The organism is Candidatus Bathyarchaeota archaeon, from assembly GCA_026014465.1.
Classification (GTDB): domain Archaea; phylum Thermoproteota; class Bathyarchaeia; order Bathyarchaeales; family Bathycorpusculaceae; genus JADGNF01.
In genome coordinates this window covers 1-115,343 of sequence record JAOZID010000004.1, presented here as the reverse complement: position 1 = coordinate 115,343, position 115,343 = coordinate 1, and the positions used below count along the sequence as shown (strand labels likewise).

Here is a 115,343-nt window from a genome sequence, read left to right as displayed (position 1 = left end):
AGTTTATGGTGGTCATGGCGCAGGCTAAGCCGTTGAGGATTTTGCCTTTGGAGAGTTTTTCAATGGCTGCTACGGCTTTTTTGTAGGAACCTTCGCCGCGCAGTTGATCGTTGATTTCTTCAGGACCATCAATGCTTACGCTTGTCCAGACCTGATTCTTAACCAGATTATCATAAATCGAGCCGTCAACAAACACGCCATTGGTTAACAAGCAAACGTTTAAGCCCTTGCTTTTGGCGTAGTTGACTATTTCGAAAATGTCGGGTCGGGTGAGGGGTTCGCCGCCTTTAATGCCAAACCATCTAACGCCGAACTTGTGCACTTCATCAACAAGGTGAAATGCCTCTTGGGTGGTTAATTCGTTGGGAGCCTTCGCGCCAGTAGCATCAACGTTACAGTATTTGCAGCGGGCATTACAGGCACCAGTAGCTCTCCAAGAAGTCATAAGTAAAGGTCCTTTACCTGCCAAACTAGAATTCCCCATGTAATTTCTACCTTAGAAGAGCCAGCCTAAAAAAGATTATGCGCAAAACAAGGGATAACAAAAACTGCTGGAAAAGGCGGGTTTTGGGGTTTTAGGAAAAGGTTTATAGTGAAACCCTTGTTTACTCAACATGTAGTGAGGGACTGGGCAGACGGTTTATCTGCTTAAGGGGTTCTTCGAGGCGAAGAAATGAAAACTGCAAAGGCACTACGGGCAGCAGCCATATTGGCTCTTTTAGTGATTATCTCAGATGTAGCCTTGTTTTCAAATGTAGCGCAAGGCGCAAATTATGCATCAACAAACGCTGATGAGGGCTATGGCAACTTGCTGCAGTATGAGTGGCCCCAAATGGCAGGGGACTCAGCGTTTAGCCGTTACTCAACTGGACCCGCACCCGAAGCCCCCGACATCCTGTGGAAAACTAACATAACGGGCATCCAAAGCTACATCAGCGCGTTTAACGGCAAAATCTTTGTGTGCAGCCACACCACCGTCTACGCTCTGGACGGAGAAAAAGGCGACTTGGTTTGGAGTACTGATGTTCCTGCGCCTGGTCCGTGGCCTGCAGTTTACAAGATAGATGAGACGTACATGGTGGTTGGAAGCAGCTGCCTTGAAACTGAAACTGGCAATATTGTGTGGACAAGCAGTGATTTCTCGGCGACTTCTGCGCCCCTGTTCACCTCTAACGTGTACAGTCCCGAAGAGCAAATGTTCTACATCAAGGTTGACTCGTATATTCAAGGCTGGAACTTCTCTAACCCCACAAAGCCTCCGACTATGGAGTGGGCAACATATGTTTCGGGCAGCGGCAAAGACGGCTCAGGCATCCAGTACGGCGACGGAAAAGTCTTCCCAGGCTCCTTTGAAGCCCACCAAGTCGCATTAGACGCCAAAACAGGCGATGTCCTCTGGGACACTAACACCAAAGCCGCCATGCTCTTCTCAGGAGCCTACTACGAAGGCAAATTCTACCGCGGCGGCGCCCACGACAACAGCTTCTACGCTTTCAACGCAGAAAACGGCGACATAGAATGGACCTACAACCCAGAAACCGAAGAAGGCTACTTCTGCACAGGTGTAGCCGCAGCCTACGACATGGTCTACAGCCTAAACATGGACGGCAACCTATACGCACTCAACGCCGAAACAGGCGATTTAATCTGGAAATACACAGGACCAGGAGCCAACACGTTCCCAGGAAAACCCACCATAGCCGACGGCAAAGTCTACGCCACCACCAGCCAATCCATGACATATGGAGACAAAGTCGGCGCCTCAGAATTCGCGTGCTTAGACGCATACACAGGAGCAGTAATCTGGAAACTGCAAATCGAATCGTTTGCGCCCCGTGAATCCGTCGCCATCGCCTACGGCAACCTATACATCATCCCAAGCAACGTAACCACCGCTGTAGACACCATATCAGGGGCAGAGTATGACACAGTTGGTCAGGTTTGGGCTATGGGAACAAGGGATTGGAGTATGTGGCGTCATGATGCGGCTCACACGGGCGTTGGGCAGGCTGGTCCGACGGATTTGAATCTGCGGTGGAAGTACACCACGGAAGGCGCGGTTGTTTCGTCTCCGACTATTTCTGAGGAACGTGCCTATTTTGGTTCTCAAGACAAGAACATTTACTGTGTAGATGCGCGTACGGGGGTTTTGGTTTGGAAGTTTGCTACTCAAGAACGCGTTGCTTCAACGGTTGCTGTTGTCAACGGCAGGGTCTACACTGGCACGGATGACGGCTGGGTGTACTGCTTAAACGCAGATGATGGCGAGAAAATCTGGGAAACCTACGCGGGGGGAAATCAGCCAGCGAATTTTAATGCCGCAGTGATTTTGCGGTCTTCACCTGCTGTTGTCAACGGCAGGGTTTACGTGGGCGCTTTGGATAACAAGACTTACTGTTTGAACTCGTATAACGGCTCGGTAATTTGGACGTACCAAACCTTAGGGCACATAACGTCGTCGCCTGCAGTTTACGACGGCGCAGTCTACGTCATAGCACAAGAACCCTTCGCGGGCGCCCTCTACAAGCTAAACGCGCAAGACGGCGAAGTAATCTGGAAAAAATACATCCCCTATCAGCCCACGTTAGGAGGCGGCACGGACATGCATGCTTCGCCCACAGTTGCAGACGGCATAGTTTTTGCAGCATCCAACACCATGGAGTACTACGCAATAAACGCAACCACAGCAGAAACCATATGGACATTCCGCGACGAACAGGCAGGAGAATTCATAGTCTGCACCCCCATCTACGAGGACGGCAACGTGTACTTGGTGGACAAGTTCTCAATTGTCTGCGCCAACGCGACCTCAGGAGATATTATATGGAGCAAGTTTACAGGTGATGAATTGTATGTTTCGCCTTCGTTTGCGGACAACAAAATCTACGTTGTTACTGACCAGCGTTCTGTTTGGGTTCTTAACGCTACTGACGGCGAGAAAATGGGTTTCTTTGCCCCCGCATCGAATAGTTGGTCGGCTCCAAGCATCTACGAGGGCAGATTGTACGTGGGAAGTAACGACTGGAACGTTTACTGTCTTGCGGATTACCCCGCACTCAACAGCAGCATCACCCTAAACATGCATCAAGCCGAAGTAATAGTCAACCAAGAAATTACAGGTCAAGGACAACTTAGCCCAAACATAGTCAACGCGTCAATCACCGTGACGGCAGTTAAACCCGACGGTTCCCTGCAAACAGTGCAAGTGAAAACCTCAGCAGAAGGCATGTTCAACTTCACTCTTAGACCATCAATTACAGGCAACTGGATACTAGCCGCAGAATGGCCCACAGAAAACAGTTACTACGCATCCGCCGTAAGCCAAATGGTAAACATACAGGTAAACCCCGCCACAACCCCAGACACCACCCAAGAACCCCCACCCCAGACATCACCAACCCCCTCAGGCGCCACACCCATACCATTTGACAAGCTTACCTTCGCAGGGGTACCACTAATCTACATCTACCTCGCCGTCATTGTTCTGTTGGTTGCAGTAATTTTAATAGCAGGCTACATCTACGTGAAAAGCGGAAAAGAATAAAATTTTCAGAGTCCAAGGGCGTTGTGGGGTTCTAAGAAGAGTTTTATACAACCTGCAAAGACAAGTCCTTAGGAAAAGTGGAAGCCGATTTCTCCATGACAAAACTAAGCCTCGCCGTGTTTAATACTCAACCGCCTCATCTCTACCTTGGAGGAGTCGAACGCCGCATACTCGAAACCGCCAAACACCTCGCAGCATCAGAAGTAGACGTAAAAGTTTACAGCGCAACCAAAGCAGGCTTCCACCAAACCACAACTGTCGAAGGTGCAACCATCATCCCCTGCAACAGCACCGACAAAAACTTTCCCTTAGACAACTACACCTTTAACCGCACCCTTGCTAAGATGGCAAAGAGCATAGACGCGGATGTTTACGAAGTTCACGCAGTCAGCGGATACGGCTTCCAACGTGCCCTCAACAAGCGCGGTTTGCGCAAGGCGGTTGTGCATACGGTTCACGGGGTTTTGGCAGACGAGTACATCCAAGCTAAACGCAGAGGCAACATGTCTGCTCGGGGAAACGTCGCGAATTTTTTCATGCACCGTTTAGGACAAAACGAAAAAGAATCCGCCCAAAACGCCACCCTAATTGTCACCATAAGCAACTACTCCAAACAAAAAATCGTAGAACACTACGGCGTAAACCCAGAAAAGATTCGGCTTGTCCCCAACGGCGTAGACCCCAAACGATTCAACCCCAACGGCGCACTGTCTAAAACGCTGTGTAGCTACAAAACCAACAAAGGCAGACCCACCGTTTTGTTTGTTGGCAGGCTCATACCCCGCAAAGGCTTAACCTACCTAATTCAAGCCGCCCAGCAAATCGTCAAAGAACACAAAACGGTACTGTTCGCAATAGCAGGCGACGGACCACTCAAAAGCAGCCTAAACATGCAGGTACAAAAGCTTGGGTTAGAGGAAAACTTTGCTTTCTTGGGCGATGTTAGCGAGGAGGAGTTGGCGGGGGTTTATCGGGGGGCGGACGTGTTTGTTTTGCCTTCGATTCAGGAGGGGCAAGGTATTGCGTTGCTGGAGGCGCAAGCGTCGGGCAAGCCTGTGGTGGCGTTTAACGTGAGTGGCATAGCGGAGGCAGTACGCAATAACGAGACGGGACTGTTAGTTGAGGCGGCGGACAGCGAGGCATTGGCAGAGGCGGTTTCAAAGCTGCTTTCAGACACGGCGCTACGAGAAAAGATGGGGGCTATGGGGCGGCGGTTTGTAGAAAAAGAGTTGACATGGACTGTTTGCGCGCAAAAGATGCTACAGGTTTACCGTGAAGCTCAGGGCATGGTTTAGGTTTTTTCTGCTTCTGTTGGGGGGGTTTCTTGTTTGCGGATTTTTCTGCCTGCTCCTAGGAGCTTTGGGATTTTCATGCGCCATAGCAGGTGGTTAAACGCGGTTCTTGCCATGATTTTGCTGTAGAAGTCGCGTTTGGTTGCTTTGCTAAGGAAGTACGCTGGGGAGAGGAATCTGTCGTAGAAGGCGCCGCGCATTTCATCGATTTTTTCGGGGGTGATTAGTGGATTGTTGAAGACGGGGGATTGTTCGTCGAACTGGTTCCAGTCTGTGGAGACTTCCCAGCCCAAGTCATGGAGTATATCAAGCAGTTCCGTTCCAGGATAGGGTATGGCTTGGCAAACGTACACGAAGTCGGGTTTGGTTGCGTAGATGAAATCAAAGGTTTTCTGGAGCAACTCGGGAGTTTCGCCGGGGTACCCAACAACGACGCTAACAGCAACAGATATGCCCACGTCCTTGGTTAGTTTGATTGCCCACGCGTTCTTCTCAACGGTGGTGCCTTTTTTCATGGCGCTAAGCATTTTTTGGCTACCCGATTCTATGCCAAAATGGATGAGCTTGCAGTTGGCGTCACGCAGTTTAACGAGAATATCGCGGTTGATTTGGTCTACGCGGGTTCGGCAGTCCCAAGGCAAATCAAATCCGCGGGTTTTCATTTCGTCGCATATAGCGGTGGCGCGTTTTTTGTCTATGGTGAAGGTGTCGTCGTAGAAGGCGAAGACGTCGGCGTGGTGGGTGTCTCGGAGCCATTCGAGTTCGTCGACGACTTTTTGGGGGCTGCGGGTTCTAAAGGCGGTTCCGCACATTTTACTGGCTAGGCAAAACGTGCATTGGAAGGGGCATCCGCGGCTGGTTATAATCGGGAGGTAGTTGGTTCCTGCAATGCTGTAGCGCTCCAGCGGGAAGAACTTGTAGGCGGGATGCGGCAACTCATCGAGGTCTTGGATGAACGCGCGGTCACGGGTATGCTGGATTTGCCCGTTGCCTCTAAACGTTATCCCGTCAATCGCTGCCAAGCCACTTGCACCACCGTTGGATGCGAAAGCTGCTAAGTCCAGCATTGTTTTTTCGCCTTCCCCGCGGACAATGACATCAACGTCGGGGGCTTCGTTTAGGGTTTGCTCGGGCAGAGCAGTAACGTGAGGTCCACCCAGAACGGTTAAGGCGTTGGGCAGAACTTTCTTGGCAGTTTGTGCAACATGTACGGCGGGCCAGTAGGTAAGGGTGGAGGTGGTTACGCCTACGATGTCGGCGTTGCTTTGTGCAAGCTGGGTTTCAAGCTGCTGCTGCGAAGGCGGGTTAACTTGGCAATCCAAAACCGTAACGTCATAACGGCTCTCTTCTAACACCGCAACCAAATAACCCAAACCCAACGGAAGAAAAAGCGACTGCGGCGCCCCACTCGGGTAAGGAGGATTAACAAGGGTTACACGAGCTTTCACAACTGTTCCCCAACAAAGCTTAATTAGACGTTTTTGATGTTTGACCGCGCTATTATGTGTTGTGCAAATCAACCAGCAACAAAAACCAGCCAGAAAAACCGCAACGGCACTGTTTTTGGGCTTGGGGGCGGGCATGTTACAGGGGGTTGAGCAGAATCTTTTTTAGAGAAGCCTTAGTAGCCCTTTTTATCAAACTCTGAATGTACACACAGAAGATGAGGGTGTTCTTGAACGTCGGCTGATTTGGCTCTTTTAGACGGGAAAATCTTGACTATGAGCAAAGGTAAGCCTTGCGTGGAGGCGGTTGCAGTCAAAGGCGGCAGAGTAATCAAGGTTGGCAGCACCGACGAAATCAGCTTGCTTATCGGCAAGGACACCGAAATTCTCTATTTAGATTGGCGCACCGTCATGCCCGGCTTCATCGATACACATATTCATTTGGCGGATTTTGGCAGGTTCCTGATGTGGATAGACCTAGCCGCGGTTGGGTCAATTAGTCGTATGCAGGTGCTTTTGAGCCAAAGAGTAGAGAAGACTTCGGCGGATAAGTGGATAGTTGGCAGAGGCTGGAGTGAGAACCGTTTCATCGAAAAACGCCTACCCACACGCTCTGACCTAGACAAAGTCGCCCCCGACCACCCCGTACTGTTCTATCACCAAGCAGGACCCGTCGCGCTGGTAAACAGCAAAGCCCTACAACTTGCAGGCATAACCAAGGATACCGAAGCCCCCTTGGGAGGCGTCATAGACAAAGACGAGGCAGGCGAACCCACAGGGGTCATACGGGGAAGCGCGATGGACATTGTTTGGAAGCTTGTTCCCGAAACAGGCATCGACGAGCTTGTGGATTCTGCTGCGATGGCTTGTGAGAAAATCATGCAGTCAGGCATAACCAGCATTCACTGGCTTGCTGAATCCTCCGCGGACGTAGCAATCTTCAAAAAACTCGTGGAAACAGGCAAGCTGCCGCTACGGGTTTACATGGTAATTCCCGCGAGCCTGCTGGGGGATGCCGCTTTGATAGAGGGGCTGCAAAAAGGGGAATCGCGAATCGGCGCAGTCGAAGTAGCAGCTGATGGGTATTTGGCGTCTAAGACGGCAGCGTTGGTTAAGCCGTACTGTGGAGACGATAACAACAAGGGCAAGATGCTGCTTAGGCAAAATGAGTTAAACACGGCTTCAGAGAACATAGTGAAGCGGGGTTTTCAGTTGGTTTTGCATGCGATGGGCGACAAAGCCGTGGGTAAAGCGTTGACTGCTATTGAAACCGTAGCATCTGTGGAGAAGAGTCGAAGCCGTATAGACCCCGCCGCGCTTCTTAACAAGGCTTTGATTGAGCGCCTCAAAAAACAGCGGGTGGTTGTTTCGGTTCAGCCGTTGGTGGCGGCTTCAGAATTCTCGGTGTATGATGCGTTGGAGCATCTGGGCGAGGATAGGGCGCGTTGGTTGTACCCGCTTAAGACCTTGTTTAACGAGGGCATACGGGTATGCGGCGGCAGCGACTGCCCCATGGAGCCCCTAAACCCTCTGCTCAGCATCCAATCCGCAGCCACACGACGCTTCTTCCCAGAAGAACAGCTAACAGTGCATGAAGCGCTGTGCATGTACACCGTAAACGCAGCCTACGCCTCCGCAGAAGAAAAAGACAAAGGCTCCATAGAAGAAGGCAAATACGCCGACTTCACCGTTCTCTCCAAAAACCCAGAAGAAACCCCCATTAGCAAACTCCACGAAATCACCGTAGAAATGACCATCATAGGCGGAAAAATCACGTACACCAGCTAACCCCCACAATATAGGCAAATTATTTTTGTTTGATGCCCCAAGTAATAGTTGTGGTTTCAAGTTTAGAGGCGGTTATTGTGGAGTTTGCACGACCTGTTGTGGTGGTTAGTAAGTGTATAGAATTTGAGCGGGTGCGCTGGAACTCAGAGATGATAGCAAGCGACCTCGTCAAAAAACTCAAAGACTACGTCGAGTTTATTCCTGTCTGCCCCGAAGTAGGAATCGGCTTAAGCGTGCCGCGAGAGCCCCTGCGCATAGTCAAGAAAGATTCAGAGCCGCGTTTGCTACAGCCCGCAACGGGACGAGATTTCACAGGGGCGATAAAACAGTTTTCTGCAGAGTTTTTGGATTCGTTGCCTGAAGTGGACGGTTTCATTTTGAAGAGCCGTTCGCCAAGCAGCGCCATGAAAGACGCCAAAATCTACCCCAGCACCGAAAAAACCGCTGCCATCGGAAGAGGACCAGGCTTTTTTGGGGGCGCCGTGTTGGAGCGGTTTGGGCATTTGGCGGTGGAGGATGAGAGCCGCTTGCTGAACGAGCGTATTAAATGGCATTTTTTGACTAAGTTGTATACGTTGGCGGATTTTAGGGCAGTTAAGGCGTCGGGTTTGGTGAAGAACTTGGTGGATTTTCAAGCAAAAAACAAGCTGCTGTTTACGGCGTACAGCCAAAAAGAACTCCACGAAATGGGCAGAATCGTGGCAAACCAGAAAGGCAAAAGCTTCCAAGAAACCACAGCGCAGTACCAACAGCACCTGTATCGAGCCCTGCAAAAACCGCCCCAAAGAGGAGCCAACGAAAACGTCCTAACAAAAGCCGCAGGATACTTTACCAGCAAACTGGGTAAAGAAGAAAAAGCGTTCTTTTTGGATTTGACCCACAAGTACAAAGAGGGCAAGCTTGAGTTAAGCACGCCCCTGCAGGTGCTGCGTTCGTGGATAATCAGATTCAAAGAAGACTACTTGATGGCACAGACGTTTTTTGAACCCTACCCCCAACAACTAACCGAACCCCAAACAACCCAGCAAGACATAGAAAAAGACTACTGGAAATAGCGGGTGGTTAGACGGCCACGGGGGAACGGTTGAGGTTTTGGATGGTTTGGGCGTATTTGTCGGCGTCGAATTTTCGGCGTAGGCCGTTGGCGTTCATGTAGCGGACTTTGCCAAATATTGCTCGTTCGCGCCAGGGGCGGTCGTGTTTGCCAAAGCACCATGCGACACCCGTGTAGCCGTTTGGGTCTCTGCCGTCTAGTTCGTACTTGTTGTTTAGGTACAACGCCGCTTTGAAGGCTTCTTGAGGGGTTTGTGTCCACTCCAAAATTTTTTTGCCCCAGTACATGCGCATGTACCCGTGCATTTTTCCTGTTATGCGCATTTGGTTCTGGGCGGCGTTCCAGTAGGGGTCGTGGGTTTTGGCGTTTTCAAGTTCTTCAAGGCTGTAGATGTACTCGCGTGGGTCATCTTTGTGGGCGTCCAGGGTGCTTTTAGCCCAGTTAGGCAGTCCCTCGAGCGAGTCATAGTTGGGGTTGTAGTGGATGTAGTTGATTGCTAATTCGCGGCGAACAATCAACTCTTCAAGATACGCGGATTTGGAGCCTTCAGGCGCATCAGACTCCAGAACCCTCACTGCGACGTGCAAAGGAGAAACCTGACCAAAATGCAGGTAAGGACTCAAATTGGAAACACCATCGATAGTGGGGTTGTTTCGTGCTTCAGGGTAACTGGGCAGTTTGTAGTTAACGAAAAATTCTAAATGTTTGAGCGCCTCGCTTGTGCCGCCTGAAAAGTATGCGGTTTTGCCCACGGATGCATCTACGTTCAAATCAGCCAAGACGCCGCTGGCATCACTTAGGTCCAAAGAAGAAAAATACAGTCTCAAAGAGCTAAGCTGGGGTTTCACCGTGGGGGTTATGTTTAGGAAGCTTTCTTGTTTTGCTTCGTTTTTGGGTCTAAGGGTTGCGGCGGCGTATTCTTCTTTTGGTGAGGCTTCTTCTACGGGGACGACGATGTTGTCTTCGATTTGAATTAAAGGGCAGTTTAGGTGTTGTGCGGCGTGGCTGTACCAGTGTTTGAGCAGTTTAAGGTAGCCTTTGTCTACTACGACCATACAGGCATCCGTTGCAAGCTCAACCACACCCAGTTCAGGAGAGGAATCTTTGACGACGAGGCGGATTTGCATTTGGTTTAAGCGGGATTGCACTTCGTACAGCCCTTCGAACATGAAACTGTAATGCCGCAAATTAGCGTCAGGAAAATCTGGTTTTACCCCAAAAAATACGACGAGAGGTTTGTTTAGGTGATTTGCCTGTTCTATGGCGTAGTTTAGGGCCATGTTGTATTCAGTTCGCTGTGAAGACTGCATCCAATACAGAACATACTTGCGGTTTTTTACGTCAAAGTCGTTTAACCGTTTCACCCGCTCGGGAGCTACCTTCAAACTCATTTTTAGACACCTCAACTTAAGACGACTTAAGTCCTCTTACTCCATACAAGTTCACCAATTTAACGATGACCAAGGATTCCACGGTTTTTAGGGTAGACCATCCAGTTTGGGGCGCAAAACCATGCGCTAAAAGAAAATTCTGCGAGATGTTGCGGTTTTGGGCGGTTTCCACCATTTTAGAGGCGGCTTTGGCTTTTTCGTCTGGGTCAGTGACTATTTGCAGGTTGCCGGTTAAAGCCACAAAACCGTACGTGCTCAGGTCAGGGGCATATTTTTCAACTTCTACGCATACTGGAACATCTAAGTCCAGCAGCTGCCGTTTTTTCCCGTAATCAGTAAAATGAAAATACAACGTCCCATCAACCACAGCGTACTGGAAAGGCGCAACATGAGGAGCCTGACGGGTAGAAAAAGCAATACGACCCAAAAACTGCTCAGCCAACAACTGGTCAATCTCGGATTTGGACATCTTCGGTAACTTTGCAGATACCAAACAGCCACACCCAAAACAAGTATCATATAAGAAGTATATGTAATTAACGAATATACCAGAAGCTGACATCGGCACGTTTGAACCTGCAGGTTCTATACCCCGCCCCTTTCTGCATAGAATCACTATTTGGATCCAAATAGGCGGCTAATAGGTTGGTTTCACGCTGATTGAAAGGCAATACCAGAAAAGGAAAGGTGGACGGCGGGGGTTATTTGAGTATCATGTTGACGAATTTTTCGGGGTTGAAGAGTTCGAGGTCTTTGTATTCTTGGCCTACGCCGATGAATAGTATGGGTTTTTGGGTGATGTAGGTTACGCTTAGCGCTGCGCCGCCTTTGACGTCTGCGTCGACTTTGGTTAGGACGGTGGCGTCTATGCCTACGTGGCTGTTGAATTCTTCGGCTTGCTGTACTGCATCGTTGCCCGCGAGCGAATCCACCGTTAATATGGTTAGGTGGGGGGTTACGACGCGTTTGACTTTGGCGAGTTCGTTCATGAGGTTCTGGTTGGTTTGCATGCGCCCGGCGGTGTCGATGAGAACTACGTTTATGCCGTGGGCTTTGGCGTGGCTTATTGCGTCAAAGGCTACTGCAGCAGGGTCTGCGCCGTACTGGTGTTTGATTACCCTTAGGTTCAAGCGCCGTGCGTGTTCTTCAAGCTGCTCAATTGAGCCCGCGCGGTAAGTGTCACTGCCCGACAAAACCACGGAGTACTTGTGGTTCTTGAAGAAATTAGCGACTTTGGCAATGCTTGTGGTTTTTCCTGTGCCGTTAATGCCTACGAAAAGCAGCACCAGAGGCTCTTTTTCTTTACGTTTCTCTTCTGCCAACGCAAGCAAATCGATGCTTTTGTCGGTTAACATAACATCCAAAAGGGATTGGCGCAGGTTGTCTTGCACGAGTTTTTTGCGGTCATCTAAACGTTTGACCTGCACGCCCGTGAGGCGTTTCTCAAGGTCTAGGCAGACTTTGTCGGCTACGGGAAAAGCAACGTCGTTTTCGGCAAGCGACATGGTAAAATCTGAGAGAATTGGGGTGAGGTTTTCAGGTTTAAGCTCGCTGGTTGTGACTTTGGTTACTAAGCCTTTGAACCCAGACTTGAGCTTATCAAACATAGCGTTACTGCTTCCCTGCGCGTAAGTCGGCAAGGAGGCTTTCCATTTTCGTCCTGCCTTGGTTAATGCGTTCAACCATCTGTGTTAGCTGCTGCTGCATCTGGTTCTGGGCGTTTTCCAGTTCGGTTAGGCGGTCTTTAACTATGGTTTTTGCTTCAGGCAAGGTTTTTTCCACACTTACGCCAGAGCCCATGCCTACGATGACTTTGTCGGCGTTGGCTAGTTTGACGTTGATGTAGCTGCTACCGCCAATGGGAACAAGCAGTTCCGCGTTTTCTTTTTCTTTCTCTATGCTCTCCAACGTTGTGTTGGCGTAGGATAAGTCGGTTAATGCGGCATTCATCATGGTGAGTCGTTGCTGCATGGCTTGTGCAGTCTGCTCGTAATACTGCATTTCCGCGTTTAATCGGCGAAGTTCCTGTTCAGTGTTGTTGACTGCAGTCGCCAATTCTTAAGCCTCAGCAACTATTTTTTGTAGAATTGGGTTTTCGATTTCGTCGACGGAGATTTCTTTAACTTCGGTTATGGACATGTGATAGCGTTTTACGCGGTGTTTGCTGCCGATTTCAGTGTACACTTTCTCTACGGCTTGCTCTTTCTTGTCCGCTATCACTTCTTTCCTAAAGTCAGTATTCAAGTTCGGCTTGAATATCTCGCCTGTTACTCTGAAGACCTTCATTATCTATTCATCTTCCTGCACAACATCCAGTGCATTCCCAATTATAAACATCTCGGGTCCAGTTGTCAAAGAACCAGCAACAGCCCCATGAGAATTCGCAATCAACCCCGTTCCCACGTAAGGAATACCGCAGTTAATTGTGCCCACATCCACGGGCACCTTGAAAACGGATTCAAGCACTTTGCGCTCTTCGTCTTTGAGCAAAGGATGCGCAAGCACGCCCTTGTTGGTTGCAACCGCCAAAGAACCCACATAAGGCAAACCCGCAATCTCGCCCGTAACAACCTCCACGCCCAGCGTGTCAGCGATGGCTTTGATTTGGGGGTCTTTTAACCGTGGGTCAACTAAGGCGCCTTTGTCGTTGGCTAAAACAAGGTTACCGTAAGCGGTTTTTTTGGTTTCCATAATTGTTATGGTGCCTTCAAAAGCGGTTTTTATGGCGTCTAGTTCTTCTTGTCTGACAAAGGGGGAAAGAAGGAGTCCATTTGAGTTTGCGCAGGCTAAAGTTCCAGCGAGCAACGAGCCGCCAATGGAGGTGTGAACAAGCTGTGCGTTGAGCCATTGGGCGGTTTTTTCGGCTTTGTCTATCGGCACCATTTTGGGTATGAAGACAACGGTTTCTGTTGCCAACGAGTAGACGCCAATGCTAGTGCTGCCGGCAACGCTGGTTAAATAAACAGCCAAGGAGTTTAGTCGCCTTCAGCCAAGTGTACTGTAACGTTACCCTCGCTGTCTTTTGTAGCACGCACACGGATTTTACGGGGAGGCTTCTCTATTCCTCTGCCCCAGATGCATTCGTTGACTTCGTTGGTGACGACAAGTTTGGGGACTTCGTCGCCTTCTTCTTCAGGGCGGGTTTGCATCTTCATGTGTTTTACTACAAAAGCTTTGAGAATACGCATAGCTCTAGGAGAACGTTTACGCGGAGGCATAAGCAGGGCTTTGCTTAGGGGGATAGTGTAGGTTTTTTCTTCAACGATGTCTTCGTCTTCGCCTTTTTTCTTTTTGGGTTTGGCTGCTGCAGGTTCGGGTTTAACGGGAGTTCCAGGTTTGGTTTCTTCTTCAGCGTCGATTTCTTGCTCGAGGGTGTCCATCAGGTTTTCTTCAGGTCCAGATTCCTCTGGGGCTTGCGCTGTTTCTTCTTCTTTAGGAGGCAGTTGCTCTTGTTCTTGAATTTGGTTTTTCATGCCATTGTTCTCCTATGCCTTAATTGTGCTTGTACGCCAGTTTCTGCGGCGTTTAGGGTTAGTTCTAACTCTGCCGTCTGTCCGCGCAATTACCCATGTGGGAACGGATTCAGTCTGCTTGTTAGCCTTTGCTAACCTTCGTTTCTTGGCTGCTGGTTTAATTCGCGCCATATACTTCAAATCCTTGTTATTCTTGTTTCCCGCTTCCGAGATTGAAGCTGGATTAATATCTGTTTCAGCTGAGCATCAGACATCGGAACAGGAACTTTGCCCATCTGAGCCAACTGTATCAGCTGTAACTCTAAATTGTCTGTGAATTCAGGCTTAACCATCTTTAGGTTAGTTAAACGTTGCCTAGCCTCTGGGGATAGGATCTGTTTTAGTAGAGCTTGCTTTTGTGCTTCGATTTGCTGTTCAGCTTGCATTTGCTGTTTTTGCTCGTCAGAAGCCGCCCGTTGCTGCATAGCCGAGAGCTTTCTCCGACGGATGGCATCAAGCTCTTCATCAGACATTCTTATTCCCCTTGATACTTCTTAAGTTCAGGAATAGTCTTGACTAATTCTCTGTGCAAATCAGAGCTTACTTCTTGGAGGAGTTTCCTGCCCTTAGGAGACATAACTCTACCTTTAGCGCGGACAGTCTGGATAAGACCTGCAGTTTCTAGTTGCTGAAGGATTTTACGCAGGTTACTTCCGCCCGCTTTAGATGCATGATTCAAAGCTACTGAGAAACCTTTTCGTCCGCCATAGTCAGAACGCAGTTTCTCTATGCCGACGGGTCCGTGAACATAGACTTTACGTAGCAAAGACGCACTGCGGGTGTACCACCAGTCAGGGTCTTGGGGCTGTTTTTCTACATGGGAACCTGTTTTGGCGACTGCAGCCCATGCGGGAGGCTGAACTTCCTCTACATTCTCGCGTATATATTTCGCCAGTTTCTCGATGAACATTGATGAGGGTATATCGTAAGGAGTTGTCAAAGATTTCCCGATTCCTTTTCGACTTTCCTTGCAGTAAAACCATGACGCCTAATATAAATATTCTCTGTAGACAAAAATTTTCCTTTTACCCAAACCGCCCCTTTGCAAACTGCTCAAACCAGTTTGAGAGGAGTTTTGGTTTTCGTGGCGGCGGCGCAACAAAGGGGATGAAGGGTTAGGGTTTTGGGGTGTCTTGTTCGGGTTCGGGTTTTCGGCGTTTCCTAAACAGTATGAAGACGTGTCCGCGGACTTCAACTAATGCGGAGTCGGTTTGCGTTGCGGCTTGTTCGGCTATGGCTTTGGCAGTGGTGTCTTCCAAGGCGGTTTTTAGAATTCGAGCTTTGACCATCTTGTTTTTCTGCAGCTGCTTTTCTAGTTGAACCATAACTGCAGAAGTTAAGCCTTCCTTACCAACCCAAATGGTAGGTCCTTCCTCTTTGAGTTCATGCCTAACATGACGCTTCATCTTTGTAGTTATCTTACTCATCTTTGTTCTCACTTCTTTTTGGTTTCAGGGGAAACCGTTTCAAGCCGCCACACCCCAAACAGGTAACAACGACGTGGGGTTCCCTTCGCGGTTTTATTCGCACACGGCAACTATAGCCCGGAACCAGCAGCAGGTTGCATTTCTTGCAGATCATACGCTTATAGTCGGGGGGTAAACGAAGCCGCGCAGCCATGGCAACTTTGCGGGCACCAGAGACATAACGGCGGGCAAGTTCAGGATTCTCCTTATGAACAGTCACTGCCTGCTCAAGCAACACCTGCACTCGGCGCCTAGCTATATACTTTGTATTAGGACCCATGGATATTTCTCTTTTGTGAGCCTTTACCGCGAAGTAAATAATACGTCAAAGATCAAGTTATAATGTTTGCGCCTCAAAAAAGGCGTTCAAAAGAAAACATCAGGTTCAGCAAGCAAACAAAAACAAAGCAAGCAAGAAAGGTTTCTGACAAAAGAAAAGAAGAAAGAAAAAAGGGTTATTGTTGGGTTTTTTGCAGTCGGGGTTTTTTGTAGAGAGCAAAAGCTGCGAAGCACGCTATCAACGCAAGCAAGCCACCCAAGAAGTATTCAGGAACAACCAGCAACCCCGTTGGAGCGGTAATTGCCTCGCTTGCTAGATACCAGCTCATTTCGTCACCAAGGAATACTGCTTTTAATGCATAATAGCCGTGGGGCATTGCAGGGTCAGGTGTCCAAGTGTAGAAGTAGTTGCCGTTGTTGTCGGTTGCGGCGTTGCCTATGTAGTTCCAGTTGTCGTAACTGTCTTGCCAGTAAAGCAGGATTACTTGGTCTTCAATGGGTGTGCCTTCACTTGTCAAAGTGCCGCTTATATCCGTGGAGTCATACAGTGCAGGGTCTACTTCGCTAGGTACAAAGTTTATGCTTAACTCAGTAGAGTCAGCAGGATAGAGTCCGACGTGCAAGTCAGTTACTGGCGGGGGCACAGTTACGGAGTAGCTGGTTTCAGGGAAGTAATCTGGGGCTTCAACGTGCACGCGGTAAGTGCCTGGGAAAGTGTCCCATTGGTATTGTCCGTCGGGGCCAGTTATTTGGGGGTTCACGTCAGGAATCATGATGGCTGCGCCTGTTGGGACGTTTTCCCAGCCGCCCAAGCCGTCGGGTCGTTGTAGCCAAACAGTTGCGCCTTCGATGCGTTCGAGGGTGTCGTAGTCGTAGATGTATCCTGCGGGGTCAACGTACAAGCCAAAGCTTTCGGCGAGTGTCACATCTGAGTACGCGATGAAGGTTACGTTTGCATGTCCGTAGCGTGGAGCCAAAGTTGTCGTGTGAGTCCAGTATGGACCACCAGTCATGTTAGCGACGATATCAGGTCCGCCATCGTTTAACTGTATTAGGATTTCAACGTACGAAGCACCAAAGTGCTCGTACTCGAAAGTTACTTCGTCGCTACAGTAAACTGCAGGGTCACCGCTGGAAACACCAGACATGGGATAAACGTTAGCGCCTATGGGCAAAGTTGAATCTACAATTTGGGTGTCTACATAGTATTCGTTGTCGTTGTAGCGTATCTCTCCTGTAGAGCCTTCTATCCATGAAGCAGTCCAAATCCATTCGCCTGCAGCCATTGTATCTGGCACCTCCACTGTGAAAGTGTACATGCCGCTATCGGACACTCCTAAAGTTCCTAGGTCCCATAAGAGTACGCCCCAGTCAGATTCATAGGCGTAGTCGCCTGAGGCTGAAACGAGGTTAGCTCCATCTGGGAGGCTTGCCATTAACTCTACGCCGTGGACTGGTTTAGTTCCGGTGTTACTGTAGTATATAGTGTAGGTGACGTTGGTGCCTGCAAAAGCTGCTGAAGGCCCGCTCATGGCAGATTCCAAGTTGGATCCTGTGGTGGGGAACTTGAAGAGCACTGCTAAGCCGTCTTCGAGTATGTCTTCCTCAAAAGAGTACTGCAAACCTTCGTTTCCGTAAAAGCCTTCAATGCCAACTGTTGCAGAGGCGCCATTGTTCAATTCTGGAACGCCAAAGTCAATGTCTTTGTACTGGAACAGAATATCGTTTGTGCCCTCGTATAGTATAGCTTCAAAAGTTACACCTGAACCATCACTGTCATAGTGGGGTACGTCGCACCATTCTACCACAAACATCCTGTTTGGGTACAGTCCTAGAGTCTGGTAGTAGACTGCGCCAGATGAAGCTGAAGGGTTAAGGTCATCCCAGTAAGGAGCAATGAACCCGTCTATGTCGGGTGTTTGAGTTATCGGCATGTTAGTGCATTCGTCAGTTTCACAACCAAAGGACAGCATACCATTTGAGGTAATTTCAACGCTCCAAACGTAGCCCTCGTCAAAGAAGCTAAAGTCAAAATCAAAGCTGACGTGCTCGTGGGCATCATCTGCATTCGCCAAGATTTCTGTGCCGCTTTGTGAAATTTCAATCCATTGGTACACCGGACCGTCGGGGGATTTACTGTCAACCATGGTGTAGCCAAAGTTGGAGACATGCTTTCCAAGAGCATATTTTAGGTTGCCGTTTTCTGCGTCATAGTAGCTTATGTGGGAACTGCCTTCGAAGGACACAGCTATAGATGAGAAGTAACCTACGTCATCTTCAGAGTCAGCCACTTCAATAATCCAGTCAAAACCATCATAAGCGGCGTATTTGAGGTCACCACTGGTTTGGTCACAGTAGCTTATACGTGGAAAACCGTTTAGGTCTAATTCTATGGAGTTAAAGGTGTCAAAGTCGCCAAAGTCCACGATTTCGTTGAACCAGTCTAAACCTTCGGCGTAGGCACAGTTTAGAGTGTTACTGGTTTGGTCGTAGTAGCTGATGTAGGGGCAGCCAGAATCATCTACAATTATGGATGACCAGTGACCGATGCTGTTGGCGGTAGATAAACAATCATAGTTCCAGCTTGAGCCGTCCGATGCAGCGTAACAGACTTCGCCAACGCCACTGTTGAGGTGCAGGAAGCTTATGTAGGGGTTGCCGTCTGGGTCTAAAGCTATAGAAGTGCATGGTTCTACTCCGTCAACTACTTCTTCAACAGCCCAAGAGGAGCCATTCCATAAAGCATATTTTACGGCAGAGTTTGTTTGGTCGTAGTAGCTGATGTGTATGTCATCAGTATCAGGGTCAATGACAATTGAAGTGTACAAACCAACGTCACCAGGGGAGTCTACAGTTTCGGCGAACCATTCGTAGTAGTCGTAATCAAACCAAGCATGCTTTAGGTCACCGCCTGTTTCGTTATAGTAGGCTATGTGTGGGCAATCGGAGGAGTCGATGGCTATAGAGGAGTACATACCTACGCCGTCAGAGTCTACAGTTTCGTATTCCCATCTAGGAGCCGCCATAAGAGGAGTGGCAGATGTTTCCATAGGAAGAGGAGAAAAGTAGTCCGTCCAGCCTAAGGCGTATTGGAGGGAACGACTTGAGTTGTCGTAATAGCTTATGTGTGGGAAACCGTAAGAGTCAACGGCTATTGAAGTGTACAAGCCAGTGTATGCGCTGTCAACTGTTGTATACGTCCAGGTGCCACTGTTTAAAGAGGCAACAACCAACTCGTGCTTATCTGCCGAGCCGTAACTGATTACGGGGGGTCCGTCGGAAGCAAGGTCTATGGAGGTGAATCCGTAAATGCCAGTAGCAAGCAACGTCTCTATAGTCCAGCCGACACCAGGGGAGAAAAAGGCGTACTTTAGCAGGTTATCCCAAGTATCGAAGTATAATATATGAATTGTACCGTCAGCGTCAACAGCCATGCAGGAAAACTGACCTGCATGGTCTGAGTCAACTGTGACAGAGTCCCAGCCTTCACCGTCAAAATAAGCGTACTTTAAATAACCATTGGTTTCGTCGTAGTAGCTTATTTGAGGATAATAGTACTCTCCGCCAAAAGCAAGAGAGGTATGGGTACCAACGTTTCCTTCATCGTCAATTATGCGGTTATGCCATAGTCCGTCGCTTTCTTTCCAGGCATATTTCAAATTGTCGCCAGACTGGCTGTAGTAGCTTATGCAGGGATACCCCTCAAAATTTAAAGCTATGGAACAATAAGCGCCCACTGCGTGACCAGAGCCATCATCTACGACAGTATCAGTCCAGTTGGAACCATCGTAGAACGCGTACTTTAAATCACCATTATGATAGTCATAATAGCTTACGTGTAGGGTATCATTGGAGTCTATAGCGATGGAAGGGTACCAGCCGACACCACCTGAATCTATATGCTCAATAAACCAAGTCGAACCATTGAGCCACGCGTGCCGCAGACCAAAACCTACGCCGTAATAGACTATGTGGGGAACATCATTGCTGTCTATGGCAATAGCGTTGTATTGGCCAGAACCATAAACGTCATCTACGACGTCAACGTTCCAGACAGAACCGTTCCAGTATGCGTATTTTAGAATGCCGTTGCTGGCGTCATTGTAAGCTATGTGTATGTTATCGTTGGAGTCCAAGGCAATGCTTGTGTCCTCAATGTATAACGCGCCGACATCAACAGTTTCAGTGCTCCAGACAACCGTATCTGGCGTAGGGGCAGCCATTGCATTAACGCTTAGGGGAACAGCTAAAACCGAAGCAACAAGTAATAAAGATAACAAGGTTACAAAACTACGAGTAAATAAGTTCTTGCGAAACTTCAACCTACACTTCTCCTTTCCTAAACCAAGAGAGACCAACAGAAAATTTAAATCTTGTCTAATATGCACAAAAACGAAATCAGAATAGAAACTCAAACATTAAAACCCGAACATTAACAAAAAATAGTCACAACATGGGCAATTAACACTTGTTGTAGTCAGCCGCGTTTGTGTTTTACCGTTTTAGGTATTTGGTGTAGTCGCAGACAGCGTCTGGGGGAATCTGGCTAAACCAGCCGTAGTCCAAGTTCTCTGAGTTAAGCTTGATTTCACCTCGGGCGGAAGTTACTTCCATGATAGCAATTATTTTTGTGCGGTCATGCGTGTTTTCTATTCTCCCGCCAATTATGTCGCCTACCTGCACGTCCAAGTTGGTTTCCTCCTTGAATTCACGTTTTAGGGCTTCCTTTAGGGTTTCATCTTCTTCAACGTGTCCGCCAATTGTGTGCCAGTAACCCTTGAAAGGCTCCACATTACGTTTAAAAAGCAAAATCTTACTGTCCTTCACATAAACGCCATCCACGCAAACACAAAACTGCCTTTCCACCACACAAACACCCTTAACCAAACTCAAAACCACACCAAAATTAAAATCCTACGCTAAACCGCCCCAAACCACATAAAACCAGAGCAGAAACAGCGGATGAAACGGCTGTCAGTTGGGGGTTAATTGTGTTTTGAGCAGTTCTATGGCGGAGGAAATTTCAAGGGGCTTGTTTTTGAGTGTTTGCTGCGCTTTTGTAGTGTTAAGAGAGGAATCTCGGGGGCGTTTGGCAGGTTGAGAAAACTTTGCAGAAACAGTGGGCGTAATCAAGTTTTCGTCTAAACCAAAAACCTGCGCAAGGAGCTTGGCGTAGTCGTATCGGCTTATTCGCGTGGCTCCTGAGAGATGGTAAACTCCGTTTAGGCGTTTTTCTGCGGCTTCAAGGGTCATCTGGGCAAGGCTGCTGTTAAGCGTAGGGGAGTTCCATTGGTCGGTTACGATTTTAACTTGTTCACCGTGTTTGAGCTTGTCGATTAGCCATAGGGCAAAATTTACTTTGCCAGAAGCAGGTGTGGCTCCGAAGATAACGCTTGGGCGAGCAATGCAGCAGTCTTCAACAAGGCGCTTCACGTGTTCTTCGGCTTTTAGTTTAGTGTAGCCGTAATAGCTAAGGGGCGAGGGCAAATCCTCTTCAACGTAGCAGCCTTTTTCGCCGTCAAAAACGTAATCCGTAGAAACATACAACAGAAAAGCGCCTGCGTCTTGTGCAGCTTTTGCTATATTAAGGGTGCCTTCGACGTTGATTTTCCACGCGAGCTCGCGGTTTAACTCGCACGTGTCCACGTTGGTTAGGGTTGCGGCGTGAACAACAACTTGGGGTTCAGCGGTTTTTAATGCTGCGTCAACGGATTCTTTGTCGGTGACATCCAAAGTAAGTGGTGTCCCCTCAGAAACTGGGTGCTCTTTGTAGCCTGCAAAAACTGTGTGGTTGTGTTCAACGGCAACTTGGACAAGCTTAGAGCCATACAAGCCGCTGGCGCCAGTAACCAAAAGCCTCATCGGGTGCCACCCATCTTCCAAGGAGTGGCGTTTAAAACAGCGTCGGTAGCAAAAGGCATCCACCAACGCTCATTTTCCAAGTACCAGTTCACCGTAGCTTTTAGGGCTTCATCAAAAGAAGACCTTGGCGTCCAACCCAGCTCAGCCTGAATCTTGGAGGAATCCAAACTATAACGAGCATCATGACCCGGACGGTCTTCAACAAAAGTTATCAAACTCTCAGGTTTGTTGAGCAACTCAAGAATCTTTTTAACTATCTCGATGTTTGGAACTTCGTTGCCAGCAGAAACATTGTACACTTCACCAGCCACACCTTTCTCCAAAACCATCTCCACAGCAGCACAGTGGTCTAAAACGTAAATCCAGTCCCGAACATTGGTACCTTGCCCGTAAACTGGAATCGGCAAATCTTTTATGGCACGGATTATGGTTTTGGGAATTAGTTTTTCAGGCAGCTGATAGGAGCCAAAGTTGTTGGTGCACCGCGTTATTGAAACGTTTACTCCAAAAGTGCGGTGGTAGGAAAGTGCGAACATGTCGGCGGAGGCTTTGGAGGCGGAGTAGGGGTTGCCGGGTTTGGGGGAGTCTTTTTCGGTGAAGGAGCCTGTGAGGGCTTCTCCGTAGACTTCGTCGGTGGAGACTTGAACTAGGCGGGCTTTGGGGTTGTGCTTGCGTATGCCTTCTAGTACGGTGTAGGTTCCGATGGTGTTGTTTTGCAAAAACGTGTAGGGGTCGGCTATGCTGCGGTCAACGTGGGTTTCGGCGGCTATGTTTACGACGGCGTCGACGTGTGAGAGGGCTTTGTGGATTAGCTGTGGATTGCAGATGTCGCCGCGTATGAAACGGTAATTTGGTTTGTTTTCTATGTCGCGCAGGCTGGAGGGGTTAGCGCCTATGCCCATTTTGTCAACGTTTATCAGTTCCCAGTCAGGGTGTTTTTCGTTTAGGTAGCGGCAAAAGTTGCTTCCGATGAAGCCTAATCCGCCAGTTATAAGGACTCTCATGGTTGCATCACTTGTGTGGGGGACAGTTCCAGTCCCAAGGTTTGCCTACGCGGGCATCGCCAGTCTTGCCGTTAACAGAACGCGGAATCAAAGTTGAATCACTCCAAGAACGCCGTTCCTCATCAGGGTCTGCAACGTCATACAAGTTAGTTGTGAAATACAAAAGCATCGCAGGCGCATCACCTACAGCTTTAAAGCCATGCCAGTAATGCCCAGGCATACGAACCACCTGCAAATTTGCGCCCGTCGAAACTATCTCGTCAAGCTCTCCTGTTTCTTCGTCGTAGCCGCATATTTTTATGGCGCCTTTTACGGCAACAAAGTAATCGGTTTGTCCACGCAGGTGCCGATGCCAAGCGCGTATTATTCCAGGATAAGTAATTGATAGGTTAGCTTGTGCAGCTACGTCGCTTCCAAAAAGTTCAGACCAGTCTTTGCGGAAGACTTCGGTGAAGAAACCTCTTTCATCTGCAAAGCGTCTCAGGGGCTTAACAACTATGCCAGGCAACATCTCGTTTTACCACTACTCCCACGATGATACTACTGCGCAAGATTATTTAACGATTATCTGCCTTGGCGCTTCAGGGCTAAAATTTGGGTTAGACTTCAACTTCTGAGAAGTCGCCCACATGAAGCTTGATGGTGCTGCATTTTTTGCTTTTTGTTACTTTGGCTGCTCTTCCAACGAGGCTTTCCTCTAAGCGTTCAACGTTGGTGATTGTTACGTTCTCCAAAATCACGCAGTACTCCAAATGAGAATTGCAGATTTGAGAGTTCTCGCCAACGCTTGTGTAAGGACCAATAAAAGAATCCGTTATCCGCACGTTCTTGCCTACAACACAAGGTCCCCTAATAGTGCTGTTGACAACTTTGGCGGTTGAATCAAGCCTGACACGCCCTTCGATAGTGCTGTTTTCAACGGCGCCTTTAACATCCAACTGCACGTAAGCATCCAAAATCTTGGCGTTCGCAGAAAGAATATCATCCTTCTTACCCGTATCCAGCCACCACGAATCCAAAATCTCCGCCTTAACCCTAAAACCCAAATCCACCATCTTTTGGATGGCATCAGTTATTTCAAGCTCGCCACGCCACGAAGGCTTAATCTGCGCGATAGCCTGATGCACTTTGTTAGAAAACAGGTAAGTCCCAATTATGGCAAGGTTGCCCATGGGTGTTTTGGGTTTTTCCACAAGCTTGACGACGTTGCCTTGATTGTCTAGCTGGGCAATACCAAAGCGTGAGGGGTCATCAACGGTTTTGAGGATGATTAAGGCGTCAAGGTTTTCGTCTTCAAATTTGCGGACAAAATCTTTAATGCCCTGTCCAGTGACGTTGTCGCCTAGGCACATAACAAATGGGTCGCTGCCCAGAAAAGGTTGAGCTGTTTTTACTGCATGCGCCAAACCTAGCGGTTCCTGGGGAATATACGCAATATTAAAACCCCACTCGGACCCCTCCTCAACATAAGCCTGCACATAACAACCCGTTTCAGGCGCAGTTACAATACCCACGTCAGTTATCGGGGTTTCTTTTACTTGGTCAAGTACATAACCTAAAATCGGTTTGTTAGCTACGGGTATAAGCTGTTTGGCACAGGTGAAAGTTAAAGGACGAAGTCGGGTACCTTTTCCACCGCTAAGCACAAGCGCTTTCATACAGACACCACACGCACTCAAAGTAAGCGACGTTAACTTTAAAAGCTAACGCCTAACACGGCAAAACAAACAAAACAAACAAGAGTCAACGCCGACGTTTTTCCAGTATAAAAAACCGAATGTAAGGCTTCTCAAACACCCGATAAGTCTTTTTTATCACAAACCCGCATTCAAGCAAGGCACGGTTTATTTGTTTTAGGATAGCCTTTTTTGCCGATTTCCCAGAAATGGTATCCATCAAAAACGTGTTCTGGCGTAAACAGTGTTGGCAATGAGACAAGAACGGGAGGCAGGGAAACGGGTGAGGTTAATGCTACTCCGAAGTATCTGGAGGCGTCGGGCAAGCTTAGAATCAGTTTTGAGCGGCACACGCGATGTAACTGGGCAAGGGCGGTTTTGAAGCAGTCAAAAGGCAGATGCTCCAAGACTTGACAGCAAATACCCACATCAAAAGAATCCTCAGCAAAAGGCAAAGTAAGAACCGACCCCGCAACGCCTGGACGCAAATCACGCAGCAAATCAAGAGTAGTAACAGCATACCCTAACCGTTTCATGTAGGAGCAAACAAAACGGGTGCCAACCCCAACCTCCAAAATTGAAGAAGGGTCAAGCTGTATAGCCTCGTTTACCTGATGCCAATAAGTGACAAATCTTTGCTTTGAATCATAACCCTTCAAACGGGGCGCGTACACATCAGAACCAGTTTTTACCTGCATTTTCAAACCTTCACAAAGAATTAGGAGCCAAAGAAGATGCAATAGTTTCCTCGTTTGCTTGGAATGAAAGAGGTAGGCACTTTCTTTTTGTAGTGCAACTGGTTTTCGTCGCCGTTGATGTACACTATTTCCTGCGCTCGCGCACGTATGAAATCCCAAGTTTCTTGCCTGTCTGATTCTGAGAGCAAATGCCCATGGAACTCCAAAAGACACCATGGAGAATACTTGTCAATGGTCTTGGCAGCGCCTTCGAAAACGCGGTTTTCTGCACCTTCAACATCAATTTTAAGTCCATCTAGCACGATTTGGCGTTTCTCGCAGAACTCGTCTAACGTGGTGCATTTGCAGGGAACTTCAAGGCAGTAATCAGCTTGTTTGGCTTTAGGATCCACAAGTGTGTCAGGCTGCAACGTTGTAGCTAGGTCGCTGTTGGAAGAGGGCGCATACAGGGTCAAATCCCCCGTGAAGTTTGAAACTGCCATGTTCTGGAGGCAAACGTTGCTGATTTTGTTTGTGATTAACCCGGATTGAAGCATAGAGAAAGAGTGGGGCATGGGTTCGAAAGAGTAGACTGCGCCGCGTTTGCCAGTGAGGTGCGAGAAAAGGAAGGTGAGCGGTCCCATCCATGCTCCGACTTCCATGATTGTTTGCTGCGGCGTTACTAGTTCGTTGATGAAACGCATCAGGTTCAGTTCCCATTTGCTTTGCTCCAAGTTTTTCCAGAAACTAACAGGCACATCCTCAAGCCTTATTTCCAGAGAATTCAAAGGGTACTTAACGCGCACATGTGTAGGCAAACCCACATAGCGCAACACTTCATGGGTAGCAACGCTAAACCCAAAATTTTTTCTAAGCTCATTTAACGTTTGAAGCTTTGTAGCCATTTCATTTTTCTCCTATTTCAAAATGTTTTCTGGCAAACCCGCCAAACAAGATGTTGAAAACCACAAGTTTAACACACAACCAGATTACCCGCGTTGAGGGCACCGTTTTAGCAGCAAAACTGCAAAGATAGCGTACAGCATGATAGCAAGCATCACTGAAAGGTTTGACAGGTTCAACAGTTCAGGGGGCAACTCGATTTCTAATAGCGATGGGTAATCGTACTTGTAAGACCCATTTAGCACAAAAGAGATCCCAAAGGTTCGCGAGCTATACTGGTCAGAAGCTAACAGGTCATAAGCCATTTCTCCAGTCAAGGTAACTTCGCCAGTGCCTGTGCCAACTACAGAATCATAGGGGATATCGAAGAAGGCTCCTGCAAAAGTTGCAGACCCCATGGCGGTGAGGTCTAATGTGCGGGCAGTTATGGTGATGGGGGAGTTGGAGTGAATGGTTGCTTTTGAGATTTCACGCCAGCTTGTGGGGTCTGTGGTGTAGGCGCGAGTTGAGATTTCTGATTGGGGGTTTTTGGGGGTTAGGGTGAGGGCGGTTTGGTTGGGGATTAGGATTTGTATGTACTGGTCGTGTAGGGGCTGTATTGTGCAAGACCCGTTTAGGGATAGCGTGAAGGCTTCGGCGGCGCTGAAAAGCAGTTTGTTACCTGTTACCGCGGATGTTGTTTCGCCGTTGGTTTCTGCAAAAGAGTATGTTATGTTAGAGCCGCTAAAGGTCATGACTTTTGAAGTTAAGTCAACAGCGCCGCTTAGGATTTGGTCGCCGTAGATTTCTATATGCAAAAACATGTCAGTAGAGTGTTGTGTGTAACTGGTCAAACCCAAGTTTGCAAGCAAAGCATCTGAAAAACATTCCAAACAAGGGACAAGTGAAAGGGGAAAAGTAAAATCAAGATACGTAAACGCCCCAGCATCAACGGCTTTGGTAAAGATTAGGGGCGCGACTTTTTCGTCTCCTGACGTGTACCAGCACAGGGAGCAAACGTCTGATTCGGCGCAGCTTTTAGGAGAACTCACGTTAAAGCAAAAACCAGCAGAAACAAACCCCTCAGGCAGCAACAAGCCATCAGCAGACACCACATGAGGCTCCATGTAATACAAATCAGCCCAAACCGCCTGATAACAACCCACAAACCAGTTCGCAATAAGAGACTCCACCGTGTTTCCATACATTACCAAAGGAGAATCATACTTTGTAGGCCTAGGCCCCGTGAAAACCAACGTGTCGTTAAGGTACACGTAGCAGGTTTGGGCGTCGGGGAAGTATAATTCAATTTTTTGGCAGCTGTTTGGCGAAATCTCGGCGATGTCGTAAATGATTTGTCCACAATCGTAGTAGTAGTCAAGGCTGTAGTCGGCGTCCCAGAACCCAACTCCAGAAGCTTGCCCGTTCATCAGAATCAAAGAGTTCGTTATGGACGAACGGTTTTCAACAAGATTAAACCAGGTACCTATCGCAAAAGGGAAGGTTAGGGAGTGGTTGCTGTGGTAATGGAATCCGAATATGCCTCCTGTGGAGGCGTTAACGAGAAGACCGCGTTTGTCTTGTTGTTCGTCAAAGGTGGTTATGGAAAGGTTTCCTGTGGACAGGCCTCTTAAGTCGAAAGCCCAGTCTTGGAAGCAGTTATCTGAGCACCAGTTTTCTTCAAAAACAAGGTTAGTCTTTGAGCGAAGACCCATCAACTCTGAAAAGTGACCTTCACCGCCCAGAACAATCAAGTTACCACCGTTTCTTGCCCAGTCCTCAAACTTTTTGGCTAAAGCCGCGTTTTTTATGTCGCTTGTGAGGATGATGGTGTCGGTGTTTTCGAAAACTTCAGGTTCCCAGTCGTAATGTAAGCTGTAGGAGACACCTAAGGAGTCAAGCAGCGCTAATTGCGGCGAAGCAGCAGACAAACTGCCGCTGAGCACCACAGGAACACGATTGCTGCCTGAAAAGGTCTTGACGTACAAGGGAACATGAAATATCGTTACGTTATCGTTACTAAAAACCACAGGCAATGCATCTAGCAGGGATTCAACGTAGGAATCAGAGGATTTTATCGTGGCTATTTCTTGGCTTGTGAGGTAAATGTAGTCTATTGTTTGAAGGAAGTATCGGGGAATGCTTGAGGAGGAGGACCTGAATACGTCGGAGTATCGGGTGATTGTGGTTGCGCCTGCTATGCCTGCTTTGAAGTTTGATTCTTGGCTGTAGGTTAAAACTACGTCGGAAGCGTTTAGTTTGCCTTTTAGGAAGTCTAAGGCTTCGACTTCGTTGGAGTTTAGAGAGTAAGAGAGAAGCCCAGTGTTTGACCAAAACACCGTTGAAAGCAAAGTGGAGCCTGAACCGAAAAGAACCAGAAAGCCCAGACCCACCGACAAAAGGCGCTTCTGCTTAACCCCGCTGCGCCTAAAATGCTTAAAAACTGCATACAACGCAAAACCAGAAACCACAGAAAAAAAGAGCCCGCCAAAAAGCTGAATTATCCGCAGTTCACGGTAGATCATGGTGCCTGAAAGGTTGACATATGTTATAGCCTTGCCCAGCACAAGCGCCAAAACAAACGCGATGCCCAAAAACAAGATTGCATGAAGCTCTGTTGAGTCAAGAGAGGTTTTTGCAAAGAGGCAATAGCAAAAGTAAATCACGCTTATGGTTACGGGGACTCCTATGGCGATGGGTAGGAAATATGATGGGGCTACGCCAAGGTAATACAGTGAACTGGAGATGTAGCTGTCGTTTTGCATGTACAGTACGTCCCAGCTGTACAGGAAAATGCCATACAATGACAGCGCAAGGAAAACCAGTATTGCAACGAAGTATTTGGTTGCAAAGAAACGGTATGTTTTTCCAAGGTACAGGCGAATTTTCGGAGTCAAGTTAAACCGTTTAAGCATCAGGGCAAAAAGGAAAATGGCGGCGTACAGAAGCGCTAAGTAAACAGATAGAGTTGACCTTGTGAAGGGCAACGTTAGGAAGGTTATGAATCCCAGCCAGACACCCACGGTTAAGGAGAAGAGGTCTTTTATGCTTGTGAAATTCAAGAGCAAAGCAACTATCAAGAAAATGAAAATGTAGGTTACTTCTGCAACGTGCATCGCAAACAGGTTTGCTATCAAAAGAGCTTCAACACCGTACAAAACGGCGTTTTTGTCTTTTTTTATGAAAAGCAGGGTTAGAATCATAACGGAGATAAGGTCCAGTGTGATGGGGGCGTACGCGTAAATGTTTGACAGCGGATATAGGGAGTTGATTTGCATGGTTTTTCTAGAAACGGTCTGGAAAGAGTTTGAGAGTTGTTGGGGGTTAGTTGCCATTTCGCCAAGCAGGGTTTGAACTAAAAAGGTAAAGCTGCCAAACAAGGTGAAAACAAGTGTTGATAGGAACGCAACGGCTTTTCTTTTCGTAAGCCCAAGCGTTAGAGCATAAAACGCCAAAACAGTCACCACATTTAGCAAACCCAGCAAGTTAGAAACGTTCATAGCAGGAATGGCAGCAAGCTGGCTAAACGAGAAAAGATGCACTGCAAAAAACGGTGGATACGTCAAATACCCAAACCTTAGCAGGTCATTGTTTTCTAGCCTGACCGCGTATGCTGTGTGGTCCCACATGTCGCCGTTGGGGAAGGGCAAGCCGCTTAGGAGAAACACGGAAACCAAGACGGATATGTGAAACAGGCACAAAAGAATCAGCAGGAAGTGTTCGCTGTGCAGATTCAGGGTTACGTTTTGCAGGCGCTTTAGGGGGAAAACGGTTTTTCGTTGCTGCAAGGTTCGGGCTAAGCTAAAACCAAGAATCACAACGTTGCTAAGCAGCATCCACGTAAGAGCGGATTGTGCAGACAGTATGGCGATGAAGGATATGATGGAGTTTATGAAAACAGTTAGCAGCAAAGAGGAGATTATTAGGGGGATGCTGGAGAGTTTGTGGGAAAACAGGGTGATTAAGGCGTATCCAGGCAGGAAGAGTCCAAGGAGGGTGCCCGCGGTTAGTCTAAGCCAGTTAAGCAAAGGCAAAGAACCCAAATCAACGATGACTTGGCTGCTTAAAGAAGGCGTAAAGGCAACAACGAGCAAGCAGGCAGCATAGACACATACCAGCACCAATTCCGGGGAGGCTACTTTGAAGTTTAAGCTCAACTGGAAAGATTTGTTAAAAACATAAATCAAGATTACCGCGTCAAACAGCACCAAAAACAGGGCAATCGTAACGAGTCTTGTAGGTATGTTAAGGTACAGGTACATGAACCCCAAAACGGGGAGGTCAGCCAAGAAAAGCGTGAGAACCTGCACAAGAAAGCTGCTGAATTTTAAGCGGGAACTAAACAATCATGTTTCACGTGTGAACCAGTTTACGTTTGAGCTAAGGATTTACTCTGCAAGTAAACCCCTGCAACGTTGTTGTAGATTTTTTGCCCAAACAGGGAAAAGAACGTTGAGAAAAGCAGTTTAGAATCAAACGGGTATGCTTTTACAGCTTTGAAGAAATAATTTTTGCCTTCGTTTATTTCACCGTTAAGACACAGGTAGGTGCCTATTTCAAAGAAGTGTCGGCTTAGCAGTTTTGGCGTTTTCGAGATTTCGTCATAGTATTTGTTTAGGAGGTATTTGCGGGCGGTTATGAGGGAGGCTGTTTTGCGTGAGATGCTGTCGGGTTGGGCATAAGCGTTCACCAAGGGTTCTTTGACGTACTTGAAGTGGTAACGCTGAGAAAGCTTGAGCCACAAAGCCCACTCCTGCAAACAAGGCAAATCCTCAAACAACCCAACCACATCAAAACATTCCTTGCGAACCAAAGCAGTAGGTGTCCCAACAAAATTTTTCCGCAACATAGAACAATGAACATCCCCCTCAGTCTGCTTCACTTCATCTAAACAAGGATAACAAACCATCTGGTCACCACCACATATACTCCAAAAACTAGTGTAAACAACCCCAACCTCCAAAGAAACACAAGCAAAAGCAGAAACCTGCACCCGCAGTTTTTCAGGCAACCATTCATCATCACTATCCTGAAAAGCTATGTACTCCCCCTTAGCCGCCTTTATCCCAGTGTTACGCGCACAAACAGCACCCTGATTCTTTTCATGCCGAATATACCGTAACCGTTCATCATCAAAGCTGTCTATGACGGCTTTTGTGGAGTCAGTTGAGCAGTCGTCTACAACGATTAATTCAAAGTTCGGGTAACTCTGGCTTAAGACACTGTTTATCGCGCGAGGCAACACGTGAGCTCGGTTATACGTTGGTATGACAACGCTAATCAAAGGCTCAAAAGGCGCCGCGGCAGATTTTTTGTTAACCAAACTAGGCACCCAGTTTTCCAAATTTTGATTTAGTGAAATCAAAGAACCCCCGCATCATGTACGCTGCAGGTTGTGGTTTTCCTGTGGTAAGCAAACAGCGAAGAACTCTGTAGGTGAATCTTGGAACCCAGAGGGGCCAGAAAAGCAGGGGGTTGAGGTGTTTTTTGGCAAACAGCAACTCGTTTCTTGTTGAGTAGTACATGACCAGAGGGTTGGGTTTTCCGCTAAAGGATTTGGAGACTTTGTGGTAGATTGTTGCGGAGGGCACGTAAACTAGTTTGTAGCCTGCTTTTGTGGCGCGGTAACACCAGTCGAAGTCTTCGAAATAAAGGAAGAACTGCGAATCCAGCAAGCCTACTTCGTCGACAACAGCACGTTTCACAAGTATGGCTGTTCCAAACACGCGGTCTACTTCCACGGGCTCATCAACCGTGTCGAGGCGTCCATGAACCATATACAGGTAGTAGTTGAAGCTGCCGTGAGCTTGGTAGAGCTTGTCAGGTTCTTCAAAACAAAGAACCTTGGGAATCAACATTCCAGCGTGGGGGTTGCTTTCAGCTACGTTAACCAATTCAGTCAGGAAGTTTGGGCGGACTGCGGTGTCGTCGTTGAGGATCAAGATGTATTTAGCGCCGTTGAGAAGGGCGTGGTTTATACCGATGTTGTTGCCTTGGGCGTACCCAAAGTTTTCAGGGTTTACAATGAAGCGCACAGAAGGGAATTTGTGTTGTAGTTCGTTGGTTTTGCGGTCTGTCGAAGCGTTATCTACCACTACTACGTCATAGTTGGGGTACTCAACTTTTAGCAGGAAATCTAGGCAGTCGCTAAGAACTGCTTTGCGGTTATAGTTTAAAATGACTATAGTTACGTGTGGAGGCATAAAGTTTGGGCAAACCAGCAATTACAGAAAAAGTTAGGCTGCACAGAAAAATTGTTAACGTAAAATCTCGCCACATCATACAAAAATCGTCTTAGAGTTAACGGTTAGTTACAGCTAGGTAAGAGGTTAAGGTTATTTTTGCTGATAGCGTCCAAGCATCAACAAACGACTGGGCATCGTTTGAGCGCACAGCTTTTTTGGTCAAATCCGAAGAATTAGCACACGCAAAACTAATAGCCTGCGTAAGCGAAGCCACATCGCCCCGTTTAGCAACAACTGCAGGATACGTTTTTAGCACGTCCAAAACGTTGGGGTCATCGGTTGTAACTATGGGCAAATGGTAAATCAAAAAATCCATAAGGGTAGCGGGGGTGGTCGCGTTTGTGTAGGGGCAGATGCCAAAGTCAGCCACGCTAAGAACGGTGTCTAACTCGGTTTCTGATAAACGCTTGTTTAAAAAAATGACGTGTTTGTCGCCAAGGATTTTTGAGTAGTTTTTTTGCAGGTAACGAAGATATGTTTTGTCAGATTCACCAGCAAGTATCACGCGAATCCGCGATTTACCCTGCTTTTGTTGCATGGCATCTAAAAGGACACCAACGCCTTTGTACTCGGAGATTGCGCCTATAAAAGAGAAGACAACCTCGTTTGGCGAAATCCCCAAAGCCTTGCGTGCACGCAGTTTCTTAGCGGGGTCAGGCTGCAGGGGATACTTGAAAAGACCATGCTTTAGAACATGCACTTTTTCTGGGGTGAGTCCATAGAATTCTTCAAGTATGCTTTTTTGGAAGGAACTGTGCACAAACACGGCGTCTGAAAGATTGGTTAAAACAGATTTGAAAAAGCGGTATTCAGTGCGAGCCCAGTAAACGTTATGCGGGAGCACGTTGTGCATGGTGACGACTAGTTTGGTTTTTGAAAAACGCGTATACACCGTTAGGAAAGCGAGCATGAAAGGAGCCAGAAACGGCACGGCATATTTGGTGTTACCCCATCGGTACAGGAACTCTAGCCAGTGAACATGCAAGATTACGTCGTTGTTTTCGCAGGGCTTTTTAGCAAACAAAAGGCGAAGAATCTCGACGGGATAAAGCAGCTGATTTCTTAGTGAAGACGCTTGTGCGTGTGGGGAATAGATGTGCACTGAGGTTTTGTATGCTGCAGATAAGTTTAGCAGTTCTTTGTAGAGGCAAGTTAGGTACATGTAGTCAGCAACACGCGGAATAACAATTACACAAAGCTTCTTGCTGCGGGGACTAACTAAACAGGACAGCAGCCAACACCAAAATACGTGAAACCGTTTTCTTTTGCAGTTTGAGACGCAACGAGCCGTTTGCCGTCTATGATTACAGGGTTTGGGTTCATGAGGGATTTTATTTTGGCGCAGTCAAGTTTCTTGAAGTCGGCGTGGTCAACTAGCAGTACAAGGCAGTCAGCGTCTTGAACAGCTTCAGTAAGGCAAGAGGCTTTTTTGGCGCCAAACGTAGCGGGGCAGTAAGGGTCATAAACAACGGTGGCGGCGACGTGGCGGGTAAGCTCGGTGATTACTTGCTGGGAGGGGCTATATCGGGCGTCGTCAACATTAGCTTTGTAGGCGGTGCCCAAGAAGGCTATACGCGATTTTTCAGGCTGCTTGCCAGCAACGCTCAACCCTTTCAAGGTTAACTCGACGACGTGTTTGGGCATTGAATCATTAACAGCTCGGGCAGCGGTGATAACATCGTTTTCAAAGTTGATGCCGTGTATAAGCAGGTAAGGGTCTTTAACCAAGCAAGGTCCACCAACTCCTGGTCCAGGCAGGTGGATGTTTACTCGTGGATGCGTATTTGCTAACTCTATGGCGTTCATTACGTCGGTGCCGTGTTTTTCGCAGATAAGGGCAAGCTGGTTGGCAAAGGCGATGTTTACGTCTCGGAAGGTGTTCTCGGCGGTTTTCACGATTTCGGCAGTGGCAGAGTCGGTTCGTATCATCTTGGAGCAAACCGCGCTAAACAAGTCTCCGATTACTGCGGTGCTGTTGGGTCCTATTCCGCCGACGATTCGGGGGCTTTCGACGAATTCTTTTAAGGATTTGCCAGGCGCGATTCGTTCAGGCACGTATGCTAAGAAGAAGTCTTTGTCTGCAGTTAAGTCACTTTTGAACTCTAATAGGGGCTTGACTTTTGTTGACAGCGTTCCCGGGGGCACGGTGCTGCAGATAGCCACAAGGCTGTTTTCCCTTAGGGCATTACCGACGAAGTCTAGGGCGTTCATTAAAAAGTTGATGTCAGGGGTGTTGTTTTCGTCTACGGGGGTTTGGACGGTGACGATTATGGCGTCTTCGCGGGTAAGTTCGGCGTCGCAGGTAAGCACTGCTCTTAGCCTACCTGATAAGACGTTGCGGCAAATTAGCTCTTTTAGTCCTGGTTCGTCAATGGGGCTGTCGCATCGGTTGACGCTTTCAACAATGGAAGGCTGCAAATCAATAGCGGTCACGTTAAACCCAGCATCAGCAAACAACGCTGCAGTAGGCAAACCAACATAACCCGCACCCACCACCGTCAAACGCCTAACCCTTTCCTTGGCGCGTTCAACATACTCTTAAGAAACAAATTGACTCATTTTGTTCAACTCACAAACCGTGAAAGGTTAAAAGCCCAGTTACGCCGCAGATGGCGCCGCTGTAGCGTCGGGGGACATTTTCTGCAGCAGAGCTTCGATTTTTTTTGCCATAAGGCGTCGGTTATAGTATTTCTCGCAGTATTCCCTGCCGTTTCTGCCCATTTCCTCAATAACCTGCGAGTTCTCCGCCAAATACAGCAAAGTCTTAGCCAAAACATCGGGGTCAGCATCAATTAGAAAACCCGCACCGCTACGGTCAACAATACGTTTCAAATCCAAGCCGCCAAACGCAACAAACGGAATAGCACAAGCCATGTAATCAAAAATTTTTGCGGGAATCGAACCGTTAATAATGGCAACAGGTTTTAGGGGCGCCAGACCAGCCATCGACTCCGACAGCAAAGGTGCCAGCTTGCTTCGTTCAACCCCACCCAAAAACGTAACCACCCCACCAAGATTACTTTTTGTAACTACGTTTTGAAGATGCTCTTTGACTTCGCCTTCGCCCACAATCACCAAGCCCAAACCGTGACTTGCAACCTGCTCCATAGCCGACAACACACAATCAAAGTCCTGAGCGTACTCAATGTTTCCCGCATAGATGACTTGGCGTTTCTTAGGTACAGTCAAGGGGTAGAAAACGTCGGTGTCGGCGGCGTTTGGTATGAATAGGACTTTGGGTTTTGGGGCTCCGTTTGCTATGACGCCGGCTTTTGCGCTTTGGGTGGTGACGGTTACGAAGTCGCAGGTTCTCAGGCAATAAGAGTCGAGGGTTTGGAGCAGGGAGGTTGCTATGCGGTCTTTTTTTAGGAACCCCAGGCTGACTGCGCCTTCTAAGAGCAGGTCGCGTTCATCAAGCAGCCAAGGTTTGCGCCGCAGCTTCTTTGCCACCAAACCAGGCAGCCACAGAAACGGCGTCGTACCCGAAGAAGTAATCACCACGTCAAAATCACCGTCCAAGGCAATCATTACCGTGGCGAAAAGGGGCATCATCAAGTAATAGAAAATTCGTGACAACGTGGAAAGAGAAGCTGATTGAGGCTGCCAAGTCCACAAATTCACAACCGTTATGCCCTGCGGGGTAGTGGTTGCGCTTGCAGGTTTCCAAGTCCGCTTAAAACTGCCAAAAGGAAACGTGGGCGGAGGACAAAAAACCTTAACGCCAAACCCGTCTCTGCGCAGGTTCAGGGCTAAATCGTGCATGCGGTAAGACCCGACTTTTTCTGGGGGGAAAGTGTCAGTGACTATGATAACGTTCATTTGCTGCACAAAATGGGGTTATGTTTTGGCGCATTCGAGCAGGACTTCGGAGTAGTTGAAGAAGCTGCCTACGACGCCTGGAATTTTTCGCAGACGTAAAGAGGAGAAGCAGCGGTCAATTGTCGTGTCAGAGAAGAGGCGGATTTGGGATAGTACTGGGAATTTTCGGGTGACTTTGAGGAGTTGGAACTGCTTGACTAAGTTGGTTAGGTCGGGTAGGGTGAATTGGGTTGTGTGGGTTTCGTCGTAAAAGTTGGATTGCTTGGATATGAGTGCGGTTTCAAGAAGCATTAAGTGTCCACTGCGGGTTAAGACGCGATGGAATTCGTCAGCTGCTTGTTGAGGGTCGTTGACGTGGTCTAGGCTACCGGTCATTATGCACAGGTTTACGGCTTCCTCTTTGAGGGGCAGGTACTCTGCAACTCCAAGGATCAAAGAGACTCTGTCGTAGGTGCCTTGGGCGTTGCAGTTGTGTTTGGAAGCTTCAACAGAAGAGCGTAGCGGGTCGATGCCTATGCCTTCGGAGCAGTGGTTTTTGACCAAGTGGGAGAGGTAGTTGCCGCGTCCGCAGCCCACGTCTAAGCAGACTTTGTGAGAAGAAGGCAAAGCAGAGACTTCGTTGAAGAAATAAGAGAAAAGATACGTCCACCAACTTAGAACCAGTGAAGAATGTTTTGAGTTGCGCCACTGCTGAAAATCATCGAGCTTGTTCTCCCAATCACGCCAAGACTCATCCTCAGAAGGCACAGAAACAACAGGTTGGGTCACTTCGTTTTCAGGCTCCAAGAACGTTTTAAAGAATTCAACAGGGGATACATCGGGGCGGCGCTTGCAGGGGTTCTTTGCGCAGAAAACTCTCGGCGGGTTCTGGCACGTAAGTTGCTGCTGTTGGTTGGGGTGGTTGGTAGAGTTTTTTGGCGTTGTTGATTGCTTTTATGGCTTTGTTGATGTCGAAGTCTATGGTTTGTCCGTACCATTCTATGGATTTGAATCGGGGACGGTTTTCTTCTTTTACGATTTCGTAGGCTTGCTTTCGGGTTAGTTTGCCTTCACGGATTTGGTGGCTTCGGAAGATGTCAAATTCGGTGAAGCCTGCCATGGTCATGTAGATGTAGTTGTAGAATGCGGCGGTGCCGTCGTCGGTTCGCCAGGTTGCGATGGTGTCGGTTTCGCGTTCCCAGTTGAATTTTTCGGTTATGGTTTTTATGATGGTGTCTTCGTCCCAGTCGATGTAGTGGAACAAGTACACGTAGTCGTCAGGCAGCACGTAAGAGGAGTAATAAGCAAATAAGGTGTCGAACATGGATTTGTTGATGTAGGCGGGGTTTTTGATGAACTGCTTGAAGTAGTAGTACATCATCTTGAGCTTGTTGACCTTGGATATGCCCGTCATGCGTCGAAGAGCGTTTTTGCTACCCTGCGTCGCAACATTGCAAAAGCCGTACTTAAACAAGCCAGTGCCTTCTTCGCCTTCGTAGCCGCCACAGAAAATGAACAGCTTAATGCCTGTCTGCTTTCGGACTTTGTGGAAGTAGTAGTAAAACTGTTTATCACCCGCCATCAAAATGGGAACCATGCCAAGGTCTGGTTTTTTGAGCCAGGCTTTGAGGTTTTTGCGTATGTACCCACGTTTTTTGCGTATGTCCGCAGAGATGACGATGTGCTCAACGCCGAGTTTGCCGACTACGCGGGCTTGGTTTCTTCGGGCGAGGTCATTGACCATTCCCCAGTCATACGTAAAGGTTACGGGATGCAAGCCTAGAGTGTTTTTGATGTAGTCAAGTCCAAAGGCGCTGTCTCTTCCGCCGCTAAAGCCTATGACGACGTCGGGTTCGTCTGAGGAACTACGGTATTTGTAGATGAACTCTTCTAGGGCTTCTTCGCCTTTGAGGTAGTTGCCGCGGGTCTCGTAGTCACGGCAGAAACTGCATACGCCTTCTTCGTCAAAGCTGATAAAAGGCATGGTTTCAGGCAAAAGGCAGCGGCTACACCGTTTCAAAACGTCCTTGCTAGAATATAGTGCCTCCCAAGTTTGCATCATAGACTGCCGCATCTCGTTGGTTAAGCGGTTCCTGTTAAGCTCTGGGGGTGGGGGAACGTCAGAGTCGTAGAGCTCAAAAACCTTAAGCGGCGAAATCAAGGGGATAACGTCTGCGGCTTCAGGGTCTGGGGTTTGCAGGGAGAAGAACTGCTTGCGGCAGGACCCCAAATGGATGAGGCAGCCTTGACCTGCGGGGATTTGTTTTACGGCGTCTTTGTCAAATAAGCCTTTGAGGCTCGCAGATTCGGTTATCTGTTGCAGGATGTATTGTTCAGAGGCGAAAACTAGGGTTTTCCCCGTTTTGCTACAGCCCAGATACAGAGAACCCGTGTTTGTTGCCAAAACAACCGTGTTTGCATCCTCAAACTGCAACGCCACAGAAGCAGAACCTTCAATTTTCTCAAAGACCCAGCTAACAGCGTGCGCCATCGGCTGACCCCCCTCTCTAAACAGTTGCAGCAAGCTAAGGAAAATTTCCGTGTCCACATCGTAGCGTTTCTTTATGGCAGGAAAAGCAGCCCAAAGCTTTTGGTCGTTGACTATGATGCCGTTGTGGATACCTACGGCACCGTCTTTTACTACGGGTTGGTTGTTTGTGTTTATTTCGCTGGGTCCGTTGGTTTGCAGGCGCGAGTGTCCCAAGACTACGATGGGAGGTTGTAGGCAACCGTTTTTGCAGCCGTCGGTTTTGAGGGTTTGCGTGAAGAGGTTTTGGTACTTCTTGGATTTAATTAGTTCAGAGGCGCTTACTGGCTCTTTTAGGACATAAACAGAGTCGTTGAACCGCACAGCCAAACCTGAAGCTTCTTTACCGCGAGATTCAGATAGCTTAAACATGTAATTGACTAACTGCATCAAATCGTTCGACGAAAAACCCAAGTCCTCAGCAATTATTGCTCCAAATATGCCACACAAATTATTTCCTTCCGTTAATTTTTGAAGAAACCCTAGCGATGGCGTACAGTGTTATGCCAGTTGAAAGCATGAAAAACCCAAGCAGCAAAAAGGCAGTGGAAGCCAACGCGACGTTTGTCATTATGACGTTTAGCGAGGCGTACAGGTCCAGCAACCAAACTCCGAATAATGCGCCGATTGTCAGCAGCACGATGCCAGGTAAGCCAAGGTAGAAGAGGGGTTTGTCTTCAACGACGAGTTTGACTATGGACATTACTAGTCCTACGCCGTGGGAGATGGGGTTTTGGGTTGAGGTTTCAACGCCTACGCTGTCAGCGTATTTGCAGGATATGGGAACTTCGCAGACGGTTAGGTCGTTTTTGTTGATTTCCCTAAGTAATTCGACGCTTGCGCTCATGCCTGTTTCGAACATTAACAGGTGGTCTAAGGCGTCTTTGCTGTAGGCTCTAAACCCGCTTTGAGCGTCACTAACGCTGGTTTTACCTGACCCCGAAGCCAACTTGGTAATTAGCTTCACGCCGAGCTTTCGGTAAAAGGGCATATCCGCCGTGCCAGAAGTATCCTTAAAGCGGCTGCCTAAAACCACTTGGGCGTAGCCTGATTTAATTGGTTCAATCAAACGGGGAATCTCTTCAGGGTTATGCTGTCCATCACCATCCAAGGTAACTAAAATGTCTACGTCCAACTCTTGAGCACGCCTAAACAGACTCTGCAAAGCCGCCCCGTACCCAGAATTACGTTCATGACGAACAACCACAGCCCCAAGACGCTCCGCAATCTCAGCAGTCAAATCCACAGAACCATCATCACAAACAACCACAATAGCGAACTTTTGAGCCTGCAAAACCACGTTAGCTATTGTTTTTTCTTCGTTAAACGCGGGTATACCCACGACAACAAGCGGCTTGGTTTTGGCGTTAAGATGCATCTGGGGAACAAAACTACTTCTTTCAAGCTGCTGCATTAATCAAAACCTCACTTTCACAAGTGTAGATTGATATTCGGTCAAAATCTTGCATTTCAACAAAGCCTTCTGGAACAGAAACGTTATACCAGTCCGTTGGGGTGTTCCACCAGACAAAGTAAACAGGGCTAAAGCCGTGCAGGGAAGCGGTTTCTATGGCTGCTTGGACGTTGTTTTGGAAGGTTACGATGGTGCGGTTCTCGGACAGGTGCAGTGTGCCCCATTCGTGGTATGCATGGTGCAAGAGAACGCAGGAGTTGGGGGGCATTGTGTTGTTTAGCCACGCCATGACTTGGGTGACGCTGTCTACATCTTGATATGGAACAGCGGGGCTGTCTGAAAAGTACAGGTACGTACCAGAAACCGAAGGAACACTCGCGTTGGCGTAGAGCATCGAAATAGGAGAAGCCAAGTAAGCAAACGCCAAAGAAAAGGTCAAGGTCATCAAAATTGTAGAGGCTTTTGTGGCGTGGAACCGTGGAAAACGATTTGTTGCTGAGGCGCGGTTTTGGAGTTTGGAGAGCCCATAGATGGCGTAAAACGTGAAAGGGTAGACCAACAGGAACATCCAGCGGTGCCAGTAAGTTAAGGCACAAAACGGGAAAATTAGGCAACCAAATGCGCCAAATGCAGCTAAGATAGCCCAAGCGGTTAATATGCCGTTTTTGAAAAGACCTTTGACGACAAAGAGCAGATAGGGCAAGAACAGTAATGCGAAAAGAGCGCCAACGCTTAGAACCAGGTTGGTGTAGCTTAGGTAGCAGTCAACAGAGGATTGGACGTTTAGGTAGTTTACCAGAAAAGGCAATCCGCCAACAGCCGCAACCACAGAATCACCCGCTGCAATTACGCTGGCTTGGGCGCTTTGGGGAACAGGGAAAAACCGCAGGTACAATCCCAAGCAAAAGACTCCAAGGGCGGGAAGAACCCCAAGCAGAAGCCGTTTAGTCGATGTGTCGAACCTGTTTTTGAGCAGTTTCCAAAAGAGTAAACCAAAAACGCAAACAAGCAAAAACACCGCTGAAAACTCATGCGCAAAAACGCTCAGCAAAGAAAAAGCCGAAAAAGCAGCCAAACTCCAAAACGACTTCACAGCCTTAACGTAAGAAAACGCAAACAACAAAACCGCAAGCCCCAACGTGTTACGCAGCAAATCCCAGCTGATACGCAAAGAAGCCAGTTGCAAAGCGAAAAAGACGCCTGCAATCAAGCTCAGGTTTGTGCTCCAGCCTAAACCTTTTCGGGCAAACCAGTAAACGCCAGCTACGTTCAAACCGTAGAGCATGGGCGCAACAAATTTGAGCAGTACAAACGGGTCAACGTTGAATACGCTGTAGAGGGGCACGATGAAAGCATCCAACAACCAGGTGTTGACAAAAAATGAACTCCAGTTAGAAAAAACCACCCCGCTTTTCATCAACGAAGCATAATGAATAGTGTCAAAACCTATTGGAGTGGAAAACGCCAAAACTTCAGGCACTAAGCGGACGATGAATCCTATGGATAGGCAGGTGAGTAAGAGTTTGAAGTCGGCGGATTTGAACCAGCCAAAAACAGCGGCATTAGGGAAGGTTTGCATTAGGTTCGCTGCTCCAAACTTAGAGGGCGTTGAAACTGGCAAACGCTGCCAAGATGGGGTTACCCAAACGACCACGGCGGTTGTGTGGGAATAGCGAATTGGCAAAGAACACAGTTAAGCATCAATCAACAGTTTTTAGGTGCAAACAGTAAAGCAAGATCTGTTTGTGAAGCGGGTGAAGCATCATCTTGGGGGGTGTCCGTTGAGTTTCATTATGGTCCAGTATGTGGCGTATCCTGTGTCGTCTGCCCATACTGCGGCTTTTTTGTGTCCCCACTGTACTGCAAGACTGCTGAGTTTTTGTGCAATAGGGAATCCGAAATCTCTCACGGCACTTATGAACTTGTTTTCAAGAAACGTTTCTAGCTTGTGTGCTATGGACAAAATGCTTTTGGTTAAGAAGGGACTGCGAACGCTTTCGGTCACTCGTATCGTTAAGTCAATGAGTGCCCTGTCAAGTCGGGGCAAGACCCTAAACCAAGCGCCTGCACGCATAGCTTGTTTCTTAAATTTCAGCAATTGGGCTTTACCTAAAAATTTAGAAGCGCAATTCTGAGAATCCGAGGACATTACGTACGTTTACTCCTGAACTGTTCTGACCAGTAGGCAATCATGCGTTATCAGACAGTAATAAATACTTTACACTACATTCTGATTCAGAACAAAAATGAATCATTGATTCGATTCAGAAACAGAATAAACTAAAAACATAAAAAAACAGCCACACAAACAACCCAGCAGGTTGCCAACATAAAAAATGTTCGGAAGCGGCGCTTAGCACAGGTTTGATAGCAGAATCTGCAAGATTTTTGAGGCAGAAGTGCCATCGCCAAAGGGGTTTTTCCAGCGTGGGGGTTTGGCGGTGATTGTTTGGGCGGCTTTGAGGATTTTGTTTGGGTCTGTGCCTGCGAGTATGTTTGAGCCTGCGGTTAGGGTTTCGGGTCTTTCGGTGTTGTCTCTGAGTGTGACGCAGGGAACGTTTAGGATGCAGGTTTCTTCTTGTACACCGCCAGAGTCGGTCAAGACCAGTTTTGCTTTGCTTTCAAGCTGCAAAAAAGACAGGTAATCCAACGGCTCAACCAACGTTAACCCATCGGTACTCAAACCAAAGAGTTCAAGCTGCTTTTTTGCCCTAGGATGAATCGGATAAACCAAAGGCACCCCACATTCCCGCTGAACCATCTTAAGACCCCTGATGAGCCCCACAAAACGGTCTTTGCAGTCAACGTTTTCTTGCCTATGAGAAGTCGCCAAAACATACTCTTTGGGAGCAAGGTGGAGTTCATCAAGAACCATAGATTTTGATTGCGCCAACTCTAGGTTCTGGTAAACTGCATCCACCACGGTGTTGCCAACCATGAAAACCTGTTCTGCGGCGATGCCTTCACCAAGCAAGATGTGTTGTGATTCTTTCGTGGGGGCAAACAGGTAATCGGAGCAGTGGTCGGCTAGGACTCGGTTGGTTTCCTCGGGCATTGTTTTGTCGTAACTGCGTAGTCCAGCTTCAACGTGTCCAACCTTGATGCCAAGTTTTGACGCGGCTAAAGCTCCCGCAAGCACCGTGTTAGTATCACCCTGCACCAAAACCACCTCAGGAGCTTCCCGCCCCAGAATCTTTTCGATGCCAGCAAGCATCCTGCCAGTCTGTTCCCCATGCAACCCCGAACCCACATCAAGATTATACTGTGCCTCAGGCAACCCCAACTGCTCAAAAAACACGCGATCCATATTATACGAGTAATGCTGCCCCGTATGCAAAACAAAAAAATCCAAACCCAAAAGTTCACACTCGCGAATCACAGGGGACATCTTTACGATTTCAGGACGCGTTCCCAAGATTAACGCAAACTTCAACAAATCAACCCGCAAACTATAGCAACCACAATTACGGCGCTTTTCACTAATATTTCTTATTAAACAAAAAACATGACTTAACCTTCAATAACTGTACAGAAAACGGTTTTGCAACGCCAAAAAACGCTGCTTTTTTCGGTTACAGTTTGATTTTTGCCATTAGTTTTTCAAGAAGAGTTAGTATGCGATCTAGAGGTACGCTAAGGGGTCCAAGTCCGCTGGTCATGACGCGCAGATTGCTTATGTCGGATTCGTTTATGGCGCGTGTTAAAAGCACTGCCAAGACAAAGACCACTACGAAAACGATTACGCCCAAAAAGAGCTCGATAAGGCTGCTTAGGGCGAGCTGGGTGACAAGCAGATACGTTAGGGAAGCGGCTGTGAAGGAGGACAAGACGATTTTTGCAGATGCGTTCCAGTCGGTGCTTACGCCGTAGCGTTTTTTTATGAAACGCAAACCAAAAATCATGTTGGGTATGGCTGAAATCAAAGTGGAGATGACTAAGCCTATGACGCCTAGTTGCGAGATAAGCACAAAGCCCAAGGGGAAACCTACGGCGGCAGTCATCAAAGACAGCTTTAAGGTGTAAGTGGTTTGGCCTTGACCGTTGATAAGGTTGACTATGCTCAGGTGCCCAAAGGCGGAGTACACGTAGGCTATGGCAAGCAAAGCCAAAAACAAGGGTGCCTCAGCGTACTGGTTGGGGAAAACAGTTGAAATCGCGGGTTGTGCAAGAGCCATCACCATGGTTGCAACTGGAACAACTAGAAGCGCCGAGTATTTTACGGAGAACTGGTAAACGCTTTGGAGCGCCTGCGGGTCCTTTTCCCCGTCAATCTTTGAAAAAGCAGGAAACAGCATAGTAGTCACGGGCAAAGCAAAGAAAGTTATCAAAACAACAAAGTTTTGAGCAACAGAATAGTTACCAAGCAAAGCGTCATTTGAAACATAGATTACCAAGAGGAAATTGTAGAACTGAAGCAAAATCCCCGAAAAAATAACTCCGAAAGACAAGGGAAAGCCGTAACGGAACATTGCTTTCATGGTTGTTTTCAATTCAGATATGGACAAAGGAGAGGGGGGCAGTTTTCTGTATACGCCAAACATTAGCATAACACCGATTAAGCCAGCTATCAGGAAGGCAACAGTAAAGCCCATGATTGCGCCTAAGGGACCAAGACCTAAAACGACAAGGACAACGATGAGAATCGTCTTGATAAGGGCTTGACTCACTGTCATGATGCTGCATAAATGCATTTTTTCAGTACCTGTAAAAGCCGCTGTTGCAGTGTTAACAAAAGCGCCCGCCAAAACGCTAAAGGAAGCTACCTGAATCAAAGGGGCAACATCAGGCCTGTTAAACAGGTTTGCTAAAACCCCAGATAAGCTAAACCCAATTACGGAAAGAAGCAAACCAAATACAATTTCGAAAACCAAACCCGACACGAAGACGCTTCTAATCTTTTCAGCCTTGTTTTCAACGTTAAACTGGGCAGTGTAACGCACTATAGCAGAGTTAACACCCCAATCACGAAACAAAAGCAAAAGGTTAGGAGCAGACAAAGCAACAAAATACGCTCCATAGTTATTCTCACCCAGCAAAGAAGCAATAATTATAGTACCTATAGCAGAGATAACCGTAGAAACCGCTAGACCCCACATATAATGAAAGCCGCCTCTAGCCGAAATCTTCGCCATATCCGAAACTTTGGTCATCTAACGGTTCCCAGCGTACAATTAAACTGAAATTAAAAAACAAGTGGACAATAGAAGCGTTTATGAGTTGTGGTTATGACAAACAACGCTACGGCATTGGCACATCGACCTGAACGAGTTTACTGGAACTGTTTTAAAAGCCACTTATAATTTATGAGATAAAAAGAAGCAACTGCGCAACACCAGCCACAACACGAACCTATTAGCAGCCTATTTGGATCCAAATTTTAATTCTATGCAGAAAGGGGGGAGGGGTAGGTAAAAAAAAGTTGGGTACTGTGTGGGGCTAGGCTTTTTTTCGCAAATATTTCGTGTAGTCATGGGTTGAGTTTATTGGTGCGTGGCTAAACCAGTTGTACTCTGAATATTTGGTGCCTAGTTTGATTTCTCCGTGCACTGAAGTTACCTCAAAGGTCACTACAATTACGGTTTTGCCGTCGGATTCCACGATTCTGCCCCCAACGATTTTGTCTACCGTCACAGTAAGGTTTAGCGCATCCTTGAATTGCTGTTGCAGCACGTCTTTTAGCGACTCATTTTCCGCGACTAATCCTCCTACAACGTCCCAGTAACCTTGGAACGGCACAACATTTCGCTTCAAAAGCAAAATCTTACCCTCCTTGACATAAACGCCTTCAACGTAAACAGAAAACTGGTTACCCAAAGCGCCTTCCGCCACGCCCCCAACCGCTAACGGCAGAGCAGATAGGTTCGTGATTTGGCGGCGGTCAAAGGCATCGCTATCAACGGAGCCAAGCGTGGAGAAGCCATCTGCATCGGGGTTCTCGTCAGCAACTTCGAGGGTTATGTAGCCTTTCTTGAGAGCCAACCCAAACAAGGCAAACCCAGCGGCTATCACGCCAATCACAAGTACAATCAGTTCGTCAGAGGAGAGGGAATCTGAGGGGGGCTGCGTGGGAGGCTCAGAAGGTGAAGCTGAAGGTGTAGGTGTTTTGTTATCGTCAGGAGGCACTACAACAGGAGAGGCGGCGGGTTCTGAAACAACAACGATAGTGTGAGTTTCAGTGACATCAGCGAAAGCGTAGGAGGTCAGGTTGCCGCAGTCTTCACCATCCACATAAACATGGCTAACGTAACCGTTGTCGGCGGTTATATTGAACTGCTGGTTGCCGCCGTGAACCACAGACAAATTACTAGGAGAGATAATGGAGTGCTCATCTACTATAGCGGTTATGTTGTAGGTGTTTAGGGCGAAGGAAACAGACAGGTTATGGTTTGCGGTAACGTTTTGGAAAACATAAAATTCATCAAGGCTCTGCGTAGCATTATCCACAAGAACTTTACTAACATGATACCCCATATCTGCCACGAAATCAAACCGTTGATCTCGACCATAATCCACAATGACAGATCCAGAAGGCGTCACGGAGCCATTTGCCACAGCCGAAGAATTAATCGTGAACACCTGAGTGGAAGTCACGTTTACAACATGCGGCGCAGTTACATTGCTAAAGGTATAGTTGCTAATTCGCCCTTGCGAAATCCCATCAATAATAACATCTAAATGATACTCCTGTGGAGCTGTGAAGTTGAAAAATTTGCTTTCACCGTAACTGACAGTTGTATTTGAAGGGAAAACAGTTGAATTCTGGTCAGTGTACACTACAATATCGTATTTATTCCAGTTTAACTCTGCCGTAAATGAAGCATCAAGAAGGAGAGTTGTGGTATAGTTTTGCTGATTCCAAATACCTGTAGTGAATGCAGGTCGACCAAGGTTAGTCCATATATTGGCAATTACGCTTTGGTTGGTTTGAAAAGCTAATTGCCCGTTTTCGAAAAAGTTCGTGCAAGTTACAAGGGCAACATTGTTACTATTTGACTTAGAACCGTCAATATGAAGAAGCATAGTGCTATTCGTGACCGAGTCTGTAAAATTGTAGTACGCACCATAGGATACAGGATCAGGTTGTGCATATGGCCCCATACAATATAACGCAGCAACTTCCGCAGAGCTTATAGCACGGTTGTAAATCCGCAGATCATCAATCAGTCCATTAAAATAGGAAGAAAAAGCTGAACATGCACCAATTTGTAGTTCATTGGAGGTGACTGGCAAAGCATCATTTACAAGAGAAGCAACCCCAGCCGCAACATCGTTCTTGAAATATCTCAACATTGACCCATCAAAGGTAAAGGTCCATAGTTGCCAATAATTTAGATCAATAGGCAAGCGTGAAGAGGATGATTCCCATTCAGGCGTATAAACGTGGAATTCACCAGTAACATCTGTTCCAAACACCCAACCAGTTTCAGAATCACACTTAGATAGCAACGTTTGCATAGTGCCGTTTTTAGTTGGATACATCCAAGCGCTAACACTCCACGTTGGAGAAAGGGCAAACTCATTTGAATCATCTACTTGAACATAATCGTTTGCAAAGTTCACTGCTGTTCCATATTTGCCGTCTACCCACATATGCGTGTCATAGATTATATCCCCAGATTCATCAAATAACCATTCATTAATAAGTCCCCCTCCGACGCGGACGCCATCACTAAGAAGAACAATTTCAGACTGCGAAAGCGCACAATTATAGACACAAACAGTATCGATTATGCCGTTAAAATAATTCTCGGAATCATCTACACCTATGTAATCCATATAGAAAGGGTCAGGTTGGGCTACGCCACCAAATAATGGATACTTAGCGCCATCAACATAGGCATAAATGGTGTCATTTGAGCTACGCGTCACGATAATGTTAACCCATTTTCCGGTGGGAACAGGCACAGTATAATCCGTGTCGCCACCAAGCTGAGCACGAACAAGAAGATATCCACTCGCAGTCAACCCAATTTTTGTATCATACTCGCTTGAACCAAATATAAAATCGTAATCTAAAGCCGAAAAGCGATTTACCCAAACACTGAGGGTATACTCACCTGTCAAAGATATCGCAGATGAAAGGGAAACAAAATCTCCACTGTTATTAAAAGACAAGGCGTTTTCAAATTGCCCAGCCACATGCACCGCACCAGAAATCAAACCATTGTTATAGCCATAAAATGTTCCATTATTGTTGTTACCGCTTACATCACGAACTACAATACCAGATCCATCATTCATGTCCCAGTATCCAATCAGGCGATCATCAAAGGGAACGCCCATACTCACACCATCAGCAAAATTAATCTCCTGATTAAACGTTACATAAGCATCATTCTGGAAACTCCAAAGATTAAATAGTTGACCACATCCAAACTGGACGCCCACTATACCTACCACTAATAAGACACCCAACAAACAAGAGAAGAACCTCAACATACGAAAAGACAGCCTATAAACACCTCCCAAACACAGATGGAAAGATAACAACACTATTTTCAGATTGAAACTCATATTCAAAGCAAGCACATTTTTGATATTTCGACATTTATAAAACACCTAAATAGTAAAGGGACAAACTTTGTTCAGCGCTGTTTTGAGGATAATAAATTGTTAAAACTGCGCCATCTTTCAACAGTTCGGATTGAACATCAAAAATCATGACACCATCGCTGATCGTTTGCTCTAATTGGCCGTAAGGTGAAGTCAGAAAGATTTGGGCAGAGGTCAATAAATCATCAAACCGGGTAGAAAGTGCAATTTGTAGTGTAGAAAAATCAGAAGATACCGAGGGCAATTCATAGCTAATGCCAGCAGTACAGCCTTCCAGTCTGAGGTAACCCAAGTAATATGTTGCAACCCGCTCACCCATCAGCACTTCACCATACACAATTTTACTCCAGGAGGGGTTTCCGTAGGCTTTGAACTCGCATAATGGAACTGAAACAGTTTTCCAACCAACAAAATCATCTAGTATAGTTACAGAATAGTAGTCTTGCCAACTTGAAGTATGGAAAGTAAAGGTTACTGGTTGGGCAGTGTTATTGCCATAGAAGGATATGTTGAGATTATTCCAAGTTTCCCAATTTTGGGCGACCTCATAGCGGTGATATATAACCATATTTCCCGTACCGTTCACATTAATTCTAAGAGAGGCGTGTTCAGCCATTTCATTTACAGGACTATTTGACAATGTGATTACATCCGCAGAATCAGATTTTGCTGTTGTCCAAAAAGTAGCAGGATAATCGGCAGGGGTAATGAATGAATCACTTTCAGTTCCGCGAATTAAAAGCCCTTGCGAAGTAGATACAGCCACCGTAAAATCATTTATTGGCGTCCAATTAGCGTCAAATGTAGTCAAATATCTATAATTCAGGTTTTGCGTATCCGAGGAAATAACTTTGTATAATTCAAATTTTGAAAATTCCTGCAAAAATTTTATAGCAGGAGTACGACCAAAGAACGCTTTGTTCACTAGATTTAAGTTATTACTTATAACAGTAAAAGATTCATAATAGCTATTATTTGGTTTAGGAAAAAGAAAATAGCCCACATTATGATCCAAAAGGTAATCCGCCAAAGCAGCAGAATTATTTATAGAAAGATCATGTAAAGTTACTAAACCATAAAGACTAGTCATATCAATTACTGGATGTGACGTAAAATATGAAACAGGCAAGGCATAACAAGTAACTATTGATAGATTATCATGCGTCAGATTTTGATTTACATAGGATATAACTTCAGGCAGATTATTTTCCCAAGAACTTGAAACAGAACATAAACTATTTTGAACATCAGTAAGTCCAGCAAAAGAAACAGTTACAAAGGGATATAACAAGATAATCACCAACATAAAAGGAAGACATACACGAACACCACGCATGATTTTAGGAGACAAACGTTTTAGAACAAGTTTTCTAGGAAATGGATAAAAGAATATTGCAAAAAAGAAGGCAAATATAAGCAACATCTCAACACTAGCAGCACCTATCGAAAGAGATTTTGATCGAATCTGATTAATTGTTAAAGAAGCTAAATCAAACTTGAAAATCCACAGGTATAAAAGGGAAAAACAAACAAAGGCAATAAACCGGTATGACATCGAGTTATAGGTTCTAGACAGATTTGAAAATGCTTTTACTCCGACAGCCGAAAAAACAGCCAAAAAGGGAGCAAAATATAAGAGCCTACGCACCTCAGGTCCAGCATTGTTACAATTAAAAGCCCAAGACCATAAACAAAACATCATCATAAAAAGAGACAGGAGCATAAAAGAATTTGAGTTATTTTTGAGAATGCAATACAAAACTACCCCAAAACCAACCACACATGGAACCAGCAAAAAAGCACCCAGATTAAGGCTACCAAATAAAACGTCGAGCCTAAACAGTCCAAAGATGCTAGAGGGCAGAGAACTCAGTCCACCAGGTAAAGAATCACCAATTATTGGCGCCACTTTGAGGCTTTCAGCAGCAGCAAACGTCGGGTTGAAGTAAATTAATAATTTAGAAGGCACACCAAAGAGGGCCGTATTTCTCAACCAATAACAAACAACAGGCACAAAGGGCAAAAATAAGAAGACAACATTTCGCATTTTCACAGGATGTACAACAGGAAGCATTCTATAAACTAAAACACCAAAAATTAGTCCCGTGAAAAACACTGGTGCTTGTTTGGCAAGGTAACCAGACAACAAATGAAGAGGATAATGAAAAATATCCCATAATGGAAAGAAATTATATATCACTACAAAAAGTACGGACAGCATAACTGTAAAAAGAATTCGAGATTTCTTGTTAACAATAGGGAGAAAAGGTATAACACTAAGAGTCAGCAATGGCAAAGCGAGTAATTCTCCAACGTCCTTTTGAAGCAGCAAAATTGCGAAAGCCGCACCCAACATAAGCCACCAAAATCTAGAATTTGTGCTAGTTTTGTGTATTTTAAGAATGATATAAGACAATAAAGAAATAAAGAAAACAAAAGGTATGTCTAGATATAAACTATAGTTGGTAGCGACTACGAGCACAATTGGCATGGACACAAAAGATATAGCACCAACAAATGCAGCCTTATAGTCGTTAGTGACAGTTTTGGATAACAAATAAACCGTTACACTGGTTAAACTTATGTAAAAAATCGGGAATACCCTAACACTCATATCAAAGCTCAGCGTTGTCAACCCAAAAGACCCCAACCAAGCATACAACAAAGGCATAGCTGGATGAGATATTGTCACTAAAGTACTTTGCAAGAAGTAGTCGTATTGTAACCCACCTGTCAAAAGAATAGACTTTGCCCTAGGCAGATATAGGAAAAGAGCATCATATTCTGCGAACAGCGAATGGGAAAGCACCAAAGAGGATATGAAGAACAGCATGACTACAAGCAAAATAAACAGCGCAATTTTATCGATTTCAAGTTTAATATGGAAACTGTTCCCAGAATGCATCATAGATTTGACTATTGAAATAAAAGCAAGTACCGAAAGCAGAAGACTAACTATGGTAAAAAAGACGAAGAAATGGGGTGTTAAGTCAGAGAAGATGCCAACCAGATAACCACAACTTACCAGCAAATAATTCCAAATAAGGCTACCTAAAACGATAAGTTCAGGCAGAGATAACTTGATGCGATATCGCATGGAGAGGAAATATAATACCAAAATTCCAGGGAGAAAACACAAGAAAGGCAACAAATAGAAACCAATCATTTAGGAACTACTCGGAATTTAGTAAAGAACGGTAGAGTTTTAGATGCTCAAGCGATATGTTTTCCCAAGAAAAAGAAGCGGCATAATCAGACGCATTAGTTGCAATATGCTCATGATCTAACTTGTTTGAGGAGATGCTCACAAGGGCGTCTAACAGACTTTCAGGGTGTTTAATGTCGAAGGGCAAGAAATGTCGCTGAGGAATTATGTACGGCAAGTCTTTTACAGCATCTTCTGTAGCAACAACAGGTTTACCACTAAGAAAAGCATATATTGTCTTGACATGAGGACCGCTATGTGAAGGAAGATGGGGAAACACGATTACATCAGGTAAAGATAATAACTCCTCTAACTCGGTGACGAACCCAAGTGGAATGAAACGATCAGTTTTACGGAATTTTTCTGAGCCGACACCAGCCAAAATGAAAAGCAACTTTCGACCAGTAATTTTTTCAAAACTTGTAGAAATAGAGTTGGATATAGAGTATAGATGTGCCGCCGCGTCATAATTTGGCTTGAAGGTCATAGAACCAAAGAATAAAGCTACAAAACTGTTCGAGCCAATACTGTGTTTTTTCCGGATGCCAAGAGAGTCAGGATTTATTGTGACACAATTTGGCACTCCATTTGGCATCACCACCATTTTTCTAACAGCAATTTCACCGTGAAGCTCTTTGAACCACTTCTTCACACTTAATCCAGGAGTTATTGAAGCATCAAAAAGAGTTAACAAAACCCGTTGAATAGCTAAATTGAACTTCCCCGTAAAGCTTTTACGAGGGTCGTCTTTAAACCATTTATCGTGGTAAACAATTATAGTTTTTCTACTGAAGAAACGCATAAACAGAAGTAAAAAGAAACTTCTAGTTAGAGAGAAGGATTCCACTTGAACTATGTCGTACTTACAGGTTAAACCCACTGCAACTTGTTGTACAAACCATCTCAAAAGCCCGCCAAGTTTTAATATTCTATTGGGCATAACAAATACTTGTAAACGTCTAGAGTTAAAATTTTGAGTGCTATCTGCGGCAACTCCAGAAAGAGTCACGTAAACGTTGTTATCACTTAGACATTTTGCAATTTGAAGGACTCTCTCAGAAGTGCCACTATCCCGCGAAATATAACTTGCATATATTATTGCTACACGCAAAGGTAAAACAACCTCTTAAGCAGTATAGACAAAAGAACATATGCTAAAATACCACCTACACTAGATAAAACTATAGTAAACACATCAAGCAGTTTTGTAACCAAAGCATAACAACTATCTATTGTTTAAATGACGCCCATACATTGCGAGTACTTTGCCATAAATCGGCTCAACGTCATAGTTTTGAGCTTTTGTTCTAGCAGCATAACCCAGTTGCACCCTCAGAGAGGCATCATTGTGGAGTAATAAAATAGAGTGCCTTAATTCTTCAACATTATATGGATCTATTAGGATAGCTTCTTTCCCAGAGCTAACAATATCATTTATTCCAGGTATGTTACTAGCAATTATTGCTTTGCCAGCAACCATGGCTTCTATTAAGCTTACGGGACTACCTTCGCTCAAAGAAGGGAGAACAAAAATATCTATCGCATTAAGGAAACGGTAAGCAGCAGGAAGTAAACCTGCAAAGCAGGTGCGGTCATCAATTTCGTAGTCAACAGCCATTTTTTTAAGAATCGGCTTCAGGTATCCATCGCCTATGATCAATAGTTTACAGTTGATTTTTGGATATTCTTTGGCAATGCCTGCAAACGCTTTTAAAAGCAGCCCCACGTTTTTTTCTGGACCTAACCGACCGATGAAGCCGATCACCACATCGTCTTTCGAAGGTTTCAGGCCCAAACTTGCTAATGCATCTTTTGAAGGTAACAAAGTTTTTTTGTGGTTCTCTACGTCGATAGCAGAGGGGACCACGCGCAGATTATTTCGGTTTACACCCAGCGACTGATAAAAGGACAAGACTTCAAGGTTGTTTACTAAAACTAATTTGGAACTTAGGCTAATGGCATTAACAACCGAGGTATGCCAAATTTTTGTCAACAACCGTATCAGAGAAGATGCCTTAGACTGAGATTGCCTCAATTTGATACAAGGTTCCCTTAAGGGCAAACCGTGAATCTGTATCAACAAAGGCGACCTAAAAATTCCTGCAACAATGAAACCAATCAGAACCGAAGACGAAATGTCGTGAACATGTATCACTTTTTTACAATTTGCCTTGTTTTTGAACTCTTTTACGAGCTTCTTTACACCAAGAACAACAGTCAAGGGATTGGGCAGATGCTGAGTCATGACAAACAGGTTTGAAGTAAATTTAGTTTCTGTCTCGCACTTTGAATTGACCATAGCATCTTGGGCAGTGTAGATGTGTCCCATTCTACAGAGAATTTTAACAGCATAGTCATGATTTTCCAAGAAATCAGTTAATTCCAGCACGTACTTCTCACGACCGCCAGATTTGCAGATCTCGCTACCCATAATCTGGTATATGCGCATTTTAGGTTCCAACGAGTTCATGGTAAACCGCGTTTATGTTTTCTAATATGTTGTTCCAGTCGTAGCAGTAAAGCTGTTTTGTTTCGTTTTCACTAAATCTTTGCCTAAGTGCAGAATTTTTGAGGATAGCTGTAATTGCTTGTGATAGGTCAGAGGAGTTGTATTTGGTGACATAACCAAAATTGTCGTGGAGTTCATCTATGACGTCGCCTGCGTTGGTGGTTACTATTGGAACGCCGCAAGCCATTGCCTCTAAGAAGGCTATTGGAAACCCGTAGAAACGTGGCGTAACAAACACGTCGGCGTCAACTAAGGCACATTTCTTGTCGAACTCTGAAAGAGTCCCAGCAAAAATCATTTTGTCAGCAATACCCAATTGCCGAGATAATTTTTTGAGGTAAGGCTCATGTCCACCATCTGGACCTACCATAACAAGTTTAGCGTCACACACATTAGCTGCAACTTGGGCAAAGGCTTCAAGCAACAAACCCAAACCCTTGCTTTTATGAAGACGCCCCAAATACAAAACTATCTTATCCGAAGCTTTGAGGCAAAAGCGCTTTCGGAACAACCCAGCTTCAGGAAGGCGTTTAAACATATCTGAATCAATACCGTTTGAAACAAGGCTTATGCGGGGTTCTTCAACACCCATAGAAACGCATGCATCTGCTTCAGTTTTATTCAAGGCAAGTAGTCTGGACGCGTTTTTATACAACGCATAACCCCAGATTGCATCATACACTTTCTTGAACGTCTGAAACTCAACAATCCGCAGTATCGAACCGTGAGGCTGAAGCACATAAGGCACAGAATACTCACGCGCAAACTTTAAAACAACATTGTTTTGGTAACTCCGCGCCCCGTTCAAATGAATCACATCAAAAGACCGCACATTTTCACTTAGCCATTTCTTGATACGGGGAGAATAAATGAAAAGATGAAAATCAAATACGTAATCAAAGGGAATAACCTCAATACCCAATTCAGCCATTTCACGCAGGGTATCTTCATTTAATCCACATTTTGTTGTTAAAACCGTAACGTCATGACCCATTTCTGCGAGCCCTTTTGAAACATTATATACAACGTTTACTCCTCCACCAAGGATTGGGTTAAATCTGGGTATGACTTGAAGGATTTTCATGAAATCACTTTAATAACTCAGAAACTAATCTACCGTTTGTTAACGCTTTGCTTCGAAGTTTTGCAGTTACGTCACTAAGAATTTCAGAATAATAGGTCTTGTTTTTCCAAACTTCAGAAATGTTTGAGAAAAATCTTTCTTTGAAATCGGCTTGTTCGATTTCTTCGATGTCAATGTAGAATTTGTTTAGACCAAACAAATCCAAAAAACTCTGGACTTTAGAGCTGTAGGAAAGAGGAACAAAGGGAACCCCCATGATAGATGAAATTATCAGAGAATGTAGACGCATACCGATGAGCATATCCAACGAGGAAGTGAAAGCTAACACCCGTTTGAAATTACTGTCAGGCGACATAACAGTTACGCGGTCAATGCGCTTCATTAGATTGCGTATTTGAAGGCACCTAGTATAATCTGCGTGAACAGTGGGGTAATACAGTAAGTCTTGTGGGTAAACACGTGCCAGTTCATCAAAGACAGAAGCCAAAAGTGCTTGACGGCGAGTCCAATCAAAAGTTGGTCCATTTGTTTTCCGATAAGCATCATCATTGTATAGTAGGTTGCAGAAAGTAGCACCGATGAACCGGTCCTCTGGGTTGATGCCAGACTGATTCAGTAATTCAGATAACTCTTGTTTACTGGGTTTTTCAACGGCAAAGGCAGGGTCTGCAGTCTGGGTAACATTACGTAAACCACAATTCTCTAAAGCAACCCGAGATTTATCATCACGAACAGTGACAAGGTCAACTTTGTTAAGAACCTCACGACAAAGATATTTACCAAGTTTTGTATCTATAGGACCCGCCCCTATGCCGTAAATAACTGTCGTTTTGCCTTTGATTTGAGCGGCTTTAACTAAAGAGAGCAGAATGGGCAGATAATGTATTTTCAAGTCCTGCAGTAACTCCCCGCCGCCCAAAACGAAAACGTCACAAGAATCAATAGCAGTTGCAACATTGAAGAATTCTTGCTCAACAAACTGGTTTTTTATGAATGAAACCATACCCCGGTTAAAAGATTGGGAAACTGGATTGACGGCGTGCAGCTTGAGCGTACCTGTGGGGTCATTTGTTATCACCGAAAAACAGGGATTTTCAATGTGTTTCTTAATAGAAGATATAATTCCAGATAGAATTAGCTCGTCACCGATGTTTCCCAGACCATAATAACCAGCGATAAGAATCCGCGTCATGTTACATCATTTAAAAATTTTAACATAAGACAAGAAGGTTCTTGCTGAGCGAAGCATTACTTTCATCTCATCTACAAAAGTTGCACGTGCAACATTTTTAACCGCAACAGGCAGATACGACGGTGACAAGTAATAACCTTTCAAAATATGATTAGCCCAGTACTCTATTTCGTCATTGGTTAGTTCAGGATAATTTATAACGCATTTTTGGTAGCCATTAGAGTCAATGCTTTTCTCTAGGGTATCAACCATTAGGTAGCCATTGTTTTTTGCGTATTCGTAGAAAGCGGTTCCAGGTATTGGGGTTGCAATTGCTACTTGTAAAACATTTGGTTTGATTTCATGTATGAACCGTTCAGTTTCTTTTATGGTTGATACTGTTTCGTTAGGCAACCCAACTATGAAATCGCCGTGGATTAGCAAACCAGCTCGTTTAGCATCTGCCGTGAACTTTTTCATCATACCTATGTTGTTGCCTTTTTTGATTTTCTTTAGAATGTGGTCGCTGCCCGATTCATAGCCCACAATTATAAGTCTACAACCAGCTTTCTTCATCTGACGCATAACACTATAGTTTAACGTAGCGCGGGCATTACAAGACCAAACAACGTTTAGTTTTCGGTCCATCAATTCGTTACAGAATTGCTCAATCTTATCGGTTCTAACCGTAAAAGTGTCATCTTCAATGAAAACCTCCTTCACGAAAGGCAACTCTTTTTTGATATACTCAAACTCGTCCACAAGATTTTCGGGGTCTCTCATTCTATACACGCGGCCGGTCATATTTTCAGGCCAAGAACAGAAAGTGCAGTACGAAGGACACCCGCGACCCGCAAAAATTTGAACCTCAGGATACAACGATTGACTCAAAAAATACCGTTCTATTGGAAGATATTTCTTGTAGACTTTAGAAACAAACGGTAACTCATTTAAGTCCGTGGAAGAAGAGAAAGGTTTAGACTTCGTTTTTATTAGTTCACCGCGTTTCTTGAAAACAATCCCGTTTACATTGTCAAAGGACCCTTTACGTTCAAGAGTTCCCACAAGGTCCGCTACGACCCATTCAAACTCGAAAGGAACCGCAACGCGAATTCCCGAATTCAGGATTTTTTCATAAAAAAGATGCACAGGGGGACCAACCATTACAGTTACCGCGGAAGAGGGTAGGTTTTTTAGAACCTTGATATCGTTGCTTAAGCTTGAAAAATTGGTTTCTGCAATTATGACGTCAGGAGAAAACGCTTTCACATCTTGATTAACCATATCAAAAGTCCAACCCTGTGCAACCGCGTCAACAAGTTTCACATTATGGTCTTTTTCTAGCATACCCGCGGTGTAGGCTAACCATTTAGGGTAATCAAGACCGCCACTTCTTGCAGAGGCACCCTGCCACCTGCCGCATCTTACAAAATTTGGCTTAAACGGGGGGTTCAGAAGATAAACTTTCATCTTAGCATTCTACCAGTAGTTTTTCAAATCTTAGTATGATATTTGACCAAGAGTAATCATGCAGGGTTACCAATCTGCCGTTTTTTCCCGCATTTTTAGTCAGTTGCCGATTGAAGTACAGACGCTTCAAAAGCCGTTTGTAATCCGCAGTTGAGGAGGCATAAAAAACGTTTTGCCCAAATAGAGCAGTTACGCTTCTTAGCGGGGTTGATATAACTGGCACTTCACACGCCATATATTCGAAGAGTTTGAGAGGTAAAGAGTTCTGAGAGACGGCATCAAACCTGAAGGGAATTATACCAACATCAAAGCTGTTTATTATATCTGGAATATCATCATAGTTTATTGTACCCGTAAATTGGACATATGAATCCAACGATTTTGAGGATACGCTTTGTTTTAGTTCTGCGGCACATGGTCCATCTCCGACAATTACCGCTTTCATATTGCATTCAGGAACTAATTCAGCCAAAGCATTCAAAAATGGTTCGAAATTTAACCATTCACGCAAAACACCAACAAACCCCACGATAAAAGAATCACCTAAATCATTTTTTTCTCTAAAAAAGCTTTTTGCCTTAGTAAAAAGATCATAATCTACGCCATTGGGGATAACGCTAATTTTGTTGTTTGGTACACCATACATTTCTGAAATCTGTTTTGTGGTTAGTGTAATTTTAGAGGCGTTTTTCATGTTTCTCTTGAATATGTGTTTTGAAATAATATAGGATAATCCTCTAAGTATCTGTGGGATTTGTTTAGAAGTATAGCTCATGTTAGGCAGGTCGTCTGCTACGTCATAGACAGTGGGGACTCGCAAGAGGCTGGTAATTAGGGAAGAGGTAAAGAGTCCGTTATAGTTCAAGTGTAAATCAAATTGTTTTAGATTGAGTTTGTGTTTTGTCAATTTAAGAAGGAAAAACAAGGACGATACATCTTGAAGATATGGGGGTATGTTTAGGTCGGTGATATATACAACTTTGATTCTGTTGAATAGGTCTTTGTAGCTTTTTTGGAATTCAGCATAGTTTGTATCATATTTTAGTTTCCAGTTATCATTCACGCATAACACGGTTACGTTGTGGTTTTTTGACAGGTAAAGTAGGAATTGATGAAGTCTGCTGTTATGAGCTGACTTTTCAACATCTAAAATGGAAGTGACTAAGATGTTCAGCTACATTCACTCGTTTTTGATCTGATGCAAAAGGGCTTGTTGCTTGAATAACAACCAAACCCAGACAGTTCTTTCGTATGCAGCAACATTCCGTTAATTCTTCCCAGCGACTTCAAAGCACTTTCAGAAGTAATTGCTCAAGCACCAGACCTTTTTTCAGATAGCCGTGTTATCGCATAAAGAGTAATTGCCGTAGATAACAGGAAAAAACCAATTAAAATGAAAGCAATTGATGCTAAAGCAACGTTTGTGACAATTTGGTGGGTTGCTGCATAGAGATTCATCAACCAAACACCAAATAGGGCACCTAACATTAAGGACACTATCCCAGGTATTCCCAGAAGAGGTAAGGGTTTATCCTCAACTACCAGTTTGACTATGGACATAATAAGACTAAGGCCATGTGTAATAGGGTTTTCAGTTGAAGTTTTCACTCCGACTGTTTCAGAATATTTACAGGTAATTGGAACTTCACAAACTTTGAAGCCGCTTCTGTCGACATTGCGTAACAACTGTATGCTAGCGCTCATGCCAGATTCAGATACGGGTAAAAAGTTTAATGCTTGTTTACCGTATGCTCTGAACCCGCTTTGGGCATCACTTATACTGTTTTTGCCAGTTTTAGTTAGTTTTGTTATAAGTTTTACGCCAAGTTGCCGGTAAAGAGGCATATCAGCAGTACCAGCTTCATCTAAGAATCGGCTACCCAGAACAACATCTGCAACGCCATTTTCAATAGGCTTTACCAGCTTTGGAATCTGTCTTGCGTCGTGTTGACCATCAGAATCCAAGGTAACAAGCACATCGGCGTTTAGTTCCCGCGCACGTTTAAACAAGCTTTTAAGCGCAGCGCCATAACCAGAATTTTGTTTGTGACGTACTACATCTGCACCTAAGCGTTCGGCGATTTCGGCAGTTAAATCTGTTGAACCATCATCACAGACAACAACAGCGTCGACATATTTTTGGGCATCCATGACAACACGTGCAATCGTCTTTTCTTCATTGAAAGCGGGAATTCCAGCAACTACCAGCGACTGAGAAGAAATAGCAGCAACATTTAAGGTCTGATTAATTTCTTTAATCAATAGTTTTTCCTCCATAAGTATAAACGGAAATACGTCCAAAATCCTGCAATGTAACAAAACTGCTTGGAACAGAAACCCCATACCAACCAATAGGCGCATTCCACCAGACGAAGAAAATTTGACTATAGTTGTAGTCTATAGCTTTGTTAACTGCTTGGTCGACATTATTTTGGAAGACGATAATGGGGGGGCAGTTATCCAGATACAGTTTTCCCCATTCCAAATAGGCACGCTGCAAAAGCACACATGAATTTTCATCCATGTTATCGTTGAGCCAGTTCATAGCCTGAACAACGCTATCTACATCTTGGTAGGGAACTGTGGGGTTGGTTGAGAAGTATAGGTAAGTGCCAGAAGCCGAAGGCACGCTTGTATTTGCATAAACCATCGAGATGGGTGTAACTAAATAGGCGCTGCCTAACACAAAAGTCAAAATGACCGCAGAGGCGGCTTTTCTGTTAGAATCCCAAGAGAAACGGGGTTTTCTGCGTTCTAGATGTGTTACAGATAGGAGCTTGCTTAATCCGTAAACGGCGTAGAAAGTTAATGGGTATACAAGCATAAACATCCACCGGTGCCAGTACTGCAGAGCACTAAAAGGAATAACCAAACAACTAAATGACCCAACACATAAGAGGACGAACCACAGAGTTAGGAAGTAATTTTTGAAGAGCCCTTTCATAGCTAAATAAAGATAAGGCAAATACAGGAGAGTAAAAAGGAGTACAACGTTTAGAGCTAAAGCAGAATAGCTTCCATAGAAATCCACGGAGGTCTTAACATTTAGGTAGTTAACAAGGAAGAACAGGTTGCTAGGGTGAGCACCTACAGAGTCACCTGCTCCGATTATATTTGATACGGAGTTAGAAAACAAGGGAAACATTCTCAGGTAGATGCCGATTGAAAAAATTATCATAGCTGGAGAAATTGCTAAGATTAAACGTTTTGACAAGTCAGTACGGCCTTTTATAAACTGCCAGATTGCAAGACTTGACACCACAAAAAGCAGAGTCACTGCAGAGTACTCATGTGCAAATACACTAAGTAAAGAAAGGGCAGCAAACAAGGCAACCCCCCTAGTAGATTTAACATCATTTGCATAGGAGAAAGCAAACAGCAAAACTCCCAGACCCAAAGTGTTACGTAGTAAGTCCCAGCTAATGCGCAATGAAGCTAACTGAAGAGCAAAGAAGACTCCTGTGAATATGCCAAGGTATATGCTCCAGTTTAGGTTTTTTCGTGCGAACCAGTAGATTCCAGCGACGTTTAGACCGTAGAGCAGGGGGGCTACGATTTTTAGTATAAGGAAGGGGTCTGTGTGTGAGAGGCTATTTAGGGGTACGATGAAGGCGTTTAGTAGCCAAGTGCTTGTAAAGAAGCCAGTCCAATTTGAAATAATCAAACTGTTTTTCATTATGTTAGCGTAGTAAATGGTGTCAAAGCCTATGGGGTGTGGGAACGCCAAGAGTTCAGGAACCAGACGGATAAAAAAGCCCATTGACAGGCAGGCAAGTAGGGCTTGTGAATCCGTAAGTGTAGGTACATGTAAAAAGCGCATGAAACAACGGTACCTATCGAAGAGTGCAGGTTTTAGGCATATAGTTGTGGTTCCTGCTCTATGGAAAGAGAGAAAGCTAAGTCATCAACTGTACCGCTTTTTTCGGTCTTTACCCATTTATTGGGGCGACGTAGCAGCATCAGCAATCCAGCGTACAAAGCTATGAACCCTTGTAAACACCAGTAAGCAAAAATGAAAGGGAGCCAAAGCAGATTCTTTATGCCCTTGGGCCGTGAAACGTAAATCATTGCAGCGCCCGCAAGAAGCATTGTGAAGGTTGTAGCTGCTAAGGAGAAGTACATGAAACTTTGCCAGATTACATTGAAGGGGAAGGTTGCGAAGAAAAAGCCTGACCCGCCAAGATAAGAGAACAAAGAAGCAATCAGGATGAAAGGTCCAAATAAGGTTACTTCAGCATCTAGCCTTTTCAGGTTTGGCGCTTTCATGAGGCGACCGTATTTGAAAGCAACTTCCATTGTGCCTCTAAACCAGCGTGTACGCTGCTTAAAGAGCGTCTTTAGACCTGAAGGGCTTTCTTGCCAAGAACACACATCGCCGCCGTATCGGATGCTGTAGCCGTTTTCTGTAAGACGCGCACTGATTTCCATGTCTTCGGATAATATGTTTTCGTCAAATCCAGAAAGATTGTTTAAGGTTTCGCGTCGCAGGAACTGGCAGCTACCTTTTAGGTGAACAAACAGGCCTAATGCGTCTTTTCCGCGCAGGTAAGCTTCGCACCAGATTGCTTCTTCGTAGGATATGAATTGGGTTAGCATGTTTTCTTGGGAGTTAATTGATAGGGTTCTACCTTGGACTGCTGCCACGTTTGGGTCCTTGAAGTAATGTGCAGCATTAAGTAAAGCGTCTGTTGCGGGGACGTTGTCTGCGTCAAAGACGGCAACTATGTCGCCTTTGGCATGTTTTAGACCATGATTCAAAGCAGAAGGCTTGCCGCTGGAAACCAAACGCTGCAAAACAGTAACGTTGCCGTAGCTACGTGCAAACTCGTTACAAACATCCAAGGTAGAGTCCGTTGAACCGTCCTCAGCAAGCAACACTTCTATCTTATCTTTTGGGTAATCCAGTTTTTTAATGGCGTCAAAGAGCCGACCCACCAGTTTGGCTTCGTTTTTAACAGGAACAACAATAGAGAAAGAAGGAAAAGATGAAGAATCCAAAACTGCCTGCTTTTGATTTTTTCGGCATTTCCAAGTGTTTCTTACACCCGTTGCAAGAATGGGCAAATTATAGAATATCCACAAGTAGACAACTGCAAAGACGCATATTAAAACTAGATCTACAAACCCAATCATTTGTGAAGTTACGTCCTATTTTGCAGTCTCAGACGACGCATGGGTGCCCGTTGAGCTTCATTATAGCCCAATACCGAGCGTAGCTTTTATCGTTTGCCCAAGCAGCAGCTGTAACGTAGCCCCAACAGATAGCCACCTGACTGAGTTTTTGGGATAGGGGAAGACCAACTTCACGTATGGCGCGGGCGAACTTGCTTTCAAGAACGCCTTCCAGCTTTTCTGTGATGGAAAGTATGCTTTTAGCTAAAGAAGCGCTGCGGATGTTTTCTGCTACTCTTATCGTTAAATCAACAAGCACTCGGTCTATTCTTGGCAAAACCTTGAACCATGCACCTGCACGCATGGCTTTCGCTTTGAACTTCACCAGTTGAGCTCTACACAGAAAGCTGCAAACACTGCCATCTTTATTGGTCCTATACATCATTAATTTCTCTCTCAAGCCTTCATTCAGATTTCGAATCTGTCTCCGAACAGTTTAGTTCATATTAAAGTCAGGATATAAAAGACTTACGAATGCAGAAACCATATTTGGATGGAAAGGGACCATTAAGGTTTAATCATAAGGGCTGGGCGTTATAGATAAAAATCAGATGAATGCAGGCAAAATGTGTAGGTTATGGAACGTTTTTCTTTTGGAGGGGAGGTTTTGTTGCTTTTTTGCTGCTGTCGGTTAGGTGTTTGTTGGAGGGTGCTGTTTTGTTTTAGGGTTGTTTCATGAATTTTATGAATTGTTGGAGGGTGCGGGGTTTTAGGATGTAGTTGGTTTGGCGTTGTTCTGCTATGGTGGAGTGGGGTGTGGCGCCGTAGTCGTGTCCGGGGTAGATTTGGATGTTGTCGTTTAGTTTGAGTAGTTTGTTGAAGAGGCTGTTGTAGAGGTCTTTGCTGTTTCCGCCGGGTAGGTCGGTTCTGCCGCATTCCCCCACAAACAAGGTGTCGCCTGTGAGTAGTTTTTTGCCGTTTATGAGTAGGCATATGCCGTCGGGGGTGTGTCCGGGGGTGTGGATGATTTGGATTTTTGTTTTGCCCACGTGTAAGGTGTCGTTGTCTTTGACGGATAGGTCGGTTGGGGTTTTTGAGAGCGTGTGGGCTACGGTTTGTCCGCCCAGAGCTGACTGTAGTTCGGGGTTGCCTGCAGTGTGGTCGGAGTGGTCGTGAGTGCTGATGATATACTTGAGCGCAAAGCCTTCTTCTTTTAGAACCCGCAAAATCTTGCCCGCGTTAAAACTTGAATCTACAACAGCGGCTTCTTGCGTGTTAGAATCTGCAATTATGTAAGAGAAATTATCACCATGCTGCTGAAGCTGCTTAAAGAACATAGTCAACCAACAAAACTAGGCTTTAAAGACTAAAAAGCATAACGCAGCCAAGCGCAGTGTTGCGGTTTTTACATTATTGCGGGTTGCGAAATCAGGGATATATGCAGTTTAAGGGGCAGGGTTTGTGGAGAAAAGTGAAGTGGAAACTGGGAAAACTCAGAAGGCGCTCATTCGTTTAAAACAAGAAGTAAAAGGATATTATGACTCGTTCTTTTCCCGCAAATCTGCAGCGCCCATAAGCATTTTGCTGTGCATCACAATGATAGCAGTTCAAGTTTGGGAGCACTGGAAAAACTTTGTATAGCCACCTGCTGCTGTCTATAAAGAAGAAGGCTCTTTGGCAGGTTCAGAGCCAAAAATTTTCAACTTGAGTTTTTTAGGCAGATACACTGCCGCGAAGACCACGCCCACTGCTATCAAAACCAAACGGGCAGCCAAACCAATCTCATTTGTAGTGGCTACTCCAAGAAAGCCCGCAGCGTCGTACAAACCGTGCAGGAGTGCAGGGATGAGTATGTTTCCTTTTGACCAGTAGTAGGTTATGGCCATGGCGATGCCAAAGCAGATGAGGGTTACGAACTGGATGATGCTGGCGGCTCCGTAGGTGACAGCGTAGTAGGCGTGCACGACAGCAAAGAGGAAGCTGGAGAGCAAGGCTAAGGGGAACCAGTAGCGACCTTTGGATATGCTTAGCAAGCCGCCGTACATGAAACCGCGGAAAAGGTATTCTTCGGCAGGACCAATAACGAGCAGGGAAACCGCTATGAGCACCCAAGCCGCCGTTGGGGAAACGTCAAGAACGGGGTTAGGCTGCTGCAAAACGTTGATTACCTCAGGGTCAAAAATCAGCATGACCGCCAAGATTAAAACAGAAAAAAACAAGCCAACCACGGTTAAGGCTCCAAATAAGCCCAAGCCAAGTTTAGCGGCGGTTTTATTGTTTTTAGCGGCACGTTCCAAAAGAGGCTTGCCAAACAAGAGGGTAACAACCGCTATGGGTACGCCATACACTACAAGATAACCCAGTACAGCACCCAACGGTAAAAAATACTGCGAATACACAGCCGCGAATATGGCAATGACTCCAGCTATGTACCGTTTTTTGGGTAAGGGTTTGATGTCTGAAAACATGTGCAGGTCGCTCTTGATAGGTTTCACTTCGTGCCTAAAGAGCTTAGCCCACATTAAAGCTTGAGTTAATCTTTTAAGCTATAGCACCAGAAAGGATACAACACGTTTTGGTTGCGATAAAATGACGGCAACAGGCTATGGCAAAACAGCACGTTTGGCGGCTCAAGCTTCAGGGCGCAGGTTAGTTAAGAAGCCGTGTGTGGGCGCATTTTTGGCGTTTTTGTTGTTGATTTTACTATTTGTTGCCATCTTAGACGCTAGAACACCGCTAAAAGAAGAGGCTATGCCAGAGGTTTTTGTGGGCGTAGACATAGGGTTTGGCGATGAAGACTTAATCTACAACGTTACCGACGCAGTTTCGGGTTACGCTAACTTGATTATCGTAGGCTCACTAGATGTTACTAGGGACACTGCCAAGCTGACCAGAGTTTGCAATCACCTCTACGAGGAGGGCTTTTACTTTATCGTGTACGTGGGCTTCTCGGAAAGCGGGTTGTTGCCGCCGCGGGGTCCTGACCAAGAATTCTTCCAGATGGCAATTGACTGCTGGGGCGACAAATTCTTGGGGGCATACATGTTTGACGAGATAGGTGGAAAACAAATTGACGTAGCGACGGAAAGGCCTGTGCCAGCTGCAGATAGCTATGGGGACGCAGCAGACCATTTCCTGTTGGGGGTTGTGCCGTATTTGTCGGTTTACCAAGGAGCCGTCTACTACGATGTTGACCTAAAACTGTACACATCCGATTACGCCTTGTACTGGTATGATTACCTGTGCGGATACGACACAGTTTTCACCGAATTCGTGGGCAACCAAAGCCGCGAAATAGCCGTTTCCCTCGGCAGAGGCGCAGCCAAATCCCTCAATAAAGACTGGGGCGTAATCATTACCTTCTCAGAATGCAACCACCCCGAACCCTGCCTAGGAACCCCCACAGAACTCTACAATGACATGACCCTAGCGTGGCAGTCAGGCGCAAAATACATCGTGGTCTTTGATTCGCCAGGTCCAAACGGAACAGCAACAACTCCGTATGGCATACTAACCCAAGACTACCTAAACGTCATGGAAAGGTTCTGGGAATACATCCAAGATGCGGACATGCAAATAGAAAAATTCCCTGCAGATGCCGCTTATGTGTTGCCTAGGGATTATGGGTATGGTTTTCGTGGTCCTGAGGATAAGATTTGGGGGTTATGGGAGGCAGATGAGCTTTCGCAGGTTGTGTGGGATGATACAAACAGGCTGCTTAGGCAGTACGGGTGCAATTTGGATATTGTTTACGAAACCAAGATTGATGATATACAGGTGGATTTGCCGTATGAGACGTTGATATTTTGGAATGGAACTATTGTTGAGGGGCATGAGTGGGGCGAGTTAGATTTTGTTTATGGCGTGGGCTAATAGTTGCAGGCTCTCTGTGCAGGGGAGGTCGCCAAAAAACAGCATAAAATGCGTAACACCCAAATCCAAGTAACTCTGAAGGGGCTCAAGGCAACGCTCAGGCGTACCCAAAAAACTATAGCCTTCAAAATCTTTTTGGCTAACGCCCTGTGGACGGTATTGTTTGGCTTTCTTGTCGACACCTTTTTGGTTTTCGGCTAAAAGAAACTGCCCAGCAGGCCAACAAGACTTCTCAATATCCGCGTAGCTTCTGCCCACATCATTGCAGTGGCTTTTTAGAACCTCAAGTTTATGCAGGTACAACTCCATGGTCGGAACGTAACCAAAATCAAACCTGTCCGCATGCTGCGCCGTAACTTTTAGGGTCTGCTTCTCGCCTGCGCCGCCTATGATTATTGGGGGGTGGGGCTTTTGCAAGGGTTTAGGTTGGCAGACAGCACCTGTTATTTGGTAGTGGTCGCCGTGGTAACTTGTTTTGTTTGTGCTCCAAAGTGCTTTGAGGATTTCCACGGATTCTTTTAGTCGGCTGACGCGGATGCTGGGTTTGGGAAACGAGAAACCGTAGGCTTCATGCTCTTCTTGCTGTACTCCCGCCCCTAAACCTACTTCCAAGCGCCCGTTTGATATGACATCAAGAGTTGCAGCCATTTTCGCTAAAACGGCGGGGTTTCTAAACGCGGCGGACATGACCATGGTTCCAAGCCGTATGCGTTTGGTTCGGCAGGCAAGCGCCGACAGGGCAGTCCAGCACTCCAGCAAAGGCATCTGCCCATACATCAAATGGTCATCAAGCCAAATCGAATCATATCCTAACCGTTCACACTCCAACACAACAGAGCAAACACGGTCAAAAAGCGACTCTGACTTGTCCTTGCCGTTTTGCAGTGCATAAAAAGGAAGAAACACGCCAAACTTTGCCTTGCCCAACACATCACAGCCTAAACAGAACATACAACAGGCGCAGACACAAAAAAACATTCACATAAAACAGTAAAACAAAAAGAAAAGAAGAGAACAATTGGGGTTAGCCAAGCGGGTTGGCTTAGCTTGGGGGTTATGCTGGGGGTTTTGCTTTTTCGACGGCGCTGTTGAGGCTTTGCATTTCTGAGTTTGCCTTGCGGATAAGGTCGCCTATGGTTTCTTTGGTTGGGATTGCGGCTCCTACGGAGAGGGACATGGCTTTTTGGTGTGCGATTTGCAGCAGTGGGGTTATGGTTTCGGCTGTGGGGTAGGATATGCCCAGAGCTAGTGCGAATGCGTCGCTTTGGCTTAGTTGTAGGCTTTGTTTGATTGCGTCAACGTCAATGCTTAGTTGGTCTTCTAGAACCATGAGACCTTCGTCGTATACGGCGCGCATTGCAAGGCCGGCTTCGACGGATTTTATGCCCAGTTTGGAAAGGACACTTGCGAGGCGTTCGTTAACTACGTCGCCTTTGTGCAGGACTAGGGTGTCTTTGCTTACCCAGACGCTGCCGGATTCAATGCGGGTAGGTAGGCCTGCGCCGTTTAGTTGGCTGATGATGGGGCCTGGGGGTTGTCCAGTGTTTCCAGCGGGGACGACTACGTCGAAAGCTGCTATGTCGCCTGATTTCGCGATGGTTTTGACTTTGCCTTTTTCAAGCAGTAGTGCTAGTTTGAAGGGGTTTAGGTTGGTGAAAAGCAGTACGTTAGAGCCTGTTAGGTAGGGCTCGATTTTCTTTAGTTCTTCGTTTTCTACGTCGCTAAGAGCACGGCGCATCAACGTGTTCTTCATGACACGCATGTACACTTGGCCAGATAGGGATTTTTTGAATTCTTGAAGTTGCGTAGCGCGAACTTTCTTTAGACTCACAATCCCGATGGATTTGTAACCTTGAAACAGCTCCTTAATGGCTTGTACTTCGCTGTTTTTTTGTTCCAACAATAGTTGAGATGGCATCTAACATTTCACTCTCGAGTTACGGTTTAATTTTAACAGGTGTGCCCATGCTGGTTTTTAGGAATACAAGTTCAACGTTTTTAAGTCCACGTTTAAGCTTGCCATCCAAGAAACGCATGACAGCCAGCGCGTTTTCGGCTACATCATCGTCGGATTGGTCTGCAGTACCAACGGCGCATTGGATAACGGGTTGGTTACGCATACGAACCATGACGGTTTTGCGGTTCTTTTCGATAACGGGTACGATGTCAGCGCTTGGCGGTATGGGGATGGGCATTTTACCTCTTGGACCCAAAACTGGACCCAAAAGTTTACCGACCAGCGGCATCAACGGCGCTTCTGATATGAAGACATCGTAAGAGTTGCCGATTTTGCGCAGTTCCTTCTTTTTGCCAGATAATGCTTCTAGGTCGGCGCGTTCGATAACTTTGTCAGCGTTTGCTCGCCTAGCGTTTAATGCTAATTCCCCTGATGCTACGATGCAGATTTTGTTGGGTTTGGATGTGGCGTGGGGAAGCTCGACCATGGCTTGGATTTTGCCTTCGGGAGATTTCATGTCGATTTCTTTGATGTTTAGAACCAGGTCTATGGTTTGGCTGAATTTCCTCTCGCCAGAGTTAGCCTTTGCTTCTTTCACTGCATCTAACAGGGTCTTCTTGTCTAAGGGCATTTTAAAGCCTCGTGTCAATTTGGATGGGTGTGCGATTATAAAAATATTCGCTTATCATTCACTCTTTAATAAGGCGTCATGTTTGCCTTCGTCGACTTCTTTTTGGACTTCGCGGGGGTCTTTGCCTTCAACGGTAACGCCCATGCTTACGCAGGTTCCCATGATTTCTTTGGCTGCGCTTGTAAGGGTGCTTGCCAGCATTTGGGGCTGTTTGATCTTGGCGATTTTAACTATCTGCTCAACAGATATATCACCAGCTTTCTCAGAGTGAGGCGTGCCAGAGCCTTTCTCAATGCCCAGTTCACTAACAAGCAAAGCAGAAGCCGTGGGGGTTCCAACGGTAACCTCGAAGGATTTGTCTTCGGGGTTGACAGATATTTTTACGGGAACCTTCATTCCAGCGTAGTCTTTGGTAAGTTCGTTGATCTTGTTTACAACAGCCATGATGTTAATGCCTAAAGGTCCAAGTGCGGGACCTAATGGGGGGCCAGCATTGGCTTGTCCGCCGCCTACAATGGCTTCTACGATTTTCTTTTCAACCATTATTAGTCACTTTTTGCTTTTTCTACTAGTTTCACGTAATCGGAGTGAACTGTGATGGGCAAAGTAAATGTTGCCTCGAGGAGTTCGAGGGTTACTTCGCCTTTGGATTTGTCTATGCGGGTGATTTTGGCGCGCATGCCCTTGAATGGACCGCCGGTGATGTCGACGACGTCGTCTTCTCCGAGGTCTTCGATGATGGGTTTGCGGATGATGTAGCGTTCAATTTCGTTGAAGCTCACCAACCCGGGGATTCGGGAGCGTACGTGGCGCACGCCTGCGATGGCTTCTTCGATGAGGTGTGGACCGTCGGCTTCCATGAAGACGTATCCTTTTAGGGCTTCGGGAACCAGTATAGATTTTATGGGGATTTTTTCCATCTCTATCTTGGATGAGAGTAATCTGGCTACGTTTTTTTCTTGACCTGTGGTTGTTTTAATGGCGAAAATTTTAGTTTGGAATTGTTCTTCTTTTTTCTCCATTTACAGGTAACCTTCAATTTTATTGTATGACGAAAGCTATGAGCTTGATGACAAAGCCGATTAAGCCTATCGCACCAATGCCTAGGAAGCTAATTTTAACAGACAGCCATAGCTCTTCCTTGTCTGGCTTAGAGGACAACTTTAAAGTCCTTGAAGCCTGAGTTAACCAAGATTTAATTCCCATATTAACCGCACAACAAGATTTCAATCAGGCATAATAAAGTTTACTGTAACGTCCAAGCCTTACACAGTATGCTTTTGAAACACTCCAAAGCCCCACATGCAAAAACAGCAAACCTAAATCTTCTCAGTTGGCAACCCAACTTCCTCCAACGCAACAACCAAATCAGGCTTATCCACACCCTTTATGCCCTTCCAATCCAAAACCACCGACCCCACCCGCTCAACCGTACGCTCTATACAATGCCGCAAAAGCTCAGCGTCCACATGGGCGATGGCGTACTTGGGAATCATGTGCCCAAAAACCGCTTCGCCGCTCAAGGAAAGGGCGGTGAATTTCTGGTTGTAGTGGGTTCCCCCGATACCAAGAACAGCCGTTTGCGACCTGTTGCTGTTGTGCTTTTGGATGGTTTGCAGCGTGGCTTTTGCGACGATGTTTGCGGCGGCTTGGTTGCTCCACTGCGCGGGCGAACTGCCTAGTTCAATGAAGAGTGCGGGCATGTTTAGGGATGGTCCGTGGTGGGTGACTTCATAGGAAACTTTGAAGCCCAAGGGAGTTTGAGTGTGCAGTTGGTTTAGGGCTTGCAACGCGTTTTGCATATCCACGGCGGGGGCAACGGATACAGTGTGGGGTAAGCCTCCAAAGTCTGCTTGTGCAAAGTTTCCAGGCACATGCACGGTTAAGGTTGGGGTTTGGCTTTGGCTGCTGTGGCGCGACATAAACACGATAAGCTCGGCGTCGGGGAAATGCTCGGGAAGGTCTTGGGCGCAAACCGATTCCTGCGACAAAGCAACATGCGTAACAGCGGTTTTGTTCATGGTGGCGTGGTAGATGGGGTTCTCGCTGTAGGTTTGGCGGGTCTTCTCGAAACGGCAGAGTTGGTGTAGTTGGGCGGCTATGTTTACGCCTGCAACGTCCTGAACTGAGTGAACAAGAAGAATCATTAACTGTCCTCGTATGGTGTATTGGGAATAAGGTTTCCCCGCAAGCTTATAATTGCTGTGTGGGGTTTCATGTTTTTGTGTGAGGTCATTTACCGTGCATTTGATGAACTTTAGGGAGCTTTCGAGCAGGGAGCTTGTTGAACTGGTGGATTTGGGCATAGACATCAAGCATAACCCCAAAAAGTACGCTCGCGAGTTGGAGGGCAAATCAGCCGCTTTGATTTTCCAGAAAACAAGCACCCGCACTAGAGTTTCCTTTGAAGTCGCCATGACCCAGCTAGGCGGACACGCCGTATACATGGATTGGCGAAGCTCCAATTTTGGTTTATCAGACATAGGCGATGAAGTGCAGTATTTGTCGCGTAACGTAGACTTAATTATGGCAAGGCTAATGCACAACTCTGACCTGCAAAAAATGATGGCAGCGTCCCAAGTGCCCGTGATTAACGGCTGCGACGAAATGTACCACCCCAGCCAAGCAATCGCCGATTTAATCACCATGAAAGAAAAACGCGGCACCCTAAAAGACGCCAAACTAGTTTACATTGGCGTTCACAATAACGTCTGCAACTCTCTAATTGAAGCTTGTACGAAAACAGGCGCAAAAATAACCACCGTCACCCCAATTTTCAACGAAGCCTCCCGCGACCCAGCCCTGCTCGAAGAAGCCAAACAAACAGGACTATGGAACAGCACCCTTGACGTAAAAGAAGCGGTTTCCACCGCGGACTTTATTTACACTGACACGTGGGTTGACATGGAATTCTTCACCGACCCCAGCTTTGCCAAACAAAAAGAACAACGCCTCAAACAAATGATGCCCTACCAAATCAACCAAGAACTTCTGCAAAATACGCCTTACATCATGCATGACATGCCCATACATCGCGGCTACGAAATCAGCGTAGAAGCCATCGAAAACAGCAAATCAGTAATCTACGAACAAGCTCAAAACAGACTATACTCAGCCAAAGCCACCCTACTCACCCTAACCCAACCCAACTAACAACAACTCTTTCCACCAAAACATTAGACCCCCTCCCCCCTTTTCTGCATACAATTAAAATTAGCATCCAAATAGGTTGGTGAAAACGAGGGTTTTGGAGAAGAACCGATTATGTGTGCTATTGGCGGTTTTTGGTGAGGTTTTGTGCGATTTGGAGTTCTTGGGTGGTGTTGATGTTTACGGCGACTTGGGGTTTGTCGGTGATGTAGACTGCTTGTTCGAGTTCGCCGTCGTCGATTTTTGTGCCGTCTATGATGTTGATGCCTGCGGGGACGACTTGTTGCCCGTCGTGTTCGAAGGCGTAGCCTAGGCCCATGCCTAATTTGCGTTTGGTTTCTTGGGGCACGGCAACGGCGAGGGTGGGTTTGTTGCATTTGTAGTATGCGGTTATGATTTCGTCTATGACTTGGCTGGTTATGAGGGGGAGGTCGGCGGCGATTGCCATGACGGTTTGCAGGTTTAGTTGTTTGACGGCGTTACCCATGTCGGAGACGTATTCTTTGCCAGGGGTTTTGACTACGGTGATTTGGGGGAAGTGTGTTTGGAGGTGTTGTGTGGTGTTGGGGGTGTTGTCTGTTATGGCTACGGCGATGTTGTCGATGGTTTTGGCGTTTTGCAGCGCATACAAGACGTGGTCGATTACGGGGTTGCCGCCAACGAGGATGAGGGGCTTTTCGGTTTTAAGTGCCATGCGTGTGCCTTTGCCGCCTGCCATGATAAGCGCCGTTACAGTCATAGCGCCATCACCGTTGCGAGCAGAACTATGGTGCAGACTAGGCGGGTGAGTTCGTTGGTTGCGCCTAAAACGTCGCCTGTGATGCATTTGAAGTGCTTGTGCGAAATGAAAACCATAACTAACCCCGTGAGCACTGAAGCCGCTACCACGGCAAAGCCCACAAGGGGGAAGCCTGAGAGCCACATGAGCGGAACCGCGACCAGCAAAGACAACGCAACCGCTGCTATCAAGCGTAAGCTGCCTTTGGCGCCGTGCATCTGCTCAAGGAACGAGGAGTTCATGCCTTTGTGGGCGGCTTTTCCTGCCCGTGCCCCGACGACCATGGCAAGTTTAGCGCATAATTCGATGATGATTACGCTTTGAATCACAAGCCCAAGCTGCAGCTCCCCAAAAGCTATCGCCGTTGTTATGTAGGTCATAATGCCCAAGCCTAGTGCGCCTGCGCCTGTGAGTTGGTCGTGCATGATTTCGATTTTGCGTTCAGCAGTTCCTTGGTACATGATGGCGTCGCCAAAATCCAGCAAACCGTCCGCGTGGTGCAAGCCTGTGAGGAGAAGCAAAACGCCCAGCGTTAACGCCCCCGCGACCGAAGCGGGAAGAAACAAAAACATTGCGTAGCCAAAAGCGCCTGCCAGCAACCCCAAAAGTGCCCCGATGAGGGGGAAGAGGTACATGTACCGTGCAGAATCCACTAAGCAGTCCATATCCATGCGTACGGGAATCACGGTTAGGAACGCGAGCAGGTTCTTTATGGCTTTAAACACGCTGGGTCACTTTAAGTTCATAAGGGCAGCATAGTTTTTTTCTATGTCGCTTAGCAGGGTATTGGTGGTTATGGCGCCTTCGTATTTTGCCATGGCGGCTATGGAGGTTCCGCCTGCGCCTACGCCTTCTTTGACTATGCCTTGCTCGTAAGCTTTTAACCCGTCAAACCGTGACGCACCAAAATTCAAATCCGCCGCCAAAACGGGAACCTCAGGCGAAATTTGCGCGATTATGCCTTGGATGTCTGAGGACGTATCGTTTAGAACCCAACGAGTCGTGCCTACGGCTATGTTGCACAGGACTTTGGGGTTTAAGGCGTTAACTGCAGCTAAGACAGAGGTCATCTGTGTGCCCCCAGCCATCAACACGGGAACCTGCGGAGCCGCACCCAAAACCAGCCCTGCAAACGCCGCCATCATGGGGTCGCCCAGACACGAAATCGCCTTTACAGGCTCCTTGGCAAAGCCTCCAAAGCCTATGCCTGCCGCGGCTAACCCTTTTTGTACGGCTTGGTTTTTTAGGTCATGGGGATTATCGGGGAGACTGCTGCTGACTTTCCCTTTAGCATTTATGCCCATGGCAGATAAAACGCCCAAAGCGGTGGTTGTTCCGCCAGGGATGCTCTCGCCAATTACCAAGTAATCCGCAGATTTTGCCAAGTGCTCACCTGCCAGTTTTGCGCGTTCGATAACTTCTGCAGCGTTATCTACGGCGTTGCCTGTTTGGATATCTCTGCCAGGGCTACCGCCTAACTCTAGGTAGGGAACTTGGGGCTTGATTTGCAAACCGCCACTGGCTATCAAAACGGGGATATCAGCCGCTTTTAGGGCGGACATGGCGATGAGGGCGGGGGTTGGGATGCCGTCTGGCGTGACTGGGACACCGTTTATGCATTTGCATTTGCCAAGCAAGAGCAGTTCAGCGTCGGCGGGTGGGGTGTAGTCGGTGAATTCAGGGTGTTTGCCCGCGGCGGATATGCCAGAGATTTTAGCGGTTTCAGTGGTGGCTATGGTTAGTATGAACTGCGCTTTTTTGCCTTGGATTTGCTTCAGGAACGCCTGTGCTTTGGGCTGGTTTTGGGCAGTTAACACGCCAGAGACGGCTGCCATGTTACTGTTGCCCCTGTTTGGGTGTAACCGTGAACCCCATGATTTCTAGTCGTCCAAAACCATCTACGGTTTGTTTTTTGGTGTCTATGAGGTTTATGCGGTTTTTGAAGTTGGGGCCGTCGGTCATGACGGTGTGGTATTCGCCGCCTTCGCCGCAGGGGTCGACGTTGTCGAGTTTTAGGATGTCTTCTAGGAACTGGTTGTTGAGTTGTCTGCCTAGCCAATCTGTGGTTAGGGCTTTGGGGTTGGTGCGTACGACGGTTGCGTTAAAGCCTGCGTCTATGAATTCTTTGAAGAGTTGTTTGGTGTCTGCTTGCCAGAGGGGACGTATGGGTTTTAGGTCTACTTCGCGGCACATGCGTTCTAGCCAGCGTTCTTCATGCCCTGAGACCTCGTATATGTCGCCAGTTACCAAGCCTTCCGCGCCTTTTTCTTTGAACCCGCTTAGTGCCTCTTTGAACTGCTCCTCGTAACCTTCAGGGGTTGTCACGCATTTCGCCAACGGAAAACCAAGAGACAAAGCTTGCTCATCCAAAATCTTCGCGTTTATTCCATGGAAATTCGACTGCTCATCACTCTTCATAAAAGTCAAAAGACTAACAACTTCCAAGCCGTCCTCCAACGCTTTATACAGAGCAAAACAGCTATCTTTTCCTCCACTCCAAGAAACTACAACTTTCATCTAATACATCCTCTTCCTGTTTGTTTTTGTTTGTCAGTTATATGACTTTCTTTAAGTTCCCTTTTTGGGTTTAAGGTGGGCAAGCACATCTTTTGAAGACACCTTTGCTGCCTTAAGCTTATCCTCAGACACGTTTAGCAACTCTAAAATCTCCTCCTGACCACCCACAAACACAGCCCCCAACGCCTCTAACTCCGAAAACAACTTTGAAGCTTTTCCCTTCGTGAAATCGCGGTCCTTCACGGGGACACGGTCAACCACAAACGTCAAAACTCCGCGTTTTAACGCGAACTGTGCGGCTTCTAAATTGCGAAGGTTGCCCCAGCCAAAAGGAACCGATGTTAGAATCACGGCGTTTGCCTTGGCAATTAACTCCAAGTTAGCTTCATGCGCCGCATCCGTTATAGGCGAGAGGGGAGCTTCACTTGCCATCTCTACACCCAGCGACAAGGCGGATTCATGGTCAGTATCTAGCTGGTTCAAGACGCCTGCTGTTACGGTGTAGCCTGCGTCGGTGAGGATTTTCATGAGCATACTGCCTGTTCCTGCGCCGCAAATCAGGTGCACTCGTATGTTTTTGCGTTTTTGGTCTTTGGGTTTAGAGATGGGTATGACGTAGGGCAAATCAGTTACGGGGTGGCGGTTTACGATAGTGTCTATGCCAAAGACTTTTTGGATGTTTTCGCTGTTTAGGGTGTTTGCGGTTTTGCCTGCGTCTACGATTTTGCCGTCTTTGAGAAGGATTATGGAGTCGCAGTAGCGTGCGGCGAGGTTGAAGTCGTGGAAGACGCCGATGATTAGCAGTTTTTGTTCTTTGCATAGGTGTTTGAGCAGGTCCATGATTTCGAGTTGGTTGCAAATGTCTAGGTGGCTGGTGGGTTCGTCAAGGAGCAGGATTTTTGGTTGCTGGGTTAGGGCACGTGCTATGATTACTCTTTGGCGTTCTCCGCCGCTAAGCTCAGTGACTAGACGGTCGGCTAGGTGCCATGTTCCCGTGTACTCCATGGCTTGTCGTGCTATGGCGAGGTCTTTGTCGCCTTCGGTTTCAAAACGTGACAGATGCGGGGTGCGCCCCATAAGTACGATGTCTAAGGCTTTGAAGCTAAACGTGATGGAGCTGTCTTGGGGGACAACTGCCATGTTTTTGGCGGCTTCAGAGGTTTTCATTTGGTACACGTCTGAGTCGTCAAGCAAAATCGCGCCTTTTTGGGGTTTGAGGACGCGGCTGATGCTTTTGAGCAGCGTAGTTTTCCCTGAGCCGTTAGGACCTAAAATGCCCAAGAACGTACCTGTCTCCACGGATAAACAGACGTCTTCGAGCACTTTGACAGAGTCATAGAAGCAGGAGACACCCTCAATTTTCAAGTTTACCAGAGCTGTTCACCTCTCAAAACGCATCCACCCTTTTCTTTCGCCGCAGCAAAAACAAGAAGAAGCTCACTCCGCAAACAACCGTTATCACGCCCACTGGCACTTCACTGGGAGAAGAAGGAGACGTAAGCAACCTTGCCACGCCGTCACACAGCACCAAGAAGGAGGCGCCCAGCAGCACCGACGCGGGCAATAAAACGCGGTGGTCGGGACCTACCAGCAGGCGGGTCAGGTGCGGAATCATTAAGCCGATAAACCCAATCAAGCCGCTAATGGAAACAGCTGCTGCGGTCATGAATGCTCCTGTGATTAGCAGAATCAGTTTTGTTCGCTCCAAGTTAATGCCCAAGTGCTGGGCTTGGTCTTCTCCTAAAGTAAAAATGTTTAGGTCACGCGAGTAAAGATAAGTTATGATGATGCCTACCACGACGAAGGGTAGGATGCTTAGTAAGCCGCCCCATGTTATGCGTGAAGAGCTTAAGCTGCCAATTATCCAAAACGTCAAAGGACCCAGCTTCTCGCCTGCGATGGTCTGCAGGTAAGTAACTATAGCTAATTCGAAGAGACCAATGGCGATACCTGAAAGCAACAACGTAGTTATAGGAACACGCGAACCGATGCGCGATATAGAGTACACAATAAGCACGGAAGTTATGCAACCCAAAAACGCGAAAACAGGAATTGCGCTAGAACCAAAAACAGAGGTGCCCACGCCCAAAACAATAGCGATTGCGGCACCTAACGCTGCGCCCTGAGAGGCACCGATAACAAAGGGGTCAGCCATGGGGTTTCGGAACATGCCCTGATAGATGGTTCCTGAAGCAGCCAAAGCCGCCCCCACCAAAGCACCGCACAGAATTCTGGGCAAACGAATCGCCATGATTATAGGTTCTTTGAGGGCTTGAAAATCAGTAAGTTGAATGCTTCCACCTATTCCTGGGATGTTTTTGAGCAGTATCTGGGAAACGTCGGGAAGGGGAATTTGGGAGAAACCAAAATTCAAAGATATGAAGACGACAACTACGAAGAGCAAAATAAGCAATAGGAAATGAAGTTTCCATCGGGAAGTACGTGTAGAGCTTGCGGGTTTTCGGGGCTCCAAGATTTTTTCTCCAAACAACAAAAAGAAAAGAAGTAGGTTTAGGTGGTGCCTGTGTATTCGCCGCAGAGTTCAGGGTGAATTATCTGTGCGAGAGCTTCTAGGGCGTCTACTTGGCGTGGTCCTGGCTGGTTGATTAGGTCGCCGTTTATGGTGTAGAGGTCGTTGTTTTGTATGGCGGGTATGTTGCTCCATCCATCGCGGTGTGATACTTCATCAAAGCTGCCCCAGAAAGCGTCTTCACCCATGGATGTTGGGAAGATGATGATGTCGGGGTTTTGTTCGATTATGGCTTCGGAGCTGACTTGTGGGTAGGGGTTGGTTGCGTTTTCGAAGATGTTTTGTCCGCCTGCGAGTTTGATTAATTCGTTGATGGCGGTGTCTTTGCCGGCGCTGGTGTAGGGGTCACTCCAGATTTCAATGTAGACTTTTGGGGTGGTTGTTGTGTCTTGCAGTGCGGTTTCAACGGTGTCGATTCTTTGCTGCAGTTCGTTGACTAGGGTGGTTGCTTGGTTTTCGTGGTTTGTGGCTTGTCCTACTAAGATGACGTTGTCAAGCACGCCGTTTAGGTCTGGGGGGTTGAGGGTTAAAACATTGTAGCCTAGGTCGCGAAGTTGGTCAACTACGTCGATGCTTCCTAAGCTTGCAAGAACCAGGTCAGGGTTCAAGTCCACGATGGGTTCAATGTTAGGGTTGAAGTAGTTGCCTATGCTTGACATGTTGCCTGCTTCTACCCAAGCTGAGAAGTCGTAGGGGTAATTGCAGTAGTCGGTTACGCCCACTACGTTGTCGCCTGCTCCTACGGCGAAGAGTATCTGAGTGTTAGCTGGAGCCAAAGAAACTATGCGCTCTGGGTACTCGGTTAAATTCAAGACATATCCAGTGTTATCTGTCAAAGTGGCAACAGGAGCGCCAGTGTCGCCAGTAGGGTCTTGCCCTTGATACAACAAGAAAGTTCCAACACCAACCACAGCTACAACAACAATAACTGCTATGGCGGTTACGTACAAACGGGTATTTTTCGTCACGGTTTTTCCTCTTCTTCAGATAGAACGGATTATCCATCCCACTTTGAAAATATAAACATTGCACAAAAATCCGAAAAAGAAGCATGGTGTTACGTGGATTTAGAGCGGCGTTGGGTGCGTAAGGCTTAAGAAAAACCTTGTATTTACTGATGCGTTGATAAAGATGAACCAGACAACTAAGCCCGCACTGCTAAAGTTTTTGGAAAAACACGGCATTGGGTTGCGTGAACTGCTGGATTGCGCATTAGAATTTTATGTTCCTCACCCCGGCGTGGAAACCAAAGAGAAAGCCGAAGAAGTCCTAACTGACGAGTTTTTGGATGCCCTCTCGGACGTAAATGTTTCCACGCTTATCACGGGAGCGTTTTTGCTGCAAAAAGAAGCCGAAGCCGAAAGAATCCCCGGCTTAACCTTAGAACGCTTTGACGGAAAACCCGGCTTAGTAGCAGACGAACTCATCGGAATAGCAGTAGCCGACTACATCGCAGGCTCCAAAGGCGTATTCGAATTCGTCCGCTTCGACCAAGCCAAACCCGGCATACTCAAAACATTAGGCGCCCTAACCAACGACCCCATAGGCGGCTTAGTCGCAGGCGTATCAGCCAACATGTACACCAGAGCATTCAAAAACTCAAAAGCCGCTCAACCCTAACAGTTAAACCAACACAAACCACACCTCTTTTTTCAAGCTGCTTCTTTTAACAGCCATCAATCAAAGAACATTTTGCGAATTCAAACAGTAATCAACAGAAAGAAAGGGTTTACTGAGGCTCTGAACCCAAATAGGAAAGAGAAAATGAACCGTTTAATGATGATGCTGCTAATGCATTATCAATATCAGAGCCCATTCAGCCCCAACTTGGATTTTCTTCCTGTTTTTTGTGACTAAAAAAAGAAAGGGGAAGAGTTTTTTGCATGGGTTTATTGGCGTCTTCGAAGCATGATGGCGGCTGCTATGATGACAATGACTGCTACGGCTGCGGCTATGGCGATGTAGGTGGTGGTTGGCATCTCACTGGTTGGTGGAGGAGCAGTGCTTGGGGAAGGTGAAGCGGACTGTGAAGCTGAGGGGGTTTGGCTTGCGGAAGGTGATGAGGGAACAATTGGAGTTGCCATTGCTTGTCCAACTGCTAGGGCGGTTTCTGCACAGGAGGGATAGTAAGCTTCGGAGCCTTCGAAGTTTGCGACGATGGTGTATGTGCCTTCAACTGGGGGTGTCCAGGTGATGCTGTATGAGCCACTTAGGTCAGCGGTGACGTAACCGATTTCTTGGAGGTTATTGTTTGGGTCAGTTGCTGTTAGGTGCACGGTAACGCCTGTTGCGTCTTGCGGAATTGGTTTTTGCATGTAGAGGTATTCCATCCAAGAACTCATGGCTTGGTCAGATACAGCTGGAACGCCATCGGGGAAACGCATAGCTAATTCGGTCTGGTCTGTGCCTGGCGATATGTCGGTGACTTTGCCTTCTATGAGTATCATGCTGTTTTGCGTTGAAACTTTGGGTGACACTGTTACTGTGGTAGCGCTTGCGCCTTTGCCGACACAGTAAACTTGTCCGTCGTAGTAGTTGTAGTAGACAAAGAAGCCATCTGCAAGAACAGAAGTTGAAGTTCCTCTGCCTCCAGTTTGACCTGCCCAGCCATCCATGGTCCAGATTTCGTCGCCAGTGTAGGCATCAACGCAGTAGACTTGTTGACCTTTGTAGAGTGGCACGTTAGGTGAGTGCTCGTTGTTGAAAGCGTAGACTTTTCCGTCAGCAACAGAAGCCAAAAAGATTGGGCGAAGACCCCACGGGGTATCCAAGCCGCTGTTGGTGTTGTTGTATTTCCACATCAAGTTGCCGTTGCTTAGGTCATAGCAGAAGATTTCGCCGCCAAAGCCCTGTACGTAAAGATTGCCATAAGCAGTAACTCCGCGTTGTCCACCGCCTTCACCACTGCCGTAGTATTCATATGCACGAATAGTTGTATCCGTTGGACCCCACAGCAAATCGCCATTATCCAAACTATAGCCTAGCCACTGCATTGTTTCAACGTCAAACATTGTCCATACACGATTAACGGGGTCAACAGGACCTAACCGTCGTGTAAGGTCACCGTCAGGAGCGGGGTAATCTTGGATCCACAGCAGTTCGCCTCTGTTTGCAGGGTTATCACTTATCGCCCACAAGGTGTATGGGTTGGGGGTGAATTTGTCACCTACTCCAGGGGATACGCCGCTGCTCCGGCCAAATATTATGTCTCCTGGCAGAACTGCATAGATGGAGGGGTCAGAGTTTCCGGGCAGATTGGGTATTGTAACGTTCCAAGTGTAAGCAGTGCTCATGTCAACTTCTTTGCCGTTGGGTCTCCATTGGTAGGCGTTGCTTCCTGTTCCAAGTGATCTTTGCAGTCCTGTTTGGTCTTGGGTGTTGTTCCACAGAGCCATCCAGCGGTTGTCGTAATCAAGGACGTAGATTAGTACTTCGCCTTTGTCAGTGTACACGGTGGTGCCTGAAGGAACGCCGGTTAGATTGTACATCCATTTGCCTGTGAATGCGTCATAGGCTATCCATGTGCTGCCTTCGGTTGCAGCGTACTGTGAACTTCCTGTAGTCGCCCACAAAGTGCCGCAAACAACGCCGTGCTGATTCATGGATTCGTAGTCAAAGAGTTGACCAAATGTGGGTACAGGTTTGCCGTCGATTACGCCCATCTCGTCACTGTGCCAGACAATCTCGCCAGTGCTCAAATCAATACAGGTGTAACCACCGCCAGTATTAGAGTGACCCAAGGGTTCTTGATAGTACAGTCGCCCATACATGATTATTGTATTAGCGAATCTGCCTTCGTATGAACCTCCAGAGTAGAAGCCTACTGCAGGAATTTGGCTTACTCCACCAACAATGCCGCCCATTTCTATGGGGTGTGTCCATACAATGTGGCCTGTTTCGGGTGCAACGCCGCCTTGCTGCCAAAGGTTATACCCTGTTTGTTGGAAAGTGCCAAAGTTTGCGCCGCCAAGCCAGTTAGAACTGATGCTTGCCCATGCAGTGTTTTGCATTTCTATGGGGCGTGTCCAGTATTCAGTTGGAAGCGGATAGTCTTCAACTGGGGCTACTTGCTCGGATTGAACAGTGAGGGTCTCAGTTGCGCTGCTTGGAAGGAATGTGTCGCCTATAAAGTCGCCAGCAGTTTCACCTCCGCCAACGCCTCGGGTTGTTGACCCCGGTAAGCCGTTTTCAGGGTGATACAAAGACAAAACTTGCCCTGAGTAGTGGAAGTCAAAGGTGTAGTCGCCTAGTTGGTCAGGAGTGTATATTGTGTATGTCGAGCCAGTAGAATCTGAGATGAAGGGTCCAAGGGTTTCTGTGGTTCCGTCAGGTTTTGTAACGTCAATGGTGAAGTCGTGCCAGCGGTCTCCAGCAATTCCGTCAGCAGTGTATGGTGCAGCGTGAAGCCACATAACAAGAAACACTGACTGGTCAATCCCTACGGGATTAGGTGAAATAGCCAAGTAAGCATATGTGGGAACGTCTATTGGAGGGTCATGTGCAGAAACAGTGGGAGCGGTAGCAAAAAAGGTTCCAGCGGTCAAAGATACAGCCAAAAGCACAGTCAATAGCAGCCTTGTTTTTTCTTTATGATTGTTCGTTGTGTTAAATATGGAAAGTTTAGACAATTTTTTTCCTCATTCAATTTATGGGACAATTGTTCACGAAGATTGTTTTTAAAAAGTGGTGGTGTACGCCAACCACAACAGAATCGGTCAAAGTTAACCAGTTTTACAAAGATTTAAGTTCAAAACACGAGAAGAATATGTTAACGTAGGGGAGAGAAAATGGAATACAAGGACAGAGACGTTAAGACCCTGCAAGAATTAGGGTTAACTCAGCTGCAAGCTAGAATATACATAGTTTTGATTCAAACCGAAAAAGAAAAGGTACATGAAATCTCGAGGATAGCAAACATAGATAGGTCAAGCACGTATCAAGTAATTGAGCAACTCCAGAAAATGGGTTTAGTAGAAAAGATAATTGGGAAACCAACTCTGTATCAGGCGTTGCCTTTAGAAAAAGGAATTCCCATACTGCTAAATCAGCAAAAAAAGCATTATGATAAAATCAAGAAAAGTGCTCTGGAATTGGTGCAGGAGTATAAGACAAAAAACGAGCCAGCTCACAAGGGATACATATTCAAGATTGTTGAGAGAAGAAAACAAACAGAGATAGAAGATGTAATTGAAGCACATAACAAACTAAAAGAATGCATTGATGTTTTGATAAATAAAAACGCCTTTCAAGAATGCTTCATCAACCTATCGGACTTGCACATAAAAATCCTAAGAAGAGGCGTAAAATACAGGTTAATCACCGAAAAAGCAAACCCCAAGCACTTTGACAAAAAATTTATGGACGTATTGCAAGAGAAAAACTGTCAAATCAGATACATAACCGATTTCCCAAAAGCAGAAGTAGTCATAAGAGACAAAACCGCAGCAACAGTCATTCTGGTTCCAGGATTAGGGCTAGGAAAAAAACCCGCACTATTCACCGACCACACAGGCTGTATAGAAATATGCCAAAACCATTTCGACAAAGTATGGAACACAGCAACAAAAGCAACAAAAGCAACAACACCAAACCAGTAACACCTAAACAGAACCTAAGGTAAACAAAGGTTGCTGGGGCTCTGGAACTACTACCTAAGGAGAAAGAAACCTGCGCAGTGATTTTTGCTGTTAACGCATTATCATCCGCTTAACCAGAGCCCATTCAGCCTCAACCTGCATTTTTTCAGGTAACTAAAAAAGAAAAAGGGAAGGGGAAGAGTTTTTCATTGGGTTATTGGCGTCTGCGAAGAACTATAGCGGCGACTGCGACTATGATGATTATGGCTGCGGCTGCAATTGCTATGTAGGTGGTGGTTGGTGTTTCGCTTGTTGGTGGGGGAGCAGTGGAGGGGGAGGGTTCAACGGTTTGTGTGGGTGATGCTGTTGTTGGTGGGACAGTTGTGGTGGGTTGTGGGGATACTGAAGGTGCGGGGGCGTTGGCTATTGCAAAGGAGGTTGTTGCGTAGGATTTGAAGTAGGATTCTGTGCCTTCAAAGGAAGCTTTTACGGTGTAGACGCCGGGTACTGGGGGTGTCCATTGGATTGCAAAGTTGCCGTCTATGTCGCTGGTTACGGCTCCTATGTCTTGGGTGTTGCCGTTGGGGTCAATAGCGGTTAGGTATACGGTGACGCCTGTTGCTTGTGTGGGTTTGGGTTGTTGCATGTAGAGGTATTCCATCCAGTCACTCATGCAGTCGTCAGAGATTGCGGGGGTACCTGCTGCGGGTATGCCAAGGCAGGTTTGACCGGGTGATTGGTCAGTTACTGAACCTTCAATTAGGACGCTGGTGGTGCTGCCTATTACAGAAGAGCATGTTACGGTGGTTGCGCTTTGTCCTTTGCCAAAGCAGTAGATTTGTTTGTCGTAGCCGTTTTCGGTCACTAGGTAGCCGTCTGCGATTGCGGGGGCGTTGGTCCAGCCGTCTTGCATCCAGCCTAAAACGCTAAAGATTTCTTCGCCGCTGGTTGCGTTGACACAGTACATTTTTGCGTCTGCGAATTGGGGTAGAACGCCGTGTGAGTGTCCTACTGAGATGTAGGCTTTTCCGTCTGCGATGGTGAAGCTGCCTAGGTCAAAGGGCCAGATGCCGTAGATGGTTTGTACTCCGCTGCTTAGGGCTGCGAAATCCCAGAGGTGGTCGCCTGTTGTGAGGTCGTAGGCGTGTAGTCCGTCAAAGCAAAGCGAGTAAAGCGTGTTGTATGCGATTGCTGAGCCAGTGTTGTAGACGCTCCACGCGTTAGAGGTTGCCTCAGTTGGTCCCCACAGTTGTTCGCCAGTTTGGGTGCTAAAACCGTACCATGCCTGTTTTTCTTGTATGTACTCTGTGTAGACGCCTTCTGCTATGGGTCCTTGGAGGTTGTAGTTGTTTGAGCCAGGGATTAGGTGGGTTCGGTTTTCAATCCAGAGTTGCTCGCCTGTGGTGGCGTCGTAGCCGATTTCCAGTCGGGTGCCAGGAGCAGCGTCTCTTGAGGATACGGCAAGAACAATGCCCGAACCGACTTTAGCAATGGATTGCCCAGGCACTGCAGTGTCCAAGGTTACGTTCCATTCAAGCCCATCTCGCCAGTCAGTTGTGCTGCCAGTAACAGGTCTCCAAGTTCGGTAACCAGGTATCGTCGTTAATGTTGGAACAGCTTTAGTTGAATTCCACATAGCAAGCCATCCATCGCCGATAAGGTACGTGAACAGTGTACCTGTTTCATCGGTGACAAACGTTGGCGCGGAAGCGGTCGCGTTTTCCAAGTTAAGTATCCAGTTTCCAGTGAACGCATCATACATGGACCAAACAGAGCCTGCGGTGTTCCAAAGATACGGAATGCCGCCGTACTGGTTTTCAGTGATGTAGTTGAGTACTTGACCGTTGGTTATGCCAGGCCAGTATATGCCTCCAAGGGTTCCACGGTTGACTTGTGGGTCGGGTTGTTGTCCTGTACTGTTTTGGTACCAGAGCATCTCTCCAGTTCGCAGATCTACTGCTTGGAATCCGTACTTGGGCGGACTTGCAGTGTTATAGTAGAGTACACCGTTTATGATGACAGGGGGCGTAAATTGTGCTTCGTAAGAGTTTCCTGTGTAATACGTGGGGGGGTTGTTGTATTCGCCGCCTATTATGCCGCCAAAGCCGTTTTCTTTTGTCCAAACAATGTGCGCGGTGCTTGGCGCTGCAGTGTAGGGGTTAAAGTTGCCGTAGTTTGAGGATGAATCAAAGGCTCTAGCGCCAAAGGAGGCAGAGCCTAAGCCAAGCCAGTTTCCTGAAAACGATGTCCACAAAAGGTTCTGCCCGTTTATCGGACGCTCCCAGTAAGTGTTTGAATCAGGAAGCGGCGTGCTGGGGTATGCCTGTATTGGCTCTTGCTGCACAGTTAACGTTACAGTTTCGCTGCTGCTAGGATTGTAGTAGTTGCCGTTCTCGCTAAGCTGACCAGGGAAGTTAAACTGGAACTGGTAGTCACCAATTTTAGTGGGCACATAACTGAAGTAGATTTGCCCAATAGCATCAGAAGAATAGGGTCCTTTAGTTTCTGTGGTTCCTTCAGGGTCAACGATTGTGACAGTTAGGTCTTCCCATTTCTCACCTGCAATTCCAAAAGCAGTTGGCGGCGGCAAAGACAGCCAGCACACAACCACCACGTTTTGGTCTACGCCTACAGGGTTGGTTGAAAGAGCAAGAAACGCGTATGTGTCATAGTTTACAGCGTTTGCTTGGGGAACATTGGTCATTAGCATGGGAGAGGTTAGCAGCAAAATCAAAGAAAGCATTGCAATTTTTGTGCCTTTATGTTGAAAAAATTTGTTGACTATGGTTATAGACAAGGCTATTTTTTCTCCTATTTAGTGTAGAAAAAGGGAAGGGTGTACAAAGTTTTTAAAAAATGGCGAATGCAACATGCACTCACATAAAACTTAAGTCCTCAACAAATGAATAAAACATCAAAAATATTCGGCTGGCTAAAAACAATGATATTTCAAGAAGAAGCAGAGACGCTGACCAAATTAGGGTTAACTTGTCAACAAGCCAAAGTTTACCTCGCGTTGACCATGACAGGGAAAGCGTCCATCAAAACGATAGCCAACGAAACCAAAATAGACCGCGCACACGTGTACCGAGTTCTTGTCAAGCTTCAAGAAATTGGGTTAGTTGAAAAGATTCTGACCAAGCCAATTCTTTTTCAAGCCAGTTCACCCCAAGAAACATTACCAACATTGGTTGAACGTAAAGCCAAAGAACTAAACGAGATTAAAATCAAAACAAACAGGATACTTCACAAGATTAAAAGTGCAGAAACAGAAGAAAAAGACCGCCCAGAATCACAGTTTACCTTAATCTCGGGGGAACAAGCAAAACATCACGCGTTCAATAAGGTATTCAATAGAGCACAAAAGAGTTACGACGGCATTTTCATCAGGCAACAAGACTTCTGCGCTTACGTCCTCACATGCAAAGAGGGAAGCGTCACATTGAACCTTTTATCAAGGGGCGTTAGAATTCGATTAGTCATATGCAGGTCAGAAAAAGAGCAAATGCCCAAAGAGGTACTAAAGAAAATCAGGGAGCTAAACAAAGACAACAACTTTGTCATCAGGTATACAAAATCGTCGGCTGCGGCAATGTATGGCATAGTTGACGACAAAGAAGTGTTCATAAACACAGGAGAACCCTGTGACTGGCATAAAAAAGCAAGCTTGTGGTCTAATAATCCCCGTTTAGTTGCCCTTGGAAAAGGCTATTTTGACCAGATGTGGAAAACATCTACCGCTCAAACAGAGTACAAGGTCAAGAAAAAAGCGGCAGCAAACTAACAAGCCAGCAATGCCCGCTTAAGAAGAGTACCATAAGGGTTAATAGTTGTTTGTGTGGAGGGTTAGTCAGCGGGGACGTCATGGCTCCAACTAGACTGTGTATTGTCACGCATACTTTTCTGCCTCATGTGGGCGGTATTGAAAGAGTGGTTTACGAGCAGGGCAAAAGGTTAATGCGCCAAGGCTTTGATTTGGAGGTTTTAACACACCGCAACTACACGCCCCCACAGTACACGTATGATGGCGTAAATGTTAGATGCTATGATGCATTGAACATCGGGTTTAGGCTGGGCATTCCTTATCCCATCCCCAACATCAACAGCTACAAGACGTTTTTGCAGACCATAAAACACAGCGAGCTAATTCATGCGCATGGGCACCCGTATTTGTCTTCGCTTGCAGCCGCCAAACTCGCCCGCCGCTACAACAAGCCGTTTGTTCTTACCCAGCACAACACGTTCATAGAATACAACGGCATCTGGAACACCGTAGAACGCATAAACGACCTATCCGTTGGAAAACAAAACCTCAAACTCGCGCACAAAATCATCGCGATAAGCAACGCCACCAAAAACTATGTACTCAGCCTCGGAGTTGACCCCGAAAAAGTACAAGTAATCTATAATGGAGTTGATTTAGACCGCTTCAAACCCTTAAGCCACGCACGCCACAGAATCAGGGAAAAACATGGCATCGCACAGGACGCGGTGGTTGCCGTGACGGTGCGCAGGCTCGTGTACAAAAACGGCATAGACACACTACTGGAAAGCGCCCAAATCGCATTAAAGCAGAACACGCATCTGGTCTATCTTGTAGTTGGTAAGGGGCCTGACTTTGACGCTGTCAAGGACAGGGTGGGGCAGTTGGGGTTGGAGAAGCGGTTTGTGTTGGCGGGATTTGTTTCTGACGAGGACTTGCCTAGCTATTATAATGCGGGGGATTTTTTTGTGTTGCCTAGCAAGTCTGGGGAGGGGTTGCCGTTGGTTGGTTTGGAGGCGATGGCTTGTGGTCTGCCTTTGGTGGCAACTGATGTTGGGGGAATTGGGGAAATTTTAATAGAGGAGTTTGGGAGAATTGTGCCGCCGAATGTGCCGCAAGCTTTGGCTGATGCTGCTTTGGAGTTTGCGGGTTTGGACTTTGCCAAGGTGAAAGAGAAGCTGCGGCGCGTGATGTCTCAAAGGCACAGTTGGGATGTTAACGTGGAAAAGTTGGCAAAGGTATATGAGGAAATCATTTAAAACATATAAAAAACATAGTAGTTTAGCTTCACTACGAGGTGGCTATATCGGTTGACAACGAAAGTGGACATGGTTTCAGTGGTAATTCCAACCCTTAATGAAGCAGGGAACATACGCGAAGCAATTGACACGTTTGAAAGAGAACTGGTGTACCCCAAGGAAATTATCATTGTGGACGGCAACTCTACGGATGGCACCTTAGAAATTGTTAAGGACTCTAACTGCCGCTTGATTATTGAGCCTCGCCGCGGATACGGTTTGGCTTTGCGCAGGGGCATGCAAGCAGCAAAGGGCAACGTAGTCGTGATGGTTGACGGCGACGGAACCTATGAGATAACCCACATTAACCGCATGCTAGAGCATATGGTGGAAAACGACGCGGACATGTGCTTGGCAACCCGCATGTACGACCCCAACAAAGCCATGGGCTTTTTCAACTTCATCGGAAACAAAGTAATCACCTTCTGTTTCAACATGCTCTACAAGCAAAACTTTAGCGACACCCAATCAGGCTTTAGGGCAATTTCACACTCCGCCATCGAAAAAGTCCAGTTCCAAGAAACCGACATGGCATTCGCCACAGAAATGCTCATAAAATTCGCCAAGAAAGGCTTCAAAATGGTCGAAGTACCCTCCTCCTACAAGCTTCGCAGATACGGCAAACCCAAACTTAGACCCCTGAACTCTGGAATCGAAATCTTTACCACCATGCTCAAAGGTCTTAGGGCGTGAAAATCAACCAAACAACCACGACTCTTCGAAGTTTGAACCTGAAAAGCAACAAAGACACCTACATACTAGCCGTTGCAATATCTCTTATTTTAGCCTCTGCTTTACTTGCAGTCTACGCCGTAGCGCTCACTCCGCCGCAGGAAGGCTACGTCTCCATGTACCTGCTCGACAGCCAAAAACAAGCATCCGCTTACCCCGAACAACTCCCAACCAACGAATCCGCCCTCGTCTACCTCAACGTCGAAAACCACATGGGCAACACCACAACCTACCAAATACACATCAAAACAGCACAGAACAGCAACTACACCCTGCCCCTTGATATCCAGCCCACCCAAACCTTCAGCCTCACCTTACAGGACGGGGAAACATGGCAAGAAACCGCGACCATATCATTCAACCAAGCTGGAACCTACGATGCCCTGTTTGAGTTGTGGATGCAAAACCCAAAAAGCAGCACCTACGAATTCACAGGCAAATACTGCAGCCTAAGCATACAAGTTGAATAAAACAAGCTTTTTAGCTGCTTTTTAATATTTTAGTTATGTGGATTTCTATGTCTAAGGCGCCTAGGAAAAAGAAGAAAAAGAGACAAACTATTGTTTTAGAACCAGTTGTTGAAAGTGATGTTTTGCCAGAGTTAGTTGAGGCTTTAGATGAATTAGCTAAAGAGAAAAAGTATGTTGATTTGCAGGTTTGTCCTAAATGCAAAAGCCCAATTGTCCACAGAGCAGGCTCTATGACAGGGGACATGTCCGCGCATATGGGGCTAACGCCGCCTAAATACGAATGCCGCAAATGTGGATGGCAAGAAAGAACCGTCCTAAAAGCCACCAACAAACCAACCACCATCAGAGAAGTAGCAATACTTACGGAAATAAAAGAAGCCATAGCAAAAACAAAAACCCAACAATAACAAAAACAAGAAAAAGAAGCAGCCCAAAGAGAAGGGGCGGCAGGCTAGTGTTGTTTTTGGGCGTAGGTTTCTTCGGTGTCTATGCGGTGGATGTTGTTGTAGGCGCAGAAGGGTATGATTTTGAGGTTGGGGGTGACGTAGTGGACGACGCATCGTTTGACTCGGTTTACGTCGAAGGTGTAGGGGTCCATGAATGCCATGCAGCCAAGCAGGAATATACGGCGGCGTATGGGTCCTAGGGATTGGTAGCTGGGGGCGACGAACATTTTGAGTATGGCTTTCATGAGTGTAAAGATGCCGACTTCTTTGGTGACTAGGAGCATGTTCATGGAGAGCATGGAGGACATGAACAGGGTTGCCATGATGGAGAGTTTGCCTTGTACCTGTGCACTTTTAGAGAGCTTTAAGATACCTTTGAAAAACTTGCCAAAATTCACGAAGTGGTTAATGGGAATCATCTTGCCGCTTTTAGAAACGTACACCCAATTTACGATGCCACAGTGCGGGCTACAGGAGAACAGCGGCCACGGTTTTTTCATGAACTTGCGCATAATCTTAATGGGCGAGCTCATCACGGATAGCGGGAACAAGTCTGAGGTTTTGACCTCGCCGCCTGTTTGGGTTTCCACTTGCTCTGCGAACTGCCAGTCCCGCCAAGCTTCCTGAAAAGGGTTATCCGTCGCGCGCCCCGTAAAAGCGATGGGCTGGAAAATCAAGCCGCGTATGATGTCGGTGTTGGCTGCGGCGAATTTGATGATTTTGCCAACTTCATGGTCGTTAAAGCCGTTCATGAGCGTGGTGACTAATATGACTTCCATGTCGAGTTTTCGGCAAACCTCAATAGCTTTGTATTTGAGCTGCAACAGTTTCTTGCCGCGAATCTTCATGTAAGTTTCATCGCTAAACGTGTCAAACTGCAAATACACGATGTTTAAGCCGTTCTCTTTGAGCCGCGCTGCCAGTTCAGGGTCTTGTGCCAAGTTGATGCCGTTAGTTGCCAGAATCGTCATGAACTTTAGCTTGTGAGCTACGCCGATTATTTCAGGCATATCCTTGCGCTCTAAAGGTTCGCCGCCTGAGAACAATATGGCTGGGGGTTTGGGGTTTTGTTTGCTAAGGAACTCAAGGACATCATTGAGTTCTTGGCGGGTGGGTTCGTAGTCGACGATGTGGTCGCTAAACGTGGAGAAGCAAATGGGGCATTTGATGTTGCATTCTTTGGTTACGTCTATAACGCCTATAACGGTGTTGGAGACGTGTGATTTGCAGGTGCTGCAGGTGTAGGGGCAACTTTCGGGGAGTTTGTGGGCGGCGGATTCTGGAAAATGCTTGAAATAGTCGTGTTCTTCGGTAAAGTTGTAGACGGAGGGGCTTTGCCAGTGGGTGGCGGTGAAGGTTCCGTGTTCTTTGCAGGTTTTGGTTATGATGATTTTGCCGTCTTTGAGGGTTAGCTGGGCGTCAATTTTTTTTTGGCAGATGGGGCAGATGCTTTGGGTTTTCATAGGAGTCCTCCAAGCAACGGCGAGAGGGCTTCAACAATTAGCGAGAGCGGTAGCAGCATCATGGACATGGTGACCATGCGTTCGTACTTGCGCACGTTCTCAACCGTGGGGGCGGAGGTTATTAGCCGCGCAGACGAGTAAAGCAGCAAAACACTCCAAAGTAAGATAAGCGGCAAGTAGAACACGCTAAATTCGCCTATCAAAAACGGAAGCGGAGCCAAAACGCCACAAGCCGTAAAGAAGAACGCACCCACTTTTACTGCGCCAGGGTTGCCGATTCTCTGGGGCAAAGTAGGATAACCCACTTTTGAATCTCCTTCAAGGCTTAGCACATCACGCAGAACATTGCCGCCGATTGTTCCAAACGCTATAGGATACAAACTCAAAGACGCCAAGGTTATCCCGCCTGAAACGGCTGCTTCACCAAACAAAAACGCCGTCCCAGTCAAAACACCCACAAGCATGTTAGCTATAAACCCTGATTTGCGCTTCACCATAGTGGAGTAAACCAAAAGCAAGCCCGAATCTATCGCCAGTATAATCAGGCTTAAAGAGTTGATTAATGCCCCCAACAGTAGTCCCAAAGCGAATAGGAACGCGGAAATCGCGGCTACTTGCCCCAAGGTTAGGGCGCCTGAGGGAATGGGGCGTTGAGGCTTAATTACGGCGTCGCTTTCCTTGTCGAAGTAGTCGTTTATTGCAAAGCCTGCGGAGGTTATGAATGCCATGGAAAAGAAAATGAGCAGTGCTGTTGTGGGTTCGATGATGTCTTTGACGATGGCAAAAGCCGTTAACAGCGCCAAGCCGCCTGTCATCATCCAGTAGGGTAACCGTAGAAGAGCCATGAGGCCTTTGGCTGGCGTTGGCGTCAAAGCATATTCCTCTCAGCGATTAACTTTTGCAGGTGGTCTTCTATGCTGATTTTGGGTGTCCAGTTTAGTTCTTTTTGGGCTTTGGTTATGTCAAACCAGATAGTGCTGATGTCGCCTTGCCAGGACTGCCCCGTAGTTGTGACCACGGTTTTGTCTGCAAGGTTAAGGATTGTTAACATCATATGTGCGAGGTCGATGATTTTGGTGGTTTTTCCAAAACCTAAATTGAAGGTTTTGCCTGTGGCTTTTTCTTCTGTGCCCAGAACCAGCGCTTCCACAACGTCAAAAACATGGACAAAATCGCGTGCCTGCTCCCCTGTGCCGATGATTTCAAGTTTTTCAGGGTTCTTCTGCAGCTTATCCATGAAATCGTTTATGACGCCATGGCACCTGGAGCCGTACACGTTAGCGAAACGGAAAACTGTGATGTCTAAGCCGTATTGGAGGGTGTAGATTTGGCAGTATTGTTCGCCGACGACTTTGGATAAGCCGTAGCACGAGAACGGGTGGAAGCCGTAGGATTCGGGGGTGGGGAACATTGTGGGGTTGCCGTAGACTGCGGCGGTGCTGGAGAAGACGAGGCGGCTTTTGTCTTTGCGGGCTTTTTCCAAAACGTTTACGGTTCCGTGCGCGTTGGTTTCAAAATCGGATGTGGGGTTTTCCATGCTGTAGGGCACGACAACTTGGGCAGCTAAATGGTAAATGATGTCGTACTTGGGCAGGTCAAGAAGCTGCTGCAGGTTAAGTATGTCGCCTTTGACGAATTTGGCGTCGGGCAAGTCATCCACGTTTTCTTGTCTGCCACTGGATAAATTATCATAGATGGTTACGTTTGCGCCTAACTCACAAAGTTTCTTGCATAGGTGGAACCCTATGAATCCTGCGCCCCCAGTTACTAGGATGTTTTTTCCTTTGATATGTGTCATGAAGCTCATGCTCACGATAAATCTATATGCCTATGTAATGTGTGAATAGGGTATATGTCGAAGATGGATGCTATAAAAACGTTTAGGGATTTGCTCTCGTTCCTAACGATTATCCCTCTGGCAAAAACCGAGGATTTTATTTGGACCAGTTCAAGGCGCATGTACCTGTTCCCAGCGGCGGGGTTGATTATTGGGGGCTTGGCGGCGGCGTATTTTTGGGGATGCGGCATCATCATACAAGCGTTGCTGGGCTTGGCGGCTATGGTTGTTGCGGTTCCGTTCGCGGGGTTTTTGGGTGCGTTTTTGCCTGCCGCGATGACGTTGGCGTTTTTGCTGGTTCTCACGGGGTTTCAGCACTTCGACGGACTAGTCGATTTAGGCAACGCTTTGGGGCTTACGCGCCTTGAAGACCGCAAAGAAATCGCGCACCGCTGGATAGTCACCAAAAAAGGCGCATTGGTCGCGTTCGCCGTAGAATTCGCAGCCGTCTTGGGACTGTTCCTGCTAGGCTTAGACGTGGCTGTCAGGGCACTCATAGTCGCAGAAGTAGCCGCGAAACTCTCTATGGTAACAATTGTCTGGCGCGGAAAAGCTGCCCACCAAGGCTTAGGCGCCCGATTCATAGACAGTGCCAAACGAAAAATCAACATCATAGCCTATGCAACCGCCGTAATCGTGGGGTTTGTGCTCCTAGGGGTTGCGGGGGTGCTGGTTGTGGCGGCGACGGCGGTGTTTGGGTTGCTTATGAGTAACGTAGCAAACTACGTGTTTGGCGGGGTCTGCGGCGACATGATTGGAGCTACCAATGAGGCTGCGCGGGCACTATCGCTGGTTTTGGTGGCGGCGCTGTGGCTGTTGGCTGGATTCTTGTTTGCGGGGGCACTGTGGTTTTGAGGATTCCAGCGCTAATTATGGCTGGCGGCAAAGGCAAACGCATGGGACTGTCCACCGAAAAGCCCCTGCTGCCGTTTCTGGGCAAACCATTGCTGGACTGGGTCGCACAAGCCGTCTCCAACGCCCACAACATCTCCGAGTTCTACGTGGTAACCAGTCCCAACACGCCCCAAACCCAACAACACTGCCTTGAAAAGGGCTACAGGATTTTGTGCACTGACGCGAAGGGCTACCACAACGACCTCAAACAAGCCACCCGCCAAGCAGACCTAATGGACGCGGTGCTGACAATTCCCGCGGATTTACCTGCCGTCACAGGCGAATTCATCGACACAGTCGTAGACGCATTTGAGAAATGCGGCAAAGACTTCCTCGCAGTTTTCGTACCCATCAAAGAACGCGAAAAACTCGGACTCTCCATCTCAAGCACCGACGAATACCAAGGCATCTGGTACGCAGTCTCAGGCGTAAACATCATCAACGGAACCCAAATCCAAACCCCAGAAAAAATAGAAACCAGCGCCATCATCACCCAACAAACCGAAGTCCTCCTCAACATCAACACCACCCAAGACCTACAAACCGCACAAAAAATCCTCCAAAACCAAAAACGAGTATAGAGTGTCCAAGCTACCCGCGTGGGTTATGAAGGGTTATTGCTAATTGTAGGCAGCGGCAACTACGGAGGCAAACCCCACAAAAAACTCCAGTTCATAGACAACCTCCCAGCCAGCACAGGCACCAAAGCAGCCGTTTTCGCAGCCAGCAGCGGCGCAGAACCCAAATGCAGCCCACCATGCAGCAGACCCTGCAAAACAAAGACTACACCACAGGGGATAGCTTCAACTGCAAAGGACAATCCCTCGCCCTAAACCGCGGACACCCCAACCAACAAAACATCCAAGGAGCCAAAGCCTTCGCCAAACAACTCACAACCAACAGCTATACCCAGACCGTCCGCATTCATTGAACAAACATTCAAGGTAAGGCGCAGAGAAATCTTTAACATGTGCGTGGAGCCTTTTTTATGTAATATGTTGGTGTTTCGGGGGAGTACGCTACTTTGAGTTTGTTGAGTCACGTTAGGTTTTGGAACGCCATCATCAGTATGCCTACAACTAAGAAGATGCTGGAGCTTTCGTTGCGCAGGTGTGAGAGGTGTGGGCGAACAGTTTTGGAGGCGGCGTTGGATGATTACGTGGGCAAGGCTGACCCTAAATGTGCTGAGTGCAGCGGCGCGTATTCTCGGATTATCGGGTTTTGGGTAGAGTTTTTGCGCAAGAGCCTCAATGTTAAACGCGAGAAAGTTGACAAGCTCTTAGCTGACCCGTATGCGCGCAGGGCGGTTTTGAATATTGCCCGTTCGTTTAGGCATTTTGGCATCCGCAAGCCTCTGAGCCTGTACGCGCCTTTCCTTGTTGTCTGGGATTTCACGCATAAATGCAACCTAAGATGCAAGCACTGTTACAGCAAAAGCGGCGCCGTCGAAGAACAAGAACTCAGTACCGAGGAAGCCAAAGACGTGGTGGACCAGTTGGCGGATGCGGGGGTGACGGCGTTGGCGTTTTCAGGCGGCGAACCTCTGAGCCGACAAGACTTTTTTGAGGTCGCAGAACACGCAGTCAAACGCGGCTTATACGTGTCAGTAGCCACCAACGGCACCTTGCTCACCAAGGAAATGGCAAAAAAACTCAAAGCATCAAGCATTCATTACGTGGAAATCAGCATAGACGGCTCCACCGCAGCAACTCATGACAGCTTCCGTGGTGTTCCAGGCGCGTTTGATAAAGCCGTGCAGGGATTAAAGAACGCGGTCGCAGAGGATTTGTGCGCGTGCATAGCAACCACCGCCACAAAAAATAACCTCGCTGAGATGCCTGACATCATCACGTTAGCCGAAGACTTGGGTGTGGAGCGTTTCACTTACTTCAACTTCATCCCTACAGGCAGGGCTAAAGAGCATTTTGATCAGGACCTCTCGGCGGAGGAACGCGAAAAACTCATGCGCTACTTGCTCAACCGCATGTCAAAGGGCTGCAAAACCACCATCTTAACCACCGCGCCCCAGCTAGCCCGCGTCGCGTTGCAGTGTCAAGGTCCCAGCGGAACAGGCGAAGTCACCTTATCAATGGCGCACATGCAAACCGCTAAGGTTAGCAAGAAAGCTGTTCCCCTCGCAGACTTCATAGGCGGATGCGGCGCAGGCAGGCTCTACTGCTCGCTTAGCCCCCAAGGCGTCGTCCACCCCTGCGTATTCTTCCCTGTGAACGTGGGCAACCTCAAAAAAGAAAAATTCATAGACATCTGGCTTAACAGCCCCCTGTTTAACGACCTAAGAGACCGCAAAAACCTCAAAGGCGCCTGCGCAACCTGCAGCTACAAGTACATCTGCGGAGGATGCCGAGCCCGAGCCAACGCCTACCACAACGATTACCTACAAGATGACCCCGGCTGCGCCCACGGCAAAAAAACAAAGGAAACAACAGCAGCATGACCGCTAAACCGCAAACCGTCAGAATTTACAAGACCAAAGAGCACAGCGTAAGCGATATCCTGCAGCAGGCAGTTAAAGACGCGCAGCTACAAGGCAAGCAACGGATTTTCATAAAGCCTAACCTGAGCCACCCCGAGTACCTGCCAGGCGTAGTCACCGACCCAAAACTCACCGAGGAACTCATTGGGCTTTTGCGCGACAAAGCCTCCGAAGTTGTTGTGGGAGAGTCCAACGGCTTTAATTACCCTTGTCGTTTGGCATTTGAGAAGACAGGCATGGAAGCTGCCGTCAAAAGAGCAGGCGCCAAAGTCGTTAATCTATCCGAAGACCAGGTTGTCAAGGTCAAGTTCTCCAAGGGCGAGCGGCTTAAAGAGTTGTTTTTACCCAAGACGTTGATGGATTCTGATGTGGTGGTGGATTTGCCGTTGATGAAAACCCATGAGTTCATGGCGTACAGCGGCGCCCTCAAAAACCTTTTCGGTTGCGTCCCAAGCAACCGCCGCATCTACCTGCATCCATACCTGCCCGAAGTTTTCTATAGGCTCTACACGCTGTTTAAACCCAAAATCACCATCATGGACGCACGCACGGGCATCGAAGGCAACGGACCAACCAAAGGCAAACCCGTCCAAATGAACCTCATGCTCACAGGAACCGACGCATTAGCCACCGACATAGTCACCGCACAAGTCATGGGATTAAACTGGAAAAACACGTACCTTCACTACATCGCCAAAAAAACAAGCTTCCCCACACAGGACATCAAAGTTGAAGGTGCCCAAATCTCAGAGGTCATGCGCCACTTTGAACCCCCCAAAATCGACCTACCCGTGAAAGCCCAAATCGAAATCTACAAACACGAATACCTCACCAAACTATTCTTCTGCAGCCTTGATGTCGTCAAGCTCTTCCAAAAAGTCACCAAATCATACCGCGGAGAAGCTGTAGAGGTCGCATAATTTTACGCGTTTGTTCAACCAAAGTTCAACGGTGCGTGCAAAAGGATTTAATACTGTGCAGAGGCAAGTTTGTTTGGCGAATATGCCATGAAACATCGCTTGAACATGTTCCTAACCGTTGCGGTTGTATTTGGGCTGATTTCTTCGACAGGGGCAAATACGGCAGTATCGTTTACTGGTGCAACGGATTTTGATTTGTCGGTAGCAGGTAGCCCCGCCTCAAACAGCAGCATTGGCGACTGTTTTGCCGTGATAGGGTCAAATAGCACAGTCACTGACCTTGCGTTTAACCAGACAAGCTCCGAGTTCACGTTTACGGTTACGGGCGCCTCAGGGACAACAGGTTACATGTGGTGCAAAATCGCAGAAGACCTGATTCCCCACAAAGACACAAGCAAACACGTAACGGTGTTTTTAGATGGTGAGGCAATCGAGTACATGTTTACCTTTGATGATGGTGCATGGGAGCTTTATTTTGAGTACAACCACAGTTCACACGAAGTAGTTATCAGTGTGCCTAAACAGGCGCCTACGTTTCTGGGCGTTGAGCTTTCAAGCTGGGCGGTGATGCTTGCCGTAGGCGTAACGATAGCGGTTGTTGCGGTGTGGTGGCGCAGAAAACAAAACCCAACGGCAACGCAGTAGCAGAACCAGCACGCACAAGGATAGTTTTTCTGGAAAGCGTTGCTGTTCCAATGTTTAGGCTTAAATACGTACCGAATTATAAATTTCGTGAAGGGTCAGTTATGAAGAAGCGGATTTGGGTTAGCGTCTTGCTGGTTGCGGTTGTGGCACTTGCGGGTTTGTGGGCGTCCAGAGGTGCATGGTTGTCCTCGTCGGAAGGCGGGTTCAAGCTGGCTTTTTTGGAAGACAACAGTGTACTGGTTTCTGACACGGACATCTTATCTTTTAACGCTACAAGCCAAGAAGTAATCCTCACCGACCAAGCCTCCCAGCGGCTAACACAGATGGGCGAAGACCTGTACAGGTCTGTAGGTGTGGTTAAGATAGATGGCGAAGAAATTTACCAAGGCCTCTTCAGAACAGCATCCATGTCCCTCATTCCCCCGCCTTCAAAAGTCACCATCTTTTTCCCCTCAGATTTAACAGACAACCACGCAGTAAGGCTATACCACACTTTTGAGCCGTCCAGTGGCATGCAAGAACAAAACGCAAAGGTCATCCAATACTTTAAAGAAACAAACAAACTAACCTACTAGCAAGCAAGCTTCACCAACGCGATTGCTATGTTCCAGATAGGACTTGGTTGTAGACTTTTATGGCGTCTTTGACAACTATGCTCCAGTCAAGTTGCTCTTCGATGGTTTTGCGTGCTTGGTACCCCATTTCTGCGGCTTCTTTGGGGTGCTCTAGCAGGTAGAGGATACGGTCTGAGAATTCTTGGGAGTTGAAGGGTTGGCACATGAACCCGTTTTTGCCGTTTGTGATGGTTTCGGATATGCCCCCTACGTTGGTGGTTACGACAGGCAACCCCGTAGAGAGGGCTTCTAAAACGGCGAAGGGATGATGCTCATAAAACGTGGAGAAAGCAAAAACGTCCGCGGCTTGATACAGCTTAGGCAGCTCCTTATCAGGGGTGTATCCCGTGAATATCATGTTGTTTCTTACGCCAAGGCGCTCTGCGTGAGAGAGGAGTTTTTTCATTTCGTCACTTTGCCCTTTGCCTGATATTATGAATTTGGCGTTTGGGAACTTTGCGGTTACGGCGGGTATGCTTTCGATTAAGGTGAAGAGTCCTTTGCGTGCGTATAGGCGACCAACGGAGACGATGGTGGGGTCGTCAGGGTTAAAGCCTAGTTGTGTTTTGATTTTGCGTTTGTCGTTGGTGGGCTGGAATTTTTTGGTGTCTACGCCGTTGTGTATGACTTGGATTTTGTTTGCTGCTATGTTGTAGTAGTTGGTGAGTTCCCATTTGGTGAAGTTGCTAACGGCTATGATTTTTTGGGCGCGATGCATTACGCTTTCTTCGAAGAACCGTAAGAACCCGTTGAAGCTTACCAAGAATTTTTCGTTTGCGTTTAGTCGGCTGTAGGGTTCTGCGCGTATGGCTTCTGCTTCGCCTTTCCAGGTGGAGTGAACGGTGCAGACAAGGGTTTTCCCAAAACGCGGCGGTACGGCAAAATTTGGCGTCAACGGCAACTGGGGATGGGTTATGTCTACTTGGGCGACATCTTTTACGCTTTGTAGTTTGCGGTAGCTGTTGCCCGCTAGCATGAAGGATTTGATGATGGGCATTTTGGGGATTTTAAGAAAAGAAACGTCGAGTTGGGGGTTAACTTGGATGTCGCGGGTTTGGTTTGAACCTGTAACTATGTAGATTTGGTAGCCGTTTTTGAGCAGCTCGTTGGAGAGGTAGTAGATGTAGCTGCCTGTGCCGCCGGTAAGCGGCCAATATTCAGGGCTTATGAAACAAATTTTGGTCAACTCTTAATCTTCTCCTTTCCTAACAGTAACTTGAAAGCCATAGATGCCGCGCCCGCAAGCCACGCGAAAACGCGCACGAAATACAGCACCACCAAACTCATCGCAGCCCAATCACCAAAGCGTAGCGAGATTTTAGCCGCCAAGTAAACGTAATACACGCTCAGCCCAGATAGTAGCGCCACCGCAGGAAACCACAACAGCCGCAGCAAAGGAATCGCACCCAACACCAATAGGGCAAGTACCGTCAACATGAGAGCGGGCTGGATGTTCATGCCAAAATCCGTGATTTCATCACCCTTAGCCAAGTGTGAATGCTTAAGGTACAGTTTAAGCGTGTTTTTGCCGTACTGTTTTTGCTGTCGCCAGTACGCGTGTATAGTTGGGCGGTTGTAGTGGTAGCATTTGGCGTTGGGTTCGTACGCGATTTTGTAGCCTTTTTGGCTTATGCGGTATCCTAGGTCGGTGTCGTATTGGCTGGGCAGGTTCTCATCCCAACCCCCCGCCTCGGCGATGACCGTTTTTTTTAGGAGTAGGTTCATGGTGGCTATGCGGCCTGTGTAGCTGTGGATGCGGTTGTAGCGGCTTTTGATTTCGTAGCCTATGCTGCGTGCTATGGGGTTTTCGACGTTCCAGGTTTCAATGTCCCCGCTTACGCCTGCGACTTTGGGGTCTTCGAGGTGGGGCACTAGTTTTTGTAGCCATTGGCATTCAACTTGGGCGTCGGCGTCTACAAATCCTAGGATGTCGTGGCTGGCGAAGTTCATGGCTTGGTTGTATGCGGCGGCGGCGTTTATGGGTAGGCAGTGGACGTGTTTGGTGTATTGTTTGGCTATGGTTGCGGTGTTGTCGGTGGAGCAGGCGTCAATGACGATGAGTTCTATGTAGTTTTTGGGGTAGTCTTGTGCGGTTAGGGCTTGGAGGCAGCCGCGGATGGTTTCTTGGTTGTTGCGGCAAGTCACAATTACTGAAACCTTTGGGTAAGCGGGGGGGGTCATGTTGTTAACTCCTCAAATAGGCTGATACGATGGATAGTAGGATTTTGAAGCCGTCTTTTAGGGGGTCTATGCCTGACCTGCCGTAGGTGCGTTGTTCAAAGGTTATGGGGACTTCTTTGATTTTGAAGCCGTGCCGCACGGTTTTTACAAGCATCTCTGATTCTATTTCGTATTCGCCTGATTTCAAGTTCATGGTGCCAAGGACGCGGCGGGACATGACGCGGTAACCTGACTGTGAGTCGGAAACCGACGCGTTGGTCAAAACTCCAATCATGATGTTGAAAAGCCTGTTGCCCGCTTGGTTACAGCTGCTGGTCGCAGAGGTCAACGCCGAAAAACGCGAGCCAATCACCAAATCCACCTCACCTTTCAGCAGAGGCTTAATCAACAAGGGCAACTCCTCAGGGCAATGAGAACCATCCGAATCAATCGTTGCCACCAACTCACCCCTTGCTTTAGCAAACCCCGCCCGCAACGCGTAACCCTTACCCATGTGCTGCTTCAAACGACAAACCCGCGCGCCCTGACCCAAAGCAGCCTCAAACGAATCATCAAACGAGCCATCATCAACCACAATAACCTCATAACCAAAACCCAAACCATCAAGAACCCGCCGCAGACGCCTAACAACATCGCCTATAGTCCGCTCCTCATTATACATGGGAACAACAACGGAAAGCAGCACGCCAGCAGGTTGCATCTTAAAATACCATGCACAAAGGACAGGATATAAAGTTTGGCTGACTACTGGAAATTCAAGGCGCAACTATGAGGCTATTGCGTTGCAATGGTGCGGCGTTGAGAAATTGTTTAGGCTTGGAGATGCAACGGTTTATTAGGTCTGTTTGGGTGTTTTATGGGTTATCTGTGACGTAAGTTGACGCCGACTATGCAGAGAGCCACGTTTAATCCATTGGCGAGGGAGAAGGTTACTTGGTTTTCTATGTGGTTTTTGGCGGCGGTTGCTAGTTTTGGGGCGGCGTTTTTTCCGCTGTTTTATCGGCTTGTGGATAGTCGTAATAAGCATTTTGAGCGTGAGGCAGAGTTGGAGGCGCGGGTGGTTGAGTTTTTGCGTGAGCAGGGTAAAGAGGCGCCTGCGACCATGGAGTTGCGTGAAGAGCGTAGTGCGGTTTTGTGGGCGGCGTCGATTGTTTTGGTGGTGCCTGTGTTTGTTTTGCTCTACAAGCTCTCCAAAGACTTGGTGGTGCACGAAGCACATCAGGACAAGTTTTTGGCTCAAGCGTTTCCGCAACGCATGTTCATGACGCAGACCATACCGATAAAAAAATATGCCCTCATAACAATAGCTACGCTAGGCATAGGCGGCATCTACTGGCTCTACAAACTCGTCAGCATCTACAACGCCCACTACGAAGCCCAATGGAAATTTGAGCCAGAAATCGCACGTTTGATGGAGGAAACAAAAATGGAAAGTCCCTGCAGCAAAAAACGGTTCGTAAGCCACGGCGGCGACGTCTGGGGCTTTAGCCGAAAATACAACATCCCCATCGAAAAAGTAATGGATTTTAGCGGACCCATCAATTATTTGGGACCTTCACCCAAAGCCCTGCAAGCCTTGCAAGACTGCGCCAAGCTGGTGCGGTTCTACCCCGACCCCGACCCCGTAGACTTCAAAGAAGAAATTGCAGCTTACGTGGGACACGGCGTAAAAGCCGAGAATATCTTGCTGGGAAACGGCTCCATCGAGCTGATTTACATGATTACTGACGCCTTCGAAGGCAAATTCCGCGCAGTTATCCCTGTGCCCTCGTTCACCGAGTACGAAAAAGCGGTGTTGCGGGTTGGCGGCGAAGTAATCTTTGTGCAGTTGCCATTTAATTTCGCGTTGGAAGTTGAAAGCATCAAAAAAGCAGTCACCGACGACACCAAAATCATCTACATCTGCAATCCCCATAGCCCCTCAGGAACGCTCTACACCAAAAACACCATCTTGGAAATCACGGAGTTTTGCCAGAAAAAAGGCATAATCGTTAGCGTGGATGAGAACTATATTGAATTTGCCCCCGACGGAGAAAACGCCACCGTAGCAGGCTACACCACGCAGTACGAAAACCTCTTTGTCATACGCTCGGTCACCAAGTTCTACGGCATGCCAGGCATACGGTTTGGTTACGCCATAGCCGCCAAAAGTCTAATTGACAAGTTGCAGACGGTGCGCCAGCCGTGGAGTATAAACAGCCTTGCAGAAGTAGCCACAACCGCCGCGTTCCATGACACTGAATTCATCCAAAACACTAAACAAACCATCGCCGCAGAGAAAGCAGAGTTCGCCAAGAAAATCATGGAAATCGGAGGACTGCACGTTTTCCCCTCAGAAACCAACTTTTTGCTGGTGAAAATTACTGCACCTGACATGACGGCGACGCAGCTTCGAGAGGATTTTGCACGGCAGGGCTTGCTAATTCGCGACTGCAGCACCTTTGTTGGGTTAAGCAACACCTACTTTAGATTAACAGTACGCTCAAAGCAAGACAACCAAAAACTCGTAGACGCCCTAAAACAAAAATTCCAAACCTAACCCTACATGTGCACACCAAACGGCGATATGGAGTTCAAAACCGTTTTTTAGTTGCGTATAGTCTTATATACAGACTTGCTGCTTTGGGTTTATTTGTGGCATACAGGAGAAAAATGGCATGGGAATTCCTAAAATCTTCATCAAAATTGTTGCCATAGTGGTTGGTATAGGCATAGTTTTTGGTGTGGCAGTTGCCACGGATTTTTCTGCGTACATGGCTACGGATTCAGAGACCCTCTCGCCTATGGGCGCTTCTGTTGGTTCAGCGTTGGTGGTTTATGACCCTGGCGTTACAGGCGCAGCAAAAGGCGTTGCACAAGCTGTAGCTTATGACCTGCAAAACCAGAGCTACACGGTGACGTTAGCGGGAGTGAGAAGTGAAGCAGCAGCAAACATTTCAGGCTACAAAATCATCGTGGCAGGCAGCCCAATATACGCGGGTGTCCCAACAGCTTCCGTAAAAGACTTTTTGGGCAACATAACCTCAACACAGGGCATAGTCTTGGGGGTTTTTGGCAGCGGTTCAGGTCCTGAAGAACCCAGTGATATAGAAATGATTACAAATGCTCTTGCCGAGTTGCCTAACGCGGATGTTTTGGCGGATGCGGTTGTTGTGAAAATCGGAACAGGCGAAGACCTAAGCGTCCGTAGCGCAGACTTCGTCGCCAGACTAACCAGCTAAAAACTAAACGTTGGCGGCAACTATCCGTCAAATCGTTTTTCTTTCTTTTCTGCAGCGTTAGGGTTTGGCAAACACGTTTATATTTTAGCTGACATGAAATATTTAGTTCGAGCATGGGCGATGGACAGCAAAAGAGGAAAGTTAGTTTGATTTTGTTGATGACTACTGCGCCGCCTGATAATGCGCCGTGGTATTTGGGCAGAAAGTTTCCGCCGTTGGGTTTGTCGTATGTTGCGGGGGCAGTTGAGAAGGCGGGTTTTGAAGTGCAGATGCTAGATAATTATTTGCAGAAAAAACCCATAGAAGAAGTTAAACAGTTAATCAAAAAATTAAACCCTGAAATCGTGGGCATGACCTGCAGCAGCGCCACATACCACAAATGTGTAGAAACCGCAGCTGCCATCAAAGAGGTCGCGCCAAGCTGCAAAGTCGTCGTAGGCGGATGGCACCCCTCGTACATGCCTGATAGCATGCTCGCGCACCCCGAAATCGACTACGTGATAATGGGTGAAGGCGAACGCGCCATGGTCGAACTTGCCACGTACGTTTTGGAAGGCGAAAAAAACATGGTCTTAGGAGCCATCGGAGGGCTTGCGTACCGTTTTGGCGATAAAATCCTAAAGAACCCACCCAAATTCATAAGCAACCTTGACGAGCTCCCGTTCCCCGCAAGACATCTGCTGCCCATGCACTTGTACGACCGTACTATGGAGTTTTTGGATGTAGAACCCGTAGACATCATGAGCATCATACGCGGGTGCCCGTTTAACTGCGCCTTTTGTGAAACCCGAAAAATGTGGGGACCCTCCTGCCGTTTCTTTAGTCCCCAGCGTGTACTCGATGAAATCAACTACATGGTCAACAAGCACGGCTCCAAAGGCATCTACTTCATCAACGACAATTTCACAATACGCAAAAAAGAAACCCTACAACTGTGCAACCTGATGAAACAGGAAAATCTGGATTTACAGTGGATTTGCGATACCCGCGTGGACATGATTAACAGGGAGCTTTTGGGTAGCATGCGTGAGGCAGGCTGCAAGACTATCTGGTTTGGAGTAGAATCAGGTGCACCGCATATTCTAAAGAAGCTTAACAAGAACATTAGCTTGGAGCAAACCGAAAAAACTTTCAAACTGGTCAGGCAAGAGGGCATCCAAATCGCATGCAGCTTCATCCTGGGCATCCCAGGCGAAACCCTCGCGGACATGGAAGCCACTTTCAAGTTCGCCAAAAAACTCGACCCCGACCTGTGCCAATTCAACGTCTTCATCGCCTACCCCGACAGCCTACTCTACGAAGAAATCCTGCAAAGCGGCAACTACGACAAACTCGACGACTTCCTGCTGGCAGCAAAAACTTCAGAGTTTGACTACAAGAAAGTCATGGAAATCCAGCGGCGCTTCCACAAAGATTTTCACCGCTCCCCCAAACGAATCCTGCGCAAAATCAGGCAAGACGGCGCATTACCCGTACTCAAGCAGGGCTTCAAACTGCTGACTTCACGCAGCTAAAGGTGAAAGCGGGATGCAAAAGCGCAGGCTGGGCAGAACAGGGCTGCAGGTGTCGCAGGTTGGTTTTGGCGGCACATGGATTTCGCAGCTAACCAAACCCCAAGCCGTAGAAGTTGTGCAGCGCGCGTTTGATTTGGGGGTTACTTATTTTGATACGGCAAAGCTTGACGGGGACAGCGAAGAGAAAATCGGGTTGGCGCTCAAGGATGTTCGAGACGAATGCGTGATAGCTACGAAGACGGGGTCGCGAACCAAGGGCGAGTCGCTTCATGATCTTAAAGAGAGCCTTGAGCATCTGCAGACCGACCGATTAGACATCATCCAGCTCCACGGAATAGATAGCGAAAAAACCCTGCGCAAAGCCACAGGCGAAGATGGGGTGCTTCAGATGTGCAAGCAGGCACGACGCCAAGGCTTAGTAGACCACATCGGCATCACAGGACACCGACCCCGCGTTCTAATCAAAGCCATAGAAACAGGCGAATTCGACAGCATCCTAGTCCCACTCAACATCGTAACCCGCCAAGCCCTCGAAGAACTATTGCCCACCGCAAAAACCCACGACGTCGGCGTCGCCGTGATGAAGCCGCTCATGGCGAAAACGAGCAAACTCATAACCTGCTTCTACCAACCCTCACTTTCGCTGCTCAGTGATGAGCCTGATTTGAAAGCCCTGCTTGGACAAACCGTTGAGGAGCGGGTGCAAAGCGCGTTGCGGTTTCTTTTGGCTCAGGACATTAGCGTGGCGGTTGTGGGGTTGCAGTCCGTCGGCGAGGTGGAGGTTGCGGCGCAGGCGGGGAACAGTTATGCGGGGTTGACCCGTGAAGAACAAGAGCGCTTTGATGTCTCGTTGGGGGATTACTGTCGGGACTGTGAATGCTGCCCCTCTTGCCCTGAAGGCGTGGATATAGCTGCGACGTTGCGGTTCAAGGCTTTCTTTGAGGTTTACGGTTTGGAGAATTGGGCGCGAAAACTCTACAGCGGACTTCAAATCAAAGCTGACAAGTGTACGCGGTGTGGCGAATGCACAGGCAAATGCCCCTATAACCTGCAAATCATCGAAGAGCTGCAGCGAGCCCATCAACAGCTAAAGCCGTAAGCGTTTTTGCGACAAAAGTTAAATCTTCAAGAGGTTAACAGGAATCTATGAATCTGCAAGCCCAAATGGGCTTTTAGGTGCATCCACGATGATAAAATGGTCTTTGACTGCTAAAGCGTTGATTCTAATCATGATTTGCTGCTTTTTTACGTACGCGTTGTATTGGGCGGCAAAGACCATCCCGTGGATGATAGATATCACTTTGCATCCAGAGAGTTTCTACCCTGCCGCTGGGCTTCAACAAGTCAACTCGTATAGTTTAGCGGTGTCCTACGTGATGGAGTACGCAGGGTTTTTTGGTTTGCTGATCCGCCTCGTCGCCGCAGCTTTTGCTGTTCTTGCATTTGCAGCCATCCAAAAAACAGGAAACCCGCTGATAGGACCCGCCAAAAACCGAATATCTAAAGCCTTGCTCTTAGAAGGCATATATTTCCTTTCATTCATACCCTCCATCTACTACTTAGCAGGTTTTTCTTCGCTGCCCATAACGTCTAGGCTTTGCTTAATTGGGACTTTGGGAGTGCAAATTGCATTGATTTCGCCTGTGCTCATCTTGCTTAGTCGAAGACTCAAAAAAACATCCAGCGCTGCCCCAGAAAACTCTGCGTCTCTTGTCAGATTAACGGTTTTAGCGTGCCTGTGCTACGTGGTTGCCATATGGTTCATGTACATATTCAAGTGGACAGAAATGGCAGCATTAGAAGGCGCAATCTGGCTCATTATCCCACCCAGACTTATAGCATTCTCCAACACCGCCATCACACTCACCCTCTCAGCAGCCTTCGCCGCTCTCGCAACAAAAACATACCTACACCACAAAACCCTCACCCCAAAAACCCTCAAACTCTGGGGGGCATCCGCTATACTACTAAGCCTACACACAATCATCTTCGTAATATTTTGCTTCAACGTCAACGCCGCCTACCTAGCAAGCTTTGGAGAACTCTGGCTAATTCCACTGTTGGGCGTTGGCGTCTACTTGCTGGCGAAAAATAGATAGGTTATTGTTTTTGTTTTTGGGCTGCGCGGGTTCTGCCGATTAGGATGTTGAGGGCTTTTTTGGGGTTGCGTAGGGCGCGTATGAGGCGGTCGCGGTTGAGTACGGGGTTTACCATCATGGCTTTGCCGCAGAGTTCTTGGAGTTCGGTTGCGGTGAATTGGGGGGTTTGGATAAGGGGTTGAGCTGAGGCTAAGGCTTCGTCGCTAAACTCCGCGCTCAGGTAGCCGCCTTCTTTTGCTTGCCTAAACAGTTCGGTGCCCACCAGAGGCGTGGCGTAGCTAAAGTAGAAGCGGTCAGCGCCCAGTTGCCGCAGTCGGTAAGCGTAGTCTATGGTAGCTTGAATGTCCTGCTTGGTTTCACCGATAAAACCGATAATAAAAAAGCAGCTAACTTTGATGCCAACCTTACGCGCCGCAACAACAGCTTGCTCGACCTTGCGCAGATCCTGATTCTTCTTAATAATCGTATCCACCACGCGCTGCACACCCGACTCAGGAGCAATGTAAATTCGCTGGCATCCTGACTTGCGCATCTTCCTAAGCAGTTCTTCATCCAAACGGTCAGCCCTCACACCATTAGGCGTAAACCACTCCAACTTCAAACCCCGCTCCACCATCAAATCACAAATCCGAACCATACGCTCCCTATCAAACGTCAAATTATCATCCTCAAAATCCACCTGCTCCACCCCATACTCGCGCACAAGTTGTTCAAGCTCATCAACAACGTTTTCAGGGCTGCGGGCACGCCATTTTCTACCCATGACAATGTGGTTGCTACAGAAGATACAGGTGTTGGGGCAGCCTCGGCTGGTTAGGATGCGGGCGCAGGGCTTGCGTAGTTCTCCGCGTATGGGAACCTCCTTGACCGCTGCAAAAAGCTCCTTCATAGGAAGCAGATGCCGCGCGGGGAAAGGCAACGAGTCAAGGTCTTCAATGACTGGGCGGGGCGGGTTTATGACGGGGTTGCCGTTTAGCAGAAAGCCCAAGCCTTTGACGTTTTGAAGCTGCACATCAGAAGCGCCCTTTTCAAGAACATCCGCAAGCTCCAAAACAGTGAGTTCGGGTTCGCCCATTACCACGTAGTCAATGTTTGGCTGCGCAAGGCTTTCTTGGGGTTTAGCCGAAGGATGCAACCCGATAAGCGCGGTTTTGATGCTAGGGTTGGTGGTTTTCACGGCTGTGGCGGTTTCGAAGGCGGTTTGCCACCATCCGCTAAAGGGAACCGAAATCACCACAAAGTCAGGCTTCCATTGCTGGATACGTTGGGCAATCTGCTCGTTAGACAGCCCTAAGCGGTATTTGACGCCGTCAATTTCCTGTAGATTTGCCCAGCCCTGCGTAGGACAATCCATGATGCTTACAGCGTAGCCTTTCTGTTCTAACACTGCGGCGACATACGCAATATCTAAAGGCTGAAAAGCAGCGGGTTTCCCCCAAAGCTTAGGCTGGATACGCGGCGGATTAATCAAACAAACACGCACGTTCAGGCACCTCCCACACCTACAGCGAAAAAGCCAAGGTTAACTTGAGGGTCAGAGGCGGCATCAAACATTACTGTTAGCATCTTAAGCCAACATGCCCAAGGCGCGATTAATAGATTGTGCAAATCCGCAGTTAGAATGGGAAAACAAAGAGCCTAACCAGAATTAGCACGGGCAAAAACATCAAAATGCACAGGACAATGGCGACGTCACGGATTTTTAGCGCCATCAAGATTTTGCTTGCATCCAGCGCCTCTTGTGGGTCGCCTAAGATGTATTTTCCAGGCTTTTCAAACTGCACATGTAATGCGCCTGCCATAGCTGCCATGGGCCATCCGTGGTTGCGGCTTTGGGTTTTTAGGTGGTCACGACGGGCGATACTCCAGGCGGTTTTGTAGTCGTAGCGAAGAACTGCGGCGGCGGCGATTATGAGGATGCCTGTTAGGCGTGAGGGGATGAAGTTTATGAGGTGGTCTAGGTTGGCGCTAAACCAACCGATGTTGAGGTTTTCTTTGTCTTTGAAACCTACCATGCCGTCTAGGGTGTTGACTACGCGAAATGCTATGGCTCCTGTAACGCCAAAGAGGGAGTAGAAGATGATGGGGGAGAGTTTGAAGTCTATGAGGTTTTCTGCCATGGATTCGATGACTGCCGAGCTGATTTGGGACCCGTTGAGGTTTGAGCTGTCGCGGCGTGAGAAGTGCGCGTATTTGCGGGCTTCGGCTAAGTCGTCGTTGGCTATGGCTTTGGCGGCAGCTTTCGCCCAGTCTGTTTCGAGCTTGATGCACACGGTGAACTTGACCAGCACAACGCCTATGATTGCGTATGCAGCTACGCCTAACCAGAAGTTGATGGTGCCAAAGAGGAGCCAGATTGCCCAGAGCCCCAAAAATGTAGGCAACGCAAACGTCAAAACCGCCGCTATGCCCAATACGATGCCGTGGAGTTTTTCTGTGTGTGGGTTGGGGTGTTTTAGGTGGCGTTTGAGCCATGCGATGTAGTTGCCCATCAGTACGGTGGGGTGTATTTTGTAGTAGGCGGCGTAGGGGCTGTTTGGGGAGGGGTCGCCTAGGGCGATGTCAAGCAAAATCCCAAGTACCAAAACCAGCAAACTAACAGAGACTAACTCAAAGAGGACGATACGTCACCAGCCAACCCAACACCAATGCACAACACTTCAAAAAAACCACATATATCAATTACGGAAAAACAAAAAAGAGGAAATACACACGGGACACCAAATAGGCAGTACAAAAGCATGTTTTGGACAATCATACTCCCAACGCATATAACATCAAAAGGTAACCAAACCATCAGCCATAATCTCAAATGTTGAACGAACAATTTACTTTTACAACCACGAATAACAAAACAATAAATTTATATATAAGACATAAATAGAGACCCCTTTTATTCACAAACTTAATAAAACTTAAATACAAGATTCCCCCACACATACAAAGGGGAATGGGGATAGTGTCAGAAGAGTTAGAAACCCTTAAAAAAATTGAATTTAAAATAAATGAGCTTCTAAAATGGACAAGGTTTGCAGGCATGCAACAACTCAAAAACATTTTAGCCCAAGAAATAGGAGACGATGAGGTGGCTGCTTGCGCATACGAGTTTTCTAACGGCACCAGAGGAACTAGGGAAGTTGCAAAACTCGCAGGCATAAGAAGCCATAACACAGTCGCGTTATATTGGCGAAAATGGAGTAAGATGGGTATTGTAGAACCATCGACCGCATATCAGGGCAGATGTCAACGGATTTGTTCTTTGGAGGAAGTGGGCCTTTCAGTACCTAAATTACCACAACCACCTAACAGCAAACACCAAGCACAATCTGAGGCAGAAAACAATGAGTGAAACCGACAAAATCCTAAACGATATTAGAACATATTTGCGCATTACCGCCGCTATCGCATCACGAACCATCGCCAAAAGTACAGTAGATACCCTTGAGAAAGCACAAGTTTACGAGAGACTTAATGAGGATAAGTCCCAACAAAAAATTCAAGAAGAAACAGGAGTCCCTCAAAAAACCATTAGCAATTGGGTAACCAAATTTATTGAAGCTGGACTTGTTGACCATAAGAACAAAGCGCTTTTCACTCTCCGAGAACTAGGCATCAACATTTGTGAACTTACTTCAAGAGAAAAGAAAAAAGAAAATACAAAGAGAAAAAGCCTCAGTGAAGATGAACAGCGAGTAACGGAAACAAGCCAAGGAGAAACTGTTCGGGAGACAAAGCAATGAGTACTTCTGACCAAATCTTGAAAGAAATTTCAGACAAGATTGATAAACTACTTAGGCTTCAAGCAATAGAAATTGTTAGGGAAATCCCCGAAGAGAAAGGGAAAATAGAATTATTAGATTCGCTTGGATTCAGACCAGTAGATATCGCCAAGTTCCTAAACAAAACACCCGAAAACATCTATGTCGTCCTTAGCACTATTAGAAAGAAAAAGTCTGTGAATAACTTAAAATTAACAAAAAAAACAACTGGTGAAGAGACTATCTTAGTCCCAGAGAACCAAAACAAAAAGGGAGGAATGAAATGACCTTAACAAATCAGGACAACTTAGTGCTCAATGAGTTGAGAAAGATTTCAAAAATTCTGTTACTATCAAATTCTGCACAAATTGACAATGAACTAGAAAAGGTTGCAGACAATGAGGCTCGTAAAAAAATGTGGGTTTTAATTGATGGAAAACGCATGCCGAAGGATTTTGCAACAGAGGTTGGAGTGAGCTTGATGACTGTATCCCGTTTCCTTGACAGCGCATCAGCCGCAGACTTAGTCGCTTACACCCCCAAAAAACCACCTGTAAAAACATTAGATTATGTCCCTCCATCCTGGTTGAATCTAGTTTTTGCTGAAACTAAAGAAGAACCACAGGAACAAAGCAAAACATCCCCAAATAGTACAAAGCAGGAAAAACAAGAGGAACATAAATTGTCGGATTTTAGTGGTGAAGGAGCTAAACAATAATGACTACCAACGAATCGGAACAAACTAAAATACTGCGTGAAATTCTGAAATGGTTAAAATTCGCAGGGATAAAGGAAGCTAAAGCCATTCTCTTATCGAGTTTAGATACTGAAGCTAAAAAGCTTGCTTATCATTTAAGCGATGGTACACGTGGAACTGTGGAAATCGCAAAAATCGTCAACATTGGAAGCACGAGAACAATATTTGATATATGGCAGGTTTGGTTAAAACAAGGATTAGGGGAAAGTATTCCAGTAAAAGGGGGGTCCAGATTTAAGCGGTCTTTTGATTTAGAAGAGGTTGGTATTGCTATTCCACAGTACACAATTAAACAAGAAGAAAAGACAGCAAGTCAAAAATGAGGAAAAGGTAAAAAGAAATGCCTGATAAATCAGAAAAAGAACTACTAAGCGATATTCTAAGGGTTCTTCAGGAACAGAACTCATTGTTTCTTCTCGCAAATCAAGAAAACCTTTCAAAGATAAAGAGAGGATTGCTCAAGGAGGGAACGATTAAACGTCAAATCTACGACTTATGTGATGGCACAAAAACTACGCAAGACTTAACACAAATACTTAAGAAAACACCTGAGTATGTAGGCTCATATATTAGCATCCTTCGACGCGAAGGATTAATTAGAACAGCCGAAAAGGATGGTAAACAAGTTCACGAGCAAATATTTTAAGGTGATGTAAATGCCAGAAACAGTAGATACCGCAAGAGAAATTATAAACATTAAGCGAGACATCAGAGAAATCAAACAAGCACAAGAAGTTAGCGTGCATTTCAACCGAGAAAAATACATGAAACTAGTTGAGAAGGCTCTTGCAGGTAACCATACAAGGATAAGCGTTTTTCTTGAGATTGACGGAATAAAAAGCCGTAAAGAAATTCAAGAAAAAGTTGGTGGAAAGCAACCAACTATATGGCGTGCTTTTGACCATTTAGAAAAAAATGGGTTGATATACCCATTAGAAGAAACCAAAGGTGGCAGTCCGGTCTACGCGAAGCACCAATGGGTCAAAACATTAAGAATAGATGAGTCTGTTAGAGAGCAATTTCTGGCATCACAAAAAAACGAGGTCTCTGAAAATTAATCCCAGCCTAGAAATAGCGATAACCAATAGAGTGCTTAATCCAGTTCTATTAAGAGGGTGGAAAGACTACGATAGATTTAGCTCTAAGCTAACACACCATGTCATCAAAAATGCGCCGCATTCGAAAGAAGAACTCACAAAGATCATAAAGGCGTTTGAAAGCCCCTTTTTCTATTTAAATAATATTGACGTTAACCGTTTCATAAAAGTAATTCCGCTCGAAGAGATACTTGACCTATTATTAGATTACCGAGAAGTCGAACCATTAACCTTCTCGGACATATTTCCAGAGACGTTATCAGTATCAGTTGTTGAAGGAAAAAAATCAACTGCTAATCTAACGGATTTACCTGAAGATAAGATACAAGAAACGCTGGTCGATTCATTAAGAGAAAAAAACGCAACAAATTGCAGGGGAAGAGCAAAAGACACGTCACTTGAAGTTGCAGATTTGGAACATTTTTCAGTTAAGGTTAATGATGAAGCAACAACTTTTTCATGTGTCGTAAAGGGCTTCAAGAGTATAAGCAGAAAGACGGTTACTTGGGAAAAAATTGCGCACCAGATAACTAAAGCATATAGAACACGACCAGACCACATCTTAGTTGTATTAGCAAAAAACCCAGCAGATTCCGTAATTTCTGAACTCATACAATATGGGAGTTCAATAAACAACCCAAATCTAGCGGTTTTATGTGACCCGTTAGAGCTTTCAAGGTTTTTAAAAGCCAGAGCCGTAATTCCATGATTTTTGTTACAAAGGAGTATAATTTCTAGAGAAACGTTAAGATACGGAAAAAACAAAACCACCAAACAGACCCCAACCAATTAGCAGCCTATTAGCATCCAAATATCAATTCTATGCAGAAACCATAGGGGGAGGGGGTCTACTAAAACAGGTGAAAACATCAAAAGCAAAGAAAGAAGCAGCAATCTCGTTAATGCCGCCACGCATAGGCCAACTTTTGAGACACAACGTTGTAAGTTCATCAAATATCGCTCAGATATACCAGAGGACCCGACATCTCGGGCGGTTGGAAACCGCAGGCTGAGCTAGTCGCCCGAAGGCTTCTAGCTTACACCCCAGTCCCATTAAACCCATCTTCTATGGGTGCCCTCGTCCAGTGAAACTGGAATGGTTGCCTCTTTTCAGGAGAGGCTTCGAGCTTAGATGCTTTCAGCTCTTATCCTCAGCGGCGTGGCTGCC

General features: G+C 46.8%; 107 protein-coding genes and 1 rRNA gene (1 of these 108 running past the window's edge). 34 read left to right on the top strand and 74 right to left on the bottom strand.

The window, feature by feature from the left end; translation table 11 throughout:
• Window positions 1-445, bottom strand: partial view of a radical SAM protein gene (locus tag NWF04_00590; protein ID MCW4005085.1) — the 5' portion only. Its footprint begins 608 nt before the window's first position; only the first 445 of its 1,053 coding nucleotides appear in the window; its start codon is at window positions 443-445; its stop codon lies beyond the left edge, outside the window.
• Between the two features lie 228 nt (window positions 446-673).
• Here NWF04_00590 and NWF04_00585 point away from each other — a divergent pair, with 228 nt between their 5' ends.
• Together NWF04_00585 and NWF04_00580 are read left to right on the top strand one after the other, a co-directional pair.
• A complete protein-coding gene (locus tag NWF04_00585; protein MCW4005084.1) occupies window positions 674-3,544 on the top strand; it encodes a PQQ-binding-like beta-propeller repeat protein in 2,871 nt (956 codons plus the stop codon).
• 95 nt (window positions 3,545-3,639) lie between these two features.
• Window positions 3,640-4,839, top strand: coding sequence for a glycosyltransferase family 4 protein (locus NWF04_00580; protein MCW4005083.1), 1,200 nt, complete (start codon window positions 3,640-3,642; stop codon window positions 4,837-4,839).
• On the opposite strand, the gene NWF04_00575 is transcribed toward NWF04_00580, so the two are convergent.
• On the bottom strand, window positions 4,836-6,284 hold the full coding sequence (locus tag NWF04_00575) for a B12-binding domain-containing radical SAM protein (GenBank protein ID MCW4005082.1): 1,449 nt from the start codon (window positions 6,282-6,284) through the stop codon (window positions 4,836-4,838). The genes NWF04_00580 and NWF04_00575 overlap by 4 nt on opposite strands.
• A 273-nt stretch (window positions 6,285-6,557) precedes the next feature.
• On the opposite strand from NWF04_00575, the gene NWF04_00570 reads away from it, so the two are divergent.
• Together NWF04_00570 and NWF04_00565 are read left to right on the top strand one after the other, a co-directional pair.
• Window positions 6,558-8,069, top strand: a complete 1,512-nt coding sequence (locus NWF04_00570; protein ID MCW4005081.1) for an amidohydrolase — start codon at window positions 6,558-6,560, stop codon at window positions 8,067-8,069.
• 77 nt (window positions 8,070-8,146) lie between these two features.
• Window positions 8,147-9,124 carry a DUF523 and DUF1722 domain-containing protein gene (locus NWF04_00565; GenBank protein MCW4005080.1) on the top strand — a complete coding sequence of 326 codons (978 nt, stop codon included), beginning with the start codon at window positions 8,147-8,149 and terminating at the stop codon, window positions 9,122-9,124.
• A gap of 7 nt (window positions 9,125-9,131) precedes the next feature.
• Here NWF04_00565 and NWF04_00560 read toward each other — a convergent pair whose 3' ends face one another.
• The 46 genes from NWF04_00560 to NWF04_00335 form a co-directional block, all read right to left on the bottom strand.
• Entirely contained in the window at window positions 9,132-10,514 is a 1,383-nt protein-coding gene (locus tag NWF04_00560) for a deoxyribodipyrimidine photo-lyase (GenBank protein MCW4005079.1), read from the bottom strand.
• A 16-nt stretch (window positions 10,515-10,530) separates the two neighbouring features.
• Window positions 10,531-11,007: a pyridoxamine 5'-phosphate oxidase family protein gene (locus tag NWF04_00555; GenBank protein MCW4005078.1), complete on the bottom strand. Its 477-nt coding sequence runs from the start codon at window positions 11,005-11,007 to the stop codon at window positions 10,531-10,533.
• A 208-nt stretch (window positions 11,008-11,215) separates the two neighbouring features.
• Complete coding sequence (gene ftsY / locus NWF04_00550; GenBank protein ID MCW4005077.1) at window positions 11,216-12,121, bottom strand: signal recognition particle-docking protein FtsY; 906 nt, start codon at window positions 12,119-12,121, stop codon at window positions 11,216-11,218.
• Between the two features lie 4 nt (window positions 12,122-12,125).
• Window positions 12,126-12,569, bottom strand: a complete 444-nt coding sequence (gene pfdA / locus NWF04_00545) for a prefoldin subunit alpha (protein MCW4005076.1) — start codon at window positions 12,567-12,569, stop codon at window positions 12,126-12,128.
• Between the two features lie 3 nt (window positions 12,570-12,572).
• The gene (rpl18a, locus tag NWF04_00540; GenBank protein ID MCW4005075.1) at window positions 12,573-12,800 is read right to left on the bottom strand and encodes a 50S ribosomal protein L18Ae; all 228 of its coding nucleotides are present in this window, start codon (window positions 12,798-12,800) and stop codon (window positions 12,573-12,575) included.
• 3 nt (window positions 12,801-12,803) lie between these two features.
• On the bottom strand, window positions 12,804-13,484 hold the full coding sequence (locus tag NWF04_00535; protein MCW4005074.1) for a translation initiation factor IF-6: 681 nt from the start codon (window positions 13,482-13,484) through the stop codon (window positions 12,804-12,806).
• A gap of 5 nt (window positions 13,485-13,489) precedes the next feature.
• A complete protein-coding gene (locus NWF04_00530) occupies window positions 13,490-13,987 on the bottom strand; it encodes a 50S ribosomal protein L31e (GenBank protein MCW4005073.1) in 498 nt (165 codons plus the stop codon).
• Window positions 13,988-13,999: 12 nt separating this feature from the next.
• Window positions 14,000-14,158 carry a 50S ribosomal protein L39e gene (locus tag NWF04_00525; GenBank protein MCW4005072.1) on the bottom strand — a complete coding sequence of 53 codons (159 nt, stop codon included), beginning with the start codon at window positions 14,156-14,158 and terminating at the stop codon, window positions 14,000-14,002.
• A gap of 5 nt (window positions 14,159-14,163) precedes the next feature.
• Window positions 14,164-14,499, bottom strand: coding sequence for a DNA-binding protein (locus NWF04_00520; protein MCW4005071.1), 336 nt, complete (start codon window positions 14,497-14,499; stop codon window positions 14,164-14,166).
• Between the two features lie 2 nt (window positions 14,500-14,501).
• Window positions 14,502-14,966 (bottom strand): 30S ribosomal protein S19e, encoded by a 465-nt coding sequence (locus NWF04_00515; GenBank protein ID MCW4005070.1) that lies wholly within the window; start codon window positions 14,964-14,966, stop codon window positions 14,502-14,504.
• 175 nt (window positions 14,967-15,141) lie between these two features.
• Entirely contained in the window at window positions 15,142-15,453 is a 312-nt protein-coding gene (locus NWF04_00510) for a YhbY family RNA-binding protein (protein ID MCW4005069.1), read from the bottom strand.
• Window positions 15,446-15,772, bottom strand: a complete 327-nt coding sequence (locus NWF04_00505; GenBank protein ID MCW4005068.1) for a hypothetical protein — start codon at window positions 15,770-15,772, stop codon at window positions 15,446-15,448. The genes NWF04_00510 and NWF04_00505 overlap by 8 nt, the downstream gene beginning before the upstream one ends.
• A 175-nt stretch (window positions 15,773-15,947) precedes the next feature.
• Window positions 15,948-20,051, bottom strand: a complete 4,104-nt coding sequence (locus tag NWF04_00500; GenBank protein MCW4005067.1) for a hypothetical protein — start codon at window positions 20,049-20,051, stop codon at window positions 15,948-15,950.
• A 214-nt stretch (window positions 20,052-20,265) separates the two neighbouring features.
• Complete coding sequence (locus tag NWF04_00495; GenBank protein MCW4005066.1) at window positions 20,266-20,664, bottom strand: NUDIX domain-containing protein; 399 nt, start codon at window positions 20,662-20,664, stop codon at window positions 20,266-20,268.
• Window positions 20,665-20,745: 81 nt separating this feature from the next.
• Window positions 20,746-21,633, bottom strand: coding sequence for a dTDP-4-dehydrorhamnose reductase (gene rfbD / locus NWF04_00490; GenBank protein MCW4005065.1), 888 nt, complete (start codon window positions 21,631-21,633; stop codon window positions 20,746-20,748).
• Entirely contained in the window at window positions 21,630-22,637 is a 1,008-nt protein-coding gene (rfbB, locus tag NWF04_00485) for a dTDP-glucose 4,6-dehydratase (GenBank protein MCW4005064.1), read from the bottom strand. The genes rfbD and rfbB overlap by 4 nt, the downstream gene beginning before the upstream one ends.
• Window positions 22,638-22,644: 7 nt before the next feature.
• The gene (locus tag NWF04_00480) at window positions 22,645-23,148 is read right to left on the bottom strand and encodes a dTDP-4-dehydrorhamnose 3,5-epimerase family protein (GenBank protein ID MCW4005063.1); all 504 of its coding nucleotides are present in this window, start codon (window positions 23,146-23,148) and stop codon (window positions 22,645-22,647) included.
• A gap of 88 nt (window positions 23,149-23,236) precedes the next feature.
• Complete coding sequence (locus NWF04_00475) at window positions 23,237-24,295, bottom strand: glucose-1-phosphate thymidylyltransferase (protein ID MCW4005062.1); 1,059 nt, start codon at window positions 24,293-24,295, stop codon at window positions 23,237-23,239.
• A 170-nt stretch (window positions 24,296-24,465) separates the two neighbouring features.
• Complete coding sequence (locus NWF04_00470) at window positions 24,466-25,011, bottom strand: class I SAM-dependent methyltransferase (GenBank protein MCW4005061.1); 546 nt, start codon at window positions 25,009-25,011, stop codon at window positions 24,466-24,468.
• Between the two features lie 20 nt (window positions 25,012-25,031).
• A complete protein-coding gene (locus NWF04_00465) occupies window positions 25,032-25,895 on the bottom strand; it encodes an FkbM family methyltransferase (protein ID MCW4005060.1) in 864 nt (287 codons plus the stop codon).
• Between the two features lie 84 nt (window positions 25,896-25,979).
• Entirely contained in the window at window positions 25,980-30,182 is a 4,203-nt protein-coding gene (locus tag NWF04_00460) for a hypothetical protein (GenBank protein MCW4005059.1), read from the bottom strand.
• 59 nt (window positions 30,183-30,241) lie between these two features.
• Window positions 30,242-31,195, bottom strand: a complete 954-nt coding sequence (locus tag NWF04_00455; GenBank protein ID MCW4005058.1) for a glycosyltransferase family 2 protein — start codon at window positions 31,193-31,195, stop codon at window positions 30,242-30,244.
• A gap of 1 nt (window position 31,196) precedes the next feature.
• Window positions 31,197-32,075 (bottom strand): glycosyltransferase family 2 protein, encoded by an 879-nt coding sequence (locus NWF04_00450; GenBank protein ID MCW4005057.1) that lies wholly within the window; start codon window positions 32,073-32,075, stop codon window positions 31,197-31,199.
• Window positions 32,076-32,172: 97 nt separating this feature from the next.
• Window positions 32,173-33,279 carry a glycosyltransferase family 4 protein gene (locus NWF04_00445; protein MCW4005056.1) on the bottom strand — a complete coding sequence of 369 codons (1,107 nt, stop codon included), beginning with the start codon at window positions 33,277-33,279 and terminating at the stop codon, window positions 32,173-32,175.
• 56 nt (window positions 33,280-33,335) lie between these two features.
• Window positions 33,336-34,613 (bottom strand): nucleotide sugar dehydrogenase, encoded by a 1,278-nt coding sequence (locus tag NWF04_00440; GenBank protein ID MCW4005055.1) that lies wholly within the window; start codon window positions 34,611-34,613, stop codon window positions 33,336-33,338.
• Window positions 34,614-34,715: 102 nt separating this feature from the next.
• Entirely contained in the window at window positions 34,716-35,936 is a 1,221-nt protein-coding gene (locus NWF04_00435; GenBank protein MCW4005054.1) for a glycosyltransferase family 4 protein, read from the bottom strand.
• A gap of 18 nt (window positions 35,937-35,954) precedes the next feature.
• Window positions 35,955-36,704, bottom strand: coding sequence for a class I SAM-dependent methyltransferase (locus tag NWF04_00430; GenBank protein MCW4005053.1), 750 nt, complete (start codon window positions 36,702-36,704; stop codon window positions 35,955-35,957).
• A 34-nt stretch (window positions 36,705-36,738) separates the two neighbouring features.
• Window positions 36,739-38,892, bottom strand: a complete 2,154-nt coding sequence (locus tag NWF04_00425) for a hypothetical protein (protein MCW4005052.1) — start codon at window positions 38,890-38,892, stop codon at window positions 36,739-36,741.
• A 1-nt stretch (window position 38,893) separates the two neighbouring features.
• Entirely contained in the window at window positions 38,894-39,856 is a 963-nt protein-coding gene (locus tag NWF04_00420; GenBank protein MCW4005051.1) for a glycosyltransferase family 2 protein, read from the bottom strand.
• Window positions 39,843-41,435, bottom strand: coding sequence for a hypothetical protein (locus tag NWF04_00415; protein ID MCW4005050.1), 1,593 nt, complete (start codon window positions 41,433-41,435; stop codon window positions 39,843-39,845). Before NWF04_00415 ends, NWF04_00420 begins: the two co-directional genes overlap by 14 nt.
• A gap of 183 nt (window positions 41,436-41,618) precedes the next feature.
• Complete coding sequence (locus NWF04_00410) at window positions 41,619-41,954, bottom strand: hypothetical protein (GenBank protein ID MCW4005049.1); 336 nt, start codon at window positions 41,952-41,954, stop codon at window positions 41,619-41,621.
• A gap of 255 nt (window positions 41,955-42,209) precedes the next feature.
• Complete coding sequence (gene wecB, locus NWF04_00405; GenBank protein MCW4005048.1) at window positions 42,210-43,289, bottom strand: UDP-N-acetylglucosamine 2-epimerase (non-hydrolyzing); 1,080 nt, start codon at window positions 43,287-43,289, stop codon at window positions 42,210-42,212.
• A 139-nt stretch (window positions 43,290-43,428) separates the two neighbouring features.
• Window positions 43,429-45,006: a flippase gene (locus tag NWF04_00400; GenBank protein MCW4005047.1), complete on the bottom strand. Its 1,578-nt coding sequence runs from the start codon at window positions 45,004-45,006 to the stop codon at window positions 43,429-43,431.
• A 286-nt stretch (window positions 45,007-45,292) separates the two neighbouring features.
• The gene (locus NWF04_00395) at window positions 45,293-48,256 is read right to left on the bottom strand and encodes a hypothetical protein (protein ID MCW4005046.1); all 2,964 of its coding nucleotides are present in this window, start codon (window positions 48,254-48,256) and stop codon (window positions 45,293-45,295) included.
• A gap of 148 nt (window positions 48,257-48,404) precedes the next feature.
• Window positions 48,405-51,575, bottom strand: coding sequence for a glycosyltransferase family 39 protein (locus NWF04_00390; GenBank protein MCW4005045.1), 3,171 nt, complete (start codon window positions 51,573-51,575; stop codon window positions 48,405-48,407).
• 7 nt (window positions 51,576-51,582) lie between these two features.
• Window positions 51,583-52,725, bottom strand: a complete 1,143-nt coding sequence (locus NWF04_00385; GenBank protein MCW4005044.1) for a glycosyltransferase family 4 protein — start codon at window positions 52,723-52,725, stop codon at window positions 51,583-51,585.
• Between the two features lie 114 nt (window positions 52,726-52,839).
• A complete protein-coding gene (locus NWF04_00380) occupies window positions 52,840-54,084 on the bottom strand; it encodes a glycosyltransferase family 4 protein (protein ID MCW4005043.1) in 1,245 nt (414 codons plus the stop codon).
• Entirely contained in the window at window positions 54,065-55,207 is a 1,143-nt protein-coding gene (locus NWF04_00375; protein MCW4005042.1) for a glycosyltransferase, read from the bottom strand. Before NWF04_00375 ends, NWF04_00380 begins: the two co-directional genes overlap by 20 nt.
• Before the next feature lie 4 nt (window positions 55,208-55,211).
• A complete protein-coding gene (locus tag NWF04_00370) occupies window positions 55,212-56,399 on the bottom strand; it encodes a polysaccharide pyruvyl transferase family protein (GenBank protein MCW4005041.1) in 1,188 nt (395 codons plus the stop codon).
• A 6-nt stretch (window positions 56,400-56,405) separates the two neighbouring features.
• Window positions 56,406-57,848 carry a B12-binding domain-containing radical SAM protein gene (locus NWF04_00365; GenBank protein ID MCW4005040.1) on the bottom strand — a complete coding sequence of 481 codons (1,443 nt, stop codon included), beginning with the start codon at window positions 57,846-57,848 and terminating at the stop codon, window positions 56,406-56,408.
• 1 nt (window position 57,849) lies between these two features.
• Window positions 57,850-58,944, bottom strand: a complete 1,095-nt coding sequence (locus NWF04_00360) for a glycosyltransferase family 4 protein (protein ID MCW4005039.1) — start codon at window positions 58,942-58,944, stop codon at window positions 57,850-57,852.
• A gap of 215 nt (window positions 58,945-59,159) precedes the next feature.
• Window positions 59,160-60,110, bottom strand: coding sequence for a glycosyltransferase family 2 protein (locus NWF04_00355; GenBank protein MCW4005038.1), 951 nt, complete (start codon window positions 60,108-60,110; stop codon window positions 59,160-59,162).
• A complete protein-coding gene (locus NWF04_00350; GenBank protein MCW4005037.1) occupies window positions 60,103-61,668 on the bottom strand; it encodes a hypothetical protein in 1,566 nt (521 codons plus the stop codon). The genes NWF04_00355 and NWF04_00350 overlap by 8 nt, the downstream gene beginning before the upstream one ends.
• A gap of 32 nt (window positions 61,669-61,700) precedes the next feature.
• On the bottom strand, window positions 61,701-62,981 hold the full coding sequence (locus tag NWF04_00345) for a glycosyltransferase family 2 protein (GenBank protein ID MCW4005036.1): 1,281 nt from the start codon (window positions 62,979-62,981) through the stop codon (window positions 61,701-61,703).
• Between the two features lie 28 nt (window positions 62,982-63,009).
• Window positions 63,010-63,345, bottom strand: a complete 336-nt coding sequence (locus NWF04_00340; GenBank protein ID MCW4005035.1) for a hypothetical protein — start codon at window positions 63,343-63,345, stop codon at window positions 63,010-63,012.
• 337 nt (window positions 63,346-63,682) lie between these two features.
• A complete protein-coding gene (locus NWF04_00335) occupies window positions 63,683-64,297 on the bottom strand; it encodes an MBL fold metallo-hydrolase (protein ID MCW4005034.1) in 615 nt (204 codons plus the stop codon).
• A gap of 124 nt (window positions 64,298-64,421) precedes the next feature.
• Between NWF04_00335 and NWF04_00330 the strand changes: the two genes are divergently transcribed.
• Window positions 64,422-64,601 carry a hypothetical protein gene (locus tag NWF04_00330; protein ID MCW4005033.1) on the top strand — a complete coding sequence of 60 codons (180 nt, stop codon included), beginning with the start codon at window positions 64,422-64,424 and terminating at the stop codon, window positions 64,599-64,601.
• A gap of 14 nt (window positions 64,602-64,615) precedes the next feature.
• Here NWF04_00330 and NWF04_00325 read toward each other — a convergent pair whose 3' ends face one another.
• Window positions 64,616-65,455, bottom strand: coding sequence for a CPBP family intramembrane metalloprotease (locus NWF04_00325; protein ID MCW4005032.1), 840 nt, complete (start codon window positions 65,453-65,455; stop codon window positions 64,616-64,618).
• A gap of 94 nt (window positions 65,456-65,549) precedes the next feature.
• Between NWF04_00325 and NWF04_00320 the strand changes: the two genes are divergently transcribed.
• A complete protein-coding gene (locus NWF04_00320) occupies window positions 65,550-66,833 on the top strand; it encodes a hypothetical protein (GenBank protein ID MCW4005031.1) in 1,284 nt (427 codons plus the stop codon).
• Here NWF04_00320 and NWF04_00315 read toward each other — a convergent pair.
• From NWF04_00315 to NWF04_00285, 7 genes are all read right to left on the bottom strand, one after another.
• On the bottom strand, window positions 66,807-67,739 hold the full coding sequence (locus NWF04_00315) for a TIGR03560 family F420-dependent LLM class oxidoreductase (protein MCW4005030.1): 933 nt from the start codon (window positions 67,737-67,739) through the stop codon (window positions 66,807-66,809). The genes NWF04_00320 and NWF04_00315 overlap by 27 nt on opposite strands.
• A gap of 148 nt (window positions 67,740-67,887) precedes the next feature.
• A complete protein-coding gene (locus NWF04_00310; protein MCW4005029.1) occupies window positions 67,888-68,751 on the bottom strand; it encodes a 50S ribosomal protein L10 in 864 nt (287 codons plus the stop codon).
• A gap of 19 nt (window positions 68,752-68,770) precedes the next feature.
• Window positions 68,771-69,421, bottom strand: coding sequence for a 50S ribosomal protein L1 (locus tag NWF04_00305; protein ID MCW4005028.1), 651 nt, complete (start codon window positions 69,419-69,421; stop codon window positions 68,771-68,773).
• A 54-nt stretch (window positions 69,422-69,475) separates the two neighbouring features.
• On the bottom strand, window positions 69,476-69,964 hold the full coding sequence (locus tag NWF04_00300; GenBank protein MCW4005027.1) for a 50S ribosomal protein L11: 489 nt from the start codon (window positions 69,962-69,964) through the stop codon (window positions 69,476-69,478).
• Window positions 69,965-69,966: 2 nt separating this feature from the next.
• Window positions 69,967-70,443 (bottom strand): transcription elongation factor Spt5, encoded by a 477-nt coding sequence (locus tag NWF04_00295; GenBank protein ID MCW4005026.1) that lies wholly within the window; start codon window positions 70,441-70,443, stop codon window positions 69,967-69,969.
• A gap of 19 nt (window positions 70,444-70,462) precedes the next feature.
• Complete coding sequence (locus NWF04_00290; protein MCW4005025.1) at window positions 70,463-70,627, bottom strand: protein translocase SEC61 complex subunit gamma; 165 nt, start codon at window positions 70,625-70,627, stop codon at window positions 70,463-70,465.
• Window positions 70,628-70,740: 113 nt separating this feature from the next.
• On the bottom strand, window positions 70,741-71,733 hold the full coding sequence (locus NWF04_00285; protein MCW4005024.1) for a D-aminoacyl-tRNA deacylase: 993 nt from the start codon (window positions 71,731-71,733) through the stop codon (window positions 70,741-70,743).
• On the opposite strand from NWF04_00285, the gene NWF04_00280 reads away from it, so the two are divergent.
• Window positions 71,714-72,574: an ornithine carbamoyltransferase gene (locus tag NWF04_00280; protein MCW4005023.1), complete on the top strand. Its 861-nt coding sequence runs from the start codon at window positions 71,714-71,716 to the stop codon at window positions 72,572-72,574. The genes NWF04_00285 and NWF04_00280 overlap by 20 nt on opposite strands.
• A gap of 118 nt (window positions 72,575-72,692) precedes the next feature.
• Here NWF04_00280 and NWF04_00275 read toward each other — a convergent pair whose 3' ends face one another.
• The 7 genes from NWF04_00275 to NWF04_00245 are packed head-to-tail and all read right to left on the bottom strand — an operon-like array spanning window position 72,693 to window position 79,364.
• The gene (locus NWF04_00275; protein MCW4005022.1) at window positions 72,693-73,310 is read right to left on the bottom strand and encodes an NTP transferase domain-containing protein; all 618 of its coding nucleotides are present in this window, start codon (window positions 73,308-73,310) and stop codon (window positions 72,693-72,695) included.
• A complete protein-coding gene (gene cobS / locus NWF04_00270; GenBank protein MCW4005021.1) occupies window positions 73,307-74,074 on the bottom strand; it encodes an adenosylcobinamide-GDP ribazoletransferase in 768 nt (255 codons plus the stop codon). Before cobS ends, NWF04_00275 begins: the two co-directional genes overlap by 4 nt.
• A 6-nt stretch (window positions 74,075-74,080) precedes the next feature.
• A complete protein-coding gene (locus tag NWF04_00265) occupies window positions 74,081-75,184 on the bottom strand; it encodes a TIGR00303 family protein (protein MCW4005020.1) in 1,104 nt (367 codons plus the stop codon).
• A 1-nt stretch (window position 75,185) separates the two neighbouring features.
• Window positions 75,186-75,866, bottom strand: a complete 681-nt coding sequence (locus NWF04_00260) for a diphthine--ammonia ligase (protein ID MCW4005019.1) — start codon at window positions 75,864-75,866, stop codon at window positions 75,186-75,188.
• A 51-nt stretch (window positions 75,867-75,917) separates the two neighbouring features.
• A complete protein-coding gene (locus tag NWF04_00255) occupies window positions 75,918-77,231 on the bottom strand; it encodes an ABC transporter ATP-binding protein (protein MCW4005018.1) in 1,314 nt (437 codons plus the stop codon).
• A gap of 22 nt (window positions 77,232-77,253) precedes the next feature.
• Window positions 77,254-78,339, bottom strand: coding sequence for an iron chelate uptake ABC transporter family permease subunit (locus NWF04_00250; protein MCW4005017.1), 1,086 nt, complete (start codon window positions 78,337-78,339; stop codon window positions 77,254-77,256).
• A 38-nt stretch (window positions 78,340-78,377) separates the two neighbouring features.
• Window positions 78,378-79,364, bottom strand: a complete 987-nt coding sequence (locus NWF04_00245; protein ID MCW4005016.1) for an ABC transporter substrate-binding protein — start codon at window positions 79,362-79,364, stop codon at window positions 78,378-78,380.
• Window positions 79,365-79,527: 163 nt separating this feature from the next.
• Between NWF04_00245 and NWF04_00240 the strand changes: the two genes are divergently transcribed.
• Complete coding sequence (locus NWF04_00240) at window positions 79,528-80,016, top strand: alpha-ribazole phosphatase CobZ (GenBank protein ID MCW4005015.1); 489 nt, start codon at window positions 79,528-79,530, stop codon at window positions 80,014-80,016.
• Window positions 80,017-80,285: 269 nt separating this feature from the next.
• On the opposite strand, the gene NWF04_00235 is transcribed toward NWF04_00240, so the two are convergent.
• Entirely contained in the window at window positions 80,286-82,940 is a 2,655-nt protein-coding gene (locus tag NWF04_00235; GenBank protein MCW4005014.1) for a hypothetical protein, read from the bottom strand.
• Window positions 82,941-83,183: 243 nt separating this feature from the next.
• Between NWF04_00235 and NWF04_00230 the strand changes: the two genes are divergently transcribed.
• Window positions 83,184-83,993, top strand: coding sequence for a hypothetical protein (locus NWF04_00230; GenBank protein MCW4005013.1), 810 nt, complete (start codon window positions 83,184-83,186; stop codon window positions 83,991-83,993).
• A 193-nt stretch (window positions 83,994-84,186) separates the two neighbouring features.
• On the opposite strand, the gene NWF04_00225 is transcribed toward NWF04_00230, so the two are convergent.
• The gene (locus tag NWF04_00225; GenBank protein MCW4005012.1) at window positions 84,187-86,715 is read right to left on the bottom strand and encodes a PQQ-like beta-propeller repeat protein; all 2,529 of its coding nucleotides are present in this window, start codon (window positions 86,713-86,715) and stop codon (window positions 84,187-84,189) included.
• 198 nt (window positions 86,716-86,913) lie between these two features.
• Between NWF04_00225 and NWF04_00220 the strand changes: the two genes are divergently transcribed.
• The 5 genes from NWF04_00220 (at window position 86,914) to NWF04_00200 (ending at window position 90,642) form a co-directional block, all read left to right on the top strand.
• The gene (locus tag NWF04_00220) at window positions 86,914-87,756 is read left to right on the top strand and encodes a hypothetical protein (protein MCW4005011.1); all 843 of its coding nucleotides are present in this window, start codon (window positions 86,914-86,916) and stop codon (window positions 87,754-87,756) included.
• 80 nt (window positions 87,757-87,836) lie between these two features.
• Entirely contained in the window at window positions 87,837-88,994 is a 1,158-nt protein-coding gene (locus tag NWF04_00215; protein MCW4005010.1) for a glycosyltransferase family 4 protein, read from the top strand.
• A gap of 51 nt (window positions 88,995-89,045) precedes the next feature.
• A complete protein-coding gene (locus tag NWF04_00210; GenBank protein ID MCW4005009.1) occupies window positions 89,046-89,726 on the top strand; it encodes a glycosyltransferase family 2 protein in 681 nt (226 codons plus the stop codon).
• A complete protein-coding gene (locus NWF04_00205) occupies window positions 89,723-90,235 on the top strand; it encodes a DUF1616 domain-containing protein (protein MCW4005008.1) in 513 nt (170 codons plus the stop codon). Before NWF04_00210 ends, NWF04_00205 begins: the two co-directional genes overlap by 4 nt.
• 122 nt (window positions 90,236-90,357) lie before the next feature.
• Window positions 90,358-90,642: a hypothetical protein gene (locus NWF04_00200; GenBank protein MCW4005007.1), complete on the top strand. Its 285-nt coding sequence runs from the start codon at window positions 90,358-90,360 to the stop codon at window positions 90,640-90,642.
• Between the two features lie 44 nt (window positions 90,643-90,686).
• Here NWF04_00200 and NWF04_00195 read toward each other — a convergent pair whose 3' ends face one another.
• From NWF04_00195 to NWF04_00185, 3 genes are read right to left on the bottom strand one after another with little or no spacing between them, the layout of a single operon-like run.
• The gene (locus NWF04_00195) at window positions 90,687-92,144 is read right to left on the bottom strand and encodes a radical SAM protein (GenBank protein MCW4005006.1); all 1,458 of its coding nucleotides are present in this window, start codon (window positions 92,142-92,144) and stop codon (window positions 90,687-90,689) included.
• A complete protein-coding gene (locus tag NWF04_00190) occupies window positions 92,141-93,016 on the bottom strand; it encodes a UbiA family prenyltransferase (protein ID MCW4005005.1) in 876 nt (291 codons plus the stop codon). Before NWF04_00190 ends, NWF04_00195 begins: the two co-directional genes overlap by 4 nt.
• On the bottom strand, window positions 93,013-93,942 hold the full coding sequence (locus NWF04_00185) for a GDP-mannose 4,6-dehydratase (GenBank protein ID MCW4005004.1): 930 nt from the start codon (window positions 93,940-93,942) through the stop codon (window positions 93,013-93,015). Before NWF04_00185 ends, NWF04_00190 begins: the two co-directional genes overlap by 4 nt.
• A gap of 63 nt (window positions 93,943-94,005) precedes the next feature.
• On the opposite strand from NWF04_00185, the gene NWF04_00180 reads away from it, so the two are divergent.
• The 7 genes from NWF04_00180 (at window position 94,006) to NWF04_00150 (ending at window position 99,509) form a co-directional block, all read left to right on the top strand.
• A complete protein-coding gene (locus NWF04_00180) occupies window positions 94,006-94,836 on the top strand; it encodes an adenosylcobinamide-GDP ribazoletransferase (protein ID MCW4005003.1) in 831 nt (276 codons plus the stop codon).
• Window positions 94,833-95,456 (top strand): NTP transferase domain-containing protein, encoded by a 624-nt coding sequence (locus NWF04_00175; GenBank protein MCW4005002.1) that lies wholly within the window; start codon window positions 94,833-94,835, stop codon window positions 95,454-95,456. Before NWF04_00180 ends, NWF04_00175 begins: the two co-directional genes overlap by 4 nt.
• A 164-nt stretch (window positions 95,457-95,620) precedes the next feature.
• Window positions 95,621-95,806 (top strand): hypothetical protein, encoded by a 186-nt coding sequence (locus tag NWF04_00170; protein MCW4005001.1) that lies wholly within the window; start codon window positions 95,621-95,623, stop codon window positions 95,804-95,806.
• 93 nt (window positions 95,807-95,899) lie between these two features.
• The gene (locus NWF04_00165) at window positions 95,900-97,330 is read left to right on the top strand and encodes a radical SAM protein (GenBank protein ID MCW4005000.1); all 1,431 of its coding nucleotides are present in this window, start codon (window positions 95,900-95,902) and stop codon (window positions 97,328-97,330) included.
• Complete coding sequence (locus NWF04_00160) at window positions 97,327-98,289, top strand: DUF362 domain-containing protein (GenBank protein ID MCW4004999.1); 963 nt, start codon at window positions 97,327-97,329, stop codon at window positions 98,287-98,289. The genes NWF04_00165 and NWF04_00160 overlap by 4 nt, the downstream gene beginning before the upstream one ends.
• Before the next feature lie 87 nt (window positions 98,290-98,376).
• A complete protein-coding gene (locus tag NWF04_00155; GenBank protein MCW4004998.1) occupies window positions 98,377-98,934 on the top strand; it encodes a hypothetical protein in 558 nt (185 codons plus the stop codon).
• Between the two features lie 101 nt (window positions 98,935-99,035).
• Window positions 99,036-99,509, top strand: coding sequence for a hypothetical protein (locus NWF04_00150; protein MCW4004997.1), 474 nt, complete (start codon window positions 99,036-99,038; stop codon window positions 99,507-99,509).
• A 25-nt stretch (window positions 99,510-99,534) separates the two neighbouring features.
• On the opposite strand, the gene NWF04_00145 is transcribed toward NWF04_00150, so the two are convergent.
• Genes NWF04_00145 through NWF04_00135 form a run of 3 tightly spaced genes read right to left on the bottom strand, consistent with a single transcriptional unit; the run spans window position 99,535 to window position 102,429 of the window.
• Window positions 99,535-100,734 (bottom strand): glycosyltransferase family 4 protein, encoded by a 1,200-nt coding sequence (locus NWF04_00145; GenBank protein ID MCW4004996.1) that lies wholly within the window; start codon window positions 100,732-100,734, stop codon window positions 99,535-99,537.
• Window positions 100,731-101,729, bottom strand: coding sequence for a glycosyltransferase (locus NWF04_00140; GenBank protein MCW4004995.1), 999 nt, complete (start codon window positions 101,727-101,729; stop codon window positions 100,731-100,733). The genes NWF04_00145 and NWF04_00140 overlap by 4 nt, the downstream gene beginning before the upstream one ends.
• A 4-nt stretch (window positions 101,730-101,733) precedes the next feature.
• A complete protein-coding gene (locus tag NWF04_00135; GenBank protein MCW4004994.1) occupies window positions 101,734-102,429 on the bottom strand; it encodes a glycosyltransferase family 2 protein in 696 nt (231 codons plus the stop codon).
• Between the two features lie 213 nt (window positions 102,430-102,642).
• Between NWF04_00135 and NWF04_00130 the strand changes: the two genes are divergently transcribed.
• From NWF04_00130 to NWF04_00110, 5 genes are all read left to right on the top strand, one after another.
• Window positions 102,643-104,268 (top strand): histidinol-phosphate aminotransferase family protein, encoded by a 1,626-nt coding sequence (locus NWF04_00130; protein MCW4004993.1) that lies wholly within the window; start codon window positions 102,643-102,645, stop codon window positions 104,266-104,268.
• A 118-nt stretch (window positions 104,269-104,386) separates the two neighbouring features.
• Window positions 104,387-104,950 (top strand): hypothetical protein, encoded by a 564-nt coding sequence (locus NWF04_00125; protein MCW4004992.1) that lies wholly within the window; start codon window positions 104,387-104,389, stop codon window positions 104,948-104,950.
• 146 nt (window positions 104,951-105,096) lie between these two features.
• Window positions 105,097-106,464: a B12-binding domain-containing radical SAM protein gene (locus tag NWF04_00120; GenBank protein MCW4004991.1), complete on the top strand. Its 1,368-nt coding sequence runs from the start codon at window positions 105,097-105,099 to the stop codon at window positions 106,462-106,464.
• A gap of 13 nt (window positions 106,465-106,477) precedes the next feature.
• Entirely contained in the window at window positions 106,478-107,563 is a 1,086-nt protein-coding gene (locus NWF04_00115) for an aldo/keto reductase (protein ID MCW4004990.1), read from the top strand.
• A gap of 88 nt (window positions 107,564-107,651) precedes the next feature.
• Window positions 107,652-108,563, top strand: a complete 912-nt coding sequence (locus NWF04_00110; GenBank protein MCW4004989.1) for a hypothetical protein — start codon at window positions 107,652-107,654, stop codon at window positions 108,561-108,563.
• Window position 108,564: 1 nt separating this feature from the next.
• Here the strand turns inward: NWF04_00110 and NWF04_00105 are convergent, their stop codons facing one another.
• Together NWF04_00105 and NWF04_00100 are read right to left on the bottom strand one after the other, a co-directional pair.
• Window positions 108,565-110,046: a B12-binding domain-containing radical SAM protein gene (locus NWF04_00105; GenBank protein ID MCW4004988.1), complete on the bottom strand. Its 1,482-nt coding sequence runs from the start codon at window positions 110,044-110,046 to the stop codon at window positions 108,565-108,567.
• A gap of 133 nt (window positions 110,047-110,179) precedes the next feature.
• Window positions 110,180-111,157: a cobalamin biosynthesis protein gene (locus tag NWF04_00100; GenBank protein MCW4004987.1), complete on the bottom strand. Its 978-nt coding sequence runs from the start codon at window positions 111,155-111,157 to the stop codon at window positions 110,180-110,182.
• Window positions 111,158-111,522: 365 nt separating this feature from the next.
• Between NWF04_00100 and NWF04_00095 the strand changes: the two genes are divergently transcribed.
• The 8 genes from NWF04_00095 to NWF04_00060 are packed head-to-tail and all read left to right on the top strand — an operon-like array spanning window position 111,523 to window position 114,884.
• Window positions 111,523-111,912: a hypothetical protein gene (locus NWF04_00095; GenBank protein ID MCW4004986.1), complete on the top strand. Its 390-nt coding sequence runs from the start codon at window positions 111,523-111,525 to the stop codon at window positions 111,910-111,912.
• Window positions 111,905-112,303 carry a hypothetical protein gene (locus tag NWF04_00090; protein ID MCW4004985.1) on the top strand — a complete coding sequence of 133 codons (399 nt, stop codon included), beginning with the start codon at window positions 111,905-111,907 and terminating at the stop codon, window positions 112,301-112,303. The genes NWF04_00095 and NWF04_00090 overlap by 8 nt, the downstream gene beginning before the upstream one ends.
• A complete protein-coding gene (locus NWF04_00085) occupies window positions 112,300-112,608 on the top strand; it encodes a hypothetical protein (protein MCW4004984.1) in 309 nt (102 codons plus the stop codon). Before NWF04_00090 ends, NWF04_00085 begins: the two co-directional genes overlap by 4 nt.
• Window positions 112,605-113,039, top strand: coding sequence for a LacI family DNA-binding transcriptional regulator (locus NWF04_00080; GenBank protein MCW4004983.1), 435 nt, complete (start codon window positions 112,605-112,607; stop codon window positions 113,037-113,039). Before NWF04_00085 ends, NWF04_00080 begins: the two co-directional genes overlap by 4 nt.
• Window positions 113,039-113,401: a hypothetical protein gene (locus NWF04_00075; GenBank protein MCW4004982.1), complete on the top strand. Its 363-nt coding sequence runs from the start codon at window positions 113,039-113,041 to the stop codon at window positions 113,399-113,401. The genes NWF04_00080 and NWF04_00075 overlap by 1 nt, the downstream gene beginning before the upstream one ends.
• Window positions 113,402-113,418: 17 nt before the next feature.
• Window positions 113,419-113,724, top strand: a complete 306-nt coding sequence (locus tag NWF04_00070; protein ID MCW4004981.1) for a hypothetical protein — start codon at window positions 113,419-113,421, stop codon at window positions 113,722-113,724.
• A 10-nt stretch (window positions 113,725-113,734) separates the two neighbouring features.
• Window positions 113,735-114,136, top strand: a complete 402-nt coding sequence (locus NWF04_00065; protein ID MCW4004980.1) for a hypothetical protein — start codon at window positions 113,735-113,737, stop codon at window positions 114,134-114,136.
• A gap of 31 nt (window positions 114,137-114,167) precedes the next feature.
• The gene (locus NWF04_00060; protein MCW4004979.1) at window positions 114,168-114,884 is read left to right on the top strand and encodes a hypothetical protein; all 717 of its coding nucleotides are present in this window, start codon (window positions 114,168-114,170) and stop codon (window positions 114,882-114,884) included.
• A 266-nt stretch (window positions 114,885-115,150) separates the two neighbouring features.
• Here NWF04_00060 and NWF04_00055 read toward each other — a convergent pair.
• Window positions 115,151-115,343, bottom strand: a 23S ribosomal RNA gene (locus NWF04_00055); the annotation flags it as partial.

Coding starts and splice junctions, on each gene's coding strand:
- NWF04_00585 (MCW4005084.1), top strand. CDS start 674: ATGAAAACTGCAAAGGCACTACGGGCAGCAGCCATATTGGCTCTTTTA.
- NWF04_00580 (MCW4005083.1), top strand. CDS start 3,640: ATGACAAAACTAAGCCTCGCCGTGTTTAATACTCAACCGCCTCATCTC.
- NWF04_00570 (MCW4005081.1), top strand. CDS start 6,558: ATGAGCAAAGGTAAGCCTTGCGTGGAGGCGGTTGCAGTCAAAGGCGGC.
- NWF04_00560 (MCW4005079.1), bottom strand. CDS start 10,514: ATGAGTTTGAAGGTAGCTCCCGAGCGGGTGAAACGGTTAAACGACTTT.
- ftsY (MCW4005077.1), bottom strand. CDS start 12,121: ATGTTTGATAAGCTCAAGTCTGGGTTCAAAGGCTTAGTAACCAAAGTC.
- rpl18a (MCW4005075.1), bottom strand. CDS start 12,800: ATGAAGGTCTTCAGAGTAACAGGCGAGATATTCAAGCCGAACTTGAAT.
- NWF04_00530 (MCW4005073.1), bottom strand. CDS start 13,987: ATGAAAAACCAAATTCAAGAACAAGAGCAACTGCCTCCTAAAGAAGAA.
- NWF04_00525 (MCW4005072.1), bottom strand. CDS start 14,158: ATGGCGCGAATTAAACCAGCAGCCAAGAAACGAAGGTTAGCAAAGGCT.
- NWF04_00520 (MCW4005071.1), bottom strand. CDS start 14,499: ATGTCTGATGAAGAGCTTGATGCCATCCGTCGGAGAAAGCTCTCGGCT.
- NWF04_00510 (MCW4005069.1), bottom strand. CDS start 15,453: ATGAGTAAGATAACTACAAAGATGAAGCGTCATGTTAGGCATGAACTC.
- NWF04_00505 (MCW4005068.1), bottom strand. CDS start 15,772: ATGGGTCCTAATACAAAGTATATAGCTAGGCGCCGAGTGCAGGTGTTG.
- rfbD (MCW4005065.1), bottom strand. CDS start 21,633: ATGAGGCTTTTGGTTACTGGCGCCAGCGGCTTGTATGGCTCTAAGCTT.
- rfbB (MCW4005064.1), bottom strand. CDS start 22,637: ATGAGAGTCCTTATAACTGGCGGATTAGGCTTCATCGGAAGCAACTTT.
- NWF04_00480 (MCW4005063.1), bottom strand. CDS start 23,148: ATGTTGCCTGGCATAGTTGTTAAGCCCCTGAGACGCTTTGCAGATGAA.
- NWF04_00475 (MCW4005062.1), bottom strand. CDS start 24,295: ATGAAAGCGCTTGTGCTTAGCGGTGGAAAAGGTACCCGACTTCGTCCT.
- NWF04_00470 (MCW4005061.1), bottom strand. CDS start 25,011: ATGCAGGTAAAAACTGGTTCTGATGTGTACGCGCCCCGTTTGAAGGGT.
- NWF04_00465 (MCW4005060.1), bottom strand. CDS start 25,895: ATGGCTACAAAGCTTCAAACGTTAAATGAGCTTAGAAAAAATTTTGGG.
- NWF04_00450 (MCW4005057.1), bottom strand. CDS start 32,075: ATGCCTCCACACGTAACTATAGTCATTTTAAACTATAACCGCAAAGCA.
- NWF04_00445 (MCW4005056.1), bottom strand. CDS start 33,279: ATGTACCTAACTTGCCTCTACAAAGAACTGCTAAACTTATCTGCAGCA.
- NWF04_00435 (MCW4005054.1), bottom strand. CDS start 35,936: ATGAACGTTATCATAGTCACTGACACTTTCCCCCCAGAAAAAGTCGGG.
- NWF04_00420 (MCW4005051.1), bottom strand. CDS start 39,856: ATGCAGCAGCTTGAAAGAAGTAGTTTTGTTCCCCAGATGCATCTTAAC.
- NWF04_00415 (MCW4005050.1), bottom strand. CDS start 41,435: ATGCAAACCTTCCCTAATGCCGCTGTTTTTGGCTGGTTCAAATCCGCC.
- NWF04_00400 (MCW4005047.1), bottom strand. CDS start 45,006: ATGACCAAAGTTTCGGATATGGCGAAGATTTCGGCTAGAGGCGGCTTT.
- NWF04_00390 (MCW4005045.1), bottom strand. CDS start 51,575: ATGATTGGTTTCTATTTGTTGCCTTTCTTGTGTTTTCTCCCTGGAATT.
- NWF04_00380 (MCW4005043.1), bottom strand. CDS start 54,084: ATGAACTCGTTGGAACCTAAAATGCGCATATACCAGATTATGGGTAGC.
- NWF04_00375 (MCW4005042.1), bottom strand. CDS start 55,207: ATGAAAATCCTTCAAGTCATACCCAGATTTAACCCAATCCTTGGTGGA.
- NWF04_00370 (MCW4005041.1), bottom strand. CDS start 56,399: ATGACGCGGATTCTTATCGCTGGTTATTATGGTCTGGGAAACATCGGT.
- NWF04_00365 (MCW4005040.1), bottom strand. CDS start 57,848: ATGAAAGTTTATCTTCTGAACCCCCCGTTTAAGCCAAATTTTGTAAGA.
- NWF04_00350 (MCW4005037.1), bottom strand. CDS start 61,668: ATGCGCTTTTTACATGTACCTACACTTACGGATTCACAAGCCCTACTT.
- NWF04_00345 (MCW4005036.1), bottom strand. CDS start 62,981: ATGATTGGGTTTGTAGATCTAGTTTTAATATGCGTCTTTGCAGTTGTC.
- NWF04_00335 (MCW4005034.1), bottom strand. CDS start 64,297: ATGTTCTTTAAGCAGCTTCAGCAGCATGGTGATAATTTCTCTTACATA.
- NWF04_00320 (MCW4005031.1), top strand. CDS start 65,550: ATGACGGCAACAGGCTATGGCAAAACAGCACGTTTGGCGGCTCAAGCT.
- NWF04_00310 (MCW4005029.1), bottom strand. CDS start 68,751: ATGCCATCTCAACTATTGTTGGAACAAAAAAACAGCGAAGTACAAGCC.
- NWF04_00305 (MCW4005028.1), bottom strand. CDS start 69,421: ATGCCCTTAGACAAGAAGACCCTGTTAGATGCAGTGAAAGAAGCAAAG.
- NWF04_00300 (MCW4005027.1), bottom strand. CDS start 69,964: ATGGTTGAAAAGAAAATCGTAGAAGCCATTGTAGGCGGCGGACAAGCC.
- NWF04_00295 (MCW4005026.1), bottom strand. CDS start 70,443: ATGGAGAAAAAAGAAGAACAATTCCAAACTAAAATTTTCGCCATTAAA.
- NWF04_00290 (MCW4005025.1), bottom strand. CDS start 70,627: ATGGGAATTAAATCTTGGTTAACTCAGGCTTCAAGGACTTTAAAGTTG.
- NWF04_00285 (MCW4005024.1), bottom strand. CDS start 71,733: ATGTCTATGCCCAAATCCACCAGTTCAACAAGCTCCCTGCTCGAAAGC.
- NWF04_00275 (MCW4005022.1), bottom strand. CDS start 73,310: ATGACTGTAACGGCGCTTATCATGGCAGGCGGCAAAGGCACACGCATG.
- NWF04_00265 (MCW4005020.1), bottom strand. CDS start 75,184: ATGGCAGCCGTCTCTGGCGTGTTAACTGCCCAAAACCAGCCCAAAGCA.
- NWF04_00260 (MCW4005019.1), bottom strand. CDS start 75,866: ATGAAAGTTGTAGTTTCTTGGAGTGGAGGAAAAGATAGCTGTTTTGCT.
- NWF04_00240 (MCW4005015.1), top strand. CDS start 79,528: ATGAACCAGACAACTAAGCCCGCACTGCTAAAGTTTTTGGAAAAACAC.
- NWF04_00230 (MCW4005013.1), top strand. CDS start 83,184: ATGGAATACAAGGACAGAGACGTTAAGACCCTGCAAGAATTAGGGTTA.
- NWF04_00225 (MCW4005012.1), bottom strand. CDS start 86,715: ATGCTTTCTTTGATTTTGCTGCTAACCTCTCCCATGCTAATGACCAAT.
- NWF04_00220 (MCW4005011.1), top strand. CDS start 86,914: ATGATATTTCAAGAAGAAGCAGAGACGCTGACCAAATTAGGGTTAACT.
- NWF04_00215 (MCW4005010.1), top strand. CDS start 87,837: ATGGCTCCAACTAGACTGTGTATTGTCACGCATACTTTTCTGCCTCAT.
- NWF04_00195 (MCW4005006.1), bottom strand. CDS start 92,144: ATGAAAACCCAAAGCATCTGCCCCATCTGCCAAAAAAAAATTGACGCC.
- NWF04_00185 (MCW4005004.1), bottom strand. CDS start 93,942: ATGACACATATCAAAGGAAAAAACATCCTAGTAACTGGGGGCGCAGGA.
- NWF04_00180 (MCW4005003.1), top strand. CDS start 94,006: ATGGATGCTATAAAAACGTTTAGGGATTTGCTCTCGTTCCTAACGATT.
- NWF04_00170 (MCW4005001.1), top strand. CDS start 95,621: ATGCAGCCCACCATGCAGCAGACCCTGCAAAACAAAGACTACACCACA.
- NWF04_00160 (MCW4004999.1), top strand. CDS start 97,327: ATGACCGCTAAACCGCAAACCGTCAGAATTTACAAGACCAAAGAGCAC.
- NWF04_00155 (MCW4004998.1), top strand. CDS start 98,377: ATGAAACATCGCTTGAACATGTTCCTAACCGTTGCGGTTGTATTTGGG.
- NWF04_00150 (MCW4004997.1), top strand. CDS start 99,036: ATGAAGAAGCGGATTTGGGTTAGCGTCTTGCTGGTTGCGGTTGTGGCA.
- NWF04_00140 (MCW4004995.1), bottom strand. CDS start 101,729: ATGACCCCCCCCGCTTACCCAAAGGTTTCAGTAATTGTGACTTGCCGC.
- NWF04_00135 (MCW4004994.1), bottom strand. CDS start 102,429: ATGCAACCTGCTGGCGTGCTGCTTTCCGTTGTTGTTCCCATGTATAAT.
- NWF04_00125 (MCW4004992.1), top strand. CDS start 104,387: ATGGGAATTCCTAAAATCTTCATCAAAATTGTTGCCATAGTGGTTGGT.
- NWF04_00115 (MCW4004990.1), top strand. CDS start 106,478: ATGCAAAAGCGCAGGCTGGGCAGAACAGGGCTGCAGGTGTCGCAGGTT.
- NWF04_00110 (MCW4004989.1), top strand. CDS start 107,652: ATGATAAAATGGTCTTTGACTGCTAAAGCGTTGATTCTAATCATGATT.
- NWF04_00090 (MCW4004985.1), top strand. CDS start 111,905: ATGAGTGAAACCGACAAAATCCTAAACGATATTAGAACATATTTGCGC.
- NWF04_00085 (MCW4004984.1), top strand. CDS start 112,300: ATGAGTACTTCTGACCAAATCTTGAAAGAAATTTCAGACAAGATTGAT.
- NWF04_00080 (MCW4004983.1), top strand. CDS start 112,605: ATGACCTTAACAAATCAGGACAACTTAGTGCTCAATGAGTTGAGAAAG.
- NWF04_00075 (MCW4004982.1), top strand. CDS start 113,039: ATGACTACCAACGAATCGGAACAAACTAAAATACTGCGTGAAATTCTG.
- NWF04_00070 (MCW4004981.1), top strand. CDS start 113,419: ATGCCTGATAAATCAGAAAAAGAACTACTAAGCGATATTCTAAGGGTT.
- NWF04_00065 (MCW4004980.1), top strand. CDS start 113,735: ATGCCAGAAACAGTAGATACCGCAAGAGAAATTATAAACATTAAGCGA.